At 61.9% G+C, this 115,343-nt stretch carries 104 protein-coding genes (1 of these 104 cut by a window edge); 61 read left to right on the forward strand and 43 right to left on the reverse strand.

Features of this window, described 5'->3' with window-relative positions:
* Nucleotides 1–368: 368 nt before the first annotated feature.
* Nucleotides 369–557, reverse strand: coding sequence for a hypothetical protein (locus RTP54_RS13490; protein WP_112811636.1), 189 nt, complete (start codon nt 555–557; stop codon nt 369–371).
* Nucleotides 558–1,450: 893 nt separating this feature from the next.
* On the opposite strand from RTP54_RS13490, the gene RTP54_RS13495 reads away from it, so the two are divergent.
* Together RTP54_RS13495 and RTP54_RS13500 are read left to right on the forward strand one after the other, a co-directional pair.
* Nucleotides 1,451–3,199: a type I secretion system permease/ATPase gene (locus tag RTP54_RS13495; protein WP_312363403.1), complete on the forward strand. Its 1,749-nt coding sequence runs from the start codon at nt 1,451–1,453 to the stop codon at nt 3,197–3,199.
* A complete protein-coding gene (locus tag RTP54_RS13500) occupies nt 3,189–4,490 on the forward strand; it encodes an HlyD family type I secretion periplasmic adaptor subunit (protein WP_312363405.1) in 1,302 nt (433 codons plus the stop codon). The genes RTP54_RS13495 and RTP54_RS13500 overlap by 11 nt, the downstream gene beginning before the upstream one ends.
* Nucleotides 4,491–5,308: 818 nt before the next feature.
* On the opposite strand, the gene RTP54_RS13505 is transcribed toward RTP54_RS13500, so the two are convergent.
* Together RTP54_RS13505 and RTP54_RS13510 are read right to left on the reverse strand one after the other, a co-directional pair.
* Nucleotides 5,309–7,246: a M10 family metallopeptidase gene (locus tag RTP54_RS13505; protein WP_312363407.1), complete on the reverse strand. Its 1,938-nt coding sequence runs from the start codon at nt 7,244–7,246 to the stop codon at nt 5,309–5,311.
* A gap of 298 nt (nt 7,247–7,544) precedes the next feature.
* Entirely contained in the window at nt 7,545–7,787 is a 243-nt protein-coding gene (locus RTP54_RS13510) for a hypothetical protein (RefSeq protein WP_312363409.1), read from the reverse strand.
* 274 nt (nt 7,788–8,061) lie between these two features.
* Here RTP54_RS13510 and RTP54_RS13515 point away from each other — a divergent pair, with 274 nt between their 5' ends.
* Nucleotides 8,062–9,516, forward strand: coding sequence for a TrkH family potassium uptake protein (locus tag RTP54_RS13515; protein WP_312363411.1), 1,455 nt, complete (start codon nt 8,062–8,064; stop codon nt 9,514–9,516).
* Between the two features lie 25 nt (nt 9,517–9,541).
* Here RTP54_RS13515 and RTP54_RS13520 read toward each other — a convergent pair whose 3' ends face one another.
* The 9 genes from RTP54_RS13520 to RTP54_RS13560 all read right to left on the reverse strand — a co-directional run bounded on the left by RTP54_RS13520 (nt 9,542) and on the right by RTP54_RS13560 (nt 20,931).
* Nucleotides 9,542–11,899 (reverse strand): polysaccharide biosynthesis tyrosine autokinase, encoded by a 2,358-nt coding sequence (locus RTP54_RS13520; protein WP_312363413.1) that lies wholly within the window; start codon nt 11,897–11,899, stop codon nt 9,542–9,544.
* A 69-nt stretch (nt 11,900–11,968) separates the two neighbouring features.
* Nucleotides 11,969–12,874, reverse strand: coding sequence for a UTP--glucose-1-phosphate uridylyltransferase (locus tag RTP54_RS13525; protein WP_112811632.1), 906 nt, complete (start codon nt 12,872–12,874; stop codon nt 11,969–11,971).
* Nucleotides 12,875–12,878: 4 nt separating this feature from the next.
* Nucleotides 12,879–13,895, reverse strand: coding sequence for a glycosyltransferase family 2 protein (locus RTP54_RS13530; RefSeq protein WP_312363414.1), 1,017 nt, complete (start codon nt 13,893–13,895; stop codon nt 12,879–12,881).
* Nucleotides 13,892–14,839, reverse strand: a complete 948-nt coding sequence (locus RTP54_RS13535) for a glycosyltransferase family 2 protein (protein WP_312363416.1) — start codon at nt 14,837–14,839, stop codon at nt 13,892–13,894. The genes RTP54_RS13530 and RTP54_RS13535 overlap by 4 nt, the downstream gene beginning before the upstream one ends.
* Nucleotides 14,836–15,834: a glycosyltransferase family 2 protein gene (locus RTP54_RS13540; protein WP_112833422.1), complete on the reverse strand. Its 999-nt coding sequence runs from the start codon at nt 15,832–15,834 to the stop codon at nt 14,836–14,838. Before RTP54_RS13540 ends, RTP54_RS13535 begins: the two co-directional genes overlap by 4 nt.
* Nucleotides 15,834–17,033 carry a glycosyl transferase family 1 gene (locus tag RTP54_RS13545; RefSeq protein WP_312363418.1) on the reverse strand — a complete coding sequence of 400 codons (1,200 nt, stop codon included), beginning with the start codon at nt 17,031–17,033 and terminating at the stop codon, nt 15,834–15,836. Before RTP54_RS13545 ends, RTP54_RS13540 begins: the two co-directional genes overlap by 1 nt.
* Nucleotides 17,034–17,135: 102 nt before the next feature.
* Entirely contained in the window at nt 17,136–17,918 is a 783-nt protein-coding gene (locus RTP54_RS13550) for a glycoside hydrolase family 16 protein (RefSeq protein ID WP_112833424.1), read from the reverse strand.
* Between the two features lie 2 nt (nt 17,919–17,920).
* Nucleotides 17,921–19,036, reverse strand: a complete 1,116-nt coding sequence (locus RTP54_RS13555; RefSeq protein ID WP_312364384.1) for an acyltransferase — start codon at nt 19,034–19,036, stop codon at nt 17,921–17,923.
* A gap of 410 nt (nt 19,037–19,446) precedes the next feature.
* Nucleotides 19,447–20,931: a lipopolysaccharide biosynthesis protein gene (locus RTP54_RS13560; protein ID WP_112833469.1), complete on the reverse strand. Its 1,485-nt coding sequence runs from the start codon at nt 20,929–20,931 to the stop codon at nt 19,447–19,449.
* 123 nt (nt 20,932–21,054) lie between these two features.
* Here RTP54_RS13560 and RTP54_RS13565 point away from each other — a divergent pair, with 123 nt between their 5' ends.
* Entirely contained in the window at nt 21,055–22,020 is a 966-nt protein-coding gene (locus RTP54_RS13565) for a glycosyltransferase family 2 protein (RefSeq protein ID WP_112816959.1), read from the forward strand.
* A gap of 41 nt (nt 22,021–22,061) precedes the next feature.
* Nucleotides 22,062–23,054: a polysaccharide pyruvyl transferase family protein gene (locus RTP54_RS13570; RefSeq protein ID WP_409517130.1), complete on the forward strand. Its 993-nt coding sequence runs from the start codon at nt 22,062–22,064 to the stop codon at nt 23,052–23,054.
* Between the two features lie 45 nt (nt 23,055–23,099).
* On the opposite strand, the gene RTP54_RS13575 is transcribed toward RTP54_RS13570, so the two are convergent.
* On the reverse strand, nt 23,100–24,122 hold the full coding sequence (locus RTP54_RS13575) for a glycosyltransferase family 2 protein (protein WP_312363424.1): 1,023 nt from the start codon (nt 24,120–24,122) through the stop codon (nt 23,100–23,102).
* A gap of 142 nt (nt 24,123–24,264) precedes the next feature.
* Nucleotides 24,265–24,549 (reverse strand): exopolysaccharide production repressor protein, encoded by a 285-nt coding sequence (locus RTP54_RS13580; protein WP_112811623.1) that lies wholly within the window; start codon nt 24,547–24,549, stop codon nt 24,265–24,267.
* 771 nt (nt 24,550–25,320) lie between these two features.
* Between RTP54_RS13580 and RTP54_RS13585 the strand changes: the two genes are divergently transcribed.
* The 4 genes from RTP54_RS13585 to RTP54_RS13600 all read left to right on the forward strand — a co-directional run bounded on the left by RTP54_RS13585 (nt 25,321) and on the right by RTP54_RS13600 (nt 29,707).
* Nucleotides 25,321–26,001 (forward strand): sugar transferase, encoded by a 681-nt coding sequence (locus RTP54_RS13585; RefSeq protein WP_112811622.1) that lies wholly within the window; start codon nt 25,321–25,323, stop codon nt 25,999–26,001.
* A 76-nt stretch (nt 26,002–26,077) separates the two neighbouring features.
* The gene (locus tag RTP54_RS13590) at nt 26,078–27,349 is read left to right on the forward strand and encodes a polysaccharide biosynthesis/export family protein (RefSeq protein WP_312363428.1); all 1,272 of its coding nucleotides are present in this window, start codon (nt 26,078–26,080) and stop codon (nt 27,347–27,349) included.
* Between the two features lie 58 nt (nt 27,350–27,407).
* A complete protein-coding gene (locus RTP54_RS13595; protein WP_312363429.1) occupies nt 27,408–28,691 on the forward strand; it encodes an O-antigen ligase in 1,284 nt (427 codons plus the stop codon).
* A 14-nt stretch (nt 28,692–28,705) separates the two neighbouring features.
* On the forward strand, nt 28,706–29,707 hold the full coding sequence (locus tag RTP54_RS13600) for an acyltransferase (protein WP_312364385.1): 1,002 nt from the start codon (nt 28,706–28,708) through the stop codon (nt 29,705–29,707).
* Nucleotides 29,708–29,746: 39 nt separating this feature from the next.
* On the opposite strand, the gene galE is transcribed toward RTP54_RS13600, so the two are convergent.
* Nucleotides 29,747–30,733, reverse strand: a complete 987-nt coding sequence (galE, locus tag RTP54_RS13605) for a UDP-glucose 4-epimerase GalE (RefSeq protein ID WP_112811619.1) — start codon at nt 30,731–30,733, stop codon at nt 29,747–29,749.
* Nucleotides 30,734–31,046: 313 nt separating this feature from the next.
* Between galE and RTP54_RS13610 the strand changes: the two genes are divergently transcribed.
* From RTP54_RS13610 to RTP54_RS13640, 7 genes are all read left to right on the forward strand, one after another.
* A complete protein-coding gene (locus RTP54_RS13610) occupies nt 31,047–32,678 on the forward strand; it encodes a TIGR04028 family ABC transporter substrate-binding protein (protein ID WP_312363431.1) in 1,632 nt (543 codons plus the stop codon).
* 74 nt (nt 32,679–32,752) lie between these two features.
* On the forward strand, nt 32,753–33,697 hold the full coding sequence (locus RTP54_RS13615; protein WP_312363433.1) for an ABC transporter permease: 945 nt from the start codon (nt 32,753–32,755) through the stop codon (nt 33,695–33,697).
* Nucleotides 33,694–34,578, forward strand: a complete 885-nt coding sequence (locus RTP54_RS13620) for an ABC transporter permease (RefSeq protein ID WP_312363435.1) — start codon at nt 33,694–33,696, stop codon at nt 34,576–34,578. Before RTP54_RS13615 ends, RTP54_RS13620 begins: the two co-directional genes overlap by 4 nt.
* Entirely contained in the window at nt 34,575–36,224 is a 1,650-nt protein-coding gene (locus RTP54_RS13625) for an ABC transporter ATP-binding protein (RefSeq protein ID WP_312363437.1), read from the forward strand. Before RTP54_RS13620 ends, RTP54_RS13625 begins: the two co-directional genes overlap by 4 nt.
* A gap of 29 nt (nt 36,225–36,253) precedes the next feature.
* Nucleotides 36,254–37,300: a putative FMN-dependent luciferase-like monooxygenase gene (locus tag RTP54_RS13630; RefSeq protein WP_312363439.1), complete on the forward strand. Its 1,047-nt coding sequence runs from the start codon at nt 36,254–36,256 to the stop codon at nt 37,298–37,300.
* Between the two features lie 47 nt (nt 37,301–37,347).
* The gene (locus RTP54_RS13635; RefSeq protein WP_312363441.1) at nt 37,348–37,965 is read left to right on the forward strand and encodes a CMD domain protein; all 618 of its coding nucleotides are present in this window, start codon (nt 37,348–37,350) and stop codon (nt 37,963–37,965) included.
* 19 nt (nt 37,966–37,984) lie between these two features.
* Nucleotides 37,985–38,590 (forward strand): alkylhydroperoxidase domain protein, encoded by a 606-nt coding sequence (locus RTP54_RS13640; protein ID WP_312363443.1) that lies wholly within the window; start codon nt 37,985–37,987, stop codon nt 38,588–38,590.
* A gap of 128 nt (nt 38,591–38,718) precedes the next feature.
* On the opposite strand, the gene RTP54_RS13645 is transcribed toward RTP54_RS13640, so the two are convergent.
* Together RTP54_RS13645 and RTP54_RS13650 are read right to left on the reverse strand one after the other, a co-directional pair.
* Nucleotides 38,719–39,129 (reverse strand): DUF983 domain-containing protein, encoded by a 411-nt coding sequence (locus tag RTP54_RS13645; RefSeq protein WP_112811611.1) that lies wholly within the window; start codon nt 39,127–39,129, stop codon nt 38,719–38,721.
* Nucleotides 39,130–39,314: 185 nt separating this feature from the next.
* Nucleotides 39,315–40,712, reverse strand: a complete 1,398-nt coding sequence (locus tag RTP54_RS13650) for a PLP-dependent aminotransferase family protein (protein WP_312364387.1) — start codon at nt 40,710–40,712, stop codon at nt 39,315–39,317.
* A gap of 655 nt (nt 40,713–41,367) precedes the next feature.
* On the opposite strand from RTP54_RS13650, the gene RTP54_RS13655 reads away from it, so the two are divergent.
* Nucleotides 41,368–42,156, forward strand: coding sequence for a pentapeptide repeat-containing protein (locus RTP54_RS13655; RefSeq protein ID WP_312363445.1), 789 nt, complete (start codon nt 41,368–41,370; stop codon nt 42,154–42,156).
* 13 nt (nt 42,157–42,169) lie between these two features.
* Here RTP54_RS13655 and RTP54_RS13660 read toward each other — a convergent pair whose 3' ends face one another.
* Nucleotides 42,170–42,745 (reverse strand): nucleoside 2-deoxyribosyltransferase, encoded by a 576-nt coding sequence (locus tag RTP54_RS13660; RefSeq protein ID WP_312363447.1) that lies wholly within the window; start codon nt 42,743–42,745, stop codon nt 42,170–42,172.
* Between the two features lie 195 nt (nt 42,746–42,940).
* On the opposite strand from RTP54_RS13660, the gene RTP54_RS13665 reads away from it, so the two are divergent.
* Entirely contained in the window at nt 42,941–43,363 is a 423-nt protein-coding gene (locus RTP54_RS13665; RefSeq protein ID WP_312363449.1) for an acyl-CoA thioesterase, read from the forward strand.
* A gap of 20 nt (nt 43,364–43,383) precedes the next feature.
* On the opposite strand, the gene RTP54_RS13670 is transcribed toward RTP54_RS13665, so the two are convergent.
* The gene (locus RTP54_RS13670) at nt 43,384–44,343 is read right to left on the reverse strand and encodes a LysR family transcriptional regulator (RefSeq protein WP_312363450.1); all 960 of its coding nucleotides are present in this window, start codon (nt 44,341–44,343) and stop codon (nt 43,384–43,386) included.
* Nucleotides 44,344–44,484: 141 nt separating this feature from the next.
* On the opposite strand from RTP54_RS13670, the gene RTP54_RS13675 reads away from it, so the two are divergent.
* From RTP54_RS13675 to RTP54_RS13750, 16 genes are all read left to right on the forward strand, one after another.
* Entirely contained in the window at nt 44,485–45,267 is a 783-nt protein-coding gene (locus RTP54_RS13675) for an ABC transporter substrate-binding protein (protein WP_112811659.1), read from the forward strand.
* A 79-nt stretch (nt 45,268–45,346) separates the two neighbouring features.
* The gene (locus RTP54_RS13680) at nt 45,347–45,994 is read left to right on the forward strand and encodes an amino acid ABC transporter permease (protein ID WP_312363453.1); all 648 of its coding nucleotides are present in this window, start codon (nt 45,347–45,349) and stop codon (nt 45,992–45,994) included.
* Nucleotides 45,995–46,007: 13 nt separating this feature from the next.
* Nucleotides 46,008–46,667: an amino acid ABC transporter permease gene (locus RTP54_RS13685; RefSeq protein ID WP_112811605.1), complete on the forward strand. Its 660-nt coding sequence runs from the start codon at nt 46,008–46,010 to the stop codon at nt 46,665–46,667.
* Nucleotides 46,664–47,428 carry an amino acid ABC transporter ATP-binding protein gene (locus RTP54_RS13690; protein ID WP_112811604.1) on the forward strand — a complete coding sequence of 255 codons (765 nt, stop codon included), beginning with the start codon at nt 46,664–46,666 and terminating at the stop codon, nt 47,426–47,428. Before RTP54_RS13685 ends, RTP54_RS13690 begins: the two co-directional genes overlap by 4 nt.
* A gap of 8 nt (nt 47,429–47,436) precedes the next feature.
* Nucleotides 47,437–49,074 (forward strand): N,N-dimethylformamidase beta subunit family domain-containing protein, encoded by a 1,638-nt coding sequence (locus tag RTP54_RS13695; protein ID WP_312363457.1) that lies wholly within the window; start codon nt 47,437–47,439, stop codon nt 49,072–49,074.
* Between the two features lie 12 nt (nt 49,075–49,086).
* Nucleotides 49,087–50,454: an aspartate aminotransferase family protein gene (locus tag RTP54_RS13700; protein WP_312363458.1), complete on the forward strand. Its 1,368-nt coding sequence runs from the start codon at nt 49,087–49,089 to the stop codon at nt 50,452–50,454.
* 10 nt (nt 50,455–50,464) lie between these two features.
* Nucleotides 50,465–51,412, forward strand: a complete 948-nt coding sequence (locus tag RTP54_RS13705) for a 3-keto-5-aminohexanoate cleavage protein (RefSeq protein WP_112833436.1) — start codon at nt 50,465–50,467, stop codon at nt 51,410–51,412.
* A 60-nt stretch (nt 51,413–51,472) separates the two neighbouring features.
* Nucleotides 51,473–51,976 (forward strand): GNAT family N-acetyltransferase, encoded by a 504-nt coding sequence (locus tag RTP54_RS13710; RefSeq protein WP_312363461.1) that lies wholly within the window; start codon nt 51,473–51,475, stop codon nt 51,974–51,976.
* Between the two features lie 30 nt (nt 51,977–52,006).
* Entirely contained in the window at nt 52,007–53,038 is a 1,032-nt protein-coding gene (locus RTP54_RS13715) for a histone deacetylase family protein (protein WP_312364389.1), read from the forward strand.
* A gap of 616 nt (nt 53,039–53,654) precedes the next feature.
* A complete protein-coding gene (locus tag RTP54_RS13720; RefSeq protein ID WP_112811600.1) occupies nt 53,655–55,217 on the forward strand; it encodes an ABC transporter substrate-binding protein in 1,563 nt (520 codons plus the stop codon).
* A 59-nt stretch (nt 55,218–55,276) separates the two neighbouring features.
* Nucleotides 55,277–56,248, forward strand: coding sequence for an ABC transporter permease (locus RTP54_RS13725; RefSeq protein WP_112816942.1), 972 nt, complete (start codon nt 55,277–55,279; stop codon nt 56,246–56,248).
* A 9-nt stretch (nt 56,249–56,257) separates the two neighbouring features.
* A complete protein-coding gene (locus tag RTP54_RS13730; protein WP_112811598.1) occupies nt 56,258–57,208 on the forward strand; it encodes an ABC transporter permease in 951 nt (316 codons plus the stop codon).
* Between the two features lie 3 nt (nt 57,209–57,211).
* Nucleotides 57,212–58,405, forward strand: coding sequence for an amidohydrolase family protein (locus RTP54_RS13735; protein ID WP_312363464.1), 1,194 nt, complete (start codon nt 57,212–57,214; stop codon nt 58,403–58,405).
* The gene (locus RTP54_RS13740; protein ID WP_312363466.1) at nt 58,402–59,892 is read left to right on the forward strand and encodes an amidohydrolase family protein; all 1,491 of its coding nucleotides are present in this window, start codon (nt 58,402–58,404) and stop codon (nt 59,890–59,892) included. The genes RTP54_RS13735 and RTP54_RS13740 overlap by 4 nt, the downstream gene beginning before the upstream one ends.
* Nucleotides 59,885–60,871: an ABC transporter ATP-binding protein gene (locus tag RTP54_RS13745; RefSeq protein WP_312363468.1), complete on the forward strand. Its 987-nt coding sequence runs from the start codon at nt 59,885–59,887 to the stop codon at nt 60,869–60,871. The genes RTP54_RS13740 and RTP54_RS13745 overlap by 8 nt, the downstream gene beginning before the upstream one ends.
* Nucleotides 60,868–61,860 carry an ABC transporter ATP-binding protein gene (locus tag RTP54_RS13750; protein ID WP_312363470.1) on the forward strand — a complete coding sequence of 331 codons (993 nt, stop codon included), beginning with the start codon at nt 60,868–60,870 and terminating at the stop codon, nt 61,858–61,860. Before RTP54_RS13745 ends, RTP54_RS13750 begins: the two co-directional genes overlap by 4 nt.
* A gap of 85 nt (nt 61,861–61,945) precedes the next feature.
* On the opposite strand, the gene RTP54_RS13755 is transcribed toward RTP54_RS13750, so the two are convergent.
* Both RTP54_RS13755 and RTP54_RS13760 read right to left on the reverse strand, forming a co-directional pair.
* Nucleotides 61,946–62,680, reverse strand: a complete 735-nt coding sequence (locus RTP54_RS13755) for an aspartate/glutamate racemase family protein (protein WP_112811594.1) — start codon at nt 62,678–62,680, stop codon at nt 61,946–61,948.
* 3 nt (nt 62,681–62,683) lie between these two features.
* Nucleotides 62,684–63,319: a flavin reductase family protein gene (locus tag RTP54_RS13760; protein ID WP_312363472.1), complete on the reverse strand. Its 636-nt coding sequence runs from the start codon at nt 63,317–63,319 to the stop codon at nt 62,684–62,686.
* Between the two features lie 192 nt (nt 63,320–63,511).
* On the opposite strand from RTP54_RS13760, the gene RTP54_RS13765 reads away from it, so the two are divergent.
* Both RTP54_RS13765 and RTP54_RS13770 read left to right on the forward strand, forming a co-directional pair.
* Nucleotides 63,512–64,198: a GntR family transcriptional regulator gene (locus tag RTP54_RS13765; protein ID WP_312363474.1), complete on the forward strand. Its 687-nt coding sequence runs from the start codon at nt 63,512–63,514 to the stop codon at nt 64,196–64,198.
* A 75-nt stretch (nt 64,199–64,273) separates the two neighbouring features.
* A complete protein-coding gene (locus RTP54_RS13770) occupies nt 64,274–65,101 on the forward strand; it encodes a bifunctional allantoicase/(S)-ureidoglycine aminohydrolase (RefSeq protein ID WP_112811591.1) in 828 nt (275 codons plus the stop codon).
* 105 nt (nt 65,102–65,206) lie between these two features.
* On the opposite strand, the gene RTP54_RS13775 is transcribed toward RTP54_RS13770, so the two are convergent.
* Nucleotides 65,207–67,015, reverse strand: coding sequence for an ABC transporter ATP-binding protein/permease (locus RTP54_RS13775; protein WP_112811590.1), 1,809 nt, complete (start codon nt 67,013–67,015; stop codon nt 65,207–65,209).
* Between the two features lie 278 nt (nt 67,016–67,293).
* Here RTP54_RS13775 and RTP54_RS13780 point away from each other — a divergent pair, with 278 nt between their 5' ends.
* Both RTP54_RS13780 and RTP54_RS13785 read left to right on the forward strand, forming a co-directional pair.
* Complete coding sequence (locus RTP54_RS13780; protein ID WP_312363477.1) at nt 67,294–68,142, forward strand: methyltransferase domain-containing protein; 849 nt, start codon at nt 67,294–67,296, stop codon at nt 68,140–68,142.
* Nucleotides 68,143–68,179: 37 nt separating this feature from the next.
* A complete protein-coding gene (locus RTP54_RS13785) occupies nt 68,180–69,658 on the forward strand; it encodes an aspartate aminotransferase family protein (RefSeq protein WP_312363479.1) in 1,479 nt (492 codons plus the stop codon).
* Between the two features lie 47 nt (nt 69,659–69,705).
* Here the strand turns inward: RTP54_RS13785 and RTP54_RS13790 are convergent, their stop codons facing one another.
* The 5 genes from RTP54_RS13790 to RTP54_RS13810 form a co-directional block, all read right to left on the reverse strand.
* The gene (locus RTP54_RS13790; RefSeq protein WP_312364391.1) at nt 69,706–70,953 is read right to left on the reverse strand and encodes a S41 family peptidase; all 1,248 of its coding nucleotides are present in this window, start codon (nt 70,951–70,953) and stop codon (nt 69,706–69,708) included.
* A 201-nt stretch (nt 70,954–71,154) separates the two neighbouring features.
* Nucleotides 71,155–71,472 (reverse strand): FliM/FliN family flagellar motor switch protein, encoded by a 318-nt coding sequence (locus RTP54_RS13795; RefSeq protein ID WP_162703700.1) that lies wholly within the window; start codon nt 71,470–71,472, stop codon nt 71,155–71,157.
* 162 nt (nt 71,473–71,634) lie between these two features.
* Complete coding sequence (locus RTP54_RS13800; protein WP_312363481.1) at nt 71,635–71,991, reverse strand: hypothetical protein; 357 nt, start codon at nt 71,989–71,991, stop codon at nt 71,635–71,637.
* 270 nt (nt 71,992–72,261) lie between these two features.
* Complete coding sequence (locus tag RTP54_RS13805) at nt 72,262–72,447, reverse strand: hypothetical protein (RefSeq protein WP_112833447.1); 186 nt, start codon at nt 72,445–72,447, stop codon at nt 72,262–72,264.
* 2 nt (nt 72,448–72,449) lie between these two features.
* The gene (locus RTP54_RS13810) at nt 72,450–74,906 is read right to left on the reverse strand and encodes a metallophosphoesterase (protein WP_312363482.1); all 2,457 of its coding nucleotides are present in this window, start codon (nt 74,904–74,906) and stop codon (nt 72,450–72,452) included.
* A 397-nt stretch (nt 74,907–75,303) separates the two neighbouring features.
* Here RTP54_RS13810 and RTP54_RS13815 point away from each other — a divergent pair, with 397 nt between their 5' ends.
* A complete protein-coding gene (locus RTP54_RS13815; RefSeq protein ID WP_409517131.1) occupies nt 75,304–76,251 on the forward strand; it encodes an ABC transporter substrate-binding protein in 948 nt (315 codons plus the stop codon).
* Nucleotides 76,252–76,355: 104 nt separating this feature from the next.
* Entirely contained in the window at nt 76,356–77,546 is a 1,191-nt protein-coding gene (locus RTP54_RS13820; RefSeq protein WP_312364395.1) for a cystathionine beta-lyase, read from the forward strand.
* 49 nt (nt 77,547–77,595) lie between these two features.
* Here the strand turns inward: RTP54_RS13820 and RTP54_RS13825 are convergent, their stop codons facing one another.
* Together RTP54_RS13825 and RTP54_RS13830 are read right to left on the reverse strand one after the other, a co-directional pair.
* Complete coding sequence (locus RTP54_RS13825; protein WP_312363484.1) at nt 77,596–78,225, reverse strand: glutathione S-transferase N-terminal domain-containing protein; 630 nt, start codon at nt 78,223–78,225, stop codon at nt 77,596–77,598.
* 7 nt (nt 78,226–78,232) lie between these two features.
* The gene (locus tag RTP54_RS13830) at nt 78,233–78,598 is read right to left on the reverse strand and encodes a metalloregulator ArsR/SmtB family transcription factor (RefSeq protein ID WP_312364397.1); all 366 of its coding nucleotides are present in this window, start codon (nt 78,596–78,598) and stop codon (nt 78,233–78,235) included.
* Between the two features lie 221 nt (nt 78,599–78,819).
* Here RTP54_RS13830 and RTP54_RS13835 point away from each other — a divergent pair, with 221 nt between their 5' ends.
* The 4 genes from RTP54_RS13835 to dctP are packed head-to-tail and all read left to right on the forward strand — an operon-like array spanning nt 78,820 to nt 83,681.
* Nucleotides 78,820–79,665, forward strand: coding sequence for an ABC transporter substrate-binding protein (locus RTP54_RS13835; RefSeq protein ID WP_312363486.1), 846 nt, complete (start codon nt 78,820–78,822; stop codon nt 79,663–79,665).
* A gap of 10 nt (nt 79,666–79,675) precedes the next feature.
* The gene (locus RTP54_RS13840; protein ID WP_312363488.1) at nt 79,676–80,806 is read left to right on the forward strand and encodes an LLM class flavin-dependent oxidoreductase; all 1,131 of its coding nucleotides are present in this window, start codon (nt 79,676–79,678) and stop codon (nt 80,804–80,806) included.
* 26 nt (nt 80,807–80,832) lie between these two features.
* A complete protein-coding gene (locus tag RTP54_RS13845; RefSeq protein ID WP_409517132.1) occupies nt 80,833–82,662 on the forward strand; it encodes a TRAP transporter large permease subunit in 1,830 nt (609 codons plus the stop codon).
* A gap of 17 nt (nt 82,663–82,679) precedes the next feature.
* On the forward strand, nt 82,680–83,681 hold the full coding sequence (dctP, locus tag RTP54_RS13850) for a TRAP transporter substrate-binding protein DctP (RefSeq protein ID WP_312363490.1): 1,002 nt from the start codon (nt 82,680–82,682) through the stop codon (nt 83,679–83,681).
* 64 nt (nt 83,682–83,745) lie between these two features.
* Here dctP and RTP54_RS13855 read toward each other — a convergent pair whose 3' ends face one another.
* The gene (locus RTP54_RS13855; protein WP_112811651.1) at nt 83,746–84,042 is read right to left on the reverse strand and encodes a PRC-barrel domain-containing protein; all 297 of its coding nucleotides are present in this window, start codon (nt 84,040–84,042) and stop codon (nt 83,746–83,748) included.
* A gap of 363 nt (nt 84,043–84,405) precedes the next feature.
* On the opposite strand from RTP54_RS13855, the gene RTP54_RS13860 reads away from it, so the two are divergent.
* The 7 genes from RTP54_RS13860 to RTP54_RS13890 all read left to right on the forward strand — a co-directional run bounded on the left by RTP54_RS13860 (nt 84,406) and on the right by RTP54_RS13890 (nt 92,517).
* Nucleotides 84,406–85,233, forward strand: a complete 828-nt coding sequence (locus RTP54_RS13860) for a phosphogluconate dehydrogenase C-terminal domain-containing protein (RefSeq protein ID WP_112811578.1) — start codon at nt 84,406–84,408, stop codon at nt 85,231–85,233.
* Nucleotides 85,234–85,357: 124 nt separating this feature from the next.
* Nucleotides 85,358–86,299, forward strand: coding sequence for a D-ribose ABC transporter substrate-binding protein (locus RTP54_RS13865; RefSeq protein WP_112811577.1), 942 nt, complete (start codon nt 85,358–85,360; stop codon nt 86,297–86,299).
* A gap of 67 nt (nt 86,300–86,366) precedes the next feature.
* Entirely contained in the window at nt 86,367–87,005 is a 639-nt protein-coding gene (locus RTP54_RS13870; protein ID WP_312363493.1) for a DUF2291 family protein, read from the forward strand.
* Nucleotides 87,006–87,007: 2 nt separating this feature from the next.
* The gene (locus RTP54_RS13875) at nt 87,008–88,552 is read left to right on the forward strand and encodes a sugar ABC transporter ATP-binding protein (protein WP_312363495.1); all 1,545 of its coding nucleotides are present in this window, start codon (nt 87,008–87,010) and stop codon (nt 88,550–88,552) included.
* Nucleotides 88,552–89,616, forward strand: a complete 1,065-nt coding sequence (locus RTP54_RS13880) for an ABC transporter permease (protein ID WP_112811574.1) — start codon at nt 88,552–88,554, stop codon at nt 89,614–89,616. The genes RTP54_RS13875 and RTP54_RS13880 overlap by 1 nt, the downstream gene beginning before the upstream one ends.
* A 4-nt stretch (nt 89,617–89,620) precedes the next feature.
* Nucleotides 89,621–90,655 carry a Gfo/Idh/MocA family oxidoreductase gene (locus RTP54_RS13885; protein WP_312363497.1) on the forward strand — a complete coding sequence of 345 codons (1,035 nt, stop codon included), beginning with the start codon at nt 89,621–89,623 and terminating at the stop codon, nt 90,653–90,655.
* Nucleotides 90,656–90,663: 8 nt separating this feature from the next.
* Nucleotides 90,664–92,517 carry a hypothetical protein gene (locus RTP54_RS13890; protein WP_312363499.1) on the forward strand — a complete coding sequence of 618 codons (1,854 nt, stop codon included), beginning with the start codon at nt 90,664–90,666 and terminating at the stop codon, nt 92,515–92,517.
* A gap of 3 nt (nt 92,518–92,520) precedes the next feature.
* On the opposite strand, the gene RTP54_RS13895 is transcribed toward RTP54_RS13890, so the two are convergent.
* Nucleotides 92,521–93,237 carry a transcriptional regulator NanR gene (locus tag RTP54_RS13895; protein WP_112811571.1) on the reverse strand — a complete coding sequence of 239 codons (717 nt, stop codon included), beginning with the start codon at nt 93,235–93,237 and terminating at the stop codon, nt 92,521–92,523.
* 147 nt (nt 93,238–93,384) lie between these two features.
* Here RTP54_RS13895 and oiaX point away from each other — a divergent pair, with 147 nt between their 5' ends.
* From oiaX to RTP54_RS13920, 5 genes are all read left to right on the forward strand, one after another.
* Nucleotides 93,385–94,641: a 3-oxo-isoapionate-4-phosphate decarboxylase OiaX gene (oiaX, locus tag RTP54_RS13900; protein ID WP_312363502.1), complete on the forward strand. Its 1,257-nt coding sequence runs from the start codon at nt 93,385–93,387 to the stop codon at nt 94,639–94,641.
* Nucleotides 94,642–95,946, forward strand: a complete 1,305-nt coding sequence (locus RTP54_RS13905; protein ID WP_312363503.1) for a four-carbon acid sugar kinase family protein — start codon at nt 94,642–94,644, stop codon at nt 95,944–95,946.
* 450 nt (nt 95,947–96,396) lie between these two features.
* Nucleotides 96,397–97,545, forward strand: coding sequence for a mandelate racemase family protein (locus tag RTP54_RS13910; RefSeq protein WP_312363504.1), 1,149 nt, complete (start codon nt 96,397–96,399; stop codon nt 97,543–97,545).
* 19 nt (nt 97,546–97,564) lie between these two features.
* Nucleotides 97,565–98,194: an SGNH/GDSL hydrolase family protein gene (locus RTP54_RS13915; RefSeq protein ID WP_312363506.1), complete on the forward strand. Its 630-nt coding sequence runs from the start codon at nt 97,565–97,567 to the stop codon at nt 98,192–98,194.
* Between the two features lie 88 nt (nt 98,195–98,282).
* Nucleotides 98,283–99,881: an ABC transporter substrate-binding protein gene (locus tag RTP54_RS13920; RefSeq protein ID WP_312363507.1), complete on the forward strand. Its 1,599-nt coding sequence runs from the start codon at nt 98,283–98,285 to the stop codon at nt 99,879–99,881.
* Nucleotides 99,882–100,442: 561 nt separating this feature from the next.
* On the opposite strand, the gene RTP54_RS13925 is transcribed toward RTP54_RS13920, so the two are convergent.
* From RTP54_RS13925 to RTP54_RS13965, 9 genes are all read right to left on the reverse strand, one after another.
* A complete protein-coding gene (locus RTP54_RS13925; RefSeq protein ID WP_112811565.1) occupies nt 100,443–101,204 on the reverse strand; it encodes an ABC transporter ATP-binding protein in 762 nt (253 codons plus the stop codon).
* The gene (locus RTP54_RS13930; protein WP_312363509.1) at nt 101,204–102,040 is read right to left on the reverse strand and encodes an ABC transporter ATP-binding protein; all 837 of its coding nucleotides are present in this window, start codon (nt 102,038–102,040) and stop codon (nt 101,204–101,206) included. Before RTP54_RS13930 ends, RTP54_RS13925 begins: the two co-directional genes overlap by 1 nt.
* Before the next feature lie 5 nt (nt 102,041–102,045).
* A complete protein-coding gene (locus RTP54_RS13935; RefSeq protein ID WP_112816918.1) occupies nt 102,046–102,933 on the reverse strand; it encodes an ABC transporter permease in 888 nt (295 codons plus the stop codon).
* A complete protein-coding gene (locus RTP54_RS13940; protein ID WP_312363511.1) occupies nt 102,933–103,955 on the reverse strand; it encodes an ABC transporter permease in 1,023 nt (340 codons plus the stop codon). Before RTP54_RS13940 ends, RTP54_RS13935 begins: the two co-directional genes overlap by 1 nt.
* 108 nt (nt 103,956–104,063) lie before the next feature.
* Nucleotides 104,064–104,378, reverse strand: a complete 315-nt coding sequence (locus tag RTP54_RS13945) for a cupin domain-containing protein (protein ID WP_112833463.1) — start codon at nt 104,376–104,378, stop codon at nt 104,064–104,066.
* Nucleotides 104,379–104,440: 62 nt separating this feature from the next.
* Entirely contained in the window at nt 104,441–105,190 is a 750-nt protein-coding gene (locus tag RTP54_RS13950) for a FadR/GntR family transcriptional regulator (protein WP_312363515.1), read from the reverse strand.
* Nucleotides 105,191–105,272: 82 nt separating this feature from the next.
* Entirely contained in the window at nt 105,273–106,010 is a 738-nt protein-coding gene (locus RTP54_RS13955; protein ID WP_112833485.1) for a FadR/GntR family transcriptional regulator, read from the reverse strand.
* 89 nt (nt 106,011–106,099) lie between these two features.
* Nucleotides 106,100–107,611, reverse strand: coding sequence for an aldehyde dehydrogenase (NADP(+)) (locus RTP54_RS13960; RefSeq protein ID WP_312363518.1), 1,512 nt, complete (start codon nt 107,609–107,611; stop codon nt 106,100–106,102).
* A 3-nt stretch (nt 107,612–107,614) separates the two neighbouring features.
* The gene (locus RTP54_RS13965) at nt 107,615–108,076 is read right to left on the reverse strand and encodes a hypothetical protein (RefSeq protein ID WP_312363520.1); all 462 of its coding nucleotides are present in this window, start codon (nt 108,074–108,076) and stop codon (nt 107,615–107,617) included.
* Nucleotides 108,077–108,270: 194 nt separating this feature from the next.
* Here RTP54_RS13965 and kduI point away from each other — a divergent pair, with 194 nt between their 5' ends.
* The 3 genes from kduI to kdgD all read left to right on the forward strand — a co-directional run bounded on the left by kduI (nt 108,271) and on the right by kdgD (nt 110,851).
* Nucleotides 108,271–109,095, forward strand: a complete 825-nt coding sequence (gene kduI, locus RTP54_RS13970; protein WP_312363522.1) for a 5-dehydro-4-deoxy-D-glucuronate isomerase — start codon at nt 108,271–108,273, stop codon at nt 109,093–109,095.
* Nucleotides 109,092–109,835, forward strand: a complete 744-nt coding sequence (gene kduD, locus RTP54_RS13975) for a 2-dehydro-3-deoxy-D-gluconate 5-dehydrogenase KduD (RefSeq protein ID WP_312363524.1) — start codon at nt 109,092–109,094, stop codon at nt 109,833–109,835. The genes kduI and kduD overlap by 4 nt, the downstream gene beginning before the upstream one ends.
* Nucleotides 109,836–109,939: 104 nt before the next feature.
* Complete coding sequence (kdgD, locus tag RTP54_RS13980; RefSeq protein ID WP_312363526.1) at nt 109,940–110,851, forward strand: 5-dehydro-4-deoxyglucarate dehydratase; 912 nt, start codon at nt 109,940–109,942, stop codon at nt 110,849–110,851.
* 198 nt (nt 110,852–111,049) lie between these two features.
* Here kdgD and RTP54_RS13985 read toward each other — a convergent pair whose 3' ends face one another.
* From RTP54_RS13985 to RTP54_RS13995, 3 genes are read right to left on the reverse strand one after another with little or no spacing between them, the layout of a single operon-like run.
* Nucleotides 111,050–112,051 carry a substrate-binding domain-containing protein gene (locus RTP54_RS13985; protein ID WP_312363528.1) on the reverse strand — a complete coding sequence of 334 codons (1,002 nt, stop codon included), beginning with the start codon at nt 112,049–112,051 and terminating at the stop codon, nt 111,050–111,052.
* Nucleotides 112,048–113,430 carry a sensor histidine kinase gene (locus RTP54_RS13990; RefSeq protein WP_312363529.1) on the reverse strand — a complete coding sequence of 461 codons (1,383 nt, stop codon included), beginning with the start codon at nt 113,428–113,430 and terminating at the stop codon, nt 112,048–112,050. The genes RTP54_RS13985 and RTP54_RS13990 overlap by 4 nt, the downstream gene beginning before the upstream one ends.
* Nucleotides 113,420–114,112, reverse strand: coding sequence for a response regulator transcription factor (locus RTP54_RS13995; protein WP_112811554.1), 693 nt, complete (start codon nt 114,110–114,112; stop codon nt 113,420–113,422). Before RTP54_RS13995 ends, RTP54_RS13990 begins: the two co-directional genes overlap by 11 nt.
* 112 nt (nt 114,113–114,224) lie before the next feature.
* Here RTP54_RS13995 and phnD point away from each other — a divergent pair, with 112 nt between their 5' ends.
* Both phnD and RTP54_RS14005 read left to right on the forward strand, forming a co-directional pair.
* Nucleotides 114,225–115,187 carry a phosphate/phosphite/phosphonate ABC transporter substrate-binding protein gene (gene phnD / locus RTP54_RS14000; protein ID WP_312363531.1) on the forward strand — a complete coding sequence of 321 codons (963 nt, stop codon included), beginning with the start codon at nt 114,225–114,227 and terminating at the stop codon, nt 115,185–115,187.
* Between the two features lie 133 nt (nt 115,188–115,320).
* A protein-coding gene (locus RTP54_RS14005; RefSeq protein ID WP_112816980.1) for an ABC transporter permease crosses the window boundary here: on the forward strand, nt 115,321–115,343 show its 5' end (the start). The gene runs 1,774 nt beyond the window's last position; 23 of the gene's 1,797 nt are visible here — the first part of the coding sequence; its start codon is at nt 115,321–115,323; its stop codon lies off the right edge, out of view.

The following is a 115,343-nucleotide window of genomic DNA, read 5'->3' on the forward strand; positions in this document are numbered from 1 at the left end:
CACCTTGCGGAAACAGACAGCAAGGTGTCCGCCAAGGTCATTGCAACTCCCCCCCGAGTTCGAAGCACAGACGCCGAACTGCATCACGACTGAGTATGACGCGAGCAAGAACGCCGGGAACAAGGTCTCGAGCGTCGCCGGCCGGCCAATTCCCTTGGAACGCTCGCCGTGATCGTCGGCACAACTCGGCCCCTTTAACAGGACCGATTTCGACCTAATTGTTTCGAGCAGGAGGATTCCGCGATGTCAGGAGAATGGCCCATGTTCATCCTGCAATGCGTGGTCGTGATCGGTCTGGTCGGCGCCCTGTTCATCAGAGCGGACTAAGCCTTGCCGAAATAGCCGGTAGATCGCGAGCGAGCCGCTGGTCAGCCTCGCCACTTCGGCGTGCGCTGTGCGTTGTGGAGCAATTCGCGGGCCGTCGCGAAGTGACCAAAAAGGTGCCTCAGTCGCTTTTCCTCTTCGTAGCAGAGACGGTGACGTTTGCAGAAGTCGCTCACGGACCAGACCTTGGTCGTTGCCTCAACCGCGAGTTTCTCGGTTTCAACGCGCTCCATGTTCGCCTCCCAACAAGCTGCCTCTGCTCACTCTACTAAAGTCTAATGTAGTGGGGAATAAACTAAGACATAGCCACTTTGGGCTATTCGGCGGTCTGAGCCACTCCGCTCAGGAGTGCGCCTCTCGAACGTGACACCATCGTCCGCCAAAGCGACATCACTTTGGAGATCTATACGAGCGGCTGAAGCAGCAGAGCGAATATGCGAATGCGCTCGCCCATACTCGGCAGGGGCACGTCGATGTACAATCATGCGGTGTCATGGTTTGGTACGCGCGCACCGCAAAGCAGCCGCGTTCGGCTGGGCGCTTCAAACGCCCGCGGTCAGAAAAATGCGGCGGCGAAAATCTCTGCCGCAGCCGGGCCTGATCTCGACGGCTCCTAGCGCCGTGCCGCTCGGCTCGTCGCGGGCTCAAGCCCTTTGCCGCGATAGGCGACGGGGATGTCCAACGTCTCATGCGCGGTTGCCAGCGCCTCGAGCCAGGTTGCGAGTTCTGCAGGTACCAGACTATCTAGCCATAAGTGACTGCCAATTGCTCAAATCGGTCATGGTGTTCCCGAAGCCAAGGGCCCGGAGTGTTCTTCAACGTTGTCCTCATCGTGTGTGTTAGCTGCGTGATGCATGGGGTGGGATAGGGGCTCAGTTGAAAGCTCCGCACGCGACTCTCGCTAGCAACGCGGTCATTCGTGCACCAATTATGAATCCGACACGTTGCGCACAACTTAAAACTGTTTTATCGAGCCCGGAGGGCAGGAGTATTCATGTTGGTCGATTTGGATAGAATCCAACTGCTACCTTAAGGCGCAATCGCATGACCCGTTGAATCGGACACAAGCGGTTGTCGAACATCGTAAGAAACGAACGGCGGCGCCGTCTGTAAATGGGTTCGAAGGATGAAGGCTGAGGGCCCAATAAAATTGTTCCGCAACTGTCGGTCGGCCTTCGTCTCTATTGGCGTTGCCAGTGCGCTGATCAGTATTCTTTATCTCACCGGCTCGTTCTACATGCTGGAGGTGTACGATCGAGTGTTGCCCAGTCGCGATATACCATCGCTCCTGGCCATCAGCCTACTGGCGGCGCTTCTTTATGGATTCCAATGCGCATTCGAGATTGTTCGCGGTCGCGTTCTCGTTCGCATCGCTGCAATTCTTGATGAGGGCTTGGCGAATTCGGTGTTCTGTGCACTCACAGTGGCACCGTTGCGCATGAAAACAAGCGGTGACGGCCTGCAAGCATTGAGAGACTTTGATCAAGTGAAGTCGTTTCTGTCGAGTTCAGGGCCAGCCGTGCTATTTGATCTGCCATGGCTACCGATTTACGTCGCAGTCTGCTTCTTCTTTCATCCGGCGATTGGCGTGACGGCGATCGTTGGGGCGGCCATACTCTTGCTGCTCACGTTCCTGACACATAGGGGAAGCCAGAGGGCCATCGCCAGGGCATCCGAGGCGATCAATCAGAGAAATGCATTCGCCAAGATGGCGCAGCGTAACGCGGAAGCAACCCAGTCGATGGGGATGTTGTCTGCGCTGGTGTCTCGCTGGGAACATATCACCAGCGAAGCGCGTGAGTTTAACACACATGGCGCCGATGTTGCGAATAGGTTTGGGGCGATATCCAAAATGCTACGTATGGCTATTCAGTCGGGGGTGCTTGCTGTAGGGGCAGTACTGGTAATCGACGGAAAAGCCACAGCCGGAATCATCATTGCCGGTTCTATCTTGTGTGCCCGGGCGCTTGCGCCTGTAGAGTTGGCAATCGGCAATTGGCGCAACTTCGTTTCAGCCAGGCAAAGTTGGGCGCGCCTCAATGAGTTCCTTAGCGCTCATCCAGTACAAAGCAGGCCAATGATTCTTTCTGGCCCCTCCAATAGCCTTAGCGTTGAGGGATTGAGCAGCGGACCTCCATCGGTGGGTCGCCTCGTCGTTCAGGACGTCAGCTTTTCGATTCAATCCGGCAGCGCCTTGGGCGTAATCGGACCGAGCGGATCCGGCAAGTCGTCGCTTGCTCGAGCGGTACTTGGTCTATGGCCCTCTTATCGAGGAGTTGTGCGCCTTGATGGGGCGGCTCTCGACCAATGGGACCCGAACGAACTCGGTAAGCACATTGGCTATCTCCCGCAAAGTGTAGAGCTATTTGATGGTACGGTGGCACAGAACATCAGCCGGTTCTCGGAAACTGCGTCGCCTGAAGCGATAGTGTGTGCCGCCCAGGCGGCTGGCGTCCACGATCTTATTCTGCGGCTGCCCAATGGTTATGGCACCGACGTCGGTGTGGAAGGGGTCAGTTTATCTGCGGGGCAACGACAGCGGATAGCCTTGGCTCGGGCATTGTTCGGCGATCCCTTCCTTGTCGTGCTAGATGAGCCGAACTCCAACCTTGACGCCGAGGGGGATATTGCCTTGAGTGAGGCGATTGCCTGCGTTCGCAGACGTGGCGGGATTGTGGTCGTTATCGCCCATCGCCCATCGACGCTCGAAAACGTCGATCTTGTCATGATGATGGGCGACGGGCGCGTGCAGGCGTTGGGCCCCAAAGACCGAGTCCTAGCCACGGTTTTGCGTCAAGGACGGCCCAAACATTCTGAACGGGCCGGCGCACTTAAGATTGTCGGCGACGAGGGGAGCGCCCCTCATGGTCAATGACGCGCCTTCAATTGGCTCCGCAATGAGGGCGCTCCAGTTTCATAGCGTTGCCATCTATGGCTTGGCATTGGCTCTGGTTGGAGGCGTCGCCGGCTGGGCATACACAACCGAACTGTCGAACGCTGTAGTTGCGTCTGGTCTGGTCGCGGTGGAAGGAAGCACGAAGTCGGTACAGCATCTTTCTGGAGGTATAATCAAGGAGATTTTGGTTTCCGAAGGTCAAGAGGTCAGAGCCACACAGGTTCTCCTTCGCTTGGACGACACCGTGACAAGATCGACTTTCGAAGTTACCGAGAATTCGCTTGCTCATTTGTACGCTCGGCGCGTGCGGCTTTCAGCTGAAAGTTCCGGCGAAACCGTCTTAAAGTTTGATAGCTTACTCGACCGCATAGGTTCGCAAGAGATCGTCAAAAATGAACGTCAGCTTTTCGTCCGGCGAATGGCGAGTTTGCGCGGCATGAAGGAACAATTGGGGGCGCGCAAAGCCCAACTTTCCGATGAAAGCGAGGGCCTCACTGTTCAGTTGCGTGCGATTGACGACGCGTTGGCTTTGATCGCCGACGAATTGGTCGGTGTCGAGGCACTTTATCGGGGTGGATTAACGCCGATTCAGCGCGTGACAGCTTTGAAACGACAGCGCGCCGATCTCGAGGGCGACCGTGGCCAGAAACTCGCAGCTCGGGCGCAAGTACGCGGAAAATCGGACGAGATCGATCTTCAGATCTTACAACTTGACGAAGACCGGAGGCTCGAAGTGTCCAAGGAGCTGTCGGAGATCGAGATCAAGATCGTGGAGTTGGAAGAGCGACGCACCGCGATAATGGATCAATTGCTGCGTCTTGACATAGTGTCACCTGTTGCCGGTCGAGTACATCAACTGGGCGTGCACACTGTGAACGGAGTGATTAATGCGGGCGAGACGCTGATGAAGATCGTTCCGCGCGCTGGCCATCTTGAGCTGGAAGTGAAACTCGCGCCGAAGGACATAGACCAAGTACAGGTTGGCCAATTGGTTGACATACGTTTCACGGCATTTAACCAGCGCACTACGCCGGAGGTGACTGGGCATATTAGAACGGTCGCGCCTGACTTGGTCACCGACAGGACTACAGGCATCAGTTACTATCCCGTTAAAGTAACGCTCCAAGACTCTGTTGCGCAGTCTGATCAGTTGGCCCTATCTCCTGGAATGCCTGCAGAGGTTTTCATTAAGGTTTCGAACAGGACGGTTCTTTCGTATCTGACCAAACCATTCGCAGATCAGCTTCAAAGGACTTTTCGCGGGGAATAGCGTCCAGTAGCGGAATGAAGGAGCGTATGCTTGCCCCTCCCGCCTAAGATATGCCCGTGCAATGTTAAACACGCCGGCCGCGTCGAGGAGCTCGGCTTTCATGAGGCTAAAGCGCGCCTTTTAACTCTCGCTGCTTAAAAATCGAAACGCCAAATTGGCTGCATGCCCTGATAGAGAAGATGCTGTCCATATTGCAGAGCGCTTTTGAGATAGTATCGACGCTGTATGCAGCGACTTCTCGCAGGCGCGTATTGCGAATAGGGCTGCAGCAATAGAGCCCGCGTCCCTTGACGAGATGTTCGGCCCGTTCGCTTCTGTGGAAGCTAACATTGTCAAGAACGACGGCATCGCCGAGTGAAGGGGCCAAACGGCATTGGGTTTGGATCCCGTTCTCGAGTTACACTGGTGTATAGGTTCGTTAACCATCCTAGGTACGACGGATCTCATGCGACCTAATCCCTGCGACGAAGTTTTCCACGAGCCGAAGACGCACCGTCTTCTGTCACAGTACCACTTCTGTGACCATCCTGAGCGTTTCCTCGGCTTGATATTGGCGTGTGATCGTTAAACATCAGCAGTGGTTGATAGAGAAAACGCCCACGCCGCATGATCCAAAGCTCACTGGCTTTCGCGATAACTGGTTATCGCTGTTTTCACATCGCGGGCATTTCTTGTTGCCCAGTCCCAGCCCGTGGCGAAGGCGTCCGAGATTGGAGCGGTGTACGCCGCGGCCGCGGCAGGCCATTTCCACGCCCGGTTCATCCAACATCGAGCGCTGATTTGACATCCAGGTTGCCCCTCTCTGTCCGCTCGGTGACTTACCCTAACATTCCATCGTTATAGTAATTTCGACCTTCATAAACACCGTAGGCCAAATAGTGATCGAGAGGATTCATACCTGCCGCAGCGACATCAGGGTTACGTTGAAGATATTCGGAGGTGTCAAAGTTTTTCGAGGGGTCGCGTCCCTCTTTCCAGCCATAGGTATGGTAATGATCGAGCGGATTCATGCCCGCCGCAGCCACGTCGCGATAGGTAGCCAGATATTCTGATGTGTCGAAGAAGGCATTTGGGTCGCGTCCCTCGCGCCACCCGAATTCGGCGAAATGTTGCTCGGCATCGAGACCACTTCTCGCTACGTCGACATTACTCTTGAAATAGAACATGTCGTCAACGAGCGCGGTTCCGCTGTCGATCTGGCGCCCTTCGTAGACACCATAGGTCAGGTAATGTTCAAGCGGGTTCATCCCGGCTGCGCTAACATCCGGATTCAAACGTAAATAGTCGGCGGTATCAAATAGGCGCGAAGGGTCACGCCCTTCCTTCCATCCCTGCTGAAGGTAGTGGTCCAGTGGGTTCACACCAGCGGCCGCAACATCCGCATACGTTTCGAGATACTCTGACGTATCGAAAAAGCCGTTTGGGTCGCGGCCCTCCTTCCAACCGTACGAAGAGAAGTGTTGCTCGGCTTCCATGTTCGCGTGGAATACGTCGGGTTGATGGCTGTAATAAAACATGTCATCCACGAGCATATTACCGTCAGACTGGTTAATTGAGCGATCCCAGAACACGAACATGTCGACTGAAATCGTGCGATCGACAGATCCGTTGCTATTAATTGTTAGTGCGCTGTTGCTATAGGCGACATGGGTTCCCAAAAAATTGAAATTGAAATACGCCCCATCCCATCCCGCTCCACCGTTCAGCGTGTTCGAACCTTCCCCAGCTGCAAACCAGTCATTTCCCAGTCCCCCAATTAGGACGTTGTCCATACTATTGCCCAGAAGTGTATCGTCACCGGAGCCGCCAGTCGCGTTTTCGATGAGCGACCGCGTATCGGCTTCGAACAGGAGGGCATTCGCGATATTGCCGCCTGCTACTCGGGAACCATCGATATCGAGCTTCGGCATTTGGGAGGTGGATGTAGTCGTCCACTGCCCTGGCCACAAATCGATTCTCACCGCAGTCGTGTAGCTCGAGAAATCGTATGTGTCTGTTCCGCCGCCGTCCCAGACGGTCATAAGTATCCGGTTATCGCCAGGCGCACCTTGCCCGACGCCGTTTATGAACATCTCGCCGGTCGTTGCACTCCAAGTGTAAACCGAATTGCCGTTTTGGGTGTTATAGTTGGCGCCGTACAAATGCTGCAAAGCTGCGATGTCGTACATCATCAGTGATTGCGCATAACCCCACGTCTCGTTTGTGTAGCCAGCGTAAGGAGAAGCGCCTTCATATGAGCTGTAGCTCATCACTGTGTATTGCATGTGGTCACGATAGGTTGGCACCGTTAGGCCCTCGTGAGCGTGGTCGAGGCCAAGGGAATGGCCAAGCTCGTGCAAGAACGTGACGTAGGCATAATTGCCCTTTGCTGGAGCCGCGAAATCGCCGTCCTTGGTGCCAAACCAAGCGTCTCCGCCTTCAGCCGAGTCCGCTGGAAAATAGGCCAAAGCGGTCTCTGGGAGGCTGGATTGGGCAAGCCGAAGTTGAGCGTGATCGGTCGAGGTCTCCGCGATTTCTTTAAAAGTCAAATTCGTGACTGCCGAGAACTGCCCAAATGCTTCGCGTGCGGCGGCTATCTGTCCCGGATTCAGTGCGGCAAATCCATTCGACGGCTCGCCATCCCCGTACAGCCCTTCGTAGAAGAAAGCGCTTGTTGGAAAGCTGAAGGTGAGGTTCAGTGCCGCCCACTTCTCGTTGCCCAGAATACCATTTATGTGTGCGTCGTTGGTCAAGGTGATCGGGGCAGTAGCGGGCATGTTTCCCTCTTTGCTAAGCCTAGTTGGTGCGCGAGATTCTTTGATATTACCGTGTGCATATGCGCGTGCACAACCTAAAATTATCAAGTGTATTTTATGGCACTGGAAACCGTCGTCTTGTCAGTGCGAAGGGCGATAGGCCCCCGCGTAGAAAATGAGGTAGGTCCTGCTCAGCCTGGCTCATGAGCAGCAATGGCCGCCTATCTTCGTTATCGTCTGCTGGTGCAATGACAATGGGACCACGGTGAGTGCAGCGCTGGTTTCTTTTTTGCGATCGTTACGGGACTTGCCGTAGCTGTCAGCGTCGCGCAACCCGGCTCGTCGCCGGCTCAAGCCCTTTGCCGCGATAGGCGACGGGGATGCCCAACGTCTCATGCGCGGTTGCCAGCGCCTCGAGCCAGGTGGCGAGTTCCGCAGGCACCTTCTCGTCACCCGTCTCCATAGCATCGATCCACGCCAGGTTGCAATGAAGCGCGCTTGCAAGGTTGATCGGTGTCCAGCGAAGGGCAAGCAGGCATTGGGTAAATCGTGCGGGGGTCATATTATGGCTCAATGAAAAAGGTGTGTTTGTTCAATGAGGCTTTACACGTGGAAATGAGTCAAGGTGATGACGTGTCGCACCACGATCGCGTGATCGGAGAATTGGTCCACCGCCATGATCGGAACCGCGCGTAACATGGCCGTAATCCGTGTGGAAGGGTGGCGGAACTTGCCTTTGTCTGCCCTGCCCGGTAATGCCGATGATGATGGCAGGCGATCGCGACTCGCGCAGTGCGGGCGGACACGAGGACAGCCAAGACCGGGGCGATTGACCGTTGAACGCGACCACCTACCAGTCCGCCATCAACATTGCCGCAAAGGTCGGCCTCTACCTCTCGCTGACGATGTTCATCCCCGCGCTGGTCGATCTTTACTACGGCCATCCCGACTGGATGGTGTTTGCACTCTCTGCCTGTCTGATGGGCGGCCTTTCGCTGGTGACGGTTGCAGCGACGCAAGGCGGGCCGCCACCGTTCAACCGCAAGATGGGCTTCCTGCTCGTCAATCTTCTGTGGATCGTCGTCTCCCTCGTCGGTGCCGTCCCGTTCTGGCTCTCCTCCGTCAATCTCGATTTTTCGGAGGCTTTGTTCGAATCGGTGTCGGGCATCACGACAACGGGTTCGACCGTGATTGCCGGCCTCGACAACGCACCGCCCGGCATCCTCGTCTGGCGCTCGCTGCTGCACTGGCTCGGCGGCATCGGGATCGTGGCGCTCGGCCTGTTCGTCATGCCTTATCTCAGGGTCGGCGGGCTTTCGTTCTTTAAGATGGAATCGTCCGATACCACCGAGAAGCCATTCGCCCGCATCGTGACCTACACACGGGCCTTCGTGCTGATCTACATCGTGCTGACGATTACCTGCGCTTTCATCTACGGCGCCCTCGGCATGAACCGGTTCGATGCAATCAACCACGCGATGTCGACGATCGCGACAGGCGGTTTTTCGACCCATGATTCGTCGCTCGGCTACTACAACAGCCTACCGATCCTGTGGGTGGCGACCTTCTTCATGACGGTGAGCAGCCTGCCGTTTTCGGTGCTCATCCTTTTCATCGTCCGGGGGCGGCTCGATACGCTCAAGGACCCGCAGATCATGGTGTTCCTGTCCTACCTCACCGTGCTTGCGATCGCTGCCAGCCTGTATCAACGACTGGAGAACGGCGTCCCCTTCCACGAGGCGCTGGCGCACGGCTTCTTCACCGTCACGTCGATCCTGTCGACGACGGGATTTGCCAGTGACGACTACATGCTGTGGGGCGAGTTCGTCGTTGCGCTCGCCTTTGCCGCCACCTTCATGGGCGGTTGCTCCGGCTCGACCGCCGGCGGCATGAAGGCCTATCGTTTCATCATCATCTTCAATTCCATACGCGCCGGGCTCTACAAGCTGATCTATCCGAGCGGCATCCACACGGTTCGCTACGGCAAGGCGCTGGTCGACAGCGACGTGCAGCGCGCGGTGTTCCTGTTTTTCACCGCCTATATGATGATCTGGGCCTTCGGCAGCATGGCCATGGGTGCCTTCGGTTATGATTTCCTGACGTCCATGTCGTCGATTGCGACCGCGCTTTCAAACGTCGGCGCCGGGCTCGGCCCGATCATCGGGCCGGCCGGCAACTTCTCGACCTTGAACGATCCGGCGCTCTATTTGCTGTCGCTGATGATGCTGCTCGGCCGACTCGAGATCTTGACCGTTCTGGTGGTCCTGACGCCGCTGTTTTGGAAGGAATGACGCTGAGCGCAAGCACCCCTGCCGGTCAGACCGGTTCTACCTCTCGGCGCGTGGCGGCGTTGTCGACGTAATATTTCTCGAAGCGGTGGCGATAGTGTTCTGCGGCGCCGTAGTCGCTATATTTCGCCAGTTCCCGCATGTCGGTCTTGTTGAGGATCACGCCCAGGATCTTGGCATTGATCTGTGGTTCGGCGTGGAGCAGGTCGCGCACGAGCCGCGACGGCGTCCGCCCCCACTCGGCAACGAACAGGAAGCCGTCGGCGAGCGGCGAAAACGCCTTGGCGTCGACGACGGGTGCGAGGGCCGCCAGATCGACGATGACATAATCAAACGACTTGCGGGCGTTCTCGATGAGCTCCGCCATGGCCGGCGAGGCAAGCAGATCGTGGCTGTCGTGCGGGTAATGGCTGGTGGCGTCACCACCAACGGGAAAGATCGCAAGCTTCGTCTGGTGGTCGATCTTGATGCCCGCCGGCCAGGACGTCTCTCCCGTCAGCGCTTCGACGAGGCCGGACTTCGGCGCCGGGTTGATCATCTTGCTGAGACCGGGCTTGCGGATATCGGCGTCGATCAGCAACGTCCGCTTGCCGCTGGCGGCGAGAAGTGCGGCGAAATTGGCCGCGACGATCGATTTGCCTTCGTCTGGAACCGCCGAGACGATGCCGACCACCCGGCAGGCATTGCCATGCAGCATCTGGTCGCAGGCGAGCTTGGCGTTGCGGAAGGTTTCCGTAAACGACGAGCGCGGCGCGTCGAGCACGATGCGGCTGACGCGCTCGAAAGGCACCGGCTCCGGTGCCGGTTGCGGCGGCCCCTTGTCCTTCACCAGTCGTGCGCGCATCTGGTCGGTCGTCGTCAGCGGACGCGGGCCGATCAACGGAACGTAGCCGAGCGAGCGGTGCCCAAGCAGTGAGCGGACATCGCCCTCGAGCCGGAACGTCCGCTCGCGGAATTCCTGGAATGCGGCAAACGCTCCGCCGGCCATCATGCCGAGTACGGCCGAAAGCGCGAGGATCATCGTCTTCTTCGGACTAGAGGGCGAAACCGGCACGCCGGCCTCGGAAATCACCCGCGCCTTGGCGATCGGGAAGGAGCGCTGCTGCGCTGCCTGCTCGTAGCGGCCAAGATAGGATTCGTAGAGTGTCTTCAGCGCGGCCGCCTTCTGTTCGAGCTCGCGCAGGTGCACGAGTGAACGGTTTGCGTCGGAGTTCCGGCCCGCGGTGCCTTCGATGTTTTCGCGCAACGAGGATTCGCGCGATTTCGCGACCTCGTATTCGTTGCGATAGCTCGACGTCAGCTGCTGCAGTTCCTGGTAGATCTGGCGGCCGATATCGTCCTTCTCGGTCCTGAGCGACACGGCCTGCGGGTGGTCGGCGCCAAAATTCTGGGTGACGTCCTTTTCGCGCTTTCCGACCGCGAGATAGCGGGTGCGGAGATCGCGGATAACCGAGTTGTCGCCGTCCTTGGAAGAGATCGTGGCGTTATCGACGGCTTTTTCCTGGCCCTGCTCGACGATTGCCTGAAACTGCTTGTAACGGGCGGATGCGGTGGCGGTATCGGCCTGGGCGATGATCAACTGGCTGTTGAGGTCGGCGAGCTGCTGCTCCGACATCAGTTCGCCGCGCGCGGAGGTCAGGCCGTTGTCGGTGCGATATTTCTCGACTTCGAGCGAAGCGACTTGCGCGCGCTGCCTGAGGTCATCAAGGCGTTCCTGCAGCCAGACGGATGCCCGCTCAGTCGCTTCGAAATTGGCGTTCAGTTGGTCGGTCAGGTAGGCGTCGGCATAGGCACGCACCACCTGTGCGGCCAGCTGCGGATCGCTGGAGCGATAGGAAAGGGCGACGACCGAGCTTCGCGATACGCGCTCGACGGCAAGGCCCTGCTGAATGAGGGCTGCGGCCTTTTGTCGGCGACCGCTGCGCGCGGCTTCCTCCGACACCGAAGGGCCTCCGGAAAAGAGGCCGGTGACCGACTTCATCCAATCCTTGACGACGCCGAACGGCGAGCGCGGCGGATTGAGGATCGTGTCATTGTCGGCAAGGTTGATCTTGTCGACGACGCGCAGAGCCAATTCGCCTGATTTGAGGATCTCGACGGCGCTGGCGATCTGGGTATCGAGCAACTGGCTGTTCTGCGGCGAAGCCTCTTCCTCGGCGTATTTGGAGAGGTTCTCGTCGAGCAGGATCTGCGTCATCGACGTGTAGTTCGGCGTGGCGAAAAGCAGGTAGATCCCGCCGAGCGCGATGAACAGGGCAACGAAAAGACCGACGCTCCTGGCCCGGCGAACCACGATCGAAAAAAGCCGGTCGAGGTCGATGAAGCCATCGGGCTCTTCGGCTTGTCGGGGCAAGACGCTGCTGAACGGTAGACTTCTTTGTTTCATTGGGTCGCTCTGTCCGTTTCCATACAGTCGATCGGCCGGCGCCCCTGGTCGAGGGCGCCGGAACCGGGCTTATGCCGCGCGGATGCGGCCTTCATGAGACAAAACCATGTCCTTGACGGACACATAGACCTGGTCACCGATATCCTGGCGGGCAAGGGCGAAGGCGACATTCGCCTCGATGAAGCCGTGCTTGGAGCCACAATCGAAGGTTCGGCCATCATAGGGATGGGCGTGGAACGCCTGGTTCTTCGAGAGTTTCAGCATGCCGTCGGTCAACTGGATCTCGTTGCCGGCGCCGCGCTGCTGGCGGGCGAGAATGCCGAAAATTTCGGGCTGAAGCACATAGCGGCCGTTGAGGTAGAAATTCGACGGCGCTTCGCCGGATTTGGGCTTTTCGACCATTTCGGTGACCGCGAAACCATGCGGAACGCTCGCGCCCTTGCCGACGATGCCATATTTCGAGGCGTCCTCGGGCGCACATTGCTCGACGCCGACGACGTTGCCGCCGGTTTGACGGTAGAGATCGATCAGGCCTGCCATGCAGCCGCGCGCGCCGTAGGAGAGCATGTCGGGCAGGAGCAGCGCGAAAGGCTCGTCGCCGATCACGTCGCGCGCGCACCAGACGGCATGGCCGAGGCCGAGCGGCGCCTGCTGCCGGGTGAAGCTGACGGAGCCGGCCTTCGGCAGCATGCTCTCGAGCTCGGAAATCTGGGCGTTCTTTCCCGAGCGCGTCAGCGACGAAATCAGCTCGGGCGTGTCGTCGAAGTGATCTTCGATTGCCTGCTTGTTGCGACTGGTGACGAAGACGATGTGCTCGATGCCGGCCTCGCGGGCCTCATCGACGGCATATTGCACGACCGGGCGGTCGACGATCGTCAGCATTTCTTTCGGTATAGCCTTGGTCGCGGGAAGGAAACGCGTGCCGTTGCCGGCAACCGGAATGACTGCTTTTCTGACAGCTCTGATACGGTCCATTGCATTATCCTTTTCTCGTATGGGGGCTTTTGCCCGAAGTGGCACGTTCTGCCGCCACCTTCATCGTGGCGGGCTTCAAGCGCGACAGCGGCGCAACGAGGCGGCGCAGTCGCACGGCGATCGGCATCCTGAGATGCCGGAGCGCACGGGGGCTGGCGAGCGCCGTTCTGACGGCGCCGACCAGCGATCTGGATTTGATGTGTTCGACAAGCGTGAGGAAGGCGCGCGCCTCCTCAAGGCTGCGGCTGCGCTTGCGCTGCATCGCCATCGCGTCTGGCTCCAGCGCGTGAGCGCGCACGAAATCCGCATCGGCCGCGATCATCGCATCGACATGGCCAAGTTCGAGCACCCTCGAGATCGAGCCTTCGCGAATGTGGTAGCGATAGCCGGCGGAGGGGTCCACCGCACAGCGCCCGCCTTTCGCCAGCGCCGAAGCGAGCAGGATGTAGTCCTCGCCGATGCGGATATTGGGCTTGAACCGCAGCTGTTTTTCTTGGAGAAAGCGCCGCGCGAAGACCGGCTTCATGTAGCCGAAATTGTAGGTCGAGCGGAAAAGCACGTTCGAGCCGATGAACGCGGCAAGGGTAAGGGTGGACGTCTTTTCAAGCGCCGCTTCTGCAAACATGCGTTCGCGCCGGCCATCGAGGTTCAGCACCTCAAGATTGTCGACGACGATATCGGCGTTCTCGCTGCCGGCGCGGGCAATCATTCTTGCAAGCCGTCCGGGGCGGATCGTGTCGTCGGCATCGAGTACGGCAACCCAGTCGCCGCGGGCGGCATCGATGCCGGCGTTACGCGCACCCCCCGGACCGCGGTTGTCCGGTAGCCGGATCAAGCGAATGCGCGGATCGGTCATCCCCTCGACGACGGCTGCGGTGTCGTCGGGCGAGGCGTCGTCGACGACGATCACTTCAACCTCGAGGTCTTCCTGGGCGAGCGCGCTGTCGATGGCGCGCGTGATGGTGTCGGTTGCCTTGTAGGCGGCGATGACGAAGCTGACGTCCGGATCGGTTTTTGTCATGGTGCAGCGACTTCCGATGCACCGTATTGCTCAAGCTCGCGAACGCCGCAAAGACCGCTGACCACGCCCGCATGCATGATGGCACGCAGGGCGTAGCGCGAGCGCGCAACGGGGGAGACGATCAAAAGCAGGCACGCTGCCGCGCAGTAACCGGACTTTGCCGCAGCCCTGACGATCTCGACAGGCCTGCCTGCGGCCGTCGCTGCTTCTGCCAGCAGGCGACCATGGGTCTGGCCCGAGCGAAAGCGTCGCTTGGCCAGCCATTCGAAACTGGCGCGCTTTTCCGGCACGATCTCATAGACGAGCGCGTCCGGTGCATAGGCGATCTTGCCGCCATCCTTGTGCATATGGGCGAAGAACTCCGTGTCTTCGCCTCCGGTTCGCCCTAGCGCTAGGTTGAAGCGCCGGCCTTGAAGCGAAGGCCGCCTGCGATCGAGTAGCACGTTGCAGGTATAGCCCGTGACGACCTCGCCCTTGACCCAAACCGGTCGCGTCGAATGAAAATCGCCGCGCCGCATCCATGACGGCGCGTCGAGGTCGTATCCGGCGCGCACCGGCCCGAGCACCGCCTCGGCGCCAGTGGCGGTGGCGGTTTCGAGAAGCCGGACAAGCCAGTCGCGCGACACCGTCTCGTCGTCGTCGACGAAGGCAAGGTAGTCGCCCGTGGCGTTGTCGAGGCAGGCGTTGCGCGCGATCGAGATGTTGCCCGAGGGGCAATGAACGTAGTCGATCGCGAAGGGAATTTCCGGTCGCAATGTGTCGACAAGCCCAGCCGCACTCGGCTCGACGTCGTTGTCGGCGACGATAATGCGGATAGCCACGTCATCGGGCACCGCCATCGCCGCCAGAGAATGCAGGGTTTCGGCGAGCTCAGGCCGACGAAACGTGCAGACGGCGATGTCGATCCGCACCGTTCGGGCGCTTTCCAGGTTTGCCGCACTCATGGCGCGACCCGCCTGTTGCGCAGGTCGAGCAATTCGCGCCAGAAGCCGGCCGACCACGCGAAATGCATCACCATGGCCGAGATCGCCGCAAGCGGACCGTAGGGGTTCTTCTGGCCGAGCGCCATCCAGGCGCCGTAGCCAATGCAGGCGGCCGCCCAGAGAACGACCGGAACGACGGCGATCCAGTTGATGACTGCGAGAAGCGCGCCGATGGCAACAGGTGCGACTGCGAGCGGCAGAAGCTGTCTGAGGCTCGGCACGACGCGATGCTTCAGGACATTGCGTGCGCGCCCGCGGCCATAGCTGAAATATTGCCGGAACAGTGGGCCGACCTTGGCGCGGGGGTAGTAGACCATGCTGGTCCGGTCGGTCATCCAGATGCGGTACCCGGCCTTGCGGAAGCGATAGTCGAACTCGGCGTCCTCATTGTGGCTGAAGCCTTCGTCATAGCCGCCGATCGCCTGGAAGGCGTGAATGCGCATCAACGCATGATGGCCGTGATCGGCCCAATGGCTCGTTGCGCCGAGCCGATGCTTGGCGCCGCCATTCCCGAGTTTGGAGTTCTGGGCGTAAGCCGTTGCCTTTTGAAACGGTGTGAAGCCGACCGTCTCCATGGCAACGACGACGGAGTCGGCGCCGGTTGTAATCGCTTCTTCGACCAGCCGCTCGCAATAGTCATCGGGATAGGTGCCGTGTGCGTCGATGCGGATCAGAAAATCGAAGGACGAGCCATGTTCGGCGACCGCAAGGTTGATCGCCGCGCTCTGGATGCGCCTGGGATTGTCGAGCAGCAGGACATTCGGATCGTCCTTCGTCAGCCGCGCTGCGATTTCGCGGGTGCCGTCGGTGCTGCCGCCATCGGCGACCAGGATGACGGCATTGAGCACTGCCAGCGATGGCCGAAGCTTGGCGACCAGCGCCTCGATATGGTCCGCCTCGTTGAGGCAGGGAATGACGATCAGGCTGCGCGTCGTCGTCAGATTTGTCGGGTTCATCACAAACCACCTTCGTTTTGACGGGCGTGGGATAGGGGCGCTGTCGGCTCTGGGGCGCTACGGGTGATCGCCGACAGGCGCCGCACGAGGTTTTCGCAATCGTTGCGACCGAAGACCCAGGTGTCGGAATTGCAGGCCGCGACACGGCGTGACGCATCGGCGTAGCGCTCAGTGTCGATGTCGCCGAGAAGCGAAACGAGATTGTCGGGCCCGGCCTCATCGAGCAGAAGGCCGAGGCCGCGCACAGCGAGGAAACGCGCCGTCTCCGTGCCGCGCATGGCGATCGGAACCCGGCCGAAGCGGCAGCCCTCGTAGAGCCGGTTCGGAAGCAGCCAATTGGAATTCTGGCCCTCCTCGAAGAAGTCGATGGCCCAGGTGAAATCGACCTCTTCGTAGATCGCACCAAGCTCTTCCGGACTGCGATAAGGACCGTGGAAGGTCATGTGTGGCTCGTTGCGGACGAAGCCTTCGAAATCGTCGAATTCGGAGTGGGCCGGACGCCCGCGCAGAACGATCTCGAATTTGCCCTGCATGTGCCGGGAGAACGCCGCAAGCAGCTCCAGCGACTTGCGGCAGCGCAGCGCACCGAACCATCCGATCCTCCAGGGCGCGCCCGATCGTTCCATGGTGGCCGCCGCAACCGTAGCCGCGTCGCGCTCGTGAAGTTCCAGTACCTTGTTTTCGAGCAGCATGACGGGAAGATCGAGGCCGGACAGCGGACGGAAGTAGCGCTCGACGAAGGCGGGAGAGCTGGTGATCAAAAGCCGCGCATGGCGCCCGAGATAGGCTTCGCTCGCCCGCACCGCGCGCCCGGCCACATCCTGGCGCAAAAGCAGGCGGTGGATGTCGAGGCACTCGTAGACAACGGGCACGTCGCTGCCGAACAGCCCGACCGCCCTGTTGGCAATCGCGAGCATATCGAGGTTGCGGGCGAGGATCAGGTCCGGCCTTTCGACCGTGTGCAGCTTCGCCGGCAGCGTCAGGCAGGCTTTGGTGACCGCAGCCACGCGCTGGGCAAAGCGACCGTCACGTGTCGTGCCGAGTTCGATCGGGGCGATGCCTTCGACGGCCGCGAGCGCATTGGCGTCCCGGCGAAAGCCGGCGAGCGTGACGTCGGCGCCGCCGGCTTTCAGCATCAGCACCCGACGGCGCACCGCGGGGTCGGCCAGATCCTGTGCCAGATAGAGTATCTTCAGCATGAAACGTCCGTTTTTCCACTCAGCTTGAGCCGAGCGATATTCAAGAAATCGTGCATCGCGGCGTTGCCGCGATGCACGGATGCGGGCGGCACCTTGCCGTCCTCAGTCCAGCTTGCAGGCGACGGATTCGGCGAACTGGCACTTGTCGCCAGGCGCGGTGAAAGCGATCCGGTCGACCTGCAACGCGGTCGGCCCCTTGTAGTTGAAGGTCCCCATCCAATCGCTGAGTGTGTCGGTGCCCCAGAGGCTGAAGAAGATCTTCTGGGCATTGGCCGGGATCTTGGCGGGATCGGTCACTTCGTGGACCAGTTCGCCATTGACGTAATAGCGGATCCGTTCTTTCTCCCAGACGAAGGCGTAGTCGTTGAAACCCTGGTTGGCGCCGCCCGGCACATCGGCGAGCTTCTCGTTGCCACCCTTGGCCGCGACGTACTGGTTGAGTTGCACCTTGGCCGGGTTCTTGCCGAGCACCTCGAAGTCGATCTCGTCGTGCTGTTTCTTGTCGGCGGGGCCGATGTAGGTAAAGAAAGCCGAATTCAGGCCGGATCCGTCGGCGGCCTTGATGCGGGCCTCATACGTGCCGTAGCCGAAGCGCTTGCGGGTCTGGACTTCGCCGCAGGCATAGTTGCGCTCGCCCGTCTTGCCTTCCTCGAACTTGAGCTCGAGGATGCCGTCGACGACGGCCGCATGCTCCTTCGACCAGGTGCAGTTCTGGTGCGGGCCGTTGTTCCAGCCATCGGAGATGTACCAGCGACCGGTATCGAGCGTGTCGAAACTGTCGAGGAACGAAGTGCCGGTGGCGCCTTGCTGCGCCGAAGCGATGCCGGCGTTGCCGGCAACGAGGATTGAGAGAAGGGCGAGGCGGTGAGGTCGGATCGATCTCATGGTCAGGTCCTTTGCTGAGGCGAGTAGTCGGTGCGTCGTCCTGCGTCCGGGCGCGCACCGGTTTGGGAGGAGCCGGTGCGGCTGCCGGTCAGGACGGCGGTGAAGCCCGGTGCCATGCGCTTGGCAAAACCATGCGCGGCAACGAGAAGGGCGATCGTGATGACGGGGCTGGTGAAGTAGAACAGCCGGTAGTCTGCTATCCCGGTCCGGTTCCAGATCATCCAGAACAGGATGAGCAGGGGATAATGAGCGCAGAAGATAAAGAAGCTGAGGCCGCCGGTCCGCGTCAGCCGTTCGCCGAGCCGGGTGCGAACGAGTAGGGCGGAAATGGCCCAGGAACCGAGGATGCCGGAAAGCGCCACCAGACTGCGCAGCATGTCGACCCAGACCGGAAATTCCGGGCCGGTCTGATAAAGAACAAGTGAAAGCGCCACGGCTACGGCGAGGAAGATAGCGGCAATCCATCGGGCATGAGCGTCGAACCGCTTCACGTCGATGCGATAGAGGCTCAGATAGATGCCGACCGAGAAGCCGAAGAGGATCGATTTCTTCAGGAAAACCCCATTCGGCAGCGGAAGAACCGCATAGGCAAACAGGACCAACAGCGTCGGCAACGGATAGCGCTTAATCAGCCATGCCAGCAGCGGCGAGAGCAGAATGCAGAGCATCAGATCGCGCAGAAAATAGAGCGGAACGTTGATCGGCAGACCTTCGAGAGCAAACGCAAGACTCAGCCATTCGCGCGGGCTTGCATCGATCACATCAGGCAGATAGCCGAAGCCGATCGCCTTGAGCTGCGCGATGTAGACGAGCGCCAGGAATGCCAGGTTCCACAGAAGGAACGGCAGCATAACAGTGCGCGCCTTGGTTCGGATTGTCTTGCCGTAGTCGAATGTCTCAAGGCCGCGGCGGAACAGGAGGTAACCCGATATCGCACTGAGGCAGGGAACGCCGACGCGAAACAGGCTGTCGCCCAGAAACACGCGCAGCCAATCCCAGAAACCGTAGATCCCGAGGAATGGGCTCGTCGAGGGATCATGCGGCACATGCACGAAGACGATGCCGGAGATCAGCACGATGCGCATCAGATTGATCCGCGAGGAGATGTTCGCGTCCATAGCCACGATATCCGTCACTCCTATCTGCCGGCGCCATTTTCGGCGCCGTTTCAACAGAGCAGACTAGAGCCCGCATCCCCTAAGCTAGGGCAGGGGCGTGGCTGAAAATATGGCGCTGCAGCAAAAGAATCGGCCACGATCTGCTGCAATGCAGCATTTGCCACAATTCAAAATCACTGCAATTTGATCACGATTTGACCGGCCCTATCGCCAAAAGTCCACCGGTTGTCGCGTCTTGCGGAACATGCGTATATTCTTATGTAATGCGGCCGAGAGTTGTGAATGCGCTCAAAATGCGCAAGCAAAAATTGCTGATTTTTCTGCGTTGACGATGATCAATTCGGCATATTTTGCCGCGCCCGCCGGGAAATGCGGCGAGTGTAAGGCACTGTCGGCTTTGCCGACCGCCCTCATTCTGCGGGTTCTGGTGCCGGCGTCGGTGCGCCGCGCTGGCGGAGCATCTGCACGAGTTTCCGCAGCAGCTGGCGCTCCATCAAAGCCATCAGCACGAGGTAGATCAGCCCACCGACAGCGGCGCCAAGCAGCATCTGCACGATGGCGTTGGGAGCAAGCGACCCGAAGCGTTCAAGCAGGAAACGCACGGCAAGGGCCATGGCAAGGGCTGCAAACATCGGGCGGGTCGTAACAAGGAAGCCTCTTGCAAACGGCAATCGATCGGCCCGGAACACGACCCAGGAATAACCGACGAGCGTCAGAACGTTGACGATGCAAAGCGCCACCATCGCATCGATCAGCGAGCCGTTGATGGCGCTGTAGGCCACGGCAACGGTGGTGATGACGGCACGGATCACGGCCCACCAGAACAGGATGCCTCCCTTACCGATGCCCTTGAGATACGGCACGTAGGTGCTGCAAGGGGTCAGGATGCCCTTGGACAGTGCCAGCAGACCGAGCACCGGCCAGGCGGCGACCCATTGGCTGCCGAAGAGCACGAGCATCGCCGGTTCGGCAAGCGCCCACAGCCCGAACATCATCGGCGCGAGCAGGACGGTGGTCACTTGCGTGCTCAGCATCAGCGCCTGCGACCGGCGCTCGCGATCCTCGCCCATATGGCTGAAGGCGGGGAAGAGCACGCCCATGACGGCCGAAAGCACGATCTGGTTGGGAATGCTGGAAAACCGGTTGGCGGCGGAATAGGCGCCCGCGTCGGAAAGGCCGAGATAGCGCGAGATGATCACCATCGGCGATTGGAATGTGATGAAGTTGGCGAATTCCGAGCCCATCATGCCAAGGCTGAAACGGCTCAAGGCCCAGACGCGGCGGAATGAGAACACCAGTTTCGGCACATAACCGGAAACGGCATAGAGTCCCGCAAGCCGGATCAGCGCCGAGACGAAGAGCTGCCCTAGCAGCGACCAGACGCCGAAACCGGCAAGCGCCATGGCGACGGCGACGAGCGCGCCAATCGTTTCGGAGATCATGCTCCAGGCGGCATCCTTGCTGAAATTCATCCGCCGCGCGAGCAGCGCGTAGGCGACATCGCCGCCGAGTTGAAGTGGGATGAGCAGGCTCATGATCTCTAGAAGATAGGCGGCGTCAGGCGCGCCGAGCAGCGTTGCCAGCGGTGCGGCAAAGACGAAAAGGCCAAGCGCCATGGCCATGGAAATAGCCAGATTGGCCCAGAAAGCCGAGTGCACGAGATCCATTTCCTCGTCGCGCTGAATGATCAGCGCGGAAGCAAGACCGGCTCCGCCGATCATCGCCAGAAACTGCACGACGGTGAGTGCTACAGCCACCGTTCCGAACTCTTCCGGCGTCAGGATGCGCGCAAGAATAGGCACGGTGACAAATTTCAGCCCGAATGTGCCTGTCTTTGAGAGCACGCTCCAGCCGACGTTACGGGTGACAGATTTGACATTGACGGTTGAGGGCAAGGCGAACATCCCGTGAGCCCTTTGAAGCATGAGTGACAAAGGGCAAGCATTAGATATACGGCCGCGACCCAGTGGGAGGTGACCACGCAAGACTCTTCATAGAGAAACCGCAGGGGCGAAAAGATGGCAAAGCTTACGATTATTATTCCTTACTATCAGAAGGAACCGGGAATTCTTCGGCGGGCGCTGAAGTCCGTTTTCGACCAGACATTTCAGGACTTTCACGTCTTGGTTGTCGACGATCAGTCACCATATCCGGTCGATGAGGAACTGGCTCCGCTCGGTGACGATCTTCGCGCGCGCATCACCGTTATCAGGCAGGAAAACCAGGGGCCGGGCGGCGCGCGCAACACCGGGCTCGACCATGTTCCCGCTGATTGCGAATATGTCGCCTTCCTCGATTCGGACGATCTATGGACGCCGGATCACCTGAAGAACGCCTACCAGAGCCTGACGCGCTTCGGTGCCGATTGCTACTGGGCGTCGATCTCGGGAGGCGATGCATTCTACTATCATTTCGGCGTTGCCGACCTTCTGAAGAGCGACACCTGCATTCGGCTGCAGGAGAGCCCGTTGGTGGTCGAAATTCCCGATCTGTCGCAGGCGATGCTGCGCAACTGGAGCTTCCTGCATCTGTCGTGCATGGTGATCGGGCGCCCGCTGTTCGAGGCGATCCGCTTCGATGCAGCACTTCGGCTGGCGGCTGAAGACGTCCTGTTTTTCTGCGACTGCGTGCTTGCGGCCAAGCGGGTGGTGTTGTGCGATGCCGCCGGTGCCGAGCGCGGCGAGGGCATCAACATCTTCCATTCGATCGACAGCGACTCGCCTGAATTCCTGCAACAGCAGTTCAACACCTTCGTGGCGCTCGAAACGCTCGAAGGTCGCTTTTCGCGCCGGCCGCAGGAAGTTGCCTCGATCCGCTCCTACCAGCACACGGCCCGCCGACAGGCTCTGTGGAGCCAGGCGCGGCGGCTGCGTCGCAAACAATCGCCGCAGTTCAGGCTTCTGGCGCGCTGGGTATTGCGCGACCCGAAGCTGCTCAAGAGCGCCATCGAACTGGCCGTCGGAAAACTGTCACCACAACGCTGATCGAAAAGACAGCATCCCCGAGGAGGGAACGGACTCGCCGCTTGTGGCGCCGGACATATTCTATTCGAGAGAAGGGACCGCCTATGAAGCCCTATTACTGGGAATCACATCACGGAAATTTCGGAGACGACCTCAATCTTTGGCTCTGGGATTTCCTCTTGCCTGGTTTCCGCGACAGCCATGACGACATTCTGCTCGTCGGCGTCGGTACGGTGCTCAACCGCGCGTTATTGCCCGACGGCATGCGAAAACTGGTGCTCGGCAGCGGCTTCGGCTACGGGATGCTGCCGGACATGCGCGACACTGCGGAGTGGGATATCCGCTGCGTGCGTGGCCCGCTCACGGCCGAGAAGGTCGGGATCTCGCCGGAACTCGGTATTATCGATCCGGCGGTGATGGTTGCCGAGATGCCGGAATTCCGGGACCTGCCGAAGACCCACAAGGCCAGCTTCGTGCCCCATTGGGAAAGTGCCATCGCCGGCATGTGGCCGCAGACCTGCGGCACGGTCGGCCTTCACTATATCGACCCGCGCGGCGAGGCCGGAGCGGTGATCCGGGAGATCGCCCAATCCGAGTTGATCGTGGCGGAATCGATGCATGGCGCGATCCTGGCAGACGCGTTTCGCGTTCCCTGGGTTGCGGTCTCGACATCGAACAGCATCAACAGCTTCAAGTGGAACGACTGGGCGCAAACTGTCGGCGTCAGCTACCGCCCGCGCCACGTTCCCGTTTCAAGCCGCGCCGAGGCGATGATCAAGGGCACGCGCTTCTGGGGCATGGACTTCGAGATGCCCGAAACCTATGGCGAGGATCCGAACCGCCGTCAGATCGACGGCGAACTGGTTGTCGGCACGATGCAACCGCGACAAACCTTCCTGCGCGGGGCGGCCAAGCAGTTACTCGCCGCGCCCTCGACGCTGGCCTTATGGCAGGCGAGCAGGGCAGCGCCGCAACTGAGCGACGATCGTGTGCTTGCGGAGCGCAAGGCGCGCTTCCGCGACGTGTTGGATACGGTCCGCCGCGATTACTTCTAGCCGGATGAGATCAACGGCGCCCTCGCCGGGCGCCGTTGCAGGGGATCAGTTCCGTTCTGCGCTGGCAGGAAGCAAATAGCGCAGGCGGCGTGCGCCGTCGCCGTGTTCGTCGTGCGCCTTCGACCCGGTTGGCCTCAGCCGCTCCGTCTTGTCTGCCAGAATCCCACCGGCGACTGCGGGAAATGCCCCCGGCTTGCCGAGCAGGTAGCGAATGGCGGCAATCGGGCCACCATCGCGTTTCAGGTCGAGAAAGCGCCGGTGCTCGTAGCGCCCTCGGATATGGCGTTCGTGCCGGCGGATGACCGCGGCAGCCTCCACGCTTAGTCGGTTAGCGGCGAGAATGTCCCGATCGGCCTCGTAGAGCCTCTTCAAGTCGTCGGTGCGGTGACTGCCGCTCAGTGAATTGCCGCGCACGATTGCCGCGTAACCGCAGCTGTGAATGATGCTGTAACGCGCACCCTTGGCGAGTGCCCGCAGGTAAAGATCGTAGTCTTCGCCCAGCCGAAGCGTCTCGTTGTAGACGAGCTGATGGGCGGACAGAAACTCACGCCGCATCAGGGGCTTCAGAAACCCGATCTCGCCCCGCTTGACCCCGCGGCGCGAGATATTGCCCTCGACGAAACCCGTGAGATCGAGACGGCGCGGCTCCGGCTGAAACCGGCCGATATCACCCGCAGCGCTTGCAGCGGTCGCCTCGTCCATGAAGGCGATGTTGTCGGCCACGAAATCCCAGTCCTTCACGGCGAGCAACTGCGCGAGCCTTCCGGGCAGAAAGAAATCGTCGGCGTCGAGGATGGCAAGGACCGGCGAGCGGCTGATCGAGATTGCATGGTTTCGCGCGGCTGATGGCCCGCGATTGGTTTCAAACCGCACCACCTGCAATCGTCCGGTGTCGTCGGCAGCGGAAAGGGCAGCTGCGGCTGTCTTGTCGGTCGAACCGTCGTCGATGACGATGACTTCTGCGGTTTCGGGTTCGGCGAGCGCCGATGAGACCGCGCGTGCGATCGTTTCAGCGGCATTCTTGGCGGCGATGATGACACAGACGTCCATCGTTGCTGCTGCGGTCATTGTGGCCTCCAGCGTTCCATCGGTCATGCCGGCTGCGCCAGCGTGCCGCACGATGCAACGGGATCATGTCGCAACAGCGTCAAAACATTGGCCATTTTGGTGATTGTGCCGGTGGTCGCGCCATCGCACCACCTGATATGCGTCAGGGATTGAAGTGTCCCGGCCGGTTCAGTCGGCCGGTCGTAACCTTGCCGGTCTGCTTGTCCTCGGGCGCCGCGCGTGCGCTCTCGGCCGCCTTCCTGTCGCGTTCGCGTGCCTTCTTCCAGACGAGGAAGACGACGGCCAGGAAATAGCCGACCTGCATCAGGACGGCACAGATCAAGGTCTGGATCAGGGTCGAGCTCAGGGAGCCGTTCAGCAGATAGGTGACGATGGCAAAGACCGTCAAGGCGCCGATCATGCTGACAAAGACACGGGGGGCGAACATCGCGCTACCCAGCCTTCCGGTCGACTGTCGGAGTGTTCATCGGAGCAAATGCCCTCCCTCCATGGAATTTCAATATATTGGCCGTTTCCGCCCGGTTCAACCGGCAACAGCCACAGATGCGACAGAAGCGGCTATAGCCCCGAAAATGTTTATGTCGCCTTTAGAACAGGCAGGCGCCAATCAAATTCCGTTGATCTGCCGGTCGGATGCTCTGCTGAAGAATCGTTTTCTGCCGCCCGGCAGGGCGTCGGGGCTTGAGACGACTGGTCCGGTCCACCTTCCACTCCCTGTGGGTTTCGCCTTGTTTGGCTCGTCTTGCAGTTGGCTTCGATCAACCCGGACTATCAACTTTTGTTACAAGATTCTTGCCTGTGAAAGTTTTGTGCGTGCAATGCAAAATATTGCTGCGGCGCAAAATGCCGCTCGGAATTTGACGGATTGCAATTCTCGAGGGCCGAAATCTACGAGGCGCAAGACCAAAGCAAACATCCTCCACTCGATGTATGGCCGATTATTTCATGAGTAATTTGGATTTATTGCCAAAATATATCGAATTAAACTCGGCGCCACTTGGCATTCCATGAATAGATGATCGTCGATTGGGCGAAAATATTACATATTCTCGATCGATGATATACGCCCGCGGCTCGCTACCGGGGCGGCGGTCATCTTTTCGCCTTTAAAAAGCAAATCCTAACCATACACTCATTCTTGGATACGAGTGCGCCCCAAGGGGACCGACCAATCGCCAACGTAAATGGAGTCTTCTCTATGAAGTCTGCGACTCGATCGGCCAATTCGCCGTTTTTCAGTACCGCAGAGTCGGGAGCATATCGTCCGGTAGGGGGAATTTCGAAGCGTGGCTTCGACGTCTTCACCGCTTCGCTGGCTCTCGTCTTTCTCAGTCCGCTCTTCCTGCTCTTAATGATGCTCGTCAAGTTTTCAGACGGCGGGTCCGTTTTTTACGGACACCGTCGCATCGGCCATAACGGCCGGGTGTTCCGTTGCCTGAAGTTCCGCACGATGCGGGCAGATGGGGATCGGATCCTGCAGGACTATATCCGCAACAATCCGGCCGCCTACGAGGAATGGCGCGCGACGCGCAAGCTGCAGGACGACCCGCGCGTCACCGTCGTTGGAAGCGTTCTGCGCAAGCTCAGCCTCGATGAACTGCCTCAGCTCTTCAACATCATCCGTGGTGAAATGAGCATCGTCGGGCCTCGTCCCGTCGTCGAAGACGAACTCGAGCTCTACGACGCCGCTGCAGTCTTCTATCTGCAGTCCCGTCCCGGCCTCACGGGCCTTTGGCAGATCAGCGGCCGCAACGACGTTTCCTATGCCGCTCGCGTCGCCTTCGACACGCACTATGTTCAAAACTGGTCGCTGATCCGCGACGTCTCCATCGTCTTCAAGACGATCCCCGCAGTCTGCTTTTCCCGCGGCAGCTACTGACGAACGCTGCGCCACGGACCCTGACGGCCACGGCTGTCGGCCGGCGGCGCGCGCGACCAGCAACCAGGACATTGTCATGAAGAACCCAAGTGCAAGCGGGAGATCGCGGATCTCCCCTAGAAAGACATATTCACTGAAGGTCGCCCTGCTGGCGGCCATCACCGTGTTGGGCACGCTGCCTGTTCACGCCGACGAATACCATCTCGGCGTCATGGACAAGCTGAAGATCCGCGTTGCCGAATGGCAGACGGCCGAAGGTGCGGTGCGCGACTGGTCGGTCGTGAGCGGCGACTATACCGTCGGTGCGTCCGGCATGGTCTCCATTCCCTTCATCGGCGAACTGCCGGCAGCCGGCAAGACCACCAACGAGATGAGCGAGGCGATCGCCGTCAAGCTGCAGACGCTGTTCGGCCTGCGCGATCGTCCCTCGGCTTCGGTCGAACTCGCCCAGTACCGTCCGCTCTATCTTGCAGGCGAGGTCCAGAAGCCTGGCGAGTATCCCTACGCGCCGAACCTGACGGTGCTGAAGGCCGTCAGCCTTGGCGGCGGACTGAGGCGATCGGAGAGCGGGCAGCGGTTTGCCCGCGACTACATCAATGCCCGCGGCGATTCCACCGTGCAGGTGTCCGAGCGCAATCGGCTGTTGATCCGGCGTGCCCGCCTGCAGGCGGAGATCGCGAGCAAGGACAAGATCGAGCTGCCGAAGGAACTGAAGGACGCCCCCGATGTTGCGGGCCTGCTCGAAAGCGAGACGGCCCTGATGGTCTCGCGCGACAAGAGACAGAAACGCCAGTTGGCATCGCTGGCAGACCTCAAATCGCTGCTCGAAAACGAAATCGAGGCGCTGGCGAAAAAGGCCGAAACCCAGAACCGGCAGCTCGATCTGGTGATCGAGGATCGGGACAAGATCGAGGGCCTTGCCGAAAAGGGGTTGGCGCTGGCTGCACGAAAGCTCGCTCTCGAGCAACGCGTGGCCGAGCTGCAGAGCGCGGTTCTCGATATCGATACCGCGTCTCTCAAGGCGAAGCAGGATGTCAGCAAGGCGACGCAGGACGATACCAACCTGCGCAACGACTGGGACGCGCAACTGGCCCAGGACCTGCAGAACACCGAGGCCGAACTCGACACGCTGGCTATCAAGCTCGGCACCAGCCGCGACCTCATGACCGAGGCGCTGCTGCAATCGGCCGAGGCCGCTCAGTCCAAGGATAACACCTCGGACGCCGTCATCAGCTATTCGATCGTCCGGGAGAAGGACGGGAAGGCGCAGGAGATTTCCGCCGAAGAGAACACGCCGGTTCTGCCCGGCGACGTCATCAAGGTCGAGGCCAATCTGGCGATGCAATAACACGTTGCCAGCAAGGGCCACGATGCGGCTCAATCGAAACACGCTCTGAAGGATCGGCATGAGAATTTCCAAGGCGAGCCTCGTTTCTCCTGGTTCCAACCAGGCCTACGGGATCTTTGCGCTGGCGATATCGTTCTTCGTCTTTGCCTATTCCTCGCGGTTCGGGCAGGCGTCGATCCTTGCCTATTATGCGCTGTGGCTGCCGCTGGTCCTCGTCGACTACAGGCGGGTGCTGGGCAATTACGGCCGCTATATCTGGATCCTCGCCTTTGCCGTCCTTGCCTGCCTGTCGGTCTTCTGGTCGGCAGCGCCGGGAATGACCGCAAGGACGGGGATACAGTATCTCTCCCATGTCGTTTGCGCCTTGATCGCGATGCGCACGATCGACATTCGCACGCTCGTGCGTGGCGCACTTGCGGGTGTCGGCATCGTGCTCGTATATTCCCTGCTGTTCGGCGTCTACCATCTCGATCCGCTTGACGGCACCTACAGTTTCGTCGGTGCCTTCGCCTCGAAGAACCAGCTTGGATTTTATGCGTCGCTCGGGATCTACTTCGCCTTTATCGCGCCGTTCGCGCTTGGGGAGCGTGGGGCCTGGCTTGGCGTTGCGGGCGCCGTCGGGCTGATCTCTGCCTATTCGCTGTTTGCCTCGCAATCGGCGACATCGGTGCTCACGGCCGTCGCCATCGTCGCCTGCTGGCTCGGCATGCGCGCCGTCGGGATGTTGTCACCCGGTCACCGCAAGGGCCTGTTCCTCGCCGTCGTCGTGATGGGCGGGGTCACCGCGATCGCGGCGGTCTATGGCGGCGGCGTCGATCTCGTTCTCGGCCTCTTCGGTAAGGATTCGACGCTGACTGGCCGTACCTATCTCTGGCAGCAGGGTATCGAGGCCGCTTTGTCCTCGCCCTTCGTCGGCGTGGGCTACCAGGCCTATTGGGTCCAGGGTTTCTCGGAGCCGGAGCGTCTGTGGGAGGAGTTTTTCATCGCCACGCGGTCAGGCTTCCATTTCCACAACACATTCATTGAGGCGATGGTGGAAACAGGCGCGATCGGGCTGTTTCTGCTCTGCGCCGTGCTATTTGTGACCGTCTTCGGTCATATCAAGCGGCTGCTCACCCACGATCATCATACCGAATCCTCCGTCCTGTTCGGCGTTGCAATGCTGCTCTTCGTGCGGGCCTTCGTCGAGATCGACATCATGAACCCCTATCACGTCGGCTCCTTCCTGCTCTATTTTGCGGCGGGAAAGCTGACGATCCGCAAGGCGGGGCGCGTCGTCAGCGAGCGGCGGCTGGCAGAAGGCAGGGTGTTGGCGAGCCATCACCCGCAGTTGAGGTTCTGATGGCTGGGACCCCGATGCAAACCATTCACGGCATCCAGTATCTGCGCGCGCTTGCCGCGCTTGCGGTGGTGCTGTTTCACGCCGCGGAGCGTACCGGCCACCACTTCGCGATCGGTGCGGCCGGTGTCGACGTCTTCTTCGTCATCAGCGGTTTCATCATGTGGGTGATCAGCGACCGCCGCCCTGTCGCTCCTCTTGCCTTCCTTGGAGAGAGGCTGCGCCGGATCGCGCCGGTCTATTGGCTCGCCACGATGGTGATGATCGGCGGCGGAATTGCCGGCCTCTTTCCCAACCTCGTCCTGTCGCTTGATCACGTCGTCGCATCCCTCCTGTTCGTGCCTGCGCGCTCGCCGAGTAGCGGCGAAATCTGGCCGGTGCTGGTGCAGGGCTGGACGCTCAATTTCGAGATGTTCTTCTACGTCGTCTTTGCCGCCTCGCTGATGCTGCCGCGGCATCGCCGGCTGCCGGTGATGGCGGCGATCTTCGTGTCGCTGGTCCTGCTCGGGCTCGCCATCGATACGGACAATGCCCTGTTTCTGACCTACACGCGCCCGGTCATCCTGGAATTCGTTGCCGGCATGATCGTTGCCGAGTTCTGGCTGCGGGGCAGGGTCGCAGGTCCTCGTTCCGGCATTGCGCTCGTTCTCGGCGCACTGGCCGGCTTTGCGGCGCTCGCCGTGCTGCGCCTGCCGTTCGACGAACGCATCCTCGGCCCACTGGCGGTGACGCTCGTCGTCGGGACCCTCGCGCTCGAGGCGGCCGGCTGGGTCCGCAAATGGGCATTGCCGACCTTGCTCGGCGATGCCTCCTATTCGATCTACCTGTGGCACACCTTCGCGATATCCGTGGTCGTCAAGGTGGCGGGCATGATCGGCTTCGGCTCGGTGCCGACACTGCTCGTCGCGCTGATCGCCGGTACACTTGCCGGCCTTGCGGCATATTTCCTGGTTGAACGGCCGCTTGTGCGACGTACCCGCTCCAGAATGCCTCTGAACCGGGTACGCCAGGCATCCTAGCCGTTGCGGCCAGAGATGCGGTCAGTCGCAGGCCCGATCTCAGGCGCCCTGGTTGCGGCGGGAATGCCAGTTCCAGGCCGTGCGCGTAATCGCCGCCAGGTCATATTGCGGTTCCCAGCCGAGCACTTCGCGCGCCCTGTCGTTGTTGGCGACGAGTGTGGTGGAATCGCCCTCGCGGCGATCGACATAGTCGATGCCGAACGTGCGGCCGGAGACCTCGGTGATGGCGTTGAGCAGTTCCTTTACCGTCGTGCCGGTGCCTGTACCCAGATTGAGCTCGACGCTGTCACCGCCTTCGAGCAGGTACTCGACGGCGCGCACATGGGCGTCGGCAAGATCGAGCACGTGGATATAGTCGCGCACGCAGGTGCCGTCGCGGGTATCGTAGTCGGTGCCGAAGACCTTGAAGCCGTCGCGGCGGCCGAGAGCCGCATCGATCGCCAAGGGGATTGCGTGGGTCTCGGGTTCGTGCCACTCGCCAATCCGCCCCTCAGGGTCGGCGCCGGCGGCGTTGAAGTAGCGCAGGATCACCGAGCGCAGGCCCTTGTACTGCCCGTAATCCTTCAATGCCTGTTCGCAGACCCATTTGGTGCGGCCATAGGGATTGATAGGCGCCTGACGGTGCTGTTCGTCGATCGGGACGCTTTCCGGCAGGCCATAGGTGGCGCAGGTGGACGAAAACACGAAAGCTTCGACACCTGCCGAAAGGGCCGCCGACAAAAGCGTCAGGGTGCCGATGACGTTGTTGTCGTAGAATGAAACCGGATCCTTGACGGACTCGCCGACCTCGATCATCGCCGCGAAATGCAGGATCGCCCGCGGCTTGTGCCGTGCCAGCACCTCGTCAAGCCGCTGCCGATCGCGGATGTCACCCTTTTCCAGAACGCCCCATTTGACGAATTCCTCGTGCCCGTTCGACAGGTTGTCGTAGACCACGGGTTCGAACCCCTTGGTGGCCAGCTGAAGGCAGGTGTGCGAGCCGATATAGCCGGCGCCGCCGACGACAAGAACCTTGTTATTTGTCATGAATATCTCAATCTCGGGCTTGGAAGGAATTGGCAAAGTTTTCAATGGATAGGGGGCATATTGTCAATGCCTCGCGGAGCGTTTCGCCCACGTTAAGAGGCGGTCTTTCGACGCCCCCATCCGCATGTCGCTTGAGACCAGCAAAAGAAGGCGAGGAAACGGCCCGGGGAGAAATATCTCCATCGGCCATGGGGATGGAGATGCTTCTTTCACCTCGACCGAAAGATATAGTATATTAATTTACTAGATTTAGTTGATGATCCGCCGTGTCGTCGTACGATAGCCTTCATAGATTTGAAGGAAGGCTTCTCCGATGACGACGAAACTGAAACGGCTCGCGCTGACACTGGCGACACTGACCGCCTCCGGACTTTTCCTGCCTGGTGCTTTTGCGAGCGATCCGGTCAAGGGCGGCACGCTGATCTATCTCGAGCAACAGGCCCACACCGTTCTTTATCCGCCGGCCGGCGGCTTTTATCCGAATGGCGGGATCCTCAACCAGATCACCGACAAGCTGACCTACCAGAACCCGAAGACGCTCGAGATCGAACCCTGGATTGCCGAATCCTGGACGGTGAACGCCGACGCGACGGAATACACCTTCAAGATCCGCCCGAGCGTCACCTTCTCCGACGGCACGCCGCTCGATGCAGCAGCCGTCGCGAAGAACTACGACGTCTTCGGTCTCGGCAACAAGGAACTGAAGCAGCCGGTCTCCGAGGTCATCAACAACTATGCGCGCAGCGAAGTTGTCGATCCGCTGACGGTCAAATTCTACTTCAAGAAACCGTCGCCGGGCTTCCTGCAAGGAACTTCGGTCATCGGCTCCGGCCTTGTCGCGGCAAGCACGCTGGCGCTTCCTTTCGAGCAACTGGGCGATGCCACCAAGATCATCGGTTCCGGTCCGTTCGTCGTCGACAGCGAGACGATCGGCAAAGAGCTGAACCTGAAGGCGCGTGAAGAATACGCCTGGGGCCCGGCCAAGCTTGAACATCAGGGCAGGGCATATCTCGACGGTATCAAATACATCATCACCGGCGAGGACAGCGTGCGCATCGGGGCGCTGCTTGCAGGCCAGGCCGATTTCATTCGCCAGGTGCAGGCCTATGACGAGAAGCAGGTCGAAGCGCAGGATTACCAGATCTATGCACCCTCGACGCGCGGTGTGAACAACAGCGTCGTCTTCCGGCCCGACAATCCGTTGGTCGCCGACATCAAGGTGCGCAAGGCGCTCTTGCATGCCACCGACACCAAGGAAATCGTGACGACGCTGTTTTCGGCAAACTACCCGCAGGCGACGTCGATCATCGCATCAACAGCGCTTGGCTACCGCGATATCTCGGCCAAGCTCGCCTTCGATCCGGAAAAGGCAAAAACGCTTCTCGACGAAGCCGGCTGGACGGTTGGTGCCAACGGATTGCGCCAGAAGGACGGCAAGGAGCTGGTGCTGACGGCGTATGAATCGCTGCCGCAGCCGCAGAACAAGGAAACGTTGCAGCTCGTTGCCCAGCAATGGGGCAAGCTTGGCGTCAAGCTGACCGTGCTTGCCGGAGATAGCGGCAGCCGGGTCGTCGACGATCTCGATCCCTTGAAGACGCCGGTCTCGCCGGCCATGGTCGGCCGCGCCGATCCTGACGTGATCAAGAGCCAGTATTACCCGAAGAACCGCGACGTGCTGCGCCAGAAGGGCGGGCAGAGCGACAAGATCCAGAGCTTTGCCGACGACAAGCTGAATGGCCTGCTCGAGGCGTTGACCTCGGAGCCTGATCGCGAAAAGCGGCTGGCGATTGCCGGCGAGGTCCAGGACTATGTTGTCGACCAGGCCTATGCGATCCCGATCTTCGAGGAGCCGCAAGCCTTCGCTGGAGCCCCTTACGTCCAGGGCATCGCTTTCGAGGCGGTCGGTCGTCCCAGCTTCTACAGCACCTGGCTCGCCGAACGCTGACACGCGCACCGATCTCCCGGCCACGCCAATCGCCGTGGCCGGCTTTCTCAATGAGACCAAGCAAGGGAACGGCGATGTCCGGATATTTGCTCAATCGCCTGGGGCAGGCGTTGTTCGTCCTATGGGCGGCTTTCACCATCTCCTTCGTGCTGCTCCAGGCGATGCCCGGTGATGCCATCCTCATCAAGTTCCAGAACCCGGAACTCGGCCTCACGCCGCAGCAGATCGCCGAGATCCGCGCGTCCTATGCTGCCGACAGCGCCGTCTGGGTGCAGTATATCCAGACGATCAACCGGTTCCTGACCGGCGACTTCGGCTATTCGGTTCAAGCAGGCGTTCCCGTCGGCACGATACTGGCCGCGCATCTGCCGGCCACGCTGAAACTTGCATCGCTCGGTTTCCTGCTCGCCGCCACATTCGCGGTCGTCATTGCCTTCGTGTCGAGCTTGACGCCATTCGCCTGGCTGCGCGGTGCCATCCAGTCGGTGCCATCGCTCTTCATCTCGATCCCGACCTTCTGGATCGGCATCATGCTGATCCAGATCTTCTCGTTCCGGCTGAAGCTCGTGCCGGTGATCAATCCCGGCCCCTGGCAGGAACTGATCCTGCCGGTCATTACGCTTGCGATCCCGATCTCCGCGCCGCTTGCCCAGGTTCTGGTGCGCAACATCGACGATGTGCTGACACGTCCTTTCGTCGCCGTTGCCCGCGCCAAGGGCGCGACGCGCCACTGGGTGCTGTGGCGGCATGTGGCCAAGAACGCGCTTCTGCCGACACTGACGATTGCCGGTGTGCTTTTCGGCGAACTCATCGCCGGCGCCGTCGTCACCGAGACGGTCTTTGGCCTCAATGGCATCGGCGGGCTCACCGGCAGGGCTGTCGGCAGCCAGGACGCAGCCGTGCTTCAGGCGATCGTGGTGTTCTCGGCCCTCGCCTTCGTCGTCATCAATCTCATCGTGGATCTGCTCTTCCCCGTGCTCGATCCGCGTCTTCGGACAAAAGCTGGAGCCACCGCATGACCACGTTCGATACGATCCACGACGATGCCATCGCGTCCGCGCGCGGCCAGCGGGCCGGCAAGCGCTTCTCGCTTCCTCTGTCGTTTCGCCGACTGCCGGTCGGCCTCATTCTATCCTGGCTGGTGCTCGCCGTCGCCTTCCTCTGGGCGCTCGCGCCGTGGCTTTTCACCAGCTACAATCCGCTCGAAGGGGTGGGCGGTGAACAATTGCGCCGGCCGGACGCAAGCCATCTTCTGGGTACCGACGCGCTGGGGCGCGACCTTTATGCCCGCATCGTTTATGGCGCGGTCCATTCGTTGACGGGCGCGTTTGTCGCCGTGGCGCTCGGTCTTGTTGTCGGTACCAGCATTGGGGTCATCGCCGGTTCGGTCCGACGTCGGGTGGACGACGCGATCATGCGTCTCGTCGATGTCTTGTTGTCGATACCGTCGCTCATGCTCTCGCTCAGCATCATCATCCTGCTCGGTTTCGGCACCGTCAACGCCGCCATTGCGGTTGGCGTGACTTCGGTTGCGCGCTTTGCCCGATTGTCGCGTTCGGAAGTCGTGCGTGTCCGGCGCAGCGACTATGTCGAGGCGGCTTTCGGCAGCGGCGGCACCTTCGCGGCGGTTCTTTGGCGGCACGTGCTGCCAAATTCGCTGACGTCGGTTCTGGCGATCGCGGCCCTGCAATTCGGCTCGGCGGTCCTGCAGATCTCGACGCTGGGGTTCCTTGGCTATGGCGCTCCGCCGCCAACGCCCGAATGGGGCCTCTTGATTGCCGAAGGCCGCAACTACATCTCGACGGCCTGGTGGCTGACGACCGCACCCGGGATCATCGTTGTCCTGGTGGTGCTCTCCGCCAATCGCGTCAGCCAGTCCTTCGGCAAGGTGGCGGCATGAGCACGTCCGGTTTCACACGGCCGCCGGTGCTCGAGGTTGAGAACCTGTCGATCGCCTATCATGACGGCGTCACCCACCGTCGCGTCGTGCACGACGTTTCGTTCCGGATCGATCCCGGCGAGGTGGTCGCGCTGGTCGGCGAGTCCGGCTCCGGCAAGACAACGACGGCGCAATCGATCATCGGCCTCCTCCACGCCAATGGGCGCATCGACGGCGGTAGCATCAGGCTTAACGGCACGGATATTTCGCGCTGGTCGGATCGCCAGCTCGATGCGGTACGCGGGGCAAAGATCAGCCTGGTGCCGCAGGATCCGGCAAGCTCGCTCAATCCGGTCAAGACGATCGGCGCGCAGGTTGGCGAGATTCTCCGAATTCACGGCGTCGCAAGCGGCCGGGATCTGGAGGCTCAGGTGGTCTCGCTTCTGGAGCGCGTCGGGTTGAGCGAGCCTGCACTGCGGGCGCGACAATATCCGCACGAGCTTTCCGGCGGCATGCGCCAGCGTGTGCTGATCGCGATCGCCGTTGCGCTGAAGCCGCAGCTGATCATCGCCGATGAGCCGACGAGCGCGCTTGATGTGACGGTGCAGAAGCGCATCCTCGACCTGATCGATGAATTGCGCACCGAATATGGAACGTCGGTTCTGCTCGTGACCCATGATCTCGGCGTTGCCGCCGACCGGGCTGACCGGCTCGTCGTCCTGCAGGGCGGGCGCGTGCAGGAGCTCGGAGCGACCAAGGTGATGCTCGCCGCGCCGCGGTCCGCCTACACCCGGCAGCTTCTCGCCGATGCACCGTCGTTCTCGGCCGTTGCGCGCACCGCGCCTGCCACCGCGCGCGACAGGCACCCGACATCGGGCGATGACGTCGTCATCGTCGATGGCCTTGTGCAGGACTTCTCTCGGACCGATGGTCGGGGCAAATCGTTTCGCGCCGTTGACGACCTCAGCTTCCGCGTCCGTCGCGGCACGACGCACGCCATCGTCGGCGAATCCGGTTCCGGCAAGACCACGACAATCCGCGCGATCGTCGGGTTTCCGAAGCCGACGGCCGGCCGCGTCGAGATCGATGGCACCGACCTGTCGACGCTTCGCGGAGAGACGCTGCGCCAGTTCCGGCGCAAGATCCAGCTGGTTTACCAGAACCCCTATGGTTCACTCGATCCGCGCCAGACCGTGTTCGACATCGTCGCCGAGCCGCTCCTGAACTTCGGCAGGCTTGTCCGCCCGGCACGGGAGGAGAAGGTAAGGGCGATCCTCAGCCGCGTCGGCCTGCCGGAGGCAGCACTTGACCGCCGTCCGCATGCGCTTTCGGGCGGTCAGCGGCAAAGGGTAGCGATTGCGCGCGCGCTGGTGCTCGACCCTGACGTCGTCGTTCTCGACGAGGCGGTATCCGCCCTCGACGTCACCGTGCAGGCGCGCATTCTCGACCTTCTCGACGAACTCCAGCGCGACCTGGGGCTCACCTACCTCTTCGTGTCGCACGACCTCGCGGTCGTCAGGCAGATTTCGGACACGGTGTCCGTGCTGAAGGACGGCCGGCTGGTCGATGGCGGCACGGTCGAGGACGTCTTTATGCGACCCCGCAGCGACTACACCCGCGAACTCATCAACGCCATTCCCGGACAAAAACGAGCAGCCTTCGTCTGACGGCGCGGGACAGAATGACAGGACAGAACATGACGACGTCGACGCCACGCAAGCGCCTTGGGTTCTTTACACGTCTTCTTGACGACGTGCCCGCCGGTGCCCGCTACCACTATGCCGCCGAGCAGATCGCAACTGCCGAACGCTTCGGCTTCGATACAGCCTGGGTGGCGCAACACCACTTCCACGCCGACGAGGGCGGTTTGCCGGCACCGCTCGTCTTTCTCGCCCACGTCGCCGCGCAGACGTCGCGGATCCGGCTCGGCACCGGCGTCGTCACCCTGCCGCTCGAAAATCCGATCCGGGTGGCAGAAGACGCCGCGGTTCTCGACCTTCTCTCCTGCGGCCGTGTCGAAATCGGCTTTGGTACCGGCGGCACGCCATCGTCCTTCACGGCTTTTGGTCTCGAGAGTGCGGAACGCGGCGAGATTTTCGCCCGACATCTGCGCGTCGTGCTCGACGCATGGGCCGGCCGCAGCCTTGCAGGCGGCGACCGGCTTTATCCGGCGGCGCCGCAATTGCTCGACCGGATCTGGCAGGCGACGTTCTCTGTGGCTGGTGGTGAACGGGCAGGGCGCGCGGGCGACGGGCTGATGCTGTCACGCACGCAACCGCGGAGCGTGGATCGGCCTGACGCATCGCTGGCAGACCTGCAGCACCCGATCATCGATGCCTATCTGGCGGCACTGCCTGCGAACCGCACGCCCAAGATTCTCGGATCTCGCAGCCTTTTCGTCGCCGACAGCCGCGCCGAGGCGTTGCGTCTTGCCGAAATCGGCCTGAGGCGGGGTGCCGAGCGGTTGATTGCATCCGGCCTCAGGCCAGCCGGCACGTCGCTTTCCGACCTGATCACCGCCTTCGACGTTCATGTTGGCACGCCTGAGGACGTGATCGAAAGCCTGCGCGCCGATACGACGCTCGACCGGGTCACCGACCTCGTCTTCCAGGTGCACTCGGTCGATCCGCCGCACCCGCTCATCCTTCGCTCGATCGAACTGATCGCCACGAAAGTCGCGCCGGCGCTCGGCTGGTTGCTCGAGGAAAAATTCAGCCACCGACGGCTCGGCGCCGTCGGTTGACCATTACGGCGCCGCAGGCGTCGTTCATTGAAGGAAGGAGACTTCTTATGACCACATCGACACCCGATATCATCGACCTCCTGGCCGGCATCAAGCCGGGCTCGTCGCTCGACCGCATCCGGACACAGCGGCCGGAAACGCGCGAACAGGCGCAGAAGAGCTACCTCGCACTCTTTGAGCCCGCGACCACAGGCGACGTCTCGCTGGTCGAACGGCAGGTGATCGCCAGCTTCGTCGCCGGGCTTCATCGCCAGCCTGACATCTTCGAATTCTATGCCAGCCCGCTTGAGGAAAGCGAAGCAAACCGGTGGCTCGCTGAAGTGCTGAAGGCCGAGATCGGTGTCGCGCAAGCAGCGGGGCCATATGGTCACTATCCGAGCGGTCCCTTGAGCGTTGAGAACACGGAAGGGCCGATCTACAGGGTTTCGAGCACCAGCCGTGAGGCGCTCGGGGAAAAGCTCTCCGCGGGCCTGGAGCACGCACATCTGCTGGTCTTCCATCTGCGTGATGCCAGCCCGAAGGCGCTGCAGGCGCTTCTTGATGCCGGATGGACGACAAACGGCATCGTGACGCTGTCGCAGCTCGTCTCGTTCGTCGCGTTCCAGATCCGCGTCATCGCCGGTCTCGGGCTGCTTGCAGCCTCCGCCCGGCGCGTCGCGGCCTAAGGCTTCAGAAGGACATCTCATGACCGACCATATCATCACGCCGGTGATCGAAAACCGCCCCGTCGCTTTCACCCAGGCCGAGATCGGCTGGACGCCCTGGCTGGAGCCACTTGCCGAGGAAGACCTGACGGAAGCGCATCTTGCGGGCCTCGTCGAAGCTGCGCGGGCGAAATCGCCCTATTTCCGACTCCTCGTTCGTGATCCCGCCGTGCTCGAGGCGCGCACGAAGACCGACAAGGATATCTTCTACAACACTCGCACCGGCCTGCCGCGTGCCGAGCGCGAGCTGGCGGCCACGGCCGCGTCGCGCTCGAACGGCTGCATCTTCTGCGCTTCGGTGCATTCGCGTTTTGCCGCGCATCATTCCAAGCGGGGCGACGATGTGCAGACGCTGCTGGACGAGGGTGTGGAAGCCGATCTCGGCGAGCGCTGGAATGCGATCGTCGCGGCCTCGGTCGCCCTGACGGCGACGCCCCCGAACTTCAGCGAGGAGCATATCGCGCGCCTGTCGGCGGCCGGCCTTGACGAACTCGAGATATCGGACGTCATCCACGGTGCTGCCTTCTTCAACTGGGCGAACCGCCTGATGCTGTCACTGGGCGAGCCGACGCCGCCGACGCAATGATCTGAGAACAAATCGGCTGACCAACGAAACAAGGCGCAGACATCGTCCGCGCCTTGTTTCGTTTACGCATTTGCGGTCCCCATAAGGGGGAGCTGCGGATGCCGAAGTATCCGTCTCGTGACCGGTCGCTATTGGCTCGGAGCGAGCGGCTGCTCGACCTGCCTTCGCACCAGCTTTCCTTCCTCTGCCTTGTAGAAGAACTGGCTCGCAACCAGCCATCCCTTCAAGGGGCGAAGTGGCGGGATGCATGTCAAGAGCATGAACGGTCCGGTCACCAGCAGATGGACCCAGAGCGGCGCGCTGAACTGCACCTCCAGCCAGACACCCAAAAGCACGCTCGGCACGCAGCCGAAGCAGATGACGAAGAACGCCGGGCCGTCGGCCGGATCGGCGAACGAATAGTCGAGATCGCAGACCTCGCATTTCTTGCGCATCTTCAGGAAACCTTCGAAAAGATGCCCCTGGCCGCAACGCGGACAACGGCCGCGCAAGCCTGTCTGCATGGGAGGAATGGGAGGCCAATCGTGATCCGAAGACATGTGCGTTCCTTTCAGGCGTCTGCGGCGCAACCTTTGCCGGTGCGCCTGCTGATATGCCTGTGTGCGGTCACCGATCGTTCCGTGCCGCCTCAGGCCTTGCAAAAGCTGTGCGCCCAAACCGCCAAATTGTCAATTTATTGTATGCATACATTGCTGCGACAATTTCGCCGACCTCAACGAAGGCCTTAAACGACGAGGCTCGAAGCGGCTGGAGATTGCTGCAGCAAGTCGGCGATCGCCACCAGGCTGCGATGCAGCTCGTCGTGCGTGCGCGCCGCGCCGAGCCCGACGCGCACGGCCTCGGGCGCCGAGCCGATGGCAAACGCATCGCTGGTCACGACGCTGATGCCCGATGCCCTGAGCCGGTTGGCGAAGTCGCCGCGCGTCCAGGGAGGCGGAAGGTGCAGCCACAGATGGAAGGCCTCCGGATCCGTCTGGACCATGTGCCGCGGCAGCAGCCGCGTCACCATCTCCTGCCGGATCGTCACCTCGCGGCGAATGACGGCAAGAACCTCGGCGGCCGTGCCATCCTCGATCCAGCGCGTTGCGACGGCTGCATTGAAGGGTGGGGCCATACCGCTTGTCGCCCGGATCGCGCCTTCGAGACGAATGCTGCTTTGGCGATCCGGCACGACGAGATAGGCGATCCTGAGCGCGGGCGAGAGGCATTTGGCCAGGCCCGCGATGTGATAGACGATTTCGGGCGCAAGCGATGCCAATGGCGGCGGTCCATCCGTCGGTATCGCGCCATAGGCGTCATCCTCGATAACAGCGACGTCATGGGCCCGAGCAATGGCGGCGATCGCCTTGCGTCGCTCAAGCGGAAGCGTTGCCGTCGTCGGGTTATGCAGTGTCGGATTGCAGTAGAGCGCTCTTAATTTTTTGGATTTGCAGATTGCCTCAAGCGCCTCGGGTATCATGCCATTTTCATCGATGGGAACACCGACAAGATCGATACCGAGGTGGGCGGCCAGAGCCCGCAGGCCGGGATAGGCGATGGCCTCCGCCGCGATGGTGTCGCCGGGCTTGGCGAGCGTGCTGACGGCGGCCAGCAGCGCGCTCTGCGCGCCGGCGCAGATCAGTACCCGCTCCGCGGGGATCTCTCCAAGGCGCGGTCGCAGCCAGGTGGCGCCGACAGCACGATTGTGCGGCGCGCCTCCCGCCGCCTGATAGCGCATGAGGAGGTCGAGCCCATGCTCACCCTGCAGGCTGGCGATGTCGTTCCAGAGGCGCATCGTTAGCGCTGCGTCGTCGAACAAAGGTGGCAGGTTCATGCTCATGTCGACCAAGCCGTCGGCTGCCGGCTGCAGGCCCTTCATCCGTCGCGCCTTGACGTAAGTTCCCTGACCGACGCGGCCCTCCACCAGTCCGCGGTGTCGGGCCTCATTGTAGGCACGGCTCACGGTGGTAAAGTCGATACCCAAGGTGCCGGCAAGGGCGCGCTGGGGTGGCAGCCGCGCGCCTTCGGGAAGTCGGCCCTCCGCGATATCGGCAGCGATCGCGTCGGCGATGGCGATGTAGAGCGGTCCGTTCGCTTTGCGGATCGCCGGCAGCCAGGTGGTTTCCGGTGCGTCCAAAGTTATGGCATGTCCTTACTCGGAATATTGTATGGATATTGCATGCAATCTGACAACGTGGCAAGTTCGATTTCCGCATCGGTCGGCCGACATCGATCCCTATCACGAGAGGTCGGCAATCGCTGTAGCCTGATCACCGCGCGCATCGTCTCCAACAGCTGACCTGTCGTGCCGGCGTGCATCGCCGGCCTCATCCACTCCGCTCCCGACGAAGCCTTGATCTTGCGCTGTCTGCGCACTAACGGCGGGATCGTTCCAAGTCGAGCCTTCGGGCCTTTGACTGCATGCTGCTCCAGTCAGTCTTCGCGCCACAGCCGCCCTCGACGCTCGGGCTCGGAGGCTCCTGGGGGCAGCGCGGCTGGATTGGCCTTTCGATGATGGCGGCACTGGCCTGATTGAGCGCCACACCGGCCTTGCCGCGCCTTCAGGCATGACCAGCGAACGGCGACAGAGCGGCACTGTCGCGATAAAGAAGAGCCCGTGCAAGGTTGCGGGCGGGCAAATCACTTTTGCCATATCGCGCGGCTGTCATTTGCGCGAAGAGCAACAATGTCATACGCTTACGCGGCGATGCGCTCTTCTTCCGAATGTGTCGGGCACGAGGCGCGCAAACGAGAAATGCAACAGGACCGGTCCACTTGAAGGGCCGTGGAGCAGCGCCATGCACATCCCCAAACAAAAAACCAATCGTTCGTCTGTCGCAAACGGGGAGGGTGGCATTGGCACTGCTGCCGGCGTCAGGCGCGCCATTCGCGCCGGCGGGAAATCTTCGGCGATCGGCCTGTCCGCTTTGCTCGCCGCGCTCACGTTTTCCGATCTCGCTTCTGCGGCCAATTGCAAGGGACCGTCGGCACCGGGTGCCGACTGGAGCGATTGCAACAAGAAGCAGCTGATGCTGGGCGGCATCGATCTTGCAGGCGGCAACCTGACCAACACCGATTTCACGCTCACGGATCTGAGGGGCGCCAATCTGACCGAGGCCAATCTGGAAAAGGCGACGCTGGTGCGTTCTTCGCTCGCCGGCGCCCGGGCAGACAAGGCGAATTTCGCCAAGGTCGAAGCCTATCGCAGCAGTTTTGCCGGTATCTCTGCAGAAGGCGCTTCCTTCAACAGCTCTGAACTTCAGCGCACCAATTTCAGCGGCGCCAAGCTGACCGGCGCCGACTTCGAAAAGGCCGAGCTCGGCCGCGCCAATTTCGACAAGGCCGTGATCACCGGCACGCGCTTCCCGATGGCCAACCTGTCGCGCGCCACCTTCGCCGGCTCCAGCTTCGAAGGACCGATCGACTTCACCGACGCCTTCATGTTCCTGACGCGGATCGAAGGCGTCGATCTGTCGGCGGCAACCGGGCTTGAGCAGGAACAGGTCAACCTCACCTGCGGCGACAGCGCCACCAAGCTGCCGCAAGGCTTGACCACGCCGACCAACTGGCCGTGCCCGGTCGACTGAAGCAGGCGATCGCCTAGGCGAGATGCTGCCTTGCGGCAATCGCCAGACATTCCTTGAAGGCCTCGAGGTCGGTCAGCCGGTCGGCTTCGGCGACCTCGCGCTTCACGAACGTTCCGCCGCGCGCCAGGATGCCGCCGTCGAGCATCAGGTTGTCGGACATGTCGAAGTCCTCGATGCTCACACCATCCGGGCCGGCCATGCGGCCATCGGCGCGCGCCGCGGCCGAACCGGCGTAGTGGCCGTGCAGGATGCGATCATAGTAGCTGCGCGCCGTATTGGTATAGGCATAGACATGACGGCCGCGGCCGCACATGAAGCCGAGTTCGAACACCGTGCCGACGTCGGCGCTGATGCCGCGAAACGGCGTCAGATTGGCGATGATCATGTCGCTCGCGAGCATCATGCCCTCGTCGACGCCGTAAATGGCACGGCCGCGGGCATGCTTGGTCTCGGCCGGCGGGATTTCCAGGTCGCCGGGCACAAGTGGCGTAAAGCCGGCCGCGCGGGCAAGCGCTGCCTTCTGCGCCTGGATCTCCACGGCATTGCTCAGGAACACTTCGGGCCCCGCCAGATACACTTTCACGATCACGTCTCCTTGCAGATTTGGTCGGCAGCCTAGGGAGCTCGCGGGCGAGTGCCTAGTGGGCGTCCACGCCCCCGTGACGCTTGCCCACCGATATTTCGGTCCACGCGCGCGTCCCTGCCGGCGCCGATGGACAGCCGGCTCGGTCTTCCGCTATCTCTCGATCGATTCGTCGAGACATATCCTTCTGCGAGGTCCAGCATGTCGAGCCAGCCTTTGACCACCTATGTCGGCGTTGCCCATCCGTGGATGTGCGACACGATGGGGCACATGAACGTGCGCCATTATGCGGCAATGTTCGACGATGCCAGCTTCCAATTGCTCGGCCATATTGCTGGCCTGGAAACCGAAAGCGAGAAGGCCAGGGGCTGGGCCGACGTGCGCTCGGAAACGGAATACAAGCACGAAACCAAGGCCGGGGCGCTGATCACCATCCGATCGCGGGTCGTCAAGCTCGGCCGTTCCTCCGTGACCTTCGAGCAGATCATGTCCGGAACGCTCGATGACGTCGTTCATGCGGTCAACCGGACGGTCACCGTCCGCTTCGACCTCGACGCGCGCGCAGCGACGGCCCTTGAACCTGCGGCCCGTTCCCGTGCTGAGGCCCTGCTGCCGGTGGAATGAGCCGTCGGTCGGCGAAGGTTTCAGTCGGCGTAGATGCGCTCTTCCGCCGGTGTTTGGGCGATCAATGTCTGCAATCCGGCAATCAGCGCCTTTTCGGCTCGGTTCAGCGCCTTGTCGGGATTTGTCAGCATGAAGATGTCGATGGCGGGCGGCGCCTCGTAAGGGGGTAGCCGCCAGAGCGCGCCATCGGCAACATCGCGTCGCGCAACGTGCAGCGGCAGGGGGCCGACACCAAGGCCGGCCATGATCATGCGGCGCACCTCTTCGAGACTGGAGGAGACGCCGACGACGTTGGCATTGAGCTTGGCCTCGCTGCGCAGCAGCGCCACCGGGCGAAGCGCGTCGGCGATATGGTCGGTGTGGAACGAGACGGAGGTCTCGCCCTTGAGGTCGGCGAGCTTCAGCCCTTGCTTGCCGAACAGTCGATGGTGCGGACCGCAGAAGAAGCCGAAGAACTCGCGAAACACCAGCAGATAATCGAGCGCCGGATCGCGCACGCTGACGAGGCAGAGGCCGAAGGATGCGCGCTTCTCCCGCACCTGGCGGGTGACGTCGCCGCTTGCAGCCACCGAGATGTTCAGCGTCGCGCGCGGATAGTCGCGATGGAATTGCATCAGGGCCCGGTCGAAGAGCGGCGATACCACGTGGCTGGCAACGGCGATGGTCACGTGGCCGGTCACGTCGTCGCTGACGCCACGCACCAGTTGCGGCAGCTGCGATATGGTTCCGAACACCTCGACGGCCTGTTCGTAGAGCAACTGGCCGACTTCGGTGAGGTCGAAGCGGGTCGCGTCACGTTCGACCAGACGCCGCCCGACCCTGTCCTCCAGCCGCTTCAAGGCATTGCTGACGCTCGGCTGCTTCAGGTTCAGCCGCTCGGCGGCGCGTGTGATGCTTTTTACCTCCGCGATCACCACGAAGGTGCGCAAGAGGTTCCAGTCAAGCTCCCAGACAAGCCGTTCGGACCGCGGTGTCGCCATTCTTCAAATCTATGCCTTCTATTCCCATTATCTATTTGCGCAATGCTGAAGCAAAGGCAATCATGAAATTCGGAAGGCGCCTCGATGCCCGTCCCAAGCGCACGAGAAGGCGCATTTGCCCAGAGGATCAAGGAACATTTCATGAAGACCATTTTCTCCGGCCTGCTGGCCGCTACACTCACCATTGCCGCAACTTTCTCCGCCGCATCAGTGCGTGCAGACGATCTGGAAGCCGTGAAGTCTGCCGGCGAGCTGAAGATCGCGATGAGCGGCCAGTACCCGCCCTTCAATTTCGTCAACGAGCAGAACGAGGTCGTCGGTTTCGACGCATCGATCGGCAAGGCGATTGCCGAGCGCGTCGGCGTCAAGGGCACACTGGTGACGACCGCCTGGGATGGCATCATCGCCGGTCTGCTTGCCAACAAATACGACACGGTCGTCGGCTCCATGACCATCACGCCGGAGCGCGAGAAGGTCGTCGATTTCGTCGGTCCTTACTATCACGCCGGCCGCGCCGTCTTCGTCTCCGAGGACTCGGCCGTCGACAAGCTCGAAGACCTCAAGGGCAAGACGCTGGGTGTGACGCTCGGCGAAACCCATGAAAAGTGGGCGCGCGAACAGGGCGGCTGGGATGTGCGCACCTACAAGGGCCTGCCCGAGCTGATGATGGAACTGAAGAGCGGCCGCGTCGATGCCATCGTCGTCGACAACATCCCCGTCATGGTCGCCGTCAAGGAAACCGGCGAGAAGGTTCGCCGCCTGGAAACGCCTGATATCGAAGGCGGCAGCGTCGCCATCGGCATTGCCATCCGCAAGAACAATCCGGAGCTGAAGGCAGCGATGCAGAAGGCGCTCGAGGACATGCTGGCGGACGGCTCCTACGAGAAGATCGCCATGGAATGGGTCGGCAGCGACATTCGCTGATCGCTTGCTTCTATCGTCTCCGGCCGTCCGCTGACGGTGGCGGCCGGAGACCGTCGCATCCTCCTCCCGGAGTTTCCTCATGGACTTTTCGCTGGTGCAGCGCGTCTTCCCGTTCTTCGTGGAAGCGGCGTGGATCACGATCGAGATATCGGCGCTTTCGCTGGCCCTCGGGCTTGTCGTCGCCTTTCTCGTTGCGGCGGCAAAGATGTCGCGCTCCTTGCCCTTGCGCATCCTCGGTTCTGCCTATGTCAGCCTGTTTCGCGGCACGCCATGCCTGATCCAGCTGTTCGTTCTCTATTTCGGTGGTCCGCAGATCGGCATCAATCTTGAGCCGTTTGCCGCCGGCGTGATCGGGCTTGGCCTCAACATCGGCGCCTATATGGCCGAAGCCATCCGCGGCGCCATCCAGTCGGTCGACCGCGGCCAGACCGAGGCTGCCCGCTCCATCGGCGTCAGCCGGTTCCAGACGATGCGCAAGGTGGTGTTGCCGCAGGCGGCGCGGCTGATGATCCGGCCGCTCGGCGTCAATGCCGTGGCCCTGGTCAAGGGGTCGGCGCTGGTCTCGACAATCTCGGTGGTCGAGCTCACCTACACGGCTCAACGTTACATCGGCTCGACCTACAAGCCGTTCGAGATCTTCGGCGTCGCCGCCGTGCTCTACATGCTCATCGTCTATGTCGTCGCGCGGGTCGTCGATCTCATCGACCGACGCTACGCCATAGCCTGAGAGGAAACCCCGCATGCAAGGCCTCGATTTCAGCGTCGTTCCGCCCTATGCCGATATCCTGTGGATGGGTGTGTGGTGGACGGTCGTCCTCACCGTCTCGGCAGCCGCCATCAGCTTCATCTTCGGCGTGATGTTCGCGCTCGTCGTTCTCTATGCGCCGAAGGCCGTCGCTTTGCCGGTCAGGGCATTCATGTGGCTGTTCATGGGCACGCCGCTGCTGTTGCAGCTGTTCCTGATCTATTACGGGCTGGGGCAGCTCGGCTTCAAGATCCCGGCGCTGATTGCCGGCATCATCGGCCTCGGGCTGCACTTCGCCGTCTATAACGCCGACATTCTGCGCGCCGGCATTGTCGCGGTGGATGTCGGCCAGACCGAAGGCGCGCGTAGTCTCGGCTTCGGTCGCTTCCAGACGCTGCGCTATTTCGTCGTGCCACAGGCCGTGCGCAACACCATCCCGGCCATGGGCAACAACCTGATCGTGCTGTTGAAGGAATCCTCACTGGTGTCGATCATCGGCATTGCCGAACTCGTTCATGCGGCACAGCTCGCGATCAGCGAGACCTTCCGACCGTTCGAGTTCTACATCACGGTCGCCGCCCTCTATTACATCCTAAACCTCGTGCTCGAAGCGGGTCTGCGCCGGGTCGAACAGAACGTGGAGGTATCACGATGAACGCCGAGCGACCCATGGTCGAAGTGAAGGGGGCCCGCAAGGCCTATGGCGAGCTTCAAGTCCTGAAGGGCATCGACCTTTCGGTCGACCGCGGCCAGATCGTTGCCATCATCGGCCCGAGCGGATCGGGCAAGAGCACGCTCCTTCGCTCGATCAATCACCTCGAAACCTTGAATGGTGGCGAGATCTGGCTTGATGGCGTCCAGGTCAACCAGGATCTGCGCGGCCAGGCCTTCGAGCGCCACATCAATGCGGTGCGCCAGCAGATGGGCATGGTGTTCCAGCATTTCAATCTGTTCCCGCATCTGACCGTGCTCGAAAACGTCACCATGGGGCCCATCATCCTGAAGGGCATGGCAAAGGCGGCGGCGCGCGCGCTGGCGGTGGAACTTCTGTCGAAGGTCGGCCTTGCGGAGAAGGTCGATGCCTATCCCTCCAGGCTTTCCGGCGGCCAGAAGCAACGTGTCGCGATCGCGCGAGCGCTGGCCATGCAGCCGAAGGTGATGCTCTTCGACGAGGCAACTTCGGCGCTCGATCCCGAGCTGGTCGACGAGGTCAACGCGGTCATGAAGCAGCTTGCCGCCGAACACATGACGATGCTGATCGTCACCCACGAAATGCGCTTTGCCGGTGAAGTCGCCGATCGGGTGCTGTTCATGGATGGCGGCGTTGTCGTCGAACAGGGGCCTCCGAGCGAAATCTTCCGCGAGCCGAAGCAGGAGCGCACGCGGACATTCCTCAAGAAATACCTGGCGGCGTGATGGATGCGATGAAGACGAGCAGCGACCAGTTTCCCGATTTCGGGCTGACGCCCGATGAGCGCCGCGAAGCGGTGCTCGGCCACTACTACGAATATCCTGGAATGGACGGCGAGCGCGGCGAGATCTGGTGCTATACCGACGCCTATGCCTATCCGCCGGGCGCAACCGTGCGGCTTCAGGTAAGCTCGACGGCCCAACAGTTCGCGCTGGAGATCGTGCGCGACGGCGCGATCGAAACGACTGTCATGACACGGCAGGGGATCGCGGCCCGCTGGCAGGATACGCCGGATCAGTGCTCCGTCGTTGGCTGTGGTTGGGAGACGACGTTCGAGTTCGCGGTCGATGCGAGCTGGCCGTCGGGTGCCTACCGCATTACGTTGACGGCGGCCGGCCGCGATGGCGCGCCCATTCGCTGCCATCACCTCTTCATCGTCCGTCCCGAGGCAGGCCGCAAGCCGGGCCGCGTGCTGCAGGTGGCGGCGACCGGGTCCTGGACCTCCTACAACACCTGGGGCGGTTCGAACCACTACCAGGGCATAACCGGTCCCAACCGCGACCAGTATGCGACGACCGTCAGCATCGAGCGGCCGTTCTGCCGCGGCTTTGTACAACTGCCGGCCGATGCGCCGCGGGTTCCGCTTGAGATCTACTCGCCGATGGCAGTCGCCCCACGCTACCCGCACATGGAATGGGCCTATGCCAACGGCTATTCCAAGAAATACGCCTCGTCAGGCTGGGCGAGCTACGACAGCAACTTCTTCCGCTGGGCCGAGCGCGAAGGCTACGCCGTCGATCTCGCCAGCCAGCACGAGCTGCATTTCAACCCGGAAATCCTCGACGGCTATGATTGCGTCGCCTTCGTGGGCCACGACGAATACTGGACCTGGGAGATGCGCGACGCGGTCGACGGTTACGTCGAGCGAGGTGGACACGCGGCCCGTTTTGCCGGCAACTTCATGTGGCAGACGCGCCTGGAAGACGCCGGCAAGCGGCAGGTGTGCTACAAATATCGCGCGCGTGCAGAAGACCCGGCCTTTCGGTCCGACGATCCGACCCGCATGACCGGCTCCTGGGAGGATAGGACAATCGGTCGTCCCGGTTCGTCCACCTTCGGGCTCATTGCCACACGCGGGCTCTATGTCGGCTGGGGTGGTTGCGCTCCGCGCGGCGCCCGCGGCTTTCCAGTCTATCGCCCCGAGCATTGGGCTTTTGCCGGGACCGGCATCTACTATGGCGATATCCTCGGCGCCGAGGGCCATGCCTTCGGCTACGAGGTCGACGGCCTCGACTACATCATCCGTGGCGGCCTGCCGGAACCGACGGAGGACAGCGGCGCACCTGACGGACTGGAAATCTTGGCGCTCGGCATGTCGTCGCTGAAGGAAGAAAGCGCCGACATTGCCACCGATGATCAGTTCCTCTCCGACGCGGACGCCAAGTTCGTGGCGGAAACGCTGATCGGCGATGCCGGCGAAGCCTCGGTCGACAAGGTCAAACGCGGTTGCGGCATGATCGTCAATTTCCCGCGCGGCAAGGGCGAGGTCTTCCACGCCGGCAGCTGCGAATGGGTGGCAGCCCTCAAGCGCGGCGATACGATGGTCGAACGCGTCACCGCCAATGTTCTCAACCGTTACCTCAAACGCTGACAGAGACCGGACATGCTCAAGATGACAGCTTCCAACGAACGGCCCGCCTCACACCTGTTCTACCAGTCGCGCCTGCGCCGGCCGCTGGTCGACCGGGCCGAGGGCATCTATCTCTTCGACCAGGATGGCCGACGGGTGATCGACGGCTCCAGCGGCGCGATGGTGGTCAATATCGGCCATGGCAATCGCAACGTGATCGAAGCCATGAAGCGGCAGATGGACCGCGTGACCTTCGCCTATCGCCTTCACTTTGAAAACGAACCGGCCGAAGAATTGGCGCGCCGCGCCGCCGAAAAGCTGCCCGAGGGCATGGACAAGATCTTCTTCGTCTCCGGTGGGTCAGAGGCGGTCGAGTCCTGCCTGAAGCTCGCGCGGCAATGGGCCGTCGCGACCGGTCAGAAGGATCGCTGGAAGGTGATCTCGCGCTTTCCGTCCTACCACGGCGGCACGCTCGGCGCGCTGGCTGTCACCGGTTATGCGGCGCTCTCCGATCCGTTCTCGCCGATGATGCGCGAAATGCCGAAGGTGCCGGCACCGACCGCCTATCTCGACCGTGACAACCTGACGATGGAACAGCGTGGCATCAAGTATGCCGACATGCTGGAAGACAGGATCCAGTCCGAAGGCCCGGAAAGTGTGCTCGCCTTCATCATGGAGCCGATCGGCGGCGCGTCGACCGGGGCGCTGGTGGCACCCGACAGCTACTACCGGCGCATCCGCGAGATCTGCGACAAGTATGGCATCCTGCTCATCCATGACGAGGTCATGAGCGGGGCTGGCCGGACCGGGAAATTCCTTGGTGGCGATCATTGGGGCTGCAAGCCGGACCTGATCGCGCTGTCGAAGGGCTTTGCTTCCGGCTATTGCCCGCTCGGTGCCATGGCAGCGCCCTCAAGGCTGGTGCAGCCGGTGCTCGACGCCGGCGGCTTCCAGCATGGCTTCACCTATGCTGGCAATCCGCTTGCCTGCGCCGCTGGCCTGGCGGTGCTCGACGAAATCGACCGGCTCGGGCTGATCGACAATGCGGCCGTCATGGGCGACGCGCTCAAGGCCGAACTGGTCACCCTTTCCGAACGCTTCCCGTTCATCGGCGACGTCAGGGGCAAGGGGCTGCTGCTTGCCGCCGAGTTCGTCTCGGATCGCGAGACGATGAAGCCCTTGCCGAAGGAGTTGAACGCGCACCAGCGGGTTGTCGATCTCGCCTATGAGCGTGGGCTGATCATCTATTCCAGGCGGACCCGTGGGGGTGTCGAGGGCGATCATTTCCTGGTCTGCCCGCCGATGATCATCACAAGGGAGCAGATCGGCGAAATCGTCGCAATCCTCGGCGACGTGCTCGAACAGCTCGCGGCCGAACTCAACCTTCCCGTCAACCGCTGAGATCGACACCATGACGAAAACCAAGACGTCGCGCAGGAAGGTCATCATCACCTGCGCGGTGACGGGCTCGGTGCATACGCCGACCATGTCGCCCCATCTGCCGATCACACCGGACCAGATCGCCGCCGAGGCAATTGCCGCTGCCGAGGCCGGCGCCTCGATCCTGCACCTGCATGCGAGAAACCCGGTGGACGGTCGTCCCTCGGCAGACCCTTCGCTGTTCATGCAGTTTCTGCCGCGCATCAAGCAGTCGACCGACGCCGTCATCAACATTTCGACCGGCGGCTCGTCGCTGATGGCGCTCGAAGATCGCCTGGCGGCCTCATTGCGGGCCGAGCCCGAGATGTGCTCGCTCAACATGGGATCGATGAATTTCGCCCTGTTTCCGGCACTGGACAAGCCCGCCGAATGGAAGCACGCCTGGGAGCCGGAGCTGCTGGAGGCAACACGCTCGTCGATCTTCAAGAACACCTTTGCCGACATGGAATTCATCCTGACGCGGCTTGGGCAGGGATGCGGGACACGCTTCGAGTTCGAATGCTACGATGTCGGCCATCTCTATTCTCTGGCGCATTTCCGTGACCGTGGGCTGGTTTCCGGCCATCTGTTCATCCAGTTTGTCTTCGGCATTCTGGGAGGCATCGGCGCCGATCCCGAGAACCTGACGCACATGAAGCGGATCGCCGACAAGCTCTTCGGCGACGACTATTCATTCTCGGTGCTGGCGGCCGGCCGACACCAGATGCCGATGATCACGATGGCGGCGGCAATGGGCGGCAACGTTCGCGTCGGGCTCGAAGACAGCCTCTACAACGGCCGCGGCCAGCTTGCGACCAGCAATGCTGAGCAAGTGCAGCGTATTCGCACCGTGCTCGACGCCTTGTCGCTGGAGGTTGCCACCCCTAAGGAAGCACGTGATCTTCTCGGCCTCAAGGGCGGTGATCAGGTCGCATTCTGATGCCGCAGGCCCCGGGCGAGATCGCCCGCGGCTTCGGTCGTTGCAGTAAAGGGGAAGACATTGACAACGACGCACGGTTCGACCGCGGCCATCCGCATTCGCTCAGGTGAAATCGGCGATGCCGAGACGATCCATGATGCCATCCTGGCCATGGGGCGCGGGCTCGACATGGTAGGCAAGGTAACTTGCACCGCAGACGACTATCGCCGGTTCGGCTTCGGCCCGGACGCGGCCTTCGGCAGTCTGATTGCTGAGGTGGGCGGCGCGTTTGCCGGTCTCTGCCTGTTCTTTCCGATCTTTTCGACCTGGCGTGGGCGGCCCGGTGTCTTCGTGCAGGATCTCTATGTCGACGATCGCTTTCGCGGCCTCGGGATCGGCGAGCGCCTGCTGCGCGACGTGGCGGCCTGGTCGAGGGCGCGCGGTGGGGACTATCTCCGTCTGGAAGTCGACGTGGAAAACACGACCGCCCAGCGCCTCTATGAGCGGCTCGGTATCACCTGGCAGGTGAAGGACCGCGCCCATGCCGCCTACGGCGATGCCTTCGTGGCACTCGCTGGAAAATGAACGTCTGAAGCCGCAGGAATTGGAGTGACCATGAAAGCCTTCTACGCCCAGGAACAGAAGCGACACGATCCGAAGGCTTTCCTTTCGAGTGGCGCGCCGCAGCCGAACCCGGAGCAGCCCGAACGGGTCGAGCGGTTGCTTGCCGGCGCTCGCGAAGCCGGTTGCACTATCCTTCGGCCAAGCGATCACGGTCTTGGCCCGATTGCCGCCGTTCACACTCCAGAATATCTCGATTTCCTCGAACATATCTATGCGCGCTGGCAGCGGATCGCCGAGGCCTCGGATGAAGTGATCCCGAACATCCATCCGCTCGCCCGTGATGGCCGGTACCCGGCGTCTGCCGTGGGGCAGGCCGGATATCACATGGCCGACACGGCGTGCCCGATTTCCGGGGAGACATGGGAAAGTGTGCGCTGGAGCGCCTGGAGTGCTGTCGACGCGGCAGACGCAATCCTTGCTGGCGACCGTGCCGCCTATGCGCTGTGCCGGCCGCCTGGCCATCATGCCTTTGCCGATGTTGCCGGTGGCTTCTGCTTCCTCAACAATTCCGCTGTTGCAGCACAGCGCTTGCTGTCGAACGCCGCCCGTGTCGTGATTCTCGACATCGACCTGCACCACGGCAACGGTACGCAGGGCATCTTCTACCAGCGCTCCGACGTGCTGACGGTGTCGATCCACGCCGATCCGGTGCGGTTCTATCCCTTCTTCTGGGGACATGCCGATGAACGCGGCGAGGGGCTGGGCCTTGGCTACAACCTCAACCTGCCACTTGATCGCAAGTCGGGAGATACAGAATTTCTGGCCGCCCTCGACGTCGCTTTTCGCCGCATCCGTGCCTATGCCCCGGATGCGCTCGTCGTGGCGCTTGGCCTCGACGCCTTCGAGGGCGACCCTTTCGGCGGGCTGTCCGTGTCGACGCCGGGCTTTGCAAGGATCGGTGCGGCGATCGCCGGTCTTGGCCTCCCGACGGCGATCGTCCAGGAAGGCGGCTATCTCTGCGACGCGCTGTCCGACAATCTGACGTCTTTCCTCACAGGTTTCGGCGCGGCTGCCACGATCTAAGGCTCAGGTAACGTCAGTTGACGATCCAAGCTATTCATCGCCGACGGAAACGTTGTTTATGAGGCGCCGGCTTTCCGGGTAGGCGCCAAACGTTCAAGGCCTTATTTCCCGCCGGCAAGTCCGACGATGCTGGGGTGTTTCGTCACGCCCTTGATGGCCCCCGACCATCGCGCTCCCTGGATGGCGCGCCATTTTTCATGGCCGGAACTGGTCGATCACGTCCGAGCCCGCCCGATCCCGTTGTCCGATCAGGAGGGAGCGGCTGTTTGTCGGTCCCGAGGCCGGCCCTTTCATTTTTATCAAATACCGCAGCGTCAAGGGCGGCCATTCGCGGCCCAATCCGCACGTTGCCGGAGGTGAAAGACGTGAAAGTGAAAGGGATGCTCCCAATTTTCACGTCAGGATTGCACGCCCTTCCGTGATCCAAAGCCACTGAAATTACGTGGTTTTCCCCTTCAAGTGCGCGATTGCGTTTCATTGGCAACATAATTGTCGACAAAATAGTTGACATTAGCGCCAACAACTTCAAATCTAGCACCGTCAGCCTCCAGCGATCGAAGGATCGTGGACCGACCGGATCGGCACGGCGACGAATGGGAAAAACAGAGGGAACCACATGAAACTGAGAAAGCATCTCCTTGCGGGGTTGGCATTCGCCTTTCTCGCCTCCACGGCACAGGCCGAAACGCTGCGCTGGGGCAGCCCGCGGGATATCTTCTCGCTCGATCCATATTCCTACGGCAGCACGTCGAACCTCGCCTTCCTCAATCACGTCTATGAAGGCCTGACGCGCTATACGCCCGAGTTTGTCGTCGAGCCGGCACTTGCCACCAAGTGGGAGCTGGTTTCGGAAAAAGTCTGGCGTTTCCACCTGCGCAAGGGCGTAAAGTTCCAGAACGGCGCCGATTTCACCGCCGATGACGTCGTTGCCTCCATGGCCCGCGTCAGCCACCCGACGTCACCGCTACGCGGCAACATCCCGGCCTATGTCTCCACCACGAAGGTGGACGACTACACCGTCGACATCGAGGTGAACTCGCCAAGCCCGCTGTTCCTCAACGACATGACCAACATCTTCATGTTCGACAAGGACTGGCTTATCGACAACAAGTCCGAACTTCCGACCGATGTCGGCGGCAAGGTCGAGGGTTACACCACCTACCACACAAACGGCACCGGTCCGTTCATCGTCGAATCGCGCGTGCCTGACAGCAAGACCGTACTGGTCAAGAACAACGGCTGGTGGGATACGCCGAAGCACAATCTCGATCGCATCGAATTCACCCCGATCACGTCTGCCGCAACCCGTGTTGCCGCGCTGCTTTCGGGCGAGATCGACCTCACCGACGGCGCGCCCGTGCAGGACCTCGACCGGTTGAAGAGCGATCCGAACATCAAGGTCGTCGAGCGTTCCGACCTGCGCACGGTTCACCTGGTCTTCAACCGCAAGGAAAAGCTTGCTGACGGCCGCGACAATTTCTTCAACGACATCAAGGTTCGCCAGGCGATCGATCATGCGATCGACCGTCAGCTGATCTTCAAGCGCGTCATGCGCGGCAAGTCGCATGTGGCCGGCACCATGGTCGCGCCCGAGATCCCGGGCTACAGCGCCGAACTCGACGTGCCGACCGCTTACGACCCGGAACTGTCGAAGAAGCTTCTCGAAGAAGCGGGCGCCGTTGGCACCGAGTTCACGCTCGTCTGCATGAACGACGAGAGCGTCAACGAGGAAGACGTCTGCAGCGCGCTCGTGTCGATGCTGTCGCGTGTCGGCCTGAAGCCGACGCTCGATATCGGCCCGCGCGCCGTTCAGGCGCCGAAGCGCGCCGGCGGAAAGTCCGACGCCTACATGATCGGCTGGGCCAACGAGCCGACGCTCGATGCCTATTCGCTGCTGATCCAGGTGCTTTCGACCCGCGAGGGTGCGGCTGGCGTCGCCAACTATGGCGGCTGGTCCTATCCCGAGCTCGACGCCATGGTGAAGAAGGCCGCCGTCGAGATGGACCGCGACAAGCGTCTGGCGATTGAGACCGAAGCGCTGAAGTTTGCCAAGGATCAGGTCATCATGATCCCGTTGCATCAGCAGCCGATGGCCTGGGCGATGTCGAAGGAGGTGACTGACGTCACCATCCGCGCCGACAACAAGCCGCGCCACTGGCTGACCCGTATCGGCGATTGAGCCCACATTGCCCCGGCAGAGCTTGCTCTGTCGGGGTTTCTCACTGAGCGGGAAATCCAATGATTGTCTTTCTGATCAAGCGGCTGGCCAATGCCGTGCTGGTCATGCTTGCCGTCGCGCTGATGGCGTTCATGATCTTTCGTTTCGCCGGCGACCCGGTCGAACTGATGGCCAACGAACAGATGTCGCAGGCCGATCGCGTCGAACTGCGCGAAAAACTCGGCCTCAACGATCCGTTCGTCACCCAGTACGTCCGCTTCGTCGTCAATGCGGCTCAGGGCGATTTCGGCATCAGCTACCGCAACGGCCAGGATGTGATGACGCTGATCGCCGAGCGCTTCCCGGCAACGATCGAGCTGGCACTGGTGGCCACGGCCCTGTCGCTCCTGATCGGCATTCCCCTCGGTGTTCTCACCGCGATCCACCGCGGCCGTTGGTATTCCGAGGGGCTGCAATTCGTCAGCATCATCGGCGTCTCGCTTCCAAGCTTCGTCGTCGGCATCCTCTTGATTCTCGTCTTTGCCGTCTCGCTCGGCCTGGTTCCGGCCTTCGGCCGCGGCGATGTCGTGCAGATCGGCTGGTGGAGCACCGGCCTTTTGACGGCCTCCGGACGCGCTTCACTGCTCTTGCCGTCCTTCGCGCTCGCGCTCTACCAGATCACCCTCGTCATGCGCCTCGTGCGCGCCGAGATGATGGAAGTGCTGCGTTCGGACTTCGTGAAGTTCGCCCGTGCCCGCGGCGTGCCGCGCTGGCGCATCTATTTCCGCCACGCGCTTCGCAACTGTCTGATGCCGGTCGTGACCATGACGGCCATGAACGTCGGTTCGCTGATTGCCTTCGCGCTCATCACCGAGACCGTGTTCCAGTGGCCGGGCATGGGCATGCTGTTCATCCAGGCGGTGACCTTCCTCGATATCCCTGTGATGGCAGGCTACCTGTGCATCGTCTCCTTCATCTTCGTCACGCTGAACACGCTGGTCGATATCGCCTATGCGGTCATCGATCCCCGTCTTCGCGATGCCACACGCTGAGGCCGCCCCATGACTGACCAGGCTCAGGACACACCTTCGACAGCCAAGATCGGCCGGCTCGCGCGCTGGCGCCAGAGCGATCTCTGGTGGTCGTTTACCCGCAGCCCGTCGGCAATCGCCGGCGCGCTGATCCTCACGATCCTTATTCTTGCCGCACTTGCGGCACCGTTGATCTCGCCGCAGAACCCGTTCGATCCGGCGCAGCTCGACCTCTGGAATTCGGAACTGCCGCCGATCTGGCAGGCCGACGGGCAATGGCCCTTCATCCTCGGCACCGATACCCAGGGCCGCGACATGCTGTCGGCCATCCTCTATGGCTCCCGCATCTCGATCCTGATCGGCGTCTGTTCGGTAATCCTGTCGCTGACCGTCGGCCTCAGCCTCGGCCTGATCGCCGGCTATTTCGGTGGCATCATCGACAACGTCCTGATGCGCATCGGCGATGTGCTTCTGTCGATCCCGACGATCCTGATTGCCATCCTCGTCAGCGCCGTTGCCCGCCAGATGCTGCCTCCGGAGCTACGCGACGTCGGCTCGGCCGCCGTTCTCGTGCTGGCGATCACGCTCAGCGCCTGGGTGCAATATGCCCGCACCGTGCGCGCCCAGACGATCGTCGAGCGCGGCAAGGAATATGTGCAGGCGGCCCGCCTTCTGAAGACGCCGGCGCGGCGCATCATGCTCAACCATATCCTGCCGAACACGCTGACGCCGATCATGGTTGCCGCCACGCTGAACTTCGGCATGGCGATCCTGACGGAAGCCACACTCTCCTTCCTCGGCATCGGCATGCCGCCGAGCCAACCGAGCCTTGGAACGCTGATCCGGCTCGGCAACCAGTTCCTTTTCTCCGGCGTCTGGTGGGTCGTGCTCTTCCCGGTGCTGCAGCTTTGCCTTCTCGTCGTCTCGGTCAACCTTCTGGGTGACTGGCTGCGCGACGCTCTCAATCCGAAACTGAGGTGAATGATGTCCAATCTTCTGATCCGTAACGTCCGTCCGAATGGCGGGGCGCCCACGGATATCCTGATCCGCGGCGGCAAGATCGACACGATCGGCCAGAACCTTCAGGCCGCTGGCGTGGCAACCGAGGATGGCCGTGGTCATATCGCCATTTCCGGTCTGGTCGAGGCGCACACCCATCTCGACAAGTCGGTCTGGGGCATGCCCTGGCACGAAAACGCCAAGGTCGCGACGTTGCGCGAACGCATCGATTTCGAGCGCGAGAAGCGGCTTGAGATCGGCATCGATCCCCATCGCCAGTCGATGCGCCAGGCAATCCAGCTGGCCGCCAACGGCGCCAGCCATATCCGCAGCCATGTCGACATCGACACCACCCACGGCCTGGCGCTGATGGAAGGCATCATCCAGACGCGCGAGGCGCTCGACGGCATCATCGACATCGAGATCGTCGCCTTCCCGCAATCGGGGCTGGTCACACGTCCGGGCACCGTGGAGCTTCTCGACCAGGCTCTGAGCAATGGGGCAGAAGTCCTTGGCGGCATTGATCCTTGCGGCATCGACCGTGATCCAAAGGGCCATCTCGATGCGGTCTTCGGCCTGGCCGAAAAGCATGGCAAGCCGATCGATATCCATCTGCACGAAGCTGGCGAACTCGGCGCCTTCAGCATGGAGATGATGTTCGAGCGTATCCGGGCACTCGGCATGCAGGGCAAGGTGGCGATCAGCCACGCCTTTGCGCTCGGCGCTCCTGATTATCTGAGGGTCTCTGGCCTGATCGAACAGATCGCCGAACTGGACGTGCGCATCGTCACAACCGGTTCGCCGTCCTCGACCGTTCCGTCGATCCTGCGCCTGAAGGAAGCGGGCGTGAAGGTGGCGGCCGGTTGCGACGGCATCCGCGACACCTGGGGCCCGTGGGGCCAACCGGACATGATGGATCGCGCCCGCATCCTCGGCATGAAGAACGGCCTGCGCCGTGACGTCGATCTGGAGCATGCCCTTCATGTCTGCTCGACCGGTGGCGCCGACGTCATGGACATTGCCGGCTACGGTCTCGACATCGGCTGCAACGCCGACTTCACCCTGCTCGTCGGCGAAACGCTCGCCCATGCCGTGGTTGAAGTCGCGCCGCGCCCGCTGGTCGTCAAGCGCGGCCGCGTCATCGCTCGCAATGGCGTCGCGGAGGTCGCCATCCCATGATCGATCTCAAGGATTTGAAACTTGGCGCGCGCGCCGACGGCCGCACGCTTCTGACAGCGCAATGGGTGCTCGGCCATCGTGATGGCAGCCATCGCCTGATCCCGAACGGCGAGGTCGTTATCGAAGGCGGCAGCTTGCTTTATGTCGGCCCGCGGTTCGAAGGCGAAGTTGCCCGCCGGATCGATTTCGGTGCTGCCATGATCAGCCCCGGCCTGATCGATCTCGATGCCCTGTCCGACCTCGACACCACCATCCTTGCGGTCGATCACCAGCCCGGCTGGGCCAAAGGCCGCGTGTGGCCACGCTCCTATGTCGAGCGCGGTCCCTATGAAATGTACTCGCAAGATGAGCTGGCGTTCCAGAAGCGCTTCTCTTTTGCCCAGTTGCTGCTGAACGGCATCACGACGGCCGCACCGATCGCATCGCTGTTTTACCGCGAATGGGGCGAGACGGTGGAAGAGTTCGCGGCCGCATCCGATGCTGCCGGCGATCTCGGCCTTCGCGTCTATCTGAGCCCGGCATACCGCTCGGGCGGCATGGTTCTGGAGGCACCTGGACAGCTCGAAGCCGTCTTCGACGAGGCGAGGGGGCTGCAGGGCCTCAACGATGCCATCGGCTTCATCCGTGATCACGACGGCCGCCATGGCGGCCTGGTGCGCGGGCTTCTGGCGCCCGATAGGGTCGAGACCTGCACGGAGACGCTCTTGAGGCGAACGGCGGACGCCGCGCGCGATCTCGACTGCTCGATCCGGCTTCACGCAGCGCAAGGCACGATGGAGGTCGATACCGTCCGTCGTCTTCACGGCAAGACGGCGCCGGAGTGGATGGCACGCCTCGGCTTCCTGAGCTCGCGGCTGATCGCGCCGCATGCCACGCAGGCAACGGCTGATGACCTCACGCTTTATGCCGACAACGGCGTCAGCATCGTGCATTGCCCGATGGTTTCTGCGCGTGGTGGCAGCACGCTCAATTCGTTCCGCTCCGTCAAGGCCCGCGGCATCAACATCGCCATGGGCACCGACACGACGCCGCCCGATATGCTGATGAACCTGCTCATCGGGCTTATCACCTGCCGCGTCGTTGAGGGCGACACGGCCGCCGTCAGCTGCGCCGATCTCTTCGACGCCGCCACGCTCGGCGGCGCGAAGGCGCTGGGGCGCAGCGATCTCGGGCGGCTCGAAGCGGGTGCCCGCGCCGATATCGCCGTCTTCGACCTGATGGATCACCATATGGCACCGGCGATCGACCCGATCACGACGCTGGTCGTCGGCGGCTCCGGCCGCGTCACCAAGACGGTCTTCGTCGACGGTCGCCTCTCGATGCACCAGGGCCAGGTTGCCGGCTTCGACATGGATGCGGCACGCCGCCAGGCGCAACGGCAATTCGACGGGCTGATTGCAAAGTACCCGGAGCGCAGCTGGGCGCATCCGCCGGTCAGCGAAATCTTCCCACCCAGCTACCCACTGGAGGATCTGCCGCATGAGTGAACCCAAAACTTCACCGGTCCTCGATGTGCGTGGACTTTGCGTCGAGTTCCCCGGACGGCACGGAACCGTGGCAGCCCTTTCCGACGTCTCGCTCAGCATTCGCCCAGGCGAGATCCTCGGCGTGGTCGGCGAATCCGGCGCCGGAAAGTCGATGACCGGTCTGGCCGTCCAGGGCCTGCTCGAACCGCCGGGACGGATTTCTGGCGGCGAGGTCTGGCTCTCGGGCCGCCGCATCGACCAGCTGTCGGACAAGGACATGCAGAGCGTGCGCGGCCGGCAGATCGGCGCGATCTTCCAGGACCCGCTGACATCGCTCAACCCGCTCTTTACCGTCGGTGCACAGTTGGTGGAGACGATCCGTCTACACCTGAAGCTGTCGAAGCAGGGCGCGAAGGATCGCGCGATCCACCTGTTGAAGGAGGTCGGCATTCCGGCATCGGAGGCCCGCTTCGATCACTATCCGCACCAGTTCTCTGGTGGCATGCGCCAGCGCGTGGTCATTGCACTTGCGCTTGCAGCCGAGCCGAAGCTGATCATCGCCGATGAGCCGACGACCGCGCTCGACGTCTCGATCCAGGCGCAGATCACGTCTCTGCTACGGCGCCTGTGCGACGATCATGGCACCTCGGTGATGCTTGTCACCCACGACATGGGCGTGATTGCCGAGACCGCCGATCGTGTCGCCGTCATGTATGCCGGTCGTCTGGTCGAGATCGGTCCGGTGGAGGAGGTGCTGCGCAATGCGCGCCACCCCTATACCCGCGGGCTGATGGGCTCGATCCCGGCACTCGGACGTCGCGTCGAGCGGTTGAACCAGATCGACGGCTCCATGCCGCGGCTCAACGCTATCCCGCGCGGATGCGCCTTCAATCCGCGTTGTCCCGAGGCGGGGCGGCGCTGCCGTGAAGATCGTCCCGAGCCGACCCCGGTCGGCCACGGCGTCAGTGCTTGCTGGCTCAATGCAGGAGGAGTTCTATGAGTGACGCCCTGACCGTCAATGATCTGACGTGCAATTTCGATGTGTCGGCCCCTTGGCTGAACCGGGTGCTGGAGCGCAAGCCGCGCCAGTTCGTGCGTGCGGTGGACGACATCAGCTTCACCGTGCCGATGGGCGGTTGCCTTAGCCTTGTCGGCGAATCCGGCTGTGGCAAGTCGACGGTGGCGCGGCTCGTGACCGGCCTCTACAGGGCCTCCGACGGAGAGATCCGCTTTGCCCCCGGGCGCTCGGGCGAACCGCTTTCGGCGCAGATGATCTTCCAGGACCCCTTCGCCAGTCTCAATCCGCGCTGGCGCGTGAAGAACATCATTGCCGAGCCTCTGCGCGAACTGAAGCTGCGCAAAACCGATGCGGAGGTGATGGAGCGTGTCGGCGAGCTGCTGCGCATCGTCGGCCTTGCGCCTTCGGACGGTTCGAAGTTTCCGCACGAATTTTCCGGCGGCCAGCGCCAGCGCATTTCGATCGCCCGTGCGCTTGCCGGCGAGCCGGAATTTCTCGTCTGCGACGAGCCGACCTCGGCGCTTGACGTGTCGGTACAGGCGCAGATCCTCAACCTGATGCGCAAGCTGCAGGACGAGATGGGGCTGACCTACCTCTTCATCAGCCACGACATGAGTGTTGTCCGTCACATGTCGGACCGGATTGCGGTCATGTATCTCGGTCGCATCGTCGAAGAGGCAGATACCGAGACGCTGTTTGCCAATCCGCGCCATCCCTATACGCGCCTGTTGCTCGAGACGATCCCCGACATCGCCGAGCCGAAGCGCCAGCGCAGCATCACGGCAAGCGAAGTGCCGAGCCCGCTCAACCCGCCGTCAGGCTGCACCTTCCATCCGCGTTGTCCGCTGGCCGACGCCCGCTGCAAGAGCGAGCGCCCGGCGATGCGAAGCTTTGCGGACGGCTCGCGTGCGGCATGCCACCGTGTCGAGGAAGCTGCTGCCGCAACGGCAAAGGCAATCCAGGCCGCGTAACCAAACCGGCATCTGTAAAAACGAGAAAAACTCCGGAGGGTTTCCCTCCGGAGTTTTTTTGTTTTCAGAGGTTTGCTGCCGTTTGTTAAGCGACAGCATCCACAGGGCGGGCGATCGTCGCGGCCTTGACCCTCGGGTAGTCATAGGCGCCCACCTTGGAGGTGGCGTAGCCGGCCCCGACCAGTGCTTCCGCAAGCTTGATCGCCGCAGTGACGCCGTCGATGACCGGCATGCCGGTTCTCGCCTTCAGCCGGTCGCACAGTTCCGACATGCCGGCGCAGCCGAGAATGATCGCCTCGGCACCATCCTCCTGTTTGGCGCGCAGGATTTCGCCCACCAGCATCTCTTCGGTGTGGGCGAGGTCTTCCTCCAGAGCCAGCACCGGCATATCGACCGAGCGCACCTTGCGGCACCGGTGGCCGGCGCCATAGGCATCGACGAGATCCTCGATGATCGGCACCGAGCGTGGCAGAGTGGTGATGATGGAAAAGCGCGTGGCGATGTTCATCGCGACCTGGATGGCGGCCTGGCAGATACCGATGACGGGCCCGCGTGCGATCTCACGCGCGGCGCCAAGGCCGGGATCGTCGAAGCAGGCAATGACATAGGCATCGATCCCGCGCGCCTCGCCGGCGCGGATCTCGGCGAGCATCGCCGGCACCGCCATGGCTTCGTCCGCATGGCCCTCGATGCTGGCCGGACTCGTGGTCGGATTGATGGACTCAACCCGCGTGGCGGCGGACACGACCCGCTCGGCGCTGCGGTGCGCCTGTTCGGTCATCGAGGCGGTGGAGTTCGGATTGACGAGAAGGATACGCATGGATCAGGCCGTTTTCGCTTTGGGAGCAGCAAAGGAAGCGATGTCGGGCGTGCGCATCTCGAACTGCCGGTCTGATGTGATGTAGTTGTTGGCATGAAGCCGCGCGATCGGCTGGTAGCTCGACGGGTCGACATAGTGGCCCTTGTCGTCAAGGCAGTCCTTGCGCACATGCATATGCACGACTTCGCCGAGCACGATCACCCGGCGGTCGTATTCGATCAACCGTTCGACCCGGCATTCCATCGAGCAGGGCGATTCGACGATGCGGCGGGCGCCGACCTTCACGCCGTCGGCCGCTGTCAGCCCGGCCATCGCCACCTCGTCGACATCGGTTTCGAAGGGAAGACCGCAGACCAGCATCTGGTCGGCGATCGCCATGTCGACCATGTTGACGACGAATTCGTTGGTGCGACGGATGTTGCTGACCGTGTCCTTCTCCTCACCATCGGGGCGTGTCTGGATGCCGAGGATCACGATCGGCGGATCGTGCGAGAAGACGTTGAAGAAGCTCATCGGCGCGGCATTGTCGTGGCCACCAGGCGAGAGCGTCGAGACGAGCGCGATCGGGCGCGGGCCGATGAAATTTGTCAGCAGCCGGTAGCGGTCCTGGGCGGGCAGTTGCGTGAAGTCGAAGTCCATCAATGAGCTCTCGGGTCAGGCGCGGTCGGTTGTCACACCGGTCGATGGCCGTTGTTTAAGTGGTTGCCACAGCATATCAAGTTACGGTACACAATATTGTCTACAATTTTGTAGTCAATATCAAACTGCAGCGTGTGGAATTGACTTTGAACGCTGGCCGGCCAGAGTATGCGAACGGCTAAGGGAGATTTCATGTACAATGCGGACGAAGCCGCCGGAGCGCCGACGGCTATCATTTGTGAGAAAATCTGGCTCGCGATCGCCGAGCGGCGGCTGCGACCCGGCACGCGCCTCAAGGAGGAGCAGCTTGCCGAGATTTTCTCCGTCAGTCGAGCCCGTATCCGCCAGGCGCTGACTGCGCTCGAACGCGATGGGCTTGTGACGATCATGCCCAATCGCGGCGCGTTCGTATCCGAGCCGTCGGTGGACGAGGCGCGTGACGTGTTCGTGACGCGGAGGGCGATCGAGCAGCGCGTGGTCGAGCGCCTCTGCGAACGCGCGACAGTCGAGGACATCGAGCGCATGCGCTCGCACATCGATGAGGAGCGGGTGGCGGGTAAAGTGGGCGATCTCTCTGCAATCGTTCGTCTTTCCGGCGGTTTCCATCTGCTTTTGGCGGAGCTTTCCGGTTCTGCATTCCTGTTCGGCATCCTGCGCGACCTGGTTTCGCGCACATCGCTGATCACCGCCGTGTACCGGTCGAACCATCTGCACAATTGCGGACCGGATGAGCATATGGCCGTCGTCGACCGCATCGCCGCGCGGGATGCGGCCGCGGCAATCCGCGAAATGGCCGAACATCTGCACCACGTCGAGGCGGAACTGGACCTTGACGAGGAGAAGGACCAACCGCGCGATCTGCGCGCGGCACTGCTTTGACATCACATCGACAATAAACCCAACCGCGCCGCTCTTGTGAGGAGGCGGCGCCCGCTTGAGAACTGAAGGACTGAAATGACTGGTCGCAATTACTACGCGCCCCATGGCGGCGCGCCGGCACAAACGCAGCTCCTGACCGACCGTGCGGTCTTCACCGAGGCCTATGCGGTGATTCCAAAGGGGACGATGATGGACATCGTCACCAGCTATCTGCCGTTCTGGGACAAGACCCGCCTGTGGATATTGTCGCGTCCGTTGTCGGGATTTGCTGAAACATTTTCGCAGTACATCATGGAAATCGCTCCAGGCGGCGGTAGCGACCGGCCGGAACTCGACGAGGGTGCCGAGGGTGCGCTGTTCGTCGTCGAGGGTGAACTGACGGTCACGCTCGACGGCAAGGAACACCGCATGCTGCCCGGTGGCTTTGCCTTCATTCCGCCGGCGAGCAAGTGGGCGGCGCATAACAGAAGCGAAGCGCCCGTTCGCTTCCACTGGGTCCGCAAGGCCTATGAGTATGTCGATGGGCTTCCCGCGCCCGAAGCCTTCTTCACCAACGAGGCCGATATCACGCCCAATCCCATGCCCGGCACCGAAGGCAAATGGGCGACGACGCGCTTCGTCGATCCGACGGATCTTCGCCACGACATGCATATGACGATCGTGACCTTCGAGCCTGGCGCGATCATCCCCTTTGCCGAAACCCATGTCATGGAGCACGGTCTCTATGTGCTTGAGGGCAAGGCCGTCTATCGCCTCAATCAGGACTGGGTCGAAGTCGAGGCCGGCGACTACATGTGGCTTCGCGCCTTCTGCCCGCAGGCCTGCTACGCCGGCGGCCCCGGCAAGTTCCGCTACCTGCTCTACAAGGACGTCAACCGTCACATGAAGCTGCGCTCGCGCTGAAGTCTCGACCACAATTCCTATTGAAACAGCGCCGCGAAGAAGGCGCTGTTTCTTTTTAATCAAATGGATATGCGGAATACCTGAAGTACCGCTTTCGACGTACCGTCAGTCGACCAATTGCGGATTGGTCGGGCGCAGGCTTTTCGGCCGGATCAGGCGCAGGGAATCGCCGCCGGCGTCCTTTTCCAGCTCCAGCACGCGCGTGAAGAAGCCGTTGGCGCGTTCCTTGCGGCCGATATTGACGATGGCCGCCTTGCCGATTTCCTTGTCGAGGAAGGTCATGACCTTGCGATAGCTGTCGTCCTCGAGGGTATCCAGCGCCTCGTCGATAATCAGCCATCGCGGCTTGTGCAGCCCCAGACGGGCGATGGCGAGCAGGCGCATTTCCACTTCGCTCAGATTGAGTTTCTTGCGCATGTCCTGGTCGAGGCGGTCGGAAAGGCGGCCGAGGCCGATCTTGGATAGCACGCCGCTCAGTTCGCCGTTCTTGAAGCTGTCGGGCGTCTTCGGATAGGCAAGCACCTCTTCCAGCGTGCCGGGTGCAAAATACGGTGAGCGCGGCACGAAGACCAGTCCGTCGTCGATCGGCAGCGAGATGCGGCCGTGCCCGAAGGGCCAGAGGCCGGCGATAGCACGGAAGAACGGTGCTTTCTCCACCTCCGGCGCGCCGGTGACCAGCACCCGCTCGCCGGGATTGATCGTGACATTCGGTTCCGAAAGCTTGATGCAGCCGGCCGCCGACACGATCTCGATGTGGTCGAACATCATCTGCGGACCGTCCGACGTGACGAACTCGATGCGCTTGTCGCCTTCGTGCCGGTCGTCGATGACGAGCAGGGCAGAGCGGAAGGCGGCGACGCGCAGCAAGGTGGCGCGCCAGTCGGCAATGGCGCCGATATTGTCGACGAACCAGCGCAGCGACGCATGCACCTGGTTGAAGGCGCCGACCGCCATCATCAGGCCGCCAAAGCTGAGGTTGCCAGCAAAATAGACCGGGGAGGCGATGACGATCGGGGCGATGACGGTGATCCAGCCGTAACCGGCCGTAACCCAGGTCAGCCGCGTGACGGCGAGCAGCAGGCTCTTGCTGATTTCGAGAACGGACTGCAGGTCGGCCTGCAGCCGACGCTTTTCATTGGCCTCGCCCGACGACAGCGACACGGCCTCGATGTGTTCGTTGATGCGCATCAGCGAGAAGCGCAGCGATGCCTCGCGGGCGTAATGCTCGCCGTTGAGCTTGACCAGCGGCCGCCCCACCAGCCAGCTCAGCCATGACGCCGTGCCCGCGTAGAGAATGGCGGCCCAGACCATGTAGCCCGGGATGTTGAAGGCCATGCCGGAAACATGGAAGACGAAGCCGTCCGACAACGACCAGAGCACGCCGATGAAGCTGACGAGCAGAATGCCGGACTGGATCAGGCCGATGGTCAGCCCGGCCGAAAGGTCCGAGAGGTGGTTGGCATCCTCATGGATGCGCTGGTCGGGATTGATGCCGATGGCGCCGGCATTGGCGAGCCGAAACGCGCGGGCGGGCCGCATCCATTCGTTGATCAGGTCGAGTGTCAGCCCCTCGCGCAGCCTCAGCCGGATCAACTGGCCAAGCCAGGTCTGCAGCACGTTGAGCACGAGCAGAGCACCGGCGATCTGGGCAAAGATGGTCAGTTGGTGCAGGAAAGCCTGCAGGTCGCGCCGTTCCAGCGTGTCGTAGAAGGGCTTGTACCAGCGATTGAGGATGATCTGCCCGAAAGCGGTGGTGACGATGACCGCCAGGATGCCAAGGGCGAGCCAGATGACCCGGTTTCTGAGCGGCGACGCCATGAAGGCTGCATGCATCATCCGCAACTGGGCGCCGAGGGGTTGTTCGTCGTTGGCCTCTACCCGACCATTGTTCTTGTCATTCTTAGGCTTCGGCATCGATGCGAATCTCTCCGTCACGATCTCCACCAGGGAAATATAGCCTGCCGAGCCCGGTCTCCCTAGCGCCGATTGTCGTTATGCAATTCAGCAAACGGTTATTTGAGCGACTGCTGTTGCGGAAGTGACAGCATCGGAACGGCCGAAAGCGGGACGCCTGGGAGCTTTCTGGGGGGGGCGGGCTACCCCAAAAGCCATGAAATTGATTGTATCCTTATACAGAGGGTTCATAGTTTCGACCGGCGAGACAGGAGAGCGTATCCGCGGGAGGAACGTGCATGTCCAACACGCTCGATCAGATCCGTGAACAACAGAAAGAGACCTGGGACCGGTTTTCGGCCGGCTGGAAAAAATGGGACGAGCTGGTGCTGGGTTGGCTCAAGCCGTTCGGCGATGCCATGATCAACAGCGCCAGGCTCCGTGACGGCGACCATGTCCTGGACGTCGCGGCTGGAACCGGCGAGCCGGGGCTGACGGCGGCTTCTTTGGTGCCGAAGGGGCGCGTCACCGTCACCGATCTGTCCGAGCGCATGCTCGAGGCGGCGGCCGAAAACGCCCAGAAGCGCGGTCTCGACAATTTCACGACGCAGATGTGCGACGCCGGCGCGCTGCCGTTCGCAGATCGATCCTTCGACGTCGTCCTTTGTCGCTTTGGCTTCATGTTCTTCCCTGACGTCGGCACGGCGGCACGACAATTCGCCCGCGTGGCGAAACCCGGCGCGCGCGTTTGTGCGGCGGTCTGGAGCGCTCCAGAGAAAAACCCATGGGCGACGACGGTGATGGCGACGATTGCGCGGCATGTGACGTTGCCGACGCCAGCACCCGGCGCGCCGGGCCTCTTTCGCTGCGCAGCACCAGGCATGCTGTCGGCCGCATTCGCCGAGGCCGGCTTGGTCGATATCAGCGAAGACGAGATTTCGACGCCGATGGTGCACGAAACGCCTGACCGCTACTGGACCTTCATGACCGAGATCGCGGCACCGGTGGTTGCCGGGTTGGCGCAGGCAGACGCCGCGACGCGCGAGGCAATTCGCAGCGAGGTCGTCGATTTGGCCCGACAGTCGATGCGGGCCGACAAGGTGGAGCTGCGATCGACCGCCCGGATCGTCACCGCAACGCGAAAGTAGACAGTCGCCAGAGGCGCTCGCGATCCCGGAGGCTCGCATGGACACACAACGGAGAGACGATCAGGCGCTTGAGGAGGAGACGCTCGACCCGCAGGACTGGGCGGCGTTGCGGGCTTTGTCGCATCGCATCGTCGACGATGCCATCGATTACGTGAGCGGCGTTCGCGACCGGCCTGTCTGGCGGGACATGCCCGACGACGTGCGCCGGTCCTTTGCCACCCGTCTTCCTGAGGGGCCGTCACCGGCGGACGACGTCTACCGCGAGGTGGCGGCCAATGTCCTTAATTATCCCATGGGCAACATCCACCCGCGCTTCTGGTCGTGGTACATGGGGTCGAGCAATTTCACCGGCGCACTCGGCGATTTCCTGGCTGCCATTCAGGGCTCCAATCTGGGGGGCGGCAATCATGCCGCCGCGCTGATGGATCAGCAGGTGGTCGATTGGTGCAAGCAGATGATGGGGTTCCCGGACAGCGCCAGCGGGACGCTGGTCAGTGGCGGGTCGGTCGCCAACATCATCGGCCTTGCCGTCGCCCGCAACGTCAAGGCCGGCCTCGATGTCCGCGAGCGCGGGGTGGCTGAAATCGAGCGTCCGCTGCGCTTCTATGGCTCCGACCAGATCCACAGCTGCCACCGCAAGGCCATGGAAACGCTCGGCCTCGGACACCAGGCGCTGCGGCGCATCCCGACCGACGCCGCGCTCAGGATCGACGTCGCAACGCTTCGAAACGCGATCGATGAAGATCGGGCGGCAGGGTTCAAACCTGCCTGCGTGATCGCAACGGCCGGCACCGTCAACACCGGCGCTATCGACGACTTGGAGGCGCTGGCGAGGCTCGCCGACGAGGAGGGCCTGTGGCTGCATGTGGATGGCTGCATCGGCGCCCTGATCGCGATTGCGCCGGAGAACCGGTTTCGCGTCGCCGGGATCGAGAAAGCCAATTCGGTCGCTCTCGATCCACACAAGTGGCTGCACGCGCCCTTCGAGGCCGGCTGCGTCCTTATTCAGGACGCTTCGGCACACAGGGGCACCTTCGCGGTGACGCCGGAATATCTGGTGGCCACGACACGCGGCCTGGCCGCGGCCCCCTGGCTCTACGACTACGGCCTGCAGACCACGCGCGGCTTCAGGGCACTGAAGATCTGGATGTCGTTGAAGGAGCACGGTATCGCCAAGTTTGGCCGGCTCGTCGATCAGAACATCGCCCAGGGACGCTATCTGACTGACCTGATCGAGGCCGAGCCCTCTCTCGAACTAGTGGCGCCGACCGCCATCAACATCGTCTGCTTCCGTTATCGCAGCGAGGGCAAAAGCGCCGACGAACTCAAGACCGTCAACACGGAGATCATGCTGCGCCTGCAGGACGAAGGGACGGCCGTTCTGTCCGACACAACGGTACATGGCGAGCACTGCCTGAGGGTCGCGATCAACAACCACCGCACCAGGCGCGGCGATCTCGATCTTCTCGTCGAAGAGGTCGTGCGGCTCGGCCGGGACATCACCGCGCGAACGTGATGCCTTGGATAAGGGCCCAGAAATTCGGCAGGCAATCACCGTTGTCGTTAACGGGTGAGCGGTCGCTGCGGGGGCGCGACGATGCGATCCGAGGTGCCTTCCGCCAGCAGGCGAAGCATTTGCGAGGTCGCCGCTTCCCGTTGCGGATCGCGGCCTGCCGCATAGGCAAGCGGAAGAGGAGCGCGAGTGTCAGGCGCGATGCCCTTTCCTTCCAGTCGGACATCGTCGTCGATAACGGCATCGGAGACGGCAATCTCCAACAGGCTGTCGTCAGGCAGAACATAGGCGCGGCCTGCCAGCAGTGCGCCGGCGGTCTTTTCGCCGACAAGTGGAATGCCGTTGATCCTGAGCGCATAGGCGAAAAGCTCCAGGCCGCTGCGCGTGCCCTCGTCGATCAGCGCCACCACCGGACCGCGCCAGCGAACATTGGCGAGCGTCGCTTGCCCATGTCGCGGAATCAGCCTGAACGAAGGCGTATCGCCGAGGAAGATCTCGGCGGCGTCGGCTGCCCCACCGCCCCAGCGGCCGCGTAGATCGACGACAATGCCATCGACGTCGGAAAGACGCCCGGCCGCGATCTCCCGCGCCACGATATCAAGCCCGTCTCGCGTGGACAGCGTCCAGAACCTGACATAGCCGATCCTGCGGCCATCCTTTTCGCTGACGTGGATGCTGCTTTCGATCGCCTTCTCGAAGGTCGGCAGCGGGCGCAGCCGTTCGACCGCAACCTTGACGACGATCGGCGTCGCGTCGGGGGTGCGCCGCAAGCGTATGTCGACCGTCTGTCCGACCTTGCCCTGAAACGAAGCGATCTCCCGATAAGGCAATCCGTCGACGGCGATGATCTCATCGCCCATCAGCAGCCCCGCCGTCGCCGCCGGTGAACCGTCATAGACATCGCTGACGAAGCGCCTTTCGCCGATCATTTCCGTGACCATGCCGATGCCGGGATAGGTCACGTCCCCTTCGGGCGGAAACAGACGTCGCAGATCGTTGCGGATGGCGAAGCGAAAGATGTCGCTGAGTTCGAAGTAGGCGATGGTGTCCTGCTTGAACCGGCCGTTGTGAGACGCATGAAGGCTTGCCAGTGCTGCCTCGATCGCGGCATCGACACGCAGGGTCGAGCCCGGCGAGGACAGTGGCGGCGTCGCCGCATCGATTGTCTTTTTCGCCGTTGCGTTGAAGCGCTGGAGCGCGGTTTCGTCATGAAATTCGGCATTGACCAACGCGATCGCGCGATCAAACACCGCGTCGCCCGATCGCGGCAGATCTGCCGCGAGCGCGCCCGCCGACATCAGCGCCAAGAGGAGCGCCGACTGGAATGCAGGGGAGATCGCTTTGCGCACCGGCGGCCTTTCGGTTCGTTTCCGCGCATTATGGTTTCAAGCGCGGCGAAGACGAGGCCTTGCGACACAAGATTGCGTGATCGCCTGATGCGAGGTGTTCGGCAGGCGTCGGAAAGTCCGTGAGCCTGGCACCGACCCGGGCGCCGTCGGCTACCGGCGGCGGCCGTGCGAAATCTCGACGATCTTGACGCCGATAGCTGTCTTGGATTCGTTGAAAACGATCTCGCCACGCCCAATGACCGTGCCATTGACCTTGAGGTCGACCGGATCGCCGAAATTGGCGTCGAGATCGATGTGGTCGTCCTTATGCAGCTTGGACAATTGGGCCACCGTCAACCGGCTACGGCCCAGAACGGCTTCGATGACGAGCGGAATACCCTGTACCGCGTATTCCCCGATCGGAGCCGTCTCCTGCGGAACGGGGCCGGTTTCGATTTCCGGCACGCCATTGTACAAATTTTCGTTCATCATCATCATTCACCGCCCAAACACTGGTTTACAAGTCCTTAACGAAAGGGTTGCGCCAGTTCGCCATCTCAAGCAATGGCGCCTGGCGGGGTCGTGTCCCGGCGGCTCGCGTGAAGGTTAATGCTTGATTAACATCCACAAACACGGCCGTCGAAACGCGCCCTAGAGTGTCATTGCGGACCAACTTCCTTCGCGCTTCTCGAACCCGATCGCCCGACTGCCGTCCGGCAATCTGTCACCGAGTCGCACGACATAGACATAGCCGCCATAGACCATCAGTCCGCGATCCCCGTCGCTGTAGACAATTTCGAACGTCGGAGGGCTTGTGGCAATCATGCCTTTTGAAGGGTCGGCCTGCGGCGCGAACTCAACGACAGGTTCGCTCCACGGCAAACCTGGCATCGGCGCGACGTAATAGATGGCGGCAAGCGCCGACAGGCTGCAAATGGATATCGCGGCAATCTGCGATGAGATGCCGCTCGGTCGTCCGGCACTCGGGTGAAGGGTTGCGGCGCTCATTTATGGGTCTCCAATGCAAATGCGTGGGGCTGGATCGCGCTGAGTGCGTCATGTCGCAGGGGCCGCCGCCCGTCATATGGCGCGGGCAGCACGGTTCCCTCGCACGGCACCACCGCGCGACTCATTGATTTCAGCTCTCATCGGAAGCTTTCCATCCACCCTTCGCAAGAACAACACGAAGCGCTGCCGTTTCCACACTTTTTGCGACGAGCGGCAGGGGGCATAACAACGTCTGCTGGCGCAGGCTGCAGGCGGCAGTCCCGCAAAGCATCATCCGGATGGCTTCGGCGGTGAATGCATCGCCTCAAGCATCTTGGCCCATTCGCGATAGAGAAGCGCTGCCTCGGATGAGATCTGGTGCGCCTCTAAGACCTTGTCCGTGACGGCCTCGACCCATTCGCCGGGTCCATGAGGCTCCAGTACCACAGCATCGTCGCCGAGATCGATTTGTTCCATTTTCATTCCTCACCGTTCGATGCGCCGCCGGTCCCCTTGTCATCGTCCTCTTCGGGAAACTCGAGCGACCTAATGATGGCGTAGATGGCTGCGTGGGCCAGGCCACGGACAATCAGGATCTGCTCCGTCAGCTTCTTGTCCATCGGCTCCAATAGCCTGGCCACCCGGGTGCCGTCCGCCGTCGATGCGAAACAGGCGACGCCGATGCAGGCCCAGGGCGGCGGCCGATCGGTCCGCGCATAGGCTGGGTGACAGATGGGGATCGCCAGGATGTTGTGCATTTCAAAGACATGTTCGCCGGGTGCCGGCGCGTAGGGGATCGGTTCGATAAGGTGCGATCGCCTCTGTTTGACCCAGGGAACAATGCGGCCCTGGCGGAACGCTACCCCCGCGATCCCGCGTCCGAGTGGAACGAGAAAGTCGCCGGCAAGCGGCTCCGTGGTCCAGGAGCGCCGAGCAAGGAACGGGCGTAGCCCTGTCTCCTGGCTGTCGTAGACGAAGAATTCGATACTGCGGTTCTCACCGTCTGCACGCCGGCTGAGCAGCCGCTCCGTTTCTTCGGCAAAAAGCTCGAAATATCGCGCGATCCGTGCCGGCCACCGCGATGCACAGGACGTTCGCCCAGACAGCGCATTCAGGATGGCGTGGCGCTGGTCAATGACTTCGGTGCGGATGGTCAGGCTTTCCGGCGTCGAGGGGGGCTCCCATAAAACTCTGTACTGATAACCGACGAGCGGCTTTTCGATGCGAAACGTGCACGTCCCGGTATCCAGCTGATAGCTCAGTGTGCTCGCCTCGTGCAGCGTCATGCCTGTATCGACGTGGAGTTTGACGTCTGACTGGAATTTCGCGTCGCCATTCGCGTCCAGTTCGTAGGCGGGATAATTGTCCGGCGCGAGGCATTGCAGGTAGGGTCGAACATCGCGCAACGAGTCCGGGAGCTGGAGGTGAATGTCCAACACGTCGATGGGATGGGGCACGCGGAAACCGACGTATTCCTTGTCCCAAACGTCATTTTCCGGCCTCTTGCGCTCGATACATTCCCACCGCGTCATGTTGAAATTGTTGGCGCAGGCATAGCGCACCCGGTAGTTCATGCCGCCGTTGCGCAAACTGTCGTCTGGCAAATCGACGATGAAATTTCGGCTGTGTTCGCCCCGTGATGTCGGCGCGCTCGCCGGGGACATCGTCATCTTTACCCCGGGGCTGCTGAAGGTTCGGTCAGGTTTGAACAACGCATCGACAAACCAGCCATCCCTTGCCACTTTGACGCTGTGCGTGCGGTGATGAAACTGGGTTGGATCGTTTGTCGTCAGCCCCTCCAATGTCGACTCGATGACCAGGTCACCGGTCTCGGTAATGCGATAATGCTGGGTTCTCGTCCGGCAATGCAGCGAGTGGCGCTCACGTGCCCGAATCGACGCCCGGCGCTTGGTGGTCGTCAGAGGCTCGCGGTAGATCGTGTATCGTTTCTGCCGGTTCGGCGTCGCTCCTCCACCGTAGCGGAAGCTCTCGACTTCGATCTGCCCGTTCGCGGCAACCGTGATGAGATTGAAACAGTTTCCTTCCGCATCGTTCTCTGTTTCGAGCGCTCCGCATCCTGCCGAAACGACCGCCATCGTATGGCCGGTCTCGTCCGATGGAGACAGGTCGAGGCGCGCGAACTGCGCGACATGGTGGTGCCCGTGCAAGACGATGTCGAAGCGGTGTTCGCTCAAGATGCTCAGGACCGTTCCTGCATTGTGCAGTACCATAAGCGGCTCCGATCCGAGTATCCGGCCCGCCTTGGCAAATGCGATCGGCAGCACATGGTGGTGAATGACCGCTATGCGAAGAAAATAGGGATCCGTGATGGCTCTCAGTTCGGCTTGAAGCGCCTCGAGTTCGCGATCGTCGACCCGGCCGGTGGCAAAGCTGATCCGTTTTCCAACCGAGTTGGAATCCAGCGTTGCGACAAGAACCTTGTTCATACCCGTTTGATTGACGAGCGGCTTTTTGGGGGCGTCCGGCAGGTGCGCCGCGAACGATGATCCGCCAACGAGATCGCGTTTCAAGCCGTCCAGAAGGCCGATAGTGGGTTTGGGATCGTTTCTATAGAACTCGGTGAACCCGAGCGGCTCTCCGAAATCCCGCATCGCAATTGCTTCTGCTTCGCTCGTATCGTCGTTGTAGAAAATCCGCTCGAACCAGTCCTTTCGCCGGCCCCACCAGCCGCCCGATTTAACGTCGTGGTTTCCCGGCACGACAATCAACCTGGCATTCATCCCCTCAGCAAAACTCCGCAACTCACACTTTGCGGCCAGCAACTGGATGGGCGAGGGATGATCGACCATATCACCGGAGACGATCAGCAGCTCCGGCTTGGATCGCTTGATCTCATCCTTGACCGCGCGCCAAAGCGCGATGTTGAATTTTTCGCCGAAATGCAGGTCGGATAGATGCGCGATGCGGATCGTCACGACGGCCGTCCCCTGTTCCCTTCGCGAATCTAAACCACGTCGCAATCAACCCCTAGTCACCAATTCGGGTGACGAACCCCGGCTGGTTGAGTGGCGGCAAGCGTTCCGGTCGCGGCATCCTGAACGCATTTTTCCCGTCGGCGGGATTGCTGCGGCGCAGCCAAGGCTCGCCTGGTCGTCCCTCTGTCTAAAATGAGGGGCGAACCGTGCTTTCGGCGCGACAGCGCCAATCATCGAAGGCGCACGTGCCCTGCAGCTGGAGGCGAACGGATTTTTCCCGCCGGGACGAAATGAGAACCAAACATTCCTTTAGTCTACTAAATTAATAGACAAATATCCAAGGGCAGGCAGGGATTGAAGGCTTGGCTTGAACCCGTGAGATGAAGGGATGGGCAGAATGGGTATTCTTCGCAATAGAAAAGTCCTGGCGGCGGGCGCGTTGGCTGCCATGGTGTTTGCCGCCGGCGCATCGTTGGCTACCGACGCCTTCGACCTCAGTCCGGAGCAGCCCAACCGGTTGCGCGTCGAAAAGAACGACAAGCGGATCGCCGAGGTGCCCGCGGACTTCAAGTTCGTCAACGACGGTGCGCTGACGATCGGCATCAGCACCAGCGGCCATCTTCCTCTGCACGATTACGCATCCGACAGCAAAACGGTCATAGGCTATGATGTCGATCTGGCGCAGGCGATCGCCGACAGTCTCGGGCGCGATCTGGAGCTGGTTTCCGTTGCGTGGGCGGACTGGCCGCTCGGATTGGTATCCGGCAAGTTCGATGCCGTTATTTCCAACGTGACCGTGACGGAGGAACGCAAGGAGAAGTTCGATTTCTCCACCTACCGCAAGGATGAACTCGGCTTTTACGTCAAGGCCGACAGCAAGATACGGGCGATCAAGGCGCCAAAGGATATAGCCGGGCTGAAGGTGATCACCGACGCCGGAACCAATCAGGAAAAGATCCTGCTCGAATGGGATCGGCAAAACCTTGCCGCCGGCCTGTCGGCCATCGAAGTGCAATACTACGATGATGATGCCGTCAAGGATCTGGCGGTGCAGTCGGGCCGGGCAGATGTGGTGTTCAGCGTCAATGCGACGCAAGCCTACTCCGCTGCGATCAACGGCAAGACCAAGCTTGTCGGCACCGTCAGCGGCGGTTGGCCGATCTCCGCCGAGATCGCCGTCACCACCCGCAAAGGCAGCGGTCTTGCCGAGCCGCTGACCGGTGTCGTCAACGACCTGATCGCCAGCGGCGACTATCGCAAGATCCTTGAAACCTGGAAGCTCGGTCCCGAAGCGATCGAAAGGGCCCAGACCAACCCGCCGGGCCTGCCCAGGAGCGGTTCGTGAACACGTAACCAATGGTGTGCGGGACCGGCGCCGTGGGCGCCGGTTTTCGTATGCGTACCATCGAGAAGAGCCGGGATCGCCCCGGCATTGAAGTGCAGGATTTCATGAGCGACAACGACGACATCCCGGCAAAACTGGGAACCAATACAAGGCTGCTGCGCGCGGGATACAATCCGTTCGACTATCATGGGTTCATCAACCCGCCCACGGTGCGTGCCTCCACCGTGCTCTTTCCCAACGCCAAGGCGATGGAAGGGCATGATCAAAAATATACCTATGGCACGCGCGGCACGCCGACGACGGATGCGCTTTGCGAGGCGATCAACGAGTTGGAGGGAGCGGCGGGAACGCTTCTAGTGCCGTCGGGGCTGGCAGCGGTGACGCTCGCCTTTCTGGCGCTGCTGTCGCCAGGCGACCACGCGCTGATCGTTGATTCCGTCTACGGCAATGTGCGCCATTTCTGCGATACGATGCTGGCCCGCTTCGGCATCGAGGTGGAGTATTACGATCCCGCTATCGGTGCGGCGATTGAGACCCTGTTCAAACCCAACACAAGGCTCGTTCACCTTGAGGCGCCGGGCTCCAACACCTATGAGATGCAGGACGTGCCTGCAATCACCGCGGCCGCACACCGTGTCGCAGCAGTTGTGACGATGGACAACGCCTGGGCGACGCCGCTGTTCTTCAGGCCACTCGACTTCGGCGTCGACGTTTCGATCCAGGCGGCGACCAAATTTCCGACAGGCAATTCCGACATTCTGCTCGGAACGGTATCGGCCAATGCGAAGTATTGGCCACGGCTCAGGCATATGAACGGGGCGCTTGGCATCTGCGGTGCGCCAGACGATGCCTACCAGACGCTTCGCGGGTTGCGCACGATGGGCGTGCGCCTCGAACGCCACCAGAAAAGTGCGCTTGATATCGCCGAATGGCTGGAAACGCGCGACGATGTCGCCCGTGTTCTCTACCCCGCGCTTCCAAGCTTTCCCGGCCACGCGATCTGGAAGCGGGATTTCAAAGGCGCAAGCGGTGTCTTTTCCTTTGTGCTGAACGTTGCGCGTCAGGATGAGTTCAAGGCGAGGGCGCAGGCTTTCCTCGATGGACTGTCACTCTTCGGGCTCGGTTACTCCTGGGGCGGGTTTGCGAGCCTTGCGCTCCATGTGGATCTCGCGGACCGGAAGGTTCTGGCAGCACCGAGCGAAGGGCCCTTGCTACGGCTTCATATCGGGCTTGAAGATGTCGATGACCTCAAGGCCGATCTTGAGCGCGCTTTCGCGGCGGCCGCCTCCTTCTGAGTGGCCATCGCTTGTCTTACCAAAGGCGTCTCCCTGTCATGGACCCCAGTCAGGGCAGGGGGATGGTCCCGGTGAAATGCGGCACTTCGTATCCGCGCTTGACGGCCGCCCGAAGCGCGATCCTCAGGTACCAGGACTTTACATTCGGATAATCGGAAAGGTTGATCTTGTGACGCGCGAAGCGTGACACCCACGGCCAAGTCGCGATGTCGGCGATCGAATAGTCGTCGACAAGATAAGCGCGGCCTTCAAGCCGGGCATCGAGCGTTTCATAGAGCCGTTGCGTGTCCCGCCGAAAGATGTCTTCGGCAAAGGGCGCCATGCCCGGGTTGTAGGTGAGGAAATTGTGGGCATGGCCGAGCGTCGGCGCGAAGCTGGCAGCCTGCCAGATCGACCACTCGATCGCCTGATGCCGTGCAATGCCGCTCGCTGGCAAAAGCCGACCGGTCCTGTCTGCGAGATAGAGCAGGATGGCGCCGGACTCAGAAAGGGTGATGCCGGTCGCGTGGTCGATGATCGCCGGGATCTTGCCGCCGGGATTGATGGCGAGATAATCGTCAGAGAATTGCGCGCCACTTGTGATGTCGATCGCGTGCGCACGGTAATCGAGGTCGAACTCCTCAAGGGCGATGGCAATCTTCAACCCGTTCGGCGTGATCCAGGTGTAAAAGTCGATCATCGGCCGATCAATCGAACATCACTTCGTCGACCGGCAGCCGTGTGATGCCGAAGCGGCCCGTGACATCGTCGAGTCCGGCAAACATTTCGCGCAAGGTACGAACCACCGTTTCGACACGCGGGTCGGTGACCCTGTAGACGATTGCCTTGCCGTCGCGCTGCCCCTCGATCATGCCAGCCTCGCGCAATTCTGCCAGCTGTTGCGACAGGGTCGGCTGGCGAATGCCCAGCTCGATTTCCAGCGCCGAGACCGATGCTGGCGCCTCCATCAGATAGCAGACGATCGCGAGGCGATTGGCGTTTGCGATCAGTTTCAACAGTTCGCTGGCTTCGCCAACGCTGCGGCAGACCTTTGTCGGTGCCGGTTTCGTCATCATTGCCTCTTTCGTTTCATAAAAAAGTAAAGTGACTGTCCCCGGATTTCAATGCGCCTGCAGCCGGTAAACGCTTATGCGACAAAACATTTTATTATCTGTAGAATTTATAGATTAAATATCCCGCGTCATCGTGGGTGAAGGCACGGTCTTTCTCGCATTCATTTCATAAAAAAGTAGATTGTCTGCATTGGCACTGCAAGACTGCGATTGGAATGGTCATGAGGATTGGCGTTCACCCCAACAACCTGCATTTGCGATTGGCACAGCTTTGGCCCGGCGCATTTGCCGAACTCGATCCGATTTTCGTTCCCTATGGCGAGGGCAGGGATACCGGCGCGCTGATCCATCGGGGCGATATCGACTTCGGCGGCACCGGCTCCACGCCGCCGCTTGAGGCGGATGCCCGTGGCCTTGGTGTCGAATACATAGCCGCTTCGGCTCCGCGGCCTGCGAACGGCGCGATCTTCGTGCGCGCCGAGAGCGACATATCGGCGGTCGCCGATCTTGTCGGGCGAAGGATCTCGTTGATCGACGGGTCGTTTCATACCTATCTGCTGGCGCGCAGCCTCGAGGGGCAGGGTCTCTCCCTCTGCGACGTCGAGCGTGTCGAAAGCGGCACCCGGGATTCGCTGACGGAGTTGCTGGAGGGCCGTGTAGATGCCTGGGTGGCGATGTCGCCGCGCCTCGAAAAGGCGATCGAGCGCAGCGATCTGCGCCTGCTTCTGAGCTGCGGGGCGGCAATCCCGAACCGTTCGCTGTTCTGGACCCTGCAGCGAACGGGGCTGTCGGCCGGCGAATTGGCAGCCATCGCGGGCGAACTCAACAGGATCGGCCAGGAGGTCGGCGCCGATCCGAAGGCAGCCGCGCGCCTGCTTGCTGCAGACGACCGCACCGGGACGGATGTCGATATTTGGGAGCGGGTCGTGCGCTCGCGCGATTTTACCGTCGGCCCGATCGATGCGGCCGTTCTCGCCGAACAGCAGGAGGAAGCAGACACGCTCCACCGCCACGGCCATTTCCTTCATTCCATTGCGGTCGGCAAGCCGCAGAAGACAGCATACTGAGGACCTCAACGTGAACGTATTCTGGTATATGTGTGCGCCTGATGGCGCTTACCCCTGGCAACCGGAGGGCTCCCGCAAGGTCGATTACGGCTATTACAAGCAACTGGCGCAGGCCTACGATCACCTCGGCTATACCGGTGCTCTGTTTGCGACAGGAGCTCACGACGTCTGGGTGCTGGCAAGCGCGCTGCTTTCGCACACCGAGCGGCTTCGCTTCCTGGTCGCGATCCATCCGGGGCTTGTCGCTCCGACACTGCTTGCCAAGATGGCCGCCACCTTCCAGGAATTTTCCCGCGATCGCCTGTTGATCAACGTCGTGTCTGGCGACGCCAAGATGCTCGGCGCCTACGGCATGATGTTGCCGCATGACGAGCGCTACGACATGGCGGACGAATATCTCCAGCTCTGGCATCGGCTGTTTGCCGGTGAAAGCGTCACGCACAAGGGCAAGTATTTCTCGACCGAAGGCGCCAAGCTGGCCCTTCCCGTCAGCGAAACCATTGCGCCGCCGCCGCTCTGGTTCGGTGGTTCCTCGGACAAGGCGATCGATGTCGCGGCGAAACATGTCGACACCTATCTGTCCTGGGGTGAAACGCCGGAACAGATCGGCGGCAAGATCGAGGCGGTGAAGGTCCGTGCTGCCCACTACGAGCGGGAGCTGAAATACGGCATCCGCCTCTATGTCATCGTGCGTGACACCGACGAACAAGCCTGGGCGGCGGCGGCCGACCTCTATTCGCGCATGGACGATGCCGCGATCGCCGCCAATCAACGCTTTGTCGCCAGGAGCGATTCCGTCGGTCAACAGCGCATGACGGCGATGCACGGCGGCCTCAAGCCTTCCAATCTGCGTGATCTTGAAGTCGCTCCCAATCTCTGGGCCGGCATCGGGCTGGTGCGGCCGGGGCCTGGCACGGCGGTCGTCGGCTCGCCCGATACTGTCCTTCGCACCCTCGAAGCCTATCAGCGGGAAGGTGTCGAGACGTTCATTCTCTCGGGCATGCCGCTGCTCGAGGAAGCCTATCGCTTCGGCGAGAAAGTCCTGCCGCGCCTCGACGTTCAGCGCGACATCGCTCCGGCTCGCAACTTCACATGGTCCACCCTGTTCGACCGTGACCTCTCCACCGTAAAGAGCGCGTGAGCCTCTCGTCATAAGGGAACGTTTGCGTGGCCATCACCGAAATCCAAACGACCGAACCGGCCTCCATCGTGCGCCTCGGTGCGCAACGGCTCCTTAAAGCGCTGGAGGCGAGCCTCGGCGTCGCGTCCGCCACCGTGCTTGCGGTCCTGCTGGCCGTCGTGCTGACGAGCGTCTGCATGCGCTATTTCTTCAACACCGGCTTCGTCGGCGCAGAGGATCTCGGCATCTGGCTGCATGTCGCACTGATCGCACTCGGCGCGCCCTTGAGCCTCAACAGCGCGCTCGCCATGCGGCTCGACGTCTTTGCCAGAATGCTGCCGTCGCGGCTCTATCCGGCAACGCAGGTCGGAGCCGATGCCTTCACGGTCGTCACCGCGCTGGTGCTGGCTTTCGGCGGCCATGAGATCATGGCCATGCTCGGCGGCGTCTCGCCGACGCTCGGCGTGCCGGAATGGTATCGCTTCGGCTTCCTGGGCGTCGGCGGCTTGCTGGTCCTGCTGGTGTTGATGCTTCAGCGCGTTAGCGAAGGCAGAACGCTGCACGGCCTGCTTTCCCTGGCGATCGGTGCTGCGCTCTATGCGGCGGTTCCCCATGTCATGGTCGAGCTTGACTGGCCGCCAAGCATCGTTCTCGGTCTTGTCGCAGCCCTCGGCCTGGTGCTTGCCGCGCCGCTTCCGCATGCGTTCCTTGCAGCGGCCTACGTCGCGATCGCCTTCGGCAGCAGCCTCCCGGAACCGGCGATCGTCTCGTCCACGGTAACGGGGATCTCGAAGTTTCTGCTTCTGGCGATACCTTTCTTCCTGCTTGCCGGCGGCTTGCTGACCGCATCTGGCGTCGCCAACCAGCTCGTGCGGTTTGCAGCCTCCATCGTCGGCCATCGCCGGGCAGGCCTTGCCCAGACCACGCTTCTGACGAGCGTGCTTTTCTCCGGCGCTTCGGGTTCGTCCGTGGCCAACGCCGCTTTCGGCGCCTCGACCTTTCAGCCAGAACTCGTCAAGCACGGCTATCCGCCGGCGCAGGCAGCGGCCATCATCGCCTCGACCTCTGTGCTTGACAATGTCATCCCACCGTCGATCGCGTTCCTTATTCTGGCGACTGCGACCAATCTCTCGGTCGGCTCGCTGCTCGTCGGCGGTTTCTTCGCCGGCGGCCTGATGGCGATCTGCCTGGCTGTTGCGATCCACGTGACAGTGCGCGAACAGGTGCCGCAAGCGCGTGCTAGCGGTGCCCAGCGCTGGCAATCGGCGAGACAAGCCATACCGGCCTTCGGCTTGGGGATCATCGTCGTCCTCGGCATTCGCTTCGGCATCGTCACCACGACGGAAGCTGCAGCACTCGCAGCCCTTTACACGCTCTTTCTCGGGTTTGCCGCGCGCCTCGGTGTCCGGTCGTTCTATGCGACGTTCCGGCAAGCCGCGACCGAGGCCGCGGCGATCGGGCTCCTGATCGGAACCGCCGGCCCCTTCGCATTCCTGCTTGCGGTCGATGACGTCGCGGGCCTGGTATCGGACCTGACGATGCTGCTCGGGGGCAGCGCGCTCGCGGTCCTCCTGCTGTCCAACGTCATTCTTCTGGTCGTCGGCCTGGTGCTCGATATCGGCGCGGCGATCCTGCTCTTCGGGCCCATTCTCCTGCCGGCGGCTGTCGCGGCCGGAATCGATCCGATCCACTTCGGCGTCATCATCGTCGTCAATCTGATGATCCACGGGCTAACGCCGCCGCTCGGCATGCTGATCTTCGTGGTCAGCGGCGTCACCAAGTTACCAGCCCCGGCGCTGTTCCGGGCGGTTGTTCCCTATCTGCTCGCCCTTCTCGTTTCCCTCGCGATCCTTTGCGCCTGGGCCATTCCATTCTAACCAACAGGATCTTCGTCATGAACGCTTTCAACCGACGTGCCTTCCTAAAGACGACCGCTCTTGCCGGAGCAACGCTCTCCTTGCCCGCGATCCTGCGTCCGGCACACGCCCGGACCACGCCGATCACGATCGCCTCGCTTTTCGGCGACGACAAGCCGGAGACGAAGATCTGGTTGAAAATCAGCGAGCTTGTCGAAGCCCGGCTGCCCGGGCAATTCCGCTTCAACATCGTCAAGAGCGGCGCGCTCGGCGGCGAGAAGGAAGTGGCCGAAGGCGTGCGTCTCGGCTCTGTCCAGGCCAGCCTTTCGACCGTGTCTTCACTGTCGGGGTGGGCGCCGGAACTGCAATTGCTGGACCTGCCGTTTCTGTTCCGCGATGCCGACCATGTACGCAAGACCGTCGAGGGCGAGATCGGCGCCGATCTCAAGCAGAAGCTGCTGTCGCAGAACTTCGTCGTCGCCGATTTCATCAACTACGGCGCTCGCCACCTGTTGACCAAGGAACCGGTCACCAAGCCAGAACAACTTCAAGGAAAGCGCATCCGGGTGATCCAGAGCCCGCTTCACACCAAGCTTTGGAGTGCATTTGGCACGACGCCGATCGGCATTCCGATCACCGAGACCTACAACGCCCTTGCAACCGGTGTCGCCGATGCGATGGATCTGACCAAGTCGGCCTATGCGGGTTTCAAGCTCTATGAAGTGGTGCCTTACCTGACTGAAACCGGCCATATCTGGGCATCCGGCGTCGTCTATTACTCGTCCGATTTCTGGAAGCGTCTGAACGAGGAGCAGAAGGCGGTGTTTGCGCAGGCATCGGCGGAAGGCGCTGCCTATTTCAATCAACTGATCGTTGAGGACGAAGCCAAGTCGGTTGAACTGGCCGTTCAGAACGGTGGGAAGGTGCTGAAGCCGGAAGCGTTGGACGCGTGGCAAAAAGGCGCCCATGGCGTCTGGGACGAATTCGCACCTGTCGTCGGCGGCATTGACCGGATTAAGTCCGTGCAGGCTATCTCCTAGAGCGTCAGCTGGATCCCGCAATTAACAAGAGAAACGCCCGGCGCATCGCGCCGGGCGGTTTCGTTCAATGGTGATGCTCGGGCATCGCCTTCAACTGTTCCTTGGTCCATGCCGTCACTGCGTGGACCTCGCCATCTTCGTCGCGCATGAAGTCGAGCTCGCCGAGCGGCACCGCCACGGGTTTGGCGCCAATGCCAAGGAAGCCGCCGACGTCGATGATCACGGTGCTGCCTGAGCCTGCACCATGAACATGGTCGACTTTTCCGACCTTGTGGTCGTCCGCGCCATAGACTGTAGCCCCCTCAAGGATTGAAGGCGTGAGATCTGCGGTCGCCAGGCGAACGTGGTTTGTGTGGTCCATCGTCATTGCTCCTCTCATTTGAACTGATGACTAAACCGATCTCGGAGCGAACTGTTCCACCGGTACGGGTTTTCGGCCGCCTCCAAACGGCGATTTCGGGCATCGATGCACTGTGCGCCTCACCGCTGCGAACGACACTTGCCCCCTGATGTCATCCGTCCACTCGCATTCTTTAACTGCGCTGATCCTTGTCCTGATGGACAGAAAGGTCGTGTCGATCCGTCGACAACCGCGCTACATATAGCAACACATAGTTATTGACATGTTATACCAGTTGGGGAATATATCCCGACACCGGTTAGCCGGTGTGGAAAGTCGGCTCGCCTCGAGCGGGCTGCGTTACGGCATTTAGGGAGATCTTCGATGACATCGATCGCGTTGTTTGGTGCCGGTGGGAAAATGGGCTATCGGCTTGCCAAGAACCTTCTGGGGTCGCGGTTCGATGTCCGTCACGTAGAGGTCAGCGATGGCGGTAAAGCCCGGCTCGCCAATGATCTCGGCATCACCTGCGTTTCGGCCGAGGCAGGGCTTCGCGGAGCTGACGTCGTGATCCTGGCTGTTCCGGATACGGCGATCGGCAAGGTCGCCAGCGGTATCGTCGATATGCTGGAGCCGGGCACGATGGTCGTCGCGCTTGATGCCGCAGCGCCTTTTGCCGGCCATTTGCCGCAACGCGCTGACCTCACCTATTTTGTCACCCACCCCTGCCATCCACCTATTTTCAATGATGAAACGGATCCATCCGCCAAGCGCGATTTTTTTGGCGGCATCGCTGCAAAGCAGCACATCGTCTCCGCCCTGATGCAGGGCCCCGAGAGCGCCTATGGCCTCGGCGAGGAGATCGCCAAGGTAATCTGGGCGCCCGTCATGCGGTCGCACCGGGTGACCGTCGAGCAGATGGCGCTGCTCGAGCCAGGGCTTTCGGAAACGGTCTGCGCCTCGCTGCTCGTCGTCATGCGCGAGGCCATGGACGAGTGCGTGCGCCGCGGGGTTCCGAAGGAGGCGGCACGCGACTTCCTGCTCGGCCACATGAACGTGCTTGGTGCCGTGATTTTTGAGGAAACGCCGGGGGTCTTCTCCGATGCCTGCAACAAGGCGATCGAGTTCGGCAAGCCGGTGCTGATGCGGGAGGATTGGCGGCGCGTCTTTGAGCCCGCGGAAATCGCGGCAAGCATTCAACGCATCACCTGACATGCGGCGGACGTCGTCCGCCACCTTGGGGCGTCACGCGGCGCCCGAATGAAGCGATCGCACCGGAGGCCACTTTCAATGGAGGGGTGGCCGAGGAAGTCCTGTGCCTAACTGGGAGGAGAATATGAGAGTTACCCGTAGACTGATTACCGTCGGCTTCGCCGCCGTCCTTGCGGCAACGGCCGCAATGCCGGCTTTTGCTGCCGATCTCATCGCCATCATCACGCCAAGCCATGACAATCCGTTCTTCAAGGCGGAAGCGGTCGGCGCGGAAGCCAAGGCCAAGGAACTCGGATACGAGACGCTGGTGCTGGTCCATGACGACGATGCCAACAAGCAGTCGCAGCTGATCGATACCGCCATCGGCCGTGGCGCCAAGGCGATCATTCTCGATAATGCCGGCTCGGAAGCTTCGATTGCCGCCGTCAAGAAGGCCAAGGACGCGGGCGTTCCCTCGTTCCTGATCGACCGCGAAATCAACGCGACCGGCATTGCCGTCTCGCAGATCGTCTCGAACAATTATCAGGGTGCGCAGCTTGGCGCTGAAGAGTTCGTGAAGCTGATGGGCGAGAAGGGCAATTACGTCGAGCTGCTCGGTCGTGAAGCCGACCTCAACGCCGGCATTCGCTCCAAGGGCTATCACGACGTCATCGACGAATACCCCGAGATGAAGATGGTTGCCCAGCAGTCTGCCAACTGGAGCCAGACCGAAGGTTACTCCAAGATGGAGACCATCCTTCAGGCCAATCCGGACATCCAGGGCGTGATCGCCGGCAACGACACGATGGCCATGGGCGCCATCGCAGCGCTTCAGGCCGCCGGCCGCAAGGATGTCATCGTCGTCGGCTTCGACGGCTCCAACGACGTGCGCGACTCGATCAATGCAGGTGGCATCAAGGCGACCGTCATGCAGCCGGCTTACGCCCAGGCCCAGCTCGCCGTCACCCAGGCGCATGAGTACATCACGACCGGCAAGGCGCCGGCCGAAGAAAAGCAGCTGATGGACTGCGTGCTGATCACGGCAGCCAATGCAGACAAGCTCGAGACGTTCGCGCTCTCCGAATAAACTTCCCGCGATAGCGCAAGGCGGGCGATCCCCGCCTTGCGAGCTATAGTCATCACGGAGAACGGGAATGCTTAAGGTTCAGGCTGCATGTACGCTCATGCTTGCCGGCGCTCTTGCGCTTGGCGGCTGCAAGCTCGTCAAAACAGAGGATGAGCAGAAGCAGGCGGCTGCCGGTGCTTTCAATCCCGACAAACTGGTCGCAGACATCTGGGATGCCAAGGTAGTGCCCTATCTTGATGGTCGGGCCGGGGCGCTCCAGGAGGTCACGGCGTTGACCGCGAGCAACCTTGATGCGGCGGCGGAAAAATACGGCCACAAGGAAAAGCAGGGCAATGCGCCCTGGACGTTTGCCGCCAAGATCGACGGCGTGATCGTGGCTGAGGAAACGAAGTCGCGCGCCGGCTATGTCGACGTCGATGTCGACGGCGACGGCAAGGCGGATGCGCGTGTCTCCATCGGTCCGGCCATACGCGGCACGGCGCTGCGCGACAGCCTCGACTTCGTCAATTTCAACGAATTCAAGAACCAGATCGAATGGGCCCAGTACGGAAAGTCGTTCAACACCCATGTGAACGGCACCCTGCTTGAGAAGTTGCCGCGCGACGGCCTGACGGGCAAGAAGGTCAAGGCAACCGGCGCCTATCCATTGCCTGCCAAGGGCCAGTTGCCGCAGTTTGTGCCGGCCACCATCACCGTTGGAGGCTGACCATGAGCGGCATCGACGACGGCGACGTCATCCTTGAACTGAAGGACATCACCAAGGCCTATTCCGGCATCGTGGCGCTCAAGAACGCGGATCTGAAACTCCGGCGCGGCGCGGTGAACGTGCTGGTCGGCGAAAATGGCGCCGGCAAGTCGACGATGATGCGCATCATCGCCGGCGTGGAAAGGCCGACGCTCGGCGAAATCTGGCTCGACGGTGAGCGCATTCAACTCGGCAGTCCTGCCGACGCCGTCAGCCACGGTATCGGCATTGTCTTCCAGGAGCTGAACCTCTTCGGCAATCTCTCCGTCGCCGAGAACATTTTTGCCACGCGAGAGATGACGCGCGGTCTTCGCGGCATCGATCATCGGGCACAGGTCGAGAAGGCCAATGAGTTCCTTAACCGCCTGGAAGCGGGGATCTCGGCGGAGACGCTCGCCGAGGACCTGCCGATCGGGCAGCAGCAGCTGGTCGAGATCGCGCGCGCGGTGTCGCTCGACACACGCATCCTGATCATGGACGAGCCCACGTCGGCGCTGAGTGCCGCCGAGGTCGATATTCTCTTTCGCGTCATCTCCGATCTCAAGGCACGCGGTGTCGCCATCGTCTACATCTCGCACCGGCTGGAAGAGCTGATGCGCATCGGCGACTACATCACCGTCCTGAAGGATGGCCAGATCACCGGGCATGCCATGGTCAAGGACATCGACACACGCTGGATCGTGCGCTCGATGATCGGCTCCGATGCCAAGGATTTCGCCAAGCAGGTCGATCATGAGCCGGGGGAGGAGATCTTCCGCGCCGAGGACATCTGTCTGCCCCGCGCGCAGGGCGGCTTTGCCGTCGACCATGTTTCGATCGGCGTGCGCAAGGGCGAAATACTCGGCATCTACGGCCTGATGGGTGCCGGGCGTTCGGAGCTCTTCGAGTGCATCATGGGCTGCCACGAACATGCAACGGGCAGCATCTATATCGACGGGCATGAACTGAAGGACCGCGATACGACGCGGCGTATTCGCAACGGACTGGCGCTCATTCCCGAAGACCGCCAGCGCGAGGGGCTGGTGCAAACCATGTCGATCGCGGACAACCTGACGATGGCGAGCCTCGGGCAGTTCCTGAGGGCCGGCTTCCACATCGACGTCGCCCGCGAAGCCAAGGCGATCAAGGAGGCCATCCGCAATCTTTCGATCAAGGCCAGGAACCCCGAATTCGACGTGACGTCCATGTCGGGCGGCAACCAGCAGAAGGTGGTGATCGGCAAGGCGCTGATGACCGGGCCGAAGATCCTGCTGATGGATGAGCCTAGCCGCGGCATCGACGTCGGCGCAAAGGCCGATGTCTTCCTGACCATGCGGCGCCTGGCGGGCGAGGGGCTCGCCATTCTGTTTTCCACCTCCGACCTCGAGGAGGTCATGGCCCTTTCCGACCGTATCGCGGTCATGAGCAACGGTCGGCTGGTCACCGTGGTCGATCGCAGGCACGCGACCGATGAGATGATCGTTTCGGCCTCTGCCGAGGGGCATAAAACCAAAAGGATGCATGCGTGATGACGACAGCAACGCAAACTGCCGCCGCCGACAGCTTTTCCAGCGGCTCGGCGCTTCTCACGCTCATGAAGCTGAGGACGTTCATCGCGCTTTTCGCGGTGATCATCTTCTTCTCGATCGCCGCACCGAACTTTCTTTCGACCGGCAACATGATCCTCATGACCAAGCACGCGACGCAGAATGCGTTCCTGGCGATCGGCATGACCTTCGTCATCATTACCGGTGGGATCGATCTCTCCGTCGGCTCGATCGTCGGCCTTTGCGGCATGATCGCTGGCGGGCTGATCATGTACGGCGTGGTTATGCCGCTCGGCTACACCATGTACTTCAACGTCATCGAAGTGGCGATCATCGTTGCCATCGTCGGCATCCTGATCGGCGCCATCAACGGCCTGCTGATCACCCGGTTGAACGTCGCACCGTTCATTGCGACACTGGGCACGCTCTATGTGGCGCGCGGCATGGCGCTCCTTTATTCGGACGGCCAGACATTGCCCAATCTCACGGGGCGCGAGGATCTCGGCAACCAGGGCTTCAGCTATCTCGGCTCCGGCACGATCTTCGGCTTGCCGGTCTCCGTCTGGATCCTGGTCGTTGTCGCGCTTGGCGCCGGATATTTTGCCCGCTTCGTGCCGCTCGGCCGGCACATCTTTGCGGTTGGCGGCAATGAGCGCGCCGCGCGCATGTCGGGTATCCGCGTCAACCGGGTCAAGATGTTTGTCTACATGTTCTCCGGCTTCTGCGCGGCGATCGTCGGGCTGGTCATATCGTCTGAACTCATGGCCTCACATCCGGCAACCGGCACCAATCTCGAACTCAACGCCATTGCGGCCGCCGTTCTTGGTGGTACATCGATGTCTGGCGGGCGCGGGACAATCGGCGGCACGATCATCGGCGCCTTCGTGATCGGGATTCTCTCGGACGGATTGGTGATGATGGGTGTCAGTTCATTCTGGCAGATGGTGATCAAGGGACTGGTGATCATCGTCGCCGTGGTTGTCGATCAGGCGCAGCGTCGCCTGCAGCAGCGCGTCACCCTCATGCAGATGGCAAAGGCGGGCTGAGCATATGGGCAGCATAAAGGGCGCGCTCATCGGCTGCGGCTTCTTCGCGGTCAATCAGATGCACGGCTGGCACGACCTGACCAACGTCGAGATCGTGGCGGTCTGCGATCGTGATCCGGAACGGCTGCGGGTTGTCGGCGATCAGTTCGATATCTCGCGACGCTACACGTCGGCGGAAGCGATGTTTGCCGATGGCGGTTTCGATTTCGTCGACATCGCGACCACCGTAGGCAGTCACCGGGCATTGGTTGAACTTGCCGCTTTCCACAAGATCCCCGCGATCTGCCAGAAGCCGTTCGCGCCGACGCTCGAGGATGCCAAGGCCATGGTCAAGGCGGCCGACGAGGCCGGCATCGCCCTGATGATCCACGAGAATTTTCGCTGGCAGACGCCCATCCTCGCGGTGAAGGCAGTGCTTGAAAGCGGGGCGATCGGCGTACCGTTCTGGGGCCGCATCTCGTTTCGCTCCGGCTTCGACGTCTTTTCCGGCCAGCCTTATCTTGCCAAAGGAAAGCGTTTCATCATCGAGGATCTCGGCATCCATTCGCTTGATATCGCTCGGTTCCTTTTCGGCGATGTGAGCCGGATGACCGCCCGCACGGCGCGCATCAACAAGGCGATTGTCGGCGAGGATGTTGCGACGATGCTGCTCGATCACGACAGCGGCATAACCTCCATCGTCGACGTCAGCTACGCGACGAAACTGCCCGAAGAGCCGTTTCCGGAAACCTTCGTGGAAATCGACGGCAGCGAGGGGACCTTGCGCCTTGGCAAGGATTACAGGCTGAGTGTCCATTCCGCTGATGGAACAAGGGAGAGTGTCGTTGCACCGAACCTGCTGCCCTGGGCTTCGCGACCCTGGCACAATATCCAGGAAAGCGTCGCGCTGATCCAGAAGCATTGGGTCGAGCGCCTCGCCTCCGGGCAGCAACCGGATACGTCGGGCCGGGACAATCTGAAGACCTTCGCTCTGGTCGAGGCCGCCTATCTGAGTGCCAAGCGCGGCGAAACGCTTGACGTCGGCGAGCTGTTGGCATGAGCCGGGAGATGCTGCGTCTTTGTGGCACCGCCGAGCGCGAGCCGGAAACCCGCACGCTGGTCGCCGGTGATCTCCGCGTGGAGCTGCAGAACGGCAATCTCGCCGGCTTGCGCTTCCGGGGGCACGAAGTGCTGCGCGGCATTTCCTTCCTCGTTCGCGACAGGGATTGGGGCACGTGCACAGCCTTGATCACGGATCTCGCGATCGCCGAACAGGACGGCTGCTTCACGCTGCGTTATCACGCTCGCTTTACGGCACCATCGGGCGCAAATCTCGACTGCAAGGCCGCGATTTCCGGCACATCTGACAGCGTGACCTTTTCTGCCGACTGTATCAGCGACGCGGATTTCGAGACCGCGCGCGCCGGCTTCGTGGTCCTGCATCCCATCGTCGGGGTGGCAGGAGAACCTGTCGACGTCAGGCATGGCGACGGTCGCGTCGAGCACGCGCGGTGGCCGAAAGAGATCGAGCCCTGGCAGCCTTTCAAGGACATCGCCGCAATCACCCATCACGTGGCGCGCGGCATCGTGGCGACGACGGAATTTCAGGGCGATGTCTTCGAAATGGAAGATCAGCGCAACTGGACGGACGCATCCTACAAGACCTATGTCCGGCCGTTGGCTCTGCCCTGGCCCTATCTTGTGACCAAGGGCACCGCCTTCACCCAGCAGATCTCCGTGCAGATCCGCGCGGAGAAGGATGCCGCGCCCGCGGTCGCCGATTTGGATGCGATCGCCGTGAGATTGGTGCCCACGGCGCATCGGCTGCCCGCAATCGGCATCGGTTTGCGGCCGGAATGCCTTGGGGAAGAACTGGCCTCGCTGCCGCTACTGCAGACAGTCGGCGCCGAGCATCTGCTCGCCCACTTCGATCCGGGCGCCGGACATGGCATCGATGCGCTCGAGGGATATGCTGCGATCGCGGCACGGTCCGGGCTCAAGGTGACGCTGGAACTGGCCGTGCCGTGCGTGCGCCCCCTCGCCGAGGAAATGGGCGCGTATGCGGCGCTCGTCCAGCAAGCAGGGTTGCGGCTCGACACGCTGTTCGTCTGTCCGTCCGTCGACCGGCAGTCAACGCCGCCCGGAAGTGCGTGGCCGCCATGCCCTGAGCTCGCCGATGTCTACGCGGCGGCGCGCGAGGCCTTTCCCGGCATTCGCCTTGGCGGCGGCATGATGAGCTACTTTACCGAACTCAATCGCAAGCGGGTGCCGGCGGATCTGATCGACTATGTCAGCCACGCGACCTGCCCGATCGTCCATGCGGCCGACGATCGCTCGGTCATGCAGACCTTCGAGGCGCTGCGCCATGTGGTCGACACGGTCAGGGCTATCTACGGCGACAAGCCCTATCGCATCGGTCCCTCGACGATTGCCATGCGCCAGAACCCTTACGGCAGCGCGACGAAGCAAAACCCTGGAGGCTCTCGGATCCCGATGGCCGATCGCGACCCACGGCACAATGGCCAGTTTGGCGCCGCCTTTGCTTTGGCCTATGCGGCGACTGTCGCTCCGGCAGGACTTGAGGTGCTGACGCTTTCGACGCTTTCCGGCCCGTTCGGGCTTTCGGCCGGGGCAGGAGAGCCGATGGCGAGTGGCGAGCTTCGACCCCTGGCCAAAGTTCTTGCACGGCTCGGAGCGCTCTCGCGGCGCCCCCTCCATGTGGTCGAGACGTCGCGCCCGGATGCGGTTGTCGGCCTGGCATCGGGCGAGCACCTGCTGCTAGCCAACATCAAATCGTCCTCGCAACACGTTGTTTTGCCGATGAAACCTTCGCGCGTATTCGATATCGTGACTGAAGAGGAAATTCCCGCAAAGCAGAGACTTGCGCTGCCGCCCTACGGCTGTGTCGAGATCGTGCTCTGAGCGCTACTTCTGGCTCTTGAGGGCGTAGAGCGCGCGGGAGCGTTCGAGGTGCTTGACCATGGCCTGCTCGGCGAAATCGGCGTCACGGCTCTCGATGGCGCGGATGATTTCCTCGTGTTCCGAGAGGGTGAAATTCTCTCGCCCCGTCCAGATGAGCATTTCGGTATGATAGGATTTCAGCCATCCCAGCATCGCGCCGCTGACGGCCACGAAGATCGGGTTACCGGAAATTCCGGCGATGCAGTGGTGAAACTCCATGTCCGCGTCGATGAATGCGTCGGCATCGCCGAGGCTCTGCTTCTGCTTGTCGAGGAGGGCGCGAAGCTCGGCGATATGTGCGGCGCTCGCCTTGGCGGCCGCTTCGCGAACCATGCCGCGCTCGAAGAAGATGCGCGCGCTCTTCAGGTGCTCAAGAGAATCCGACGAACCCGACAGCATCAGCTTTGCCGGAAGGTCGACTTGACGAATGATGGATTCGGCGGTGATGCGCAGCACCTTGGCGCGCTCGCCTTGCGAGATCTCGACGAGGCCCTTGCCCGCGAGCGCCTGCATTGCTTCGCGGATGGCAGGGCGGCCGACGCCGTAGCGCTCCATGAGTTCACGTTCGGAGGGCATTTCATCGCCCGCCTTCAGTTCGCCGGTTTCGATCATCTGCTTCAACCGAGCGAAGACTTCATCGGAGAGTTTTTTGCGGACGATCGGTTCGGAAATGGCGTTCATTGAGTCACCTGATTTGGACAGGTTTGAATATGCATCAAGTTCCATCCTCGCAACAGTCTTGCCGAGATGGCTTGCAATAACATAAATACTCATTATACCAGTTGATGTGCCGAAACAAGCCTGTTGCGACGTTGAAGGGATAATGACGTGATCCGCCTGACCTACCGGATAGAGACGCCCGGCTCCGTGGAGGCGATGGCGACGAAGATTGCCAGCGACCAGTCGACGGGCACCTTCGTTGCGCTGCCCGGCGAGACCGAGGAACTCAAGGCGCGGGTTGCCGCGCGCGTCGTCGCGATCCGTCTCTTGCCGTCGACCGATCGTGCCTCTTTTCCCGATGAGGCCGGTGGCAACACGAAGTTCAATCGCGCCGATGTCGATATCGATTTTCCGATGGATGCGGTCGGCACCGACCTTGCAGCCTTGATGACGATCGCGATCGGCGGCGTCTATTCGATCAAGGGCATGACCGGCATTCGCATCGTCGGGATGAAGCTGCCCGGGGAATTCCAGGCGGCGCATCCGGGCCCGCAATTCGGCGTCGGTGGCAGCTTTGCGCTGACTAGTGTGAAGCATCGGCCCATTATCGGCACGATCGTCAAGCCGGCGCTGGGGTTGAGGCCGCATGAAACCGCTGAGATGGTCGGTGATCTGATCGAGGCGGGCGTCGACTTCATCAAGGATGACGAGAAGCTGATGAGCCCGGCCTATTCGCCGCTGAAAGACCGGGTGGCCGCGATCATGCCGCTGATCCTCGATCACGAGCAGAAGACCGGCAAGAAGGTGATGTATGCTTTCGGCATCAGCCACGCCGATCCTGACGAGATGATGCGCAATCACGACCTCGTGCTGCGGGCCGGCGGCAATTGCGCCGTCGTTAACATCAATTCGATCGGCTTCGGTGGGCTCGCCTTCCTGCGCAAGCGCTCCGGCCTGGTGCTGCACGCACACCGCAACGGCTGGGATATCCTGACCCGCCATGCCGGCCTTGGGCTGGAATTCTCCGTCTGGCAGCAGTTCTGGCGCCTGCTCGGCGTCGACCAGTTTCAGATCAACGGCATCAGAGTGAAATACTGGGAGCCGGATGAAAGCTTCGTGCGCTCCTACAATGCCGTGAGCACGCCGATGTTTTCAGAGAAAGACGTGGCACTGCCGGTGATCGGCTCCGGCCAATGGGGAGGGCAGGCGCCCGATACGATCAAAGCCACAGGCGGTTCCACCGATCTGCTTTATCTGTGCGGAGGCGGCATCGTCAGCCATCCGGGCGGTCCGGGCGCCGGTGTGAGGGCGGTGAAGCAGGCCTGGGAGGCAGCGGTTGCCGGTGTGCCGCTCGATACCTACGCCAAAGACCATCCGGAACTGGCGCAATCGATTGCGAAATTTGCCGATGGCAAGGCGGCCTAGATGACGTCGCGCCCCCTGATCAGCTACTATGGCGACGACTTCACCGGCTCGACCGATGTCATGGAGGCGCTGGCCTCGAACGGGGTCGAGACGGTCCTGTTTCTGAAAACGCCCAGCGAAGACCTGCTTTCGCGCTTTCGTGGCGCGCGCGCCTTTGGCCTTGCCGGCACAAGCCGCAGCGAGACGCCGGAATGGATGGACAGGCATCTGAAAGACGCCTTCACGTGGCTGAAGACGCTCGATGCCGAGCTCTGCCATTACAAGGTCTGCTCGACCTTCGATTCCGCTCCACATGTCGGAAGCATCGGCCGGGCGATCGAGATCGGCCGTGACGTCTTCGGCAAGGAGACGGTGCCGCTCATCGTCGGAGCGCCGCAGATCCGCCGTTACACGGCCTTCGGCGAACTCTTCGCCGCCTATCAAGGGTGCAACTACCGCATCGATCGCCACCCGGTGATGTCGCGCCATCCGGTCACGCCAATGGATGAGGCCAACCTGCTGCTGCATCTCGCGCGGCAGACGAAACTTTCCTCCGCCTTGGTCGACATCGTCTCGATCGTCGAGGGGGGTGAGACGGAGGAAGCCGATGTGCTGCTCCTCGACGTCGTGAACGAGGCGACGCAGGCTGCTGCGGGCAGGCTGCTTTGGAGAAGCCTCCGGCGCCGGAGCCCTTTCGTGTGCGGTTCCTCCGGCGTCGAATACGCCCTGATTCCGGCCTGGCGTCACGAGGGGCTCGTCGCAAGCAAACCCGCCTTCGCGGACGTCGGGCCGGTCGATCGCATCGCTGTCGTCTCGGGCAGCGTCTCACCCACGACCGAGCGACAAATTCGCCATGCGCTGGCTGATGGCTTTGGCGGCGTCACGCTCGACCCGCTCGCGCTATCGGGCGATGGCCGCACGGCGGCGATCGAAACGGCGGTGGAGGCCGGTCTGGCTATGCTTGAAGGCGGCAAGAGCGTTGTTCTCTACACGGCAATGGGCCCGTCGGCCGATCGCGGCGGCGAACTCGATTCGTCCGACGGCGCACGCCATCGGCTCGGCCGGGCGCTTGGCCAGATCCAGTCGGAACTCGTTTCGCGCGCCGGGCTTGGCCGCGCGGTTGTGGCGGGCGGCGATACCTCCAGCCACGCGCTCGGCGAGATGGGCATTTCCGCCCTCACGCTCAAAATGCCGCTGCCGCAAACGCCCGGCTCTCCACTGTGCATCGCCCATGGCGGGCCGGCAGATGGTCTTGAGATCGCGCTCAAGGGCGGTCAGGTCGGGGGCGACGACTACTTCTCCATGATCCGGGCGGGGAAGGCCTAGAGGGTCTCGAAGGAAACGCGCTCCGCAACAAGCGACATGGACCAACCAGTCAGGACCCTGCGTTTGAGTGGCCGCAATTACCGTTCTCTTCTCCCGTGTCTCGATGCGAACACGCCTGGTCGCCCTGCCACATGGCGGCGGGGCCGCCGACCGATGACCTGGCTACGCCGTCAGCGGGCCTGAAATCTCCGTTCCTGAAATGCGCCAGCTGCGGCTTCCGGCCAGATGACGCCGGCAAGCCGTCCGCGGCTGACATGTCGTGCAGCAAGCGGAAAATTCCGGCACTCGGCCATGCGGTTTTTGGGATCGTCGGACAACGCCTGCGCCAATCCTTGTCAGTCATCCAAATAAAGCTGTAATACAAGTTTGACAGGTATGCGATAATCTGTCTAAATATGTGTAATACAGGATGGCTCGGTAAGCCGACCGATTTCGCATACCGGAGGAACAATGATCATCACCGACGTCGAGGTGCGGGTGTTCCGCACGACCACGCGCCGCCATTCAGACAGTGCTGGTCACGCCCATCCAGGTCCGCCGCATCAGGTGGAGCAGGCGATGCTGACCATTCGCACGGAAGATGGCCGTGAAGGCCATTCCTTCACCGCTCCGGAGATCGTTCGCCCGCACCTGATCGAGAAATTCGTCAAGAAGGTGCTCATCGGCGCTGATTACCGCGACCGCGAACGGCTTTGGCAGGATCTCGCCCACTGGCAGCGCGGCTCCGCGGCACAATTGACTGACCGCACGCTTGCCGTGGTCGACTGCGCTTTGTGGGATCTGGCGGGCAGGACGCTCGATCAACCTGTATACAAATTGATCGGCGGTTATCGCGACAAGGTGCTGGCCTACGGCTCTATCATGTGCGGCGACGAACTGGACGGTGGATTGGCAACGCCCGATGACTACGGGCGTTTTGCCGAGACCCTGGTCAAGCGCGGCTACAAGGGTATCAAGCTGCACACCTGGATGCCGCCGGTCAGCTGGGCGCCCGACGTGAAGATGGACATCAAGGCTTGTGCGGCCGTTCGCGAGGCGGTCGGCGCGGATATCCGGCTGATGATCGACGCCTTCCACTGGTATTCCCGCACGGATGCGCTCGAACTTGGCCGAGGGCTCGAAAAGCTCGCCTTCGACTGGATCGAGGAGCCGATGGATGAACAGTCGCTGTCTTCCTACAAGTGGCTTGCGGACAATCTCGACATTCCCGTCGTTGGTCCGGAAAGTGCGGCGGGCAAACACTGGCACCGTGCCGAATGGATCAAGGCTGGCGCCTGCGACATCCTTCGCACCGGCGTCAACGATGTCGGCGGCATAACGCCGGCGCTGAAGACCATGCATCTGGCCGAGGCCTTCGGCATGGAATGCGAAGTCCATGGCAACACCGCGATGAACCTGCATGTGGTGGCTGCGACCAAGAATTGCCGCTGGTACGAACGCGGCCTGTTGCACCCGTTCCTCGAATATGACGATGGCCACGACTATCTGAAGTCTCTTTCCGATCCGATGGATCGGGACGGCTTCGTGCATGTGCCGGATCGGCCGGGGCTCGGCGAAGATATAGATTTCGACTTCATTGAAAACAACCGCGTGCGGTGAATGGCGAGGTGATCGAGCAATGAAGACCGTTCTCGCCTTCGGCGACAGTCTGACCTGGGGCGCGGATCCGACGACGGGCCTGCGTCATCCCCCGGAGGGGCGCTGGCCCGAGGTGCTCGCTCGCGAGCTCGGCGGCTCGGCAACGGTCATCTCGGAAGGGCTCGGCGGGCGCACGACCTGCTACGAGGACCATGCAGGGCCCGCTTGCCGCAATGGCGCCAAGGCGCTGGAGATCGCGCTTGCAAGCCACATGCCGCTCGATCTCGTGATCGTCATGCTTGGGACCAACGACTTGAAGCCCGTGCATGGCGGACGCGCGGAGGGAGCGGTTTCGGGAATGCGCCGGCTGGCGCAGATCGTCGACACGTTTCCCTACAAGCCACGCAGTGCCAAGCCGAAGCTCCTGATCGTCGCGCCGCCCCCTTGCTCGCCAGGCGCGGCGGGGCACCCGGCGGCAGGACGAAGTATCGAAGAATCCGAGCGGCTTTCGCCGCTCTACAGCAAGCTTGCCGGCGAACTCGGCCATGCGTTTTTCGACGCCGGCACGGTGGCGCGGGGCTCGCGGATCGACGGCGTGCATCTGGAGGCCACCGCGACGGCCGCCATCGGCCGGGCACTCGCAGCGCCGGTCAGCGCAATTCTGCACTGATCCGTTTCAACGCCTGCGGAGGAGCAGGCGGGCGGATCTTGAAACTGGTAGGCCAAAATCCGCAAGGGATGGCCGCAAAGGAGGAAGCATGAGACACTTTTTTCTAAGAGCCGCGCTTGGTGCGCTGCTCGCCACGGCGGCACCGATCGGTGCGTTCGCGGAAACGCCGGCGGACCAACTGGTCGTCGCCACCACCATGAGCAACATTCTGACGCTCGATCCCGCTGCCATTACCGGCCGCGAGACCGTGCAGGTGCTCAACAACATCTATGACACGCTCGTCGTCCTTTCACCGCAGGACCGGAGCGTCCAGCCGAGGCTTGCCGAGCGCTGGGAAATTGCCGACGACCGCAAGTCGATCCGCTTCCATCTGCATGCAGATGCGAAATTTGCGTCCGGCAATCCCGTGACCGCCGCTGACGTCGCCTGGAGCTTGAAGCGGTTGCTTGTCCGCAATCTCGCTCAGTCGTCCTTGCTCAAGACCCGCGGCTTCACTGCGGAGGGTGCCGACACGGCGTTCGTTGCGGAGGACGACAACACCTTCGTGATCAACCTGCCGAAGCCCGACGACCCGAACCTGCTGCTGATGGTCCTGGCACAGAACGGACCGGGCTCCATTCTGGACAGCAAGACGGTGCTCGAGAACGAGAAGGATGGCGACCTCGGTGCGGCATGGCTGACGCTGAATTCGGCCGGCTCCGGCCCGTTCACGCTGGCGCAATGGAAGTCGAACGAATACATCATTCTCGCCCGCAACGACGACTACTGGGGCCAGAAGGCCGCGATGAAACGCGTCCTGATGCGCCATTTGCCGGAATCCCAGTCGCAGCGGCTGCTGCTGGAGAAAGGCGATATCGACGTAGCCTATTCGCTCCAGGCGCCGGACCTGAAGTCGCTCGAGGCTGACAAGGCGATTGCCATTGCATCGACGCCCGGTTCCGGCTTCTACTATCTCAGCGTATCGATGAAGGACGAACGCTTCGCCAACAAGAAAGTCCGCGAAGCGCTACGATACCTGATCGACTATGAGGGTCTCGACAAGGCGGTGATGCCCTACTACGGCAAGCTGCACCAGCGGCCGCTGTCGAGTGGCGTTCTGGGTGTGCTCCCGGACGAGGGCTACAAGCTGGACGTTGCCAAGGCCAAGGCACTGCTGGCCGAGGCCGGCTATCCCAATGGATTCAAGACCACGCTCAGGGTTCTCTCGGAAGATCCGTTCATGAAGGCGGCGACCGCGATCCAGAACACGCTTGCCCAGGCCGGTATAGAGGCCGAACTCATCAGCGGTTCCGGTGACCAGATCTACGGGGCGATGCGCGAGCGAAACTTCGAACTGCTGCTCGGTCGCGGCGGCGGCGGCCAACAGCCGCATCCCGACAACAACCTGCGCGCCATTGCCTACAATCCCGACAATTCGGATGAGGCGAAGCTGACCAACTACCAGAGCTGGCGCACGAGCTTCTACGACGAAAAACTGAACAAGTTGATCGAGGAGGCCCTGGTCGAGCGCGATCCCGCCAAACAGGCCAAGCTTTACGAAGGTGTGCAGACCTACATGGACGAGATCGTCATGTCGATCCAACCGTTCGCGGAAGTGGTCGATACCGCCGCGTACCGGAGTGATGTGAAGGGCATGATCGTCAGCCCCTGGCTTTCCCGCTTCGAGGGCGTCGCCAAGGAGCGTTGATCCCTTCCTGTTTCTGGGCAAAAGACGAAATGGCGCGTGGAAACACGCGCCATTTCACGTTCGGGCGTAGGGAGCCGTGCGCGCCGAACAGGCGGGCGCGCTATCGCGCACCTCTGGACGAGGCCACCGCTGTCGCGCGCTTGGAACCTGCTTCACATTCTGGCTGAGGCGAGAAAGCGGCGCTCCAAATCCTGTGCCGATCATTCAGTGCCATTGGGACATGCCAGCCTGCGCAGGCAGCGCGCGAACGATGGCCGCCCGCGGCCGCAGGTCACGGGGGCGAGAGCCACAGATGCGGCGAGGGCGCGGCGCGTCGCTGGCTGGCGGGTGCGATGGCCTTCCCGCTTTAGATGTGGTGGGACGCATTCGCTGGTCCCTCGGCTTGAGCCGCCCGGTGGGCAAGCCGCCTCATCCAAAACTTGGTATAGATGGCATTGTCGATGGCGGTCGAACAACCGCGCGGCGCCGCTCCGGTTATGCAGCCACCGTCGTGGCAAAAAAACGCCCCTGTCTCCAGGGGCGCTCTGTCGTTGCCAGCGTGTCCTAACTCTGTCAGCCCGATCAGTGTGCGTTTTCGTATTCCAGGGAAGCGCCGATGAGTTCGCGAGCGTAGGGATGGGTTGCGCCGTTTGCGGGGATCGCATCGCGCGGCAGCACTTCGGTGATCTCGCCGTGCAACATCACGGCGAACCGGTCGCACATGTGATCGACGACGGCCAGATCGTGGGTCACCATGATGTAGGTGAAGCCGCGTTCCTCCCGCAGGCGCTGGAGCAGGTTCAGGATTTCGGCCTGTACGGAAACATCAAGCGCCGACGTCGGCTCATCGAGAAGCAGGAGCGAGGGCTCCAGGATGAGGGCCCGGGCGATGGCCACCCGCTGCCGCTGGCCGCCGGAAAGCTGGTGCGGAAAGCGATCGAGGAACGACAGGGGCAGGCCGACATCGGTGATCGCCTTGCGCATGCGCTCCTCGCGATTGCCGAGCTTGTGGATGGCCAGGGGCTCGTTGAGCACGGTGCGCACGGACTGGCGCGGATGCAGCGAACCGTAGGGATCCTGGAAGACCATCTGCACCATGCGGCAGCGCTCGATCAGCGGCATCGCGCGCACGGACTTGCCGTCGATCAGGATGTCGCCCGTCCAGATGTCGGTGAGCATGGAGATGCATCGCAGCACCGTGGACTTGCCCGAGCCGCTTTCGCCGACGAGACCGAAACATTCGCCGGGGCTGACCGAGAAGCTGACGCCGGGCAGAACCCTGACGGCAGTGGGACCGGCGCCGAAGGTGATCGACACATCACGGGTTTCGACGGAAACGGACATCAGGCTTTCTCCTCCAGCCATTCGGGTTGGCGATCGAGCACGGCAAGCGGTGCCCGCCCGCCACCGATCTTCGGCTGTGCTGCCAGAAGGCCGCGCGTGTAGGGGTGCTCTGCCCTGTCGAGATCGCGGGCAGCGAGTGTTTCGACCACGCGGCCGGCATACATGATCAGCACCCGGTCGCAGAAATTGCGCACAAGGTTCAGGTCGTGACTGATCATGATCAGGCCGATGCCCCGGTCGCGGACGAGACCGTCGAGAATGTTCAGCACCTGCAGGCGGACGGTGACGTCGAGCGCGGACGTCGGTTCGTCGGCGATGACGAGGTCGGGATCAGCGAGCAGCATCATGGCGATCATCACCCGCTGGCCCATGCCGCCGGAAATCTCGTGCGGATATTGCTCGTAGACCCGCTTCGGATCGCGGATCTTGACCGCTTCCAGCATGGCGAGCGCCTTGTCGCGCGCTTCCGTCTTCGTACACCTGAAATGGCGCAGATAGGTCTCTGCCACCTGGTCGCCGACGCGTCGGATCGGGTTGAGTGAGAACTTGGGATCCTGAAGGATCATCGACATGTGCCGGCCGCGGACCTTCAACATCTCTCTTTCCGAAAGCGTCAGAAGCTCTCGGTCTCCAAAGCGCAGCGTGTCTGCCGTGATGGTGGCGCCCGGCAGAAGCCGCAGCAGAGCGCGCCCGACCGTGGACTTGCCGGAGCCGGATTCGCCGACGATCCCGAGCCGCTCGCGGCCGAGCGTGAAAGTGACGCCGCGCACGGCCTCGGTCGAAGCGCCGCCGTAGCGGATCCTCAGATTGTCGACCTCTAGAATGGGCTTTTCCATCGGGCTTACCTCCGGTTCATCTGCTTGGGGTCGAGTGCATCGCGCAAACCGTCGCCGAGCAGATTGAATGCGAGACTGACGGTCAGGATCGAGATTCCCGGGAAGGTGACGAGCCACCAGCTGTCCAGCATGTAGCGGCGTCCGGTCGCGATCATCGCACCCCATTCGGGAAGCGGCGGTTGGGCGCCAAGGCCGAGGAAGCCGAGGCCGGCGGCGGTGAGGATGACGGTCGCCATGTTCAGCGTCAGGCGGATGAGGACCGAAGGAAGGCACATGGGCATGATCGACTTGACGATGATGCGTGCCGGCGAGGCGCCCTGCAGCCGGGCGGCGGAGATGTAGTCCGCCTTGCGGAAGGTCATGGCCTCGGCCCGCGCCAGCCGCGCGATCGGCGGCCAGGAGGTGAGCGCAATGGCGACAATGGCGTTGTTGAGGCTCGGTCCGAGTGCGGCGACGAAAGCGAGCGAGAGAATGAGGCTCGGAAACGACAGAAAGATATCGGTGATGCGCATCATCACCGTATCGACCTTGCCGCCGAGATAGCCGGCGGTCGTGCCGATGATCAGGCCGATGGGGCCAACGACGACCGACACGAGGAAGATGATCGTCAGCGTGATACGGGCGCCCCAGACCAGCCGGCTGAAGATGTCGCGGCCGAGCTCGTCGGTGCCGAAGAGATGCCCGTTGCCGGGTGCCTGCAGCGTCAGCGCAAGATCCTGCGCGTAGGGGTCGTGGGTGGCGATCAACGGCGCAAAGGCGGCGACCAGGACGAGCAGCGTCAGAACGGCAAGACCGAATGCCGATGTCGGGCTTTTCAGGAGAAACAGCACGATGTTCTTCAACGCAAGCAGCGGTGCGGGCAGGCGGAAACTGGTTTCGGTGCTGGTAGACATCAGCGTGTCCTCGGATCGAAGATGCGGTAAAGAACGTCGGACAGAAGATTGAGCCCGATGAAGATGACGCCGACGATCAGGACGCAGGTCATGACCGCGTTCATATCGCCGGTGATGAGATTGTTGGTGAGGTATTGGCCGAAACCCGGCCAGGCAAAGACGGTCTCGATCAGGACCGCGCCTTCGAGCAAGGAGCCGTAGGCGAGCGCTATGATGGTGACGAGCTGGACGCGGATGTTGATGAAGGCGTGCCGCCAGATCGTCTGGTTGCGCGATAGCCCCTTCACCCGCGCGGTCGTCACATATTCTTGGCCCAACTGGTCGAGCATGAAGCTGCGCGTCATGCGGGTGATGTAGGCGGAAGAGGAATAACCGAGCAGGGCGGCCGGCAGGATGATGTGGTTTACCGCGGACCAGAACACATCCATTTCGCCGGCGATGAGGCTGTCGATCAGAAGGAATCCGGTGCGTTCATCAACGAGGCCGATATAGAACTGATCCATGCGGCCGCTGCCGCCGACCAGGCCGAAATGGGCATAAAAGACGATGAGGGCGATCATACCTGTCCAGAAAATCGGCATGGAATGGCCAAAGAGACTGAAGACGCGCACGACATGGTCCGGCCACCGATCCTTGTTGACGGCGGCAAAGACGCCAAGCGGCACGCCAAGGCCCGCTCCGATCAGAATGGCGAAGGTGGCCAGCTCGATCGTCGCCGGCATGACATGCAGGATGTCCTGGATGACGGGCTGGCCGGTGCGGATGGACGTCCCGAAATTGCCGGTAAAGACGTCGTGCAGGTAATAGAAGAACTGTTCCCAGAGCGGGCGATCAAGGCCGAGCGAGCGGTATACCTGTTCGTAGGTCTCACGGGTCGCATCTTCGCCGACCATGGCGCGCACGGGATCGGCGGGCATCAGCCGGCCGATGAAGAAGGTCAGAAGCAGCAGGCCGAGCAGCGTGACCGCAATGGTCCCGACCTGCCCGGCTGCGCCATAGAAGCGTATGCGACGGTGTGACATGATTCCTCCGTTTGTCATTCGCCGGACGGGAGGCGATACAGGCTCCCATCCTGTATGACAACTTAATAAAATCTGTCACAGGTTGTCGATGCTGTCAAGCCAATCCGCTCACAGGAAATCGTCTCTGCGAGGCGTAAAGCAGTCGATCAGCTCGCCAGCCTCGATGCACTGGCAGCCGTGTTCGGTATTTCCGGGAATGACGAGGCTGTCACCGGCCTTAAGCTCATAGGCTACGCCGTCGCGGAAGAAGCGAAAGCGGCCGCGTGCGACATAGGTCGATTGCACGTGCGGATGGCTGTGCAGCCGGCCTTCGGAGCCGCTTTCGAAGCGGAAGGACACGACCATGACCTCCGGGGAATGAGACAGCACCTGCCGAGTGATGCCGGCATCGGTCGGGGTGGCGGGAAAGACGGGAAGAGTCATGGAGACCTCGCTAGTGATGGATGACGCCACTAGTATACATGTCTCTATATCTGTAATACAAGCTACGACAAGCTGATATCTTCAGGCGCCAGTGTACGCGAACGCAGCAAGATCTTGTAGCGATCGAGGCTGCCGCGAAGATGGGCGCGCATCCGTTCGCGCGCCGCCTCGGCATTTCCTTCGATGATGGCGTCGAGGATCAGGCCGTGTTCTTCCTGAAGATGAAGGTTGTAGTCTTTCGGGCGCGAACCGGGGGGCGAGCCCTGAAGCTCGCCGCGCGGGATGATGCCCGATCGGATCAGTTGCAGGAATTCCGGGAAGCGCCGGTTCTGCGTGGCCTCCGCGATGGCGAGGTGCAATTTGAAGTCCGCGTCGCGGGTCGGGCTCCCGGTCGCCAGGCATTCTCCAACGTGATGGTGAGCCTCGAGAATGGCTTCGATCTGAGCGGCGGAACGGCGCGACGCGGCGAGCCCTGCCGATTCCACTTCGAAAACGGTCCTGAGCTCGAGGAGTTCGATGACCGAGGAAATCCGCTCGGTGGTCAGGTCCTTGAACGGCTGCTTCTTTCCCTCCGACGCGGCAAGGGCAAAGATCCCGGCCCCCTTGCGTGCCTCCACCAGGCCGTCGGCCCGAAGGATAGCAATTGCCTCGCGCACGACGGTGCGGCTGACGGAATATTCGCGGGTCAGCGCACTTTCGCTGGGAAGCCGATCGCCGGGCTTGAAGACGCCATCGGTCAGGTCGCGACGCAGGTTGGTGCTGATCTTCGCTGCGAGCGACGTGCCTCTGGCGTGGTTGTTGTCGGCTTCCATTTCTGCTTCACCTGCATTGAACCTGTCTGGTATGTTATCGGTTATCTGTCCGAATGCAAGGGAGAGCTGTCCAGGGCGTGTGTCAGCGTGAAGTGCGCAGTATCGCGCGATAGCGTGCCTGGCTATTCCGCAAGTGCGTACGCATGGCGGCGCGGGCGGCCGTCTCGTCGCCGTTTTGAATGGCAACAAGGATGGCTTCATGCTCTTGTGCGAGCCGCTCGATATCGGCGGCGGGCAGGGCGGTCTCCTCGCCGCTATCCGTTACGGCTCGGCGGGGGATGAGCGTCGGGCCCAGCATCTGCAGGAACTCGCCGAAGCGGGGGTTGTTGGTCGCCTGGGCAATTGCGAGGTGAAAGGCGAAATCGGCTTCCGCACTCGGGCGGCCTTCTGCCGAGCTCGTGCGAAAGGCATCGAGCGCCTCGATGATCTTTTCCTCCTGGGCCGGCGAGCGCCGCAGCGCGGCAAGACCCGCGGCATCGCCCTCGACAGCGGTTCGAAGCTCCAGCATTTCGATCAGCGACGACACACGGGCAAGGTCGATGTTCTGGAACGGGCGGCGTTCGGCGAGCGCGGGATCCAGCACGAAGACGCCGGCACCCTGGCGCGGCTCCACCAGCCCGTCGGATCGAAGCGCAGCGATCGCTTCGCGCACGACCGTCCTGCTGACGCCGAATTCCTGCGTCAGCTGCGCTTCGGAGGGAAGCCGGTCGCCCGGCCTGTGATTTCCCTTGGAGATGCGCGCGCGAAGCGCATCGGCAACCTTGACCACTAGCGTTGTGGCCTGCGTGGGCGTCGTATCCTGTGCGGTTGCTTTCGTCATACAATCGAACCATTCGCTGAGTGGGGCGATCATCCGCCCTTGATTGTGGATACGCCATTGCCGGGCAATGGCGCAATCCGTTGCTCGTTCTATCCGAGGTCCTCGCACAGCAATGCCTCGGGAATGTTCTGATAGGCGACCGGCCTGAGGAACCGGCGGATCGAAAGGGTCCCGACGGAGGTGGCCCCGAAATTGGTGGAGGCGGGATAGGGGCCGCCATGGACCATGGCGTCGCAAACTTCGACGCCGGTCGGATAGCCGTTGGCCAGCACGCGGCCCGCCTTGCGCTCGAGGATCGGCAGCAGCCTGCGCGCCAGTTGCGTGTCGGCCTCATCCAGATGCAGCGTGGCGGTCAGCTGACCGGCAAAGCTCTTTGCGACGGCAACCATCTCGTCGGGCGTTGAGGCCGTGACGATCAGTCCGAGCGGGCCGAAGACCTCCTCGGCAAGTTCGTGGTTGGAGAGCCAGTCCGCCCCGCAAACGCGGAAAAGGTTGGGGGTGGCGTTGCGCAAGTCGCAACTGGAGGTCAATACCGCGCGCACGCCGGCGCCTGCCGCAATTCGCACGCCGCCTTCTCGATAGGCCCTCGCCATCCCGTCCGTCAGCATCACCTGCGGGCCGACTTCGCTCAGCGCGATGCGGGCTGTCTCTGCAAATGCATCGGCTTCAGAGGTGAGAACAACGGCGATGCCGGGATTGGTGCAGAATTGCCCGGCCCCCATCGTCAACGAGCTTGCCCATCCCCGCGCGATCTGCGCGCCCCGTGTCTTCGCCGCCTCAGGCAGTATGAACATCGGGTTCACCGAGCCCAGTTCTCCGAAGAACGGTATGGGCTCGTTGCGGGAGGCGCAAAGGTCGAAAAGCGCACGGCCACCGGCAAGCGAACCGGTAAATCCGACCGCCTTGATGAGCGGATGCGTGACGAGCGCCGTGCCGACGTCTCGGCGGCCGCCCTGGATCAGCGAGAAGACGCCCGGATGGATTCCGTTCTTCCTGATTGCGGCCTGTGCCGCCTCTGCAACGATCTCGCTGGTGCCGGGATGGGCGGAGTGTCCCTTTACGACAACGGGGCAACCGGCCGCGAGCGCTGCGGCGGTGTCTCCACCCATCGTCGAAAAGGCGAGCGGAAAATTGGACGCGCCAAAGACCGCGACGGGGCCGAGCGGTCGCTGTATCAGCCTGATATCGGGGCGGGGCATGGGCATGCGATCGGGCAGCGCATGGTCATGGCGGCGGTCGAGATAGTCGCCCTTGCGGATGTGGGACGCAAACAGGCGCAGTTGCCCGGTCGTGCGGCCGCGTTCACCTTCCAGGCGCGCCGCAGGCAGACCTGTTTCAGAGGTGCCGATCGCGGTGATTTGGGGGCCGCGAGCCTCGATCTCGTCGGCTATGGCCTCAAGGAGACCGGCGCGGGTTTCGCGGGAGGAATAGCCGTACGACCAAAAGGCTTCCTCGGCGGCCTCGGCGGCGCTGTTTACCAAGTCGACGTTGCCGACAGAAAACGCGAAGGCATCTCCGTGGGCGGGCTCGCTGCGAAACGTGGGTTGCGTGGAAATCCATTCGCCGGCGACCAGATGCCTGCCGTGGGTGATATAGGTCATTCTCTACTCCTTGAAGATCGGATTATCGACGAAACTGCCGCCCTCCAAGCCGACCATGGGGTCGTGTGGGTCGGGTTTCGGGGTGAGGGGTGTTATGTGCTTCGGCATTGTCGCCCGGCGTCCAGACAAGCCGGCCGAGATGCGAATATCCCACCAGCCGGCGTCGTTGCCCGCGCCGCCCCAGATGACCGGGCAACCGAGCGTCTGTGCGTGGAAGATGGCCTCGATCATCGAGGTGAAATCACCGTGGGGAACTGGTTCGACAGCACCGTCGCAGCCGGAAACCATTGCACGCACGGCGGCCGCGTCGGAACGGCCGCAGCAGGCCATGCGCTTCTCACCTTCACCCGGGTTGTCGACAGGGACACGATCGTCGAGGTGAATGATCTCGGTGAGCGGGGCAGGGCGCGTTCGCACCACTTGGCCGAGTTGACCGGCAGCGCCGGTGATCAGAAGGCGGCACACTTCCTTTTTCCTTCGATCCCGGCCCGACGCGGGTTCGGCGGCGTACGCATGGCGCCCAGATGTCCGGCGCAGCACTCCACGCCGAAGAACGACATTCGCGTATCGAGCTTGCTGGTATCTTGACCTTGACTGACATATCATACAATAACGATAACATATATTACATGTCGTCTACAATGTGATGGAGGAAATTTATGCTGACCGTGGAAACAAGGCAGGCCGTCAATCCGGAATACGCCAAGGCGCTCGATACGTCCGGGCTGCGCAAGCATTTTCTGGCGCAGGACATGTTCAGGACCGGAGAGATCCGGCTGATCTACACCCACTACGATCGCTTCGTGATCGGTGGAGCGGTGCCCGGAGAAGAGCCGCTGACGCTCGCAAAGGTCGCGGAGACCAGAACGCCGCTCTTCCTCGATCGCCGCGAAATGGGCATCGTCAACATCGGCGAGGCCGGCACGGTGACGGCGGGCGGCGAGACGTACACTTTGGCGCGCGGCGATGTCCTCTACCTCGGTGCCGGAACGGGCGAGGTAACCTTCGCCGGCAAGGGGCGGTTCTACATCACCTCCTGCCCGGCCCATCGCAGCCTGCCGGCGCGGCTCATCACCGGGGCGGATAGCAAGGAAGTTAAGCTCGGGGCGTCGGAGACCTCCAACAAGCGCACCATCAACCAGTTCATCCACCCGCTGGTGATGGAAAGCTGCCAGCTGGTTCTCGGCTACACGACCCTTGAGGATGGATCGGTCTGGAACACGATCCCATCTCACATCCATGACCGCCGCATGGAGGCCTACCTCTATTTCGGCATGGACGAGAAATCCCGGGTTCTGCATCTGATGGGTGAGCCTCAGGAGACCCGGCACCTGTTCATTGCCAACGAAGAGGGCGCGCTTTCGCCGCCCTGGTCCATCCATTCGGGCGCGGGGATCGGCTCCTATACCTTCATCTGGGCGATGGCCGGCGACAACGTCGACTACACCGACATGGACTTCATTCAGCCGGAGGACCTGAAATGATGAATTCCTTTTCACTTGAGGGGCGCAAGGCACTTGTGACCGGATCAAATACCGGGCTTGGCCAGGCGATTGCCATCGGCCTGGCTACAGCCGGCGCGGAGGTGATTTGCGCAGCCCGCCGGCCGCCGGAAGAAACCCTTGGCCTGATCGCGCAGGCGGGCGGCAAGGCAAGTGCACTGTCTCTCGATTTTGCCGATCCGATGGCTGCGCGAGATGTATTCGAAGGGCAGGGCATCGACATCCTGGTCAACAATGCCGGCATCATCCGGCGCGCCGATGCGGTGGATTTCACCGAGGAGGACTGGGATGCGGTGATGGATGTGAACCTGAAGGCGCTCTTCTTCACGACCCAGGCCTTCGCAAAGGAATTGTTCGCCAGAGGTCGCACGGGAAGAGTGGTCAATATTGCGTCGCTGCTTTCCTTTCAGGGGGGTATCCGTGTGCCGTCCTATACGGCCGCGAAACATGGCGTCGCCGGGCTCACCAAGTTGCTTGCAAACGAATGGGCGGGCAAAGGCATCAATGTCAACGCGGTCGCGCCGGGCTACATCGAAACCAACAACACCGAAGCTCTTCGTGCTGACGCAAACCGCAACAAGGCGATCCTCGAGCGCATTCCTGCCAATCGCTGGGGTCGATCCGAAGATATCGCCGGCGCTGTGGTCTTCCTGTCTTCGGCTGCAGCGGACTACGTACATGGCGCAATCCTCAACGTCGATGGCGGTTGGCTGGCGCGGTGAGATGCCGGGCATTAAGTTGTACGATCACTTGTATGATAACTTGTTGACATCTGTACTATGTGTGACTAAATGGGCGCAGGAAGCATGCATAGAGGAAAAATGAAATGAACCCTGAAAACATCAAGGCCGCTCTCGGCTCCGGTCTTCTCTCCTTCCCGGTCACGCATTTCGACGCTGAAGGGCGCTTTGCGCCGGAGAGCTACAAGGCCCATGTCGAATGGCTTGCCGGCTATGACGCTCCGGTGCTTTTCGCAGCCGGGGGCACCGGGGAATTTTTCTCGCTGAAGCCGGACGAGATCCCTGGTGTCGTCGCTGCCGCCAAGGAAGCCGCAGGAGAAACGGCGATCGTTTCAGGCTGTGGCTACGGCACCGATATCGCTGTTGATATCGCCCGTTCGGTGGAAAAGGTCGGAGCGGACGGCATCCTGCTTCTGCCGCACTACCTGATCGATGCGCCCCAGGAAGGCCTTTACGCCCACATCAAGAAGGTTTGCCAGTCGGTGGGTATCGGCGTCATGGTTTATAACCGCGACAATTCGGTGCTGCAGGCCGACACACTCGCCCGCCTTTGCGACGAATGCCCGAACCTGATCGGGTTCAAGGACGGCACGGGTGACATCGCCCTTCTGCGCCAGGTCACCGCCAAGATGGGTGATCGCCTGATGTATCTCGGTGGCATGCCCACGGCGGAACTCTTTGCCGAAGCCTATCTCGGAGCCGGCGTCACGACCTATTCGTCCGCCGTGTTCAACTTCGTGCCCGGTCTGGCCAACGAGTTTTACTTCGCACTTCGCGCCGGCGATCGCGCCACCTGCGAGCGTATCCTTATCGATTTCTTCTACCCGTTCATGGCGATCCGCAATCGCGCGAAAGGCTATGCCGTATCCGCAGTCAAGGCGGGTGTTCGCTTGCAGGGCTTCGACGCCGGCCCGGTGCGCGCGCCACTCGTCGATCTGACGGATGGCGAGCTGGCGATGCTCGAGACACTCATCGGCACGCACAAGCGCAAGGCCTGACAGCGCGAACGGCGGCGAAGCGCGATGAAGGTCATCGCCGTCGCGACACATCTTCCGGGCGTCCGGCCGAGGCACACGCCTCGGCCGGACCTGCCTCTTGCTCTATAATGCGAACGCGCGGCTTAAGCGGGGCCAGCGTTTTCCGACCGTTCCGCCGATGTTTCAATGGAGGAAAGGGTCGCTAGGCCTCGCGCCCACCTATTCTTGAATGACGAGTTGAAACCAGGTGTCGAGAAATCGGCTGCGCTTGACGGCATCGAGATAGACGAGCAGTTCCGGACCGAGCTCGATAAGTTGCACGTTCTTGATGGCCGTAAGATCCTGCGGGGTGGTGAGGCCGATCTGTTCGAGCGCGTCATCGGCCCGATCGGACAGCAGGAAATCGACCACGTCGCCGGCGGTCGAGCGGTTGCGGGCATTTTCCGGAATCAAAGCCGTCCAGGGCAGGGCAAGCACATAATCCTGGGGCATGACCACTTCGATCGACGGATGCCTTCCCATCCATTCGCGCGCAGCGGACAATGGCACGTTGTAGCCGAGATCGATCCGGCCTTCGGCCAGCGCCTGGAGAAGCTCTTCATTGCTGTCGAATATGCGGGCCTGTGCCGCGCCCATGGCCCGGGAAATACGCCAGAACAACGGAGATCGCATCGCCTCCTGCGACGCAAAGGCATAGCTGACATTGTCGATGCCGATATTGACCAGTCCGACCCGCCGCTTGAGACGCGCCTGGTTCTGCTCCAGCGTGCGTGCGAGTTCGGTGCGGGTGGGCGGAACGTCGATTGGGGCCATCGCTCCCTTGCGGACCACAAAGACTGCCGGATCATACCCGATACTGAAGACTTCGCTGCGCCAGTGGGCATGCTGCATCGGGCGGTGCTTGACCGCCGAGGCGCCATGTCGCGAGGCGCTTCCTTCGTTGGCCAGATAGACGGCCAGATCCGGCGTCGGCAAGATGAGCACATCGACCGGTTCGCCACCGTCGACACCTGCCAGCAGTCTGGAAATGATCTGGCTCGGGCGGGCCTGCCTGTATTGCGCCTTCGCGTGCGGCATGTCGGTCTGAAGGGCATCGAGCAGCGGTTGCACGGTCGGCTGTGCGTCGACGCCGCCGATGATGAGCCGTTCGGGAGCTGCCTGCGCTGCGGCAAGCGACAGCGTGATTGCCATGAACAGGGCAAATGCGAAGCGGGCGATCATGGATTGGCCATTCCTCTTGGCAGGCAGATCGCGACCGACAGACCGCCGCCTTGCCGATCGTCGAGGCTGATACTTCCTCCCATGGCTTCCGCCACCGTCCTTGCGATCGCAAGGCCAAGACCGGAGCCGGGTTTGCTGTCATCGACGCGTGAAAAGCGCGCGAACACCCGTTCGCGCATCGCTAAGGGAATGCCCGGCCCGCGGTCTGCGACGACAATCCGGACGATGCCGTCTTCGCCGCTCACGGCAACGTCGATCTCTCCGGGTGCATGGACAAGTGCGTTTTCGATGATGTTGCGCATCATCTCGCGCAGGCTCACCGCTTCCGCCTCGATCTCCACGGGGCCGTCGGGCAAATCGAGGTGGAGACTGTCGTCGAGGGTTGGATAGGAACCTTCCGCCTGCAACCGCCGGATCGTGTCGCGCACGACTTGGCGCATGTCGAAGGTCTCGCGCATGCGCGATTCCAGTCCATGCAGCGTGCTCGCATCGGACAGGAGCTGGTTGGCAAGTACGCTGGCATTGACCGAGTTGGCGTGAATGCGCCTGAGGATATCGCGCAGCCTGCCTTCCGGCACTTCGTCGATCGACAGCTCGGAAAGGGCGCGCAACGCGGTCAGTGGGGTGCGCAACTGGTGGGCCGCATCGGCAGTGACGCTCTTCAGGCCGACCAGCACCGAATCAAGCCTCGCCATGAAGTCGTTGAGCGCCGAAATCAGGGCGTTCACCTCCCTTGGCACGGGACCCGGAACCGGCCTGAGATCGGAGGATGCGCGATAACGCAGATCGGCCTCGACCGTCCTCAGCGGCGCGAAAGCCTGGCGGACCGCAAGCCAGATCAGCAGAAAGGCCAGCACCGAAACGGCAATCGCCGGAAGGGCGGCATTGAACGTCAGGTGCAGCCCAAGTTGATCACGGGCCTCGCGCGTCTCGCCGACGAGCACATCGACCCAGCCGCCGCCGGATGCGTCGGTATTGTATCGGGCGACGGCGGCGATACGGATGCGTTCGCCGCGATAGCTGCTATCGGCCAGCCGCAATTGCGGCCCGGTACCATGGGGTATCTCAAGCCCAAGGATCGGCGATCCCGTGATGATCGTGCCGTCGGGCGCTGCCACCCGGTAGAAGATGCGATTGAGTCTCGACGTTCCGAGTATGGCGAAGGCCGAGTGCGGCAAGTCCACGCTCAAGGCTCCATCCTCGATCGATACCGTGTCGGCAATCGACAATGCGGCTGCGCCGAGCACGCGGTCGAAGGCTTCCTCGGCCGCATTGTGCGCATTCCAGCGCACCATCCAGAACAGGAACAGCCCGATGATGATGAGCAGTGCGGCGCCGCTGAACAGGATGCGCCGCTCTATGGAGTAATCAGAGCGCACCGGTTACGCCGCCGATAGCGCGCTGCCGCAGCATGTAGCCGGCACCGCGATGCGTCACGATTTCGATGTCGCAGTCCTCGAGCTTCCTGCGCACCCGGGAGACGAGAAGCTCGACTGCGTTCGGCGTGCCCGTGTCCTCATAGCCAAACAGCTTCACGACGATCTGCTCCTTGTTGACCGTCGTGCCGAAGCGAGTTGCCAGCACCTCCAGCACGTCGAATTCGCGACGCCCGAGATCGAGCGGCCGATCCCCGAGCATGACGGCGCGCGCCGACAGGTCGATCGAGATCGAGCCGAACCGCAGGACCGATTGCGCCGCGCCGAGGTGCCGGCGTGAGACGGCCCTGATCCGCGCCACGAGCTCGTGCAGATCGAAGGGTTTGACCAAATAGTCGTCAGCGCCTAATTCCAGGAGGTCCACCTTGTCGGCCACCTGGTTGCGGGCGGTGATGACAATGACCGGGCGCGTCAATCCGCTTTGGCGCATCGAGCTCAGGATCGCAAAGCCATCGCGCTTAGGCAGGTTGATGTCGAGGATCACGAGATCATGCGAGGCGTTGAGGGCGAGCCGTTCTCCTTCCGCGCCATCGAACGCGGTCGTCACGTCATAGCCTTCCTTCTCCAGGCGCATGGAAATGGCAAAGGCTATGTCCGGTGTGTCTTCGATCAAGAGAATGCGCATCGGGGGTCCAGGTGACAGGATTGTGACAGTGATACTCCCATACACACATGAAAAGCAGATGAGAACTAGCAAGCACTTGCCGGGAGAGCGGGGCTTTGGGGGAGGGGTAGAGATGAACGCGTACAGGCTGTTGCTGGCCGGCATTGCATTCGCGTGCCTGCTGCTGTCTGCCGTGCCGTTGGCGGCCAATGCCGCCTGCGCGACGCGGGCGGATCTCGATGAGCGCTACTGCGATGCGGACAAGGATTACGTCGCCGACGCGCCTGTCGACCCTGCAAAGTGGCGGGATCCGCAGACGTTGGTCTGGGCCTATGCGCCGATTGAAGAGCCAGCCGTCTATGCCGGTCTGTTCAAGGATTTCACCACCCATCTCGGCACCTGTCTCGGCCGCCAGATAGTCTACTACCCGGTACAGTCGAGCAACGCCGAGATCGAAGCGATGCGCTCCGGGCGCCTGCATTTTGCCGGTTTCTCGACCGGGCCGACCGTCGAGGCGGTCAATCGCGCCGGCGCCGTTCCCTTTGCCGCAAAGGGCATCGGCAGCGACGTGCGCGGCTACAATCTGATTGCGATCGTGCGGGCAGATTCTGCCTTCAAGTCCCTTGCCGATCTGAAGGGTCGGCGCGTGGCGCACGCTTCGGCCTTCTCGAATTCCGGCCATCTGGCGCCGCGCGCGCTCTTTCCGGGAGAAGGCCTTGCACCGGGCGTGGATTATGCGCCGATCATGTCGGGCGGCCATGACAAATCCATCCTTGGCGTGATCTCCGGCGACTACGACATGGCGGCCGTCGCGTCGGACGTGCTTGAGCGACTGATCGAGCGGCGCATAGTCAAGCGCGAAGACCTGCGTGTCATTTTCACCAGCGGCATCTTTCCCACGTCTTCCTTTGCCTATGCGCACGACCTTGCACCACAGCTGGTCGACAAGATGAAGCAGTGTTTCTTCGAGTTCGAGTTCACCGCCGAAATGAAGAGTGAGTTTCACGGCGACGAGCGCTTCCTGCCGATCCGCTACGATCGGGATTGGGCAAGCGTGCGCGAGGTCATCGACAAGGCCGGCGCTTCCTCCTTCTGACCCCTTCCAACTGCACGACCTGATGTCGATGCGCCGCGTGCGCAGGACCCGTCGCGCGCCTACCGATCACAACGTCTGCGCAGGTCGGGCCGTCCGCCCGACGCTGTTGCGCGTCTTCACCCACGGGATTGCAATGCGAAACTTTGGCAAAGCCCT

Origin of the sequence: Ensifer sp., from assembly GCF_031989085.1 — a bacterium.
Taxonomy (GTDB): Bacteria; Pseudomonadota; Alphaproteobacteria; order Rhizobiales; family Rhizobiaceae; genus Ensifer.

Coding starts and splice junctions, on each gene's coding strand:
- RTP54_RS13490 (WP_112811636.1), bottom strand. CDS start 557: ATGGAGCGCGTTGAAACCGAGAAACTCGCGGTTGAGGCAACGACCAAG.
- RTP54_RS13495 (WP_312363403.1), top strand. CDS start 1,451: ATGAAGGCTGAGGGCCCAATAAAATTGTTCCGCAACTGTCGGTCGGCC.
- RTP54_RS13500 (WP_312363405.1), top strand. CDS start 3,189: ATGGTCAATGACGCGCCTTCAATTGGCTCCGCAATGAGGGCGCTCCAG.
- RTP54_RS13505 (WP_312363407.1), bottom strand. CDS start 7,246: ATGCCCGCTACTGCCCCGATCACCTTGACCAACGACGCACACATAAAT.
- RTP54_RS13510 (WP_312363409.1), bottom strand. CDS start 7,787: ATGACCCCCGCACGATTTACCCAATGCCTGCTTGCCCTTCGCTGGACA.
- RTP54_RS13520 (WP_312363413.1), bottom strand. CDS start 11,899: ATGAAACAAAGAAGTCTACCGTTCAGCAGCGTCTTGCCCCGACAAGCC.
- RTP54_RS13525 (WP_112811632.1), bottom strand. CDS start 12,874: ATGGACCGTATCAGAGCTGTCAGAAAAGCAGTCATTCCGGTTGCCGGC.
- RTP54_RS13530 (WP_312363414.1), bottom strand. CDS start 13,895: ATGACAAAAACCGATCCGGACGTCAGCTTCGTCATCGCCGCCTACAAG.
- RTP54_RS13535 (WP_312363416.1), bottom strand. CDS start 14,839: ATGAGTGCGGCAAACCTGGAAAGCGCCCGAACGGTGCGGATCGACATC.
- RTP54_RS13540 (WP_112833422.1), bottom strand. CDS start 15,834: ATGAACCCGACAAATCTGACGACGACGCGCAGCCTGATCGTCATTCCC.
- RTP54_RS13545 (WP_312363418.1), bottom strand. CDS start 17,033: ATGCTGAAGATACTCTATCTGGCACAGGATCTGGCCGACCCCGCGGTG.
- RTP54_RS13550 (WP_112833424.1), bottom strand. CDS start 17,918: ATGAGATCGATCCGACCTCACCGCCTCGCCCTTCTCTCAATCCTCGTT.
- RTP54_RS13555 (WP_312364384.1), bottom strand. CDS start 19,036: ATGGACGCGAACATCTCCTCGCGGATCAATCTGATGCGCATCGTGCTG.
- RTP54_RS13565 (WP_112816959.1), top strand. CDS start 21,055: ATGGCAAAGCTTACGATTATTATTCCTTACTATCAGAAGGAACCGGGA.
- RTP54_RS13575 (WP_312363424.1), bottom strand. CDS start 24,122: ATGACCGCAGCAGCAACGATGGACGTCTGTGTCATCATCGCCGCCAAG.
- RTP54_RS13580 (WP_112811623.1), bottom strand. CDS start 24,549: ATGTTCGCCCCCCGTGTCTTTGTCAGCATGATCGGCGCCTTGACGGTC.
- RTP54_RS13585 (WP_112811622.1), top strand. CDS start 25,321: ATGAAGTCTGCGACTCGATCGGCCAATTCGCCGTTTTTCAGTACCGCA.
- RTP54_RS13590 (WP_312363428.1), top strand. CDS start 26,078: ATGAAGAACCCAAGTGCAAGCGGGAGATCGCGGATCTCCCCTAGAAAG.
- RTP54_RS13595 (WP_312363429.1), top strand. CDS start 27,408: ATGAGAATTTCCAAGGCGAGCCTCGTTTCTCCTGGTTCCAACCAGGCC.
- RTP54_RS13600 (WP_312364385.1), top strand. CDS start 28,706: ATGCAAACCATTCACGGCATCCAGTATCTGCGCGCGCTTGCCGCGCTT.
- galE (WP_112811619.1), bottom strand. CDS start 30,733: ATGACAAATAACAAGGTTCTTGTCGTCGGCGGCGCCGGCTATATCGGC.
- RTP54_RS13610 (WP_312363431.1), top strand. CDS start 31,047: ATGACGACGAAACTGAAACGGCTCGCGCTGACACTGGCGACACTGACC.
- RTP54_RS13615 (WP_312363433.1), top strand. CDS start 32,753: ATGTCCGGATATTTGCTCAATCGCCTGGGGCAGGCGTTGTTCGTCCTA.
- RTP54_RS13620 (WP_312363435.1), top strand. CDS start 33,694: ATGACCACGTTCGATACGATCCACGACGATGCCATCGCGTCCGCGCGC.
- RTP54_RS13625 (WP_312363437.1), top strand. CDS start 34,575: ATGAGCACGTCCGGTTTCACACGGCCGCCGGTGCTCGAGGTTGAGAAC.
- RTP54_RS13630 (WP_312363439.1), top strand. CDS start 36,254: ATGACGACGTCGACGCCACGCAAGCGCCTTGGGTTCTTTACACGTCTT.
- RTP54_RS13635 (WP_312363441.1), top strand. CDS start 37,348: ATGACCACATCGACACCCGATATCATCGACCTCCTGGCCGGCATCAAG.
- RTP54_RS13640 (WP_312363443.1), top strand. CDS start 37,985: ATGACCGACCATATCATCACGCCGGTGATCGAAAACCGCCCCGTCGCT.
- RTP54_RS13645 (WP_112811611.1), bottom strand. CDS start 39,129: ATGTCTTCGGATCACGATTGGCCTCCCATTCCTCCCATGCAGACAGGC.
- RTP54_RS13655 (WP_312363445.1), top strand. CDS start 41,368: ATGCACATCCCCAAACAAAAAACCAATCGTTCGTCTGTCGCAAACGGG.
- RTP54_RS13665 (WP_312363449.1), top strand. CDS start 42,941: ATGTCGAGCCAGCCTTTGACCACCTATGTCGGCGTTGCCCATCCGTGG.
- RTP54_RS13670 (WP_312363450.1), bottom strand. CDS start 44,343: ATGGCGACACCGCGGTCCGAACGGCTTGTCTGGGAGCTTGACTGGAAC.
- RTP54_RS13675 (WP_112811659.1), top strand. CDS start 44,485: ATGAAGACCATTTTCTCCGGCCTGCTGGCCGCTACACTCACCATTGCC.
- RTP54_RS13680 (WP_312363453.1), top strand. CDS start 45,347: ATGGACTTTTCGCTGGTGCAGCGCGTCTTCCCGTTCTTCGTGGAAGCG.
- RTP54_RS13685 (WP_112811605.1), top strand. CDS start 46,008: ATGCAAGGCCTCGATTTCAGCGTCGTTCCGCCCTATGCCGATATCCTG.
- RTP54_RS13690 (WP_112811604.1), top strand. CDS start 46,664: ATGAACGCCGAGCGACCCATGGTCGAAGTGAAGGGGGCCCGCAAGGCC.
- RTP54_RS13695 (WP_312363457.1), top strand. CDS start 47,437: ATGAAGACGAGCAGCGACCAGTTTCCCGATTTCGGGCTGACGCCCGAT.
- RTP54_RS13700 (WP_312363458.1), top strand. CDS start 49,087: ATGCTCAAGATGACAGCTTCCAACGAACGGCCCGCCTCACACCTGTTC.
- RTP54_RS13705 (WP_112833436.1), top strand. CDS start 50,465: ATGACGAAAACCAAGACGTCGCGCAGGAAGGTCATCATCACCTGCGCG.
- RTP54_RS13715 (WP_312364389.1), top strand. CDS start 52,007: ATGAAAGCCTTCTACGCCCAGGAACAGAAGCGACACGATCCGAAGGCT.
- RTP54_RS13720 (WP_112811600.1), top strand. CDS start 53,655: ATGAAACTGAGAAAGCATCTCCTTGCGGGGTTGGCATTCGCCTTTCTC.
- RTP54_RS13725 (WP_112816942.1), top strand. CDS start 55,277: ATGATTGTCTTTCTGATCAAGCGGCTGGCCAATGCCGTGCTGGTCATG.
- RTP54_RS13730 (WP_112811598.1), top strand. CDS start 56,258: ATGACTGACCAGGCTCAGGACACACCTTCGACAGCCAAGATCGGCCGG.
- RTP54_RS13735 (WP_312363464.1), top strand. CDS start 57,212: ATGTCCAATCTTCTGATCCGTAACGTCCGTCCGAATGGCGGGGCGCCC.
- RTP54_RS13740 (WP_312363466.1), top strand. CDS start 58,402: ATGATCGATCTCAAGGATTTGAAACTTGGCGCGCGCGCCGACGGCCGC.
- RTP54_RS13745 (WP_312363468.1), top strand. CDS start 59,885: ATGAGTGAACCCAAAACTTCACCGGTCCTCGATGTGCGTGGACTTTGC.
- RTP54_RS13750 (WP_312363470.1), top strand. CDS start 60,868: ATGAGTGACGCCCTGACCGTCAATGATCTGACGTGCAATTTCGATGTG.
- RTP54_RS13755 (WP_112811594.1), bottom strand. CDS start 62,680: ATGCGTATCCTTCTCGTCAATCCGAACTCCACCGCCTCGATGACCGAA.
- RTP54_RS13760 (WP_312363472.1), bottom strand. CDS start 63,319: ATGGACTTCGACTTCACGCAACTGCCCGCCCAGGACCGCTACCGGCTG.
- RTP54_RS13765 (WP_312363474.1), top strand. CDS start 63,512: ATGTACAATGCGGACGAAGCCGCCGGAGCGCCGACGGCTATCATTTGT.
- RTP54_RS13770 (WP_112811591.1), top strand. CDS start 64,274: ATGACTGGTCGCAATTACTACGCGCCCCATGGCGGCGCGCCGGCACAA.
- RTP54_RS13775 (WP_112811590.1), bottom strand. CDS start 67,015: ATGCCGAAGCCTAAGAATGACAAGAACAATGGTCGGGTAGAGGCCAAC.
- RTP54_RS13780 (WP_312363477.1), top strand. CDS start 67,294: ATGTCCAACACGCTCGATCAGATCCGTGAACAACAGAAAGAGACCTGG.
- RTP54_RS13785 (WP_312363479.1), top strand. CDS start 68,180: ATGGACACACAACGGAGAGACGATCAGGCGCTTGAGGAGGAGACGCTC.
- RTP54_RS13790 (WP_312364391.1), bottom strand. CDS start 70,953: ATGTCGGCGGGCGCGCTCGCGGCAGATCTGCCGCGATCGGGCGACGCG.
- RTP54_RS13795 (WP_162703700.1), bottom strand. CDS start 71,472: ATGAACGAAAATTTGTACAATGGCGTGCCGGAAATCGAAACCGGCCCC.
- RTP54_RS13800 (WP_312363481.1), bottom strand. CDS start 71,991: ATGAGCGCCGCAACCCTTCACCCGAGTGCCGGACGACCGAGCGGCATC.
- RTP54_RS13805 (WP_112833447.1), bottom strand. CDS start 72,447: ATGGAACAAATCGATCTCGGCGACGATGCTGTGGTACTGGAGCCTCAT.
- RTP54_RS13815 (WP_409517131.1), top strand. CDS start 75,304: ATGGGTATTCTTCGCAATAGAAAAGTCCTGGCGGCGGGCGCGTTGGCT.
- RTP54_RS13820 (WP_312364395.1), top strand. CDS start 76,356: ATGAGCGACAACGACGACATCCCGGCAAAACTGGGAACCAATACAAGG.
- RTP54_RS13825 (WP_312363484.1), bottom strand. CDS start 78,225: ATGATCGACTTTTACACCTGGATCACGCCGAACGGGTTGAAGATTGCC.
- RTP54_RS13830 (WP_312364397.1), bottom strand. CDS start 78,598: ATGACGAAACCGGCACCGACAAAGGTCTGCCGCAGCGTTGGCGAAGCC.
- RTP54_RS13835 (WP_312363486.1), top strand. CDS start 78,820: ATGAGGATTGGCGTTCACCCCAACAACCTGCATTTGCGATTGGCACAG.
- dctP (WP_312363490.1), top strand. CDS start 82,680: ATGAACGCTTTCAACCGACGTGCCTTCCTAAAGACGACCGCTCTTGCC.
- RTP54_RS13855 (WP_112811651.1), bottom strand. CDS start 84,042: ATGGACCACACAAACCACGTTCGCCTGGCGACCGCAGATCTCACGCCT.
- RTP54_RS13860 (WP_112811578.1), top strand. CDS start 84,406: ATGACATCGATCGCGTTGTTTGGTGCCGGTGGGAAAATGGGCTATCGG.
- RTP54_RS13865 (WP_112811577.1), top strand. CDS start 85,358: ATGAGAGTTACCCGTAGACTGATTACCGTCGGCTTCGCCGCCGTCCTT.
- RTP54_RS13870 (WP_312363493.1), top strand. CDS start 86,367: ATGCTTAAGGTTCAGGCTGCATGTACGCTCATGCTTGCCGGCGCTCTT.
- RTP54_RS13875 (WP_312363495.1), top strand. CDS start 87,008: ATGAGCGGCATCGACGACGGCGACGTCATCCTTGAACTGAAGGACATC.
- RTP54_RS13880 (WP_112811574.1), top strand. CDS start 88,552: ATGACGACAGCAACGCAAACTGCCGCCGCCGACAGCTTTTCCAGCGGC.
- RTP54_RS13885 (WP_312363497.1), top strand. CDS start 89,621: ATGGGCAGCATAAAGGGCGCGCTCATCGGCTGCGGCTTCTTCGCGGTC.
- RTP54_RS13890 (WP_312363499.1), top strand. CDS start 90,664: ATGCTGCGTCTTTGTGGCACCGCCGAGCGCGAGCCGGAAACCCGCACG.
- RTP54_RS13895 (WP_112811571.1), bottom strand. CDS start 93,237: ATGAACGCCATTTCCGAACCGATCGTCCGCAAAAAACTCTCCGATGAA.
- RTP54_RS13905 (WP_312363503.1), top strand. CDS start 94,642: ATGACGTCGCGCCCCCTGATCAGCTACTATGGCGACGACTTCACCGGC.
- RTP54_RS13910 (WP_312363504.1), top strand. CDS start 96,397: ATGATCATCACCGACGTCGAGGTGCGGGTGTTCCGCACGACCACGCGC.
- RTP54_RS13915 (WP_312363506.1), top strand. CDS start 97,565: ATGAAGACCGTTCTCGCCTTCGGCGACAGTCTGACCTGGGGCGCGGAT.
- RTP54_RS13920 (WP_312363507.1), top strand. CDS start 98,283: ATGAGACACTTTTTTCTAAGAGCCGCGCTTGGTGCGCTGCTCGCCACG.
- RTP54_RS13925 (WP_112811565.1), bottom strand. CDS start 101,204: ATGTCCGTTTCCGTCGAAACCCGTGATGTGTCGATCACCTTCGGCGCC.
- RTP54_RS13930 (WP_312363509.1), bottom strand. CDS start 102,040: ATGGAAAAGCCCATTCTAGAGGTCGACAATCTGAGGATCCGCTACGGC.
- RTP54_RS13935 (WP_112816918.1), bottom strand. CDS start 102,933: ATGTCTACCAGCACCGAAACCAGTTTCCGCCTGCCCGCACCGCTGCTT.
- RTP54_RS13940 (WP_312363511.1), bottom strand. CDS start 103,955: ATGTCACACCGTCGCATACGCTTCTATGGCGCAGCCGGGCAGGTCGGG.
- RTP54_RS13945 (WP_112833463.1), bottom strand. CDS start 104,378: ATGACTCTTCCCGTCTTTCCCGCCACCCCGACCGATGCCGGCATCACT.
- RTP54_RS13950 (WP_312363515.1), bottom strand. CDS start 105,190: ATGGAAGCCGACAACAACCACGCCAGAGGCACGTCGCTCGCAGCGAAG.
- RTP54_RS13955 (WP_112833485.1), bottom strand. CDS start 106,010: ATGACGAAAGCAACCGCACAGGATACGACGCCCACGCAGGCCACAACG.
- RTP54_RS13960 (WP_312363518.1), bottom strand. CDS start 107,611: ATGACCTATATCACCCACGGCAGGCATCTGGTCGCCGGCGAATGGATT.
- kduI (WP_312363522.1), top strand. CDS start 108,271: ATGCTGACCGTGGAAACAAGGCAGGCCGTCAATCCGGAATACGCCAAG.
- kduD (WP_312363524.1), top strand. CDS start 109,092: ATGATGAATTCCTTTTCACTTGAGGGGCGCAAGGCACTTGTGACCGGA.
- kdgD (WP_312363526.1), top strand. CDS start 109,940: ATGAACCCTGAAAACATCAAGGCCGCTCTCGGCTCCGGTCTTCTCTCC.
- RTP54_RS13985 (WP_312363528.1), bottom strand. CDS start 112,051: ATGATCGCCCGCTTCGCATTTGCCCTGTTCATGGCAATCACGCTGTCG.
- RTP54_RS13995 (WP_112811554.1), bottom strand. CDS start 114,112: ATGCGCATTCTCTTGATCGAAGACACACCGGACATAGCCTTTGCCATT.
- phnD (WP_312363531.1), top strand. CDS start 114,225: ATGAACGCGTACAGGCTGTTGCTGGCCGGCATTGCATTCGCGTGCCTG.